The organism is Streptomyces sp. NPDC015661, assembly GCF_043077765.1.
Taxonomy (GTDB): Bacteria; Actinomycetota; Actinomycetes; order Streptomycetales; family Streptomycetaceae; genus Streptomyces.
The window spans coordinates 454,509-562,460 of record NZ_JBIBST010000006.1; the positions used below are offsets into that span (position 1 = coordinate 454,509).

The window sequence follows — 107,952 nt, forward strand, 5'->3', positions numbered from 1 at the left end:
CCAGGCGACGTCGTCCCGGAGGACTCCTTCGAGCAGCGCCGTCACCATCACCACCCCGACCAGCCCCCAGTCGCGCGACACCCGTTCAGGAGCGTCCTTGGCGCGGGGCTCGGCCCACAGCGAGGTCAGGGCGTTGGTGGTCACACACCCAGCCTAGGGGCCGCCGAGGCGTCGGGGACCGACCGAAAGAACGAGACGCGGCTTGTCCCAACGGCCGAGGCGGGTCCGGCCTCCACGCCGATGCGCCCGCCGCCGGGCTCGGCGATCGTGGGCCTACCAGTCCTCACCACGACAACGGAGCCTACGATGACAACGCTTCGACCCACCACGACCGCACTGGACAACCAGCGGATCCCGGTGAGAGCCAAGCTCGCCGCAGCGTGGACAAGCTTCATGTTCCTGTACGTCTACGTGGACATTCTCGCCTTCTTCAAGCCCGGCGTCATCCGTGACATCGAGGGCGGCGTCGTCTGGGAGTTCACCATCAGCCAGACGTTGTTGACCGCCTTCCTCGCGCTCATGGCGATCCCGATCCTCATGGTCGTGCTGTCGGTGACGCTGCCCGCCCGGGCGAACCGCATCACGAACCTCGTCGTGGCCTCGGTACAGGTCCCCTTCGCGGCATTCAACGCGGTGGGCGAGTCCTGGACGTACTTCTACGGCCTTGGCGTCGCACTGGAAATGATCGTTCTCGCCCTCATCCTGCGGTACGCCTGGACCTGGCCCCGCACCACACCGTCGGCGACCGGCGCGGACCGTGAAACCGCTCGCGCCCAGCAGCAAGCGTGAACCCAAGAGCAGTCCCCGCCCTCTTCGGGCTCCCGCGTCCGGCTCGGTGTCGTACGGCAGGCACGCCGCCGCCGGTGGGATCCGGGGATCACGCGGAGGCAGCCGGTGGTCTCGTCGGCGTCGGTCAGGGCCAACCAGGCGGCGACCGACCGGTGCGGGCGCAGCATTGATCCGGTCGTTGATGCCGTCCTGGTGCCACGGGAGCTCGACGGGACGGTCGGGCCACTTGAACTCCAGGAAGGTGTTCTCCACGGCGAGGTCCGGACCGGTGGTCTTCCGGACGGCGTGAAGGAGGGCTGGGGAGCGGACGGCGGCGCGTAGATCGCGTACGCCTCCTCCCGCTCGTGCCCCTCCGACGCCTCGGCCAGAGCCCGCGCTTCACGGAACAGGTCCGGCAGGACGCGGAGGATCGCCTCGTTCGAGGCGGTGTCCCGGAGCCGGTGCAGGCGGGTCGCCTCACGCCACAGCGGTGAGGCCGGCCTCGGCGTCCCGTCGAAGACCGGGGAGAGGTCGTAGCGAGGCCACCAGCACGGTACCCGGATGGACGCGGGCGCCAGGGGCGTCCGACGGATTCTTGCTATGGCCCAGTAACCACGGACACCGGGCGCCGTTTGGCATGCCATGAAGAAGATCATCTCTGTGGCCGCCCTGGCCCTCACGAGCCTCGCGCTGGCCGCTCCCGCCCACGCCGACAACGACAGCGACTTCGGTGCCGGCGTCAACGCCGCCAACAACTGGAACTTCAGCGCCGCCGCAGTCTGCTTCCAGGAGCTGGCGGTTGTCCCCGTCGGGGGTGCCTGGGACGGCAACACCGTCAACCACTGCACCAACGGCAACGTCCTCAACCACAGCAACGGCTGATCGCGCAGCAGCCATCTGTTTCGAGTCGGAACAGGGCGAGCGTTCCGAGAATGCCTCGAAGTCAGGCGTTATCAGTGCAGGTCAACCGGGTTGCCGGGATTGGTGATTCTGGCCTCTACGGTGATGGGGCGCCGGTAGGCAGGAACGGTCCGAGAAGGCCGTTCCGAGTTCGAGGTTCTCTTGCGCTGCAAGCCTGCTACCAGCGTCGTTACCCCCGCAGCCTCCGTCGCCGACGAGGTTTTCACCCCTGGCCACCTGGGTGGACTCACCGCGTGCCTACCGTTCGAGCTCGTCGACGCGGTGCTGGCGGAGACCAGAACGGTGCAGCGTCGGCTGCGGGTGCTGCCCTCGCGGGTCGGCGTGTACTTCCTGCTGGCGCTGGGACTCTTCCCGCACCTGGGCTATGCCATGGTCTGGAGCACGCTCGTCTCCGGCCCGGCCGGAGAGAGGCCACCCGCCCCCTCGGAGAAGGCTCTGCGTGACCTGTGACGGCGCCTTGGGCCTGCTCCGATGAAGGCTCTCTTCGAAGTGGTGGCCGGCCCCTTGGCCCAGCCGCGGACGCCCGGGACACGGTACCGGCGAGGGCGCACCGTCGCGTTCGACGGCTGTAGTTCATTCAAGGTGCCCGACCTGGAGCGCAACCGTGGGTGGCTGGGCAGGCCCCGGCTCCGGCTGGGGTGGGGCGGGTACCCCAAGCTGCGGCTGATGACGCTGATCGAGACCGGGAGCCGCGGGCTACTGGCGGCCGCTTTCGGACCGAAGGCCCGCGGTGCGTCCCACTACGCCAGGCAACTGCCGCGTCGGCTGCGGCCGGACATGCTGGTCCTGGCCGACCGCGGGTTCGACGATGGCAGGCTGCTGACCGAGATCGCCGAGACCGGAGCTCAGTTCCTGGTCCGCCTCACCTCCAGCCGGCGTCTTGCGCCTACGGACCGGTTGCCGGACGGGTGCTACCTGACTCGTATCCGCACGCTCACGGTCCGCGTCATCGAGGCCGACGTACGTGCGACCTGCGCCGACGGCACCACGCTGCGGGAGGGCTACCGACTTGTCACCACGCTGCTGGACCACGACGTGGACCCCGCGCCGGCCCTGGTCGAGCTCTACCGCGAACGCCGGGAGATCGAGACGGCCTACTACGCCTTACGCCACACCCTGCTGGAGGGACGGGTACTGCGCTCGGGGGACCCGCATGGTGTTGAACAGGAAATGTGGGCGCTGTGGACGCTCTACCAGGTCCTGCGGACCGTCATGGTCGACGCCGTCGAGTCGGTGCCCGGCACCGATCCCGACCGGGCCAGCTGCACCGTCGCCGTGGAGGCGGCACGCGACCAGGTCGTCGGCGCGCGCGAGGTCCTGGACAGCGACGGTGGCCTCGTCGGTGGCATCGGACGGGCACAGCTTGCCCATCTCCTGCCCGCCCGACGCCCACGAATCAGCTCCCGGAAGGTCAAGGCGCCACTGTCCCGGTACGCCAGGACCGAGGACGGAAGACCACTGGCCAGCACGGACATCAGATCCGTGACCATCACCGTCCACGCCGTACGCCCGCTCACCCCCGCCTTCGTCTCCCGCCGGCACCCCTACCCTCGTCCGTCCCGACCGGTCGTCCTGCGCCCGCCCTCCTACGTCGAGCGTGCCTTCGCCTTCCTCAGACGCCACCCAGGGCGTCCCTGGAGCGCCAAGGTGGCGTACTGGGCACGACAGGGGCGGGTCACCAGGAGCAGTCTCCAAGATCCCCGGCGTCGTCACCCGCGATCAGCTCTGCGTCTCCTCGCGGCGTCCAATAGCGGCCGCATCGGGTACGACGAGCAGCTTGCCGGTGGTACGCCGAGCCTCCAGATCGCTGTGGGCCTGGGCGGCCTCGGACAATGCGTAGCGGTCCGTTACGGTGACCTCAAGCGCCTTGGAGCGCACCCACTCGAACACATCGGCGGCCCGTCGGAGCAGTTCGGACCGATCGGCGATGAAGTCCCCGAGGCTGGGCCGGATCAGGGTCAGCGAACCGCCGTGGGCGAGCCGAATCGGATCAAACGGCGGCACGGCACCACTTGCCGCGCCGAAGAGCACGAGATGGCCGCGGGTTCGCAGGCTGGCGAGGCTCGCATCGAAGGTGTGCGCGCCGACGCCGTCGAAGACAACCGGCAGTCCCTGACCGCCGTTGAGCCGCCTCACCTCGGCTGCGAGATCGTCGACTGCGGAGGAAAGGATCACCTCAGCGGCCCCGGCACGCTTCGCCAGCTCGGCCTTCGCCGTGGTCGACGTCGTGCCGATCACCCTGCCGCCGAGATGGGTGATGAGCTGGGTCAAAAGCAGCCCCATGCCACCAGCAGCCGCATGCACGAGCACCGTGTCGCCCCCCTGAACCGGGTAGGCGTCCTTGACGAGATAGTGCGCGGTCATGCCTTGGAGGAGCACGGCGGCGGCTGTCTCGAAGCCGATATCGTCGGGCAGCGGCACCAGCCGGGAGGAGTCCACGACGGCCCGCTCGGCATACGTGCCGGGAATCTCCACCCAACCGACCCGGTCCCCGACCGCGACGTCGGTGACGCCGGGTCCAACTTCGACGACCGTGCCGGCGCCCTCAGCGCCCGGGGTGAAGGGCAGTGGGAGGCTGTACCGCCCCTCGCGGTGGTAGACGTCGAGGAAGTTGACCCCGGATGCGGCGACCTCCACGACCGCCTCGCCCGGACCCGGCCGCGGCTGGTCCACCTCGGCCTCCTGTAGCACCTCGGGACCGCCCACTTCGTACACCTGGATCGCTCGCATGTCCCCCACCAACCCCGTTGATGGCGATCCGATTCCCGGCAAGCCGACCAGCCCGCCGCCCCCGCCGGGAATTGAGATGCACCACCCGCCGCTTCCGCACCGCCGTACGGCCGCCCACCAACCGCGGATACGCAGTCCGCTCGATCGAAGTCATCCCCACGCCCCGCAAGATCCGGCAGCCTCGCGCCGCGTCGTGCCGCACGAGATCACGCCGCGAGGCAGAAGGCCCTTATCCACGACAGCCCAACGCATGACGTGGTAAACCACCGGCTCAACCCAAGATCAAGTTCTGGCGGGTTTCTGCCGTATCTGGGTCACACCCCTAACTTCGCGGCATTGAGCGTTCCGACTCGTCCCCCCAAGGGGTTGCCTGCTGTGTTCAACCCGGATGCCGGAATGGGTGATGTCCGCTGCGGTACTGGTGGAGCCTGGGTAGTCAGGGACGATCCGAGAAGATCGTTTCGAGTCCGAGGTTCCATTGCGGGGCCAGTCTGCTACTGCTCCTGACGGCGTTGGTGTCTTCACGCCCGGCCATCTGGGCGGGCTCACCACCTACCTTCCGTTCGAGCTCGTCGACGCGGTGCCGGCGGAGACCGGAGCGGTGCAGCGCCGGCTGCGGGCGCTGGCGTCGCGGGTCGGTGTGTACTTCCCCCTGGCCCTGGGCCTGTTCCCGCATCCGGGTTACGCCAAGGTCCCTGGCCCGTCCCGTACTCCCGAGACGTGCTACCGGAACTGGCGCACCGTCACTTTCGACGGGTGCAGCTCGTTCAGTGTGCCCGACAGGGAACGCAACCGCCGATGGCTGGGCAGGGCGAAGGTCTCTCTTGAGATCGGCCGGTTACCCCACGCTCCGGCTGGTGACGCTGGTCGAGACGGGCATCCGTGGTCTGCTCGGTGCCGTTTTCGGACCCAAGTCTCACGGCGAGGCCCACCCTACGTGACCCGCGTCCGCGGTCGCCCGGTCCGCGTGGTCGAGGCAGACGTGACAGCGACCTGCGCCGAGGGCATCACCCTGAGAGAGGGGTACCGCCTGGTCAGGCCCCTGCTGGCCTCCGACCGGGATCCAGCACCGACCCTGGTGGAGCTCTACCTCGAACGCTGGGAGATCGAGACTGCCTACTACGCCCTGCGCCACACGCCACTCAAGGGAAGGGTACGGCGCTCCAGGGACCCGTACGGCATTGAGCAGGAGATGTGGGCCGCTGCTGACACTCCACCAACTCCTGCGGGACAGTGCTCGTCGACGCCGTTGAGTCGGTGCCCGGCACCGATCCCGACCGGGCCGGCCGGCTTCACCGTCGCTTTGGAGTCGGCCCGCGACCAGGTCGTCGGCGCACGTGCGGATACGGGCAGGCAGACCGGTCTCGTCGGCGGGACAGGCCGGGCAGTCCTTGCCCATCTCCTTTCCGGGTGCCCGTGGCTCGGGTCGGTCACGCCAAGTTGGTGGTCACTGGCTCCGATCTCCAGGCGTGAACGGACCGGTCGCGGGGGCTACACACTTGTCGACGATGGTCTCCTCGCCGGCTGCCGAGCCCTCCAGGCAGAGCCGCCCGCCCTTCTCGCGCAGGTCGATGAAGAACCTCGTGGTCGCACCGGACTGCTTCAGGTCGTGGATGCGCTCGTCGACGTAGCCGAGGTCGTTCAGAATCGTCCTGACCTTCGCGGGGGTGGGATCCGCCAGATCCCAGAGGGCCTGGGCTATGCGCTCCTCGTGAAAGTTGCTGGCGCACCAGTCGCGCGCGTTCAGCTCAAACTCCGGCCCCACCGTGGGCTCGATCGGCAGGACCATGTCGTCCGGCACCTCCTCGCCGGGCGGGGCCGGTGCCGGTGTCGGCGGCCCCACGGGCGGGGCGCCCGCAGGGGGGCACGACTGCTCGATGTGCTCCTGGATCTCCGCGAGGCTCGGACCAGACTGCCGGCTTCCTACGCCCTCTGCGCGCACGGCCTGCTCTCCGCCGATGCCGGTGGTCGTCTTCGCGGTGCCGCACGCACCAAGTACCACAACAGCGAAGGCCGTCATGGCCAGGGCGAGCCGCGGCCGGCGCGAGGAGCGGGCGAACATGCTGGTCGAGGAAGGGATTCGTCTCATGTGCACAGCCTCTGATCAAGCCGCTCCCTGCGCGTGAGTACGCATACTCACTTGGGCCGGGACAGGCACTCAACCCTGCTGACTGGTGCCGGCGTAGCCACATCGGGGGGCCAACTGCAGCCCCGAACATCACTTGGGTATTCACCGAATGAACGCGCTGGCTGTTCACTGAGCGAACGTGCGGACGCACCACCCGGGCAGTCCCCGCGTCACCGGCCCCTTGGCCGGAACGCGGGCGGCGCGGCTCTGGACGTGACGGCGACGGAAACGGGCTGATCCTTCCCTGGCGACTTGCTGCGGAGGGGCTTCTGACCTGCCGGGTCCGGCAGGGTTTCAAGCGCCAGGTGAGGACTTCGCCTCGCCGCCGATCCCGTCCAGGGCCAGGGTGTACGCGTCGCCGTCCGCGCGGAGCCGCAGCCCCGTCACCGGTGGCGCTCCCAGACCGTCCAGCTCGTACCCGTACGCGGTGGCGATGCGCCCGGTGCTCACCTCGCCGTCGGGCAGCGTCGCCGTGATCTCCATCGTCCGGACCACCGTGCCGTCGCCGGTGAACTCCGCCCGGACGAAGGCACTGTCGAAGACCAGCTCCTCGCATCTGTGGGCGAGGCCCAGGTCGCACGGTTGGATGGTGACGCGGCCGGAGGTTCACCCTCCAAGGCTGTGAGCAATTCGCTTTGGCGCATGCCAGTAAAACCCTCATCGGAGTTGGGGCGCGGGGTCATGGGGTGAGCACGGTGAACGCCACCGGGCATGCGATGCCTGCCGGGTGGCAGTCGCATGTGATCACGAACCCACGTGGTGCGTCAGATCACCGGGCGAGTCAGCGGAGCCTGAAAGAAGACGAACCGGCGATCGCGAGGGTCCCGGCGTACGACCCACTTGCCCGGGTGGGCGCCGCCGCGGGTGGAGCGTTCGCCGCGATAGGGGCCGAGCACATCCGCGTCGTCGTACCAAAGGCCACGGATCTTCACCCCATGCCGCCGGTCGATGCGGATGTGGCGCGCGGCCAGGAGTTCAGAACAGCTCCGCCGAGGGGATGTCCGTGGCGAAGCCGGTCTGCGCGAACGACGCGGCGAACAGCGTACTCGGGCTGTGCCAGCCATCGGGGTCCCAGCCGGGTGCGAACTCCCCCAGCGCGCGGCGCCGGGAAGCTGCTCGAACAACAGCTGGCGGATGACCGCTGAGCTCTCCGGTCAGCAGCTCACATTCGATCAGCAGACGGAGAACGCCCGCCGACTCGAGCCGGTCATCGACCGCATTGCCGCGAGATGGCCAGGCGCGGTGGTGCCGGCGGCTCTGGCCGCGCGTGTGCCGGTCCGAAGCCGAGTGTCAGTCGAACCACACCACAAGCCGAACGTATTCAGCGCCGTGCCGGGCGGCAAGAGTGCGCATAACCGTCCAGATCGGGGACCAGTGCGCCTCGGGGACGGCCTGACGGCGAGTGAGGCGTTCAACTCGAAAGAGCCGGTCTCCGTCGGACCATTCGGTTCCCTCCGCGCAATGTTGTCCGGGGCAGAGGGCCTCACGGCCTTCGAGTCCCGACACCTGGGCGAAGCGGCCGTCGTGGTTGCCTCGTGCGTGAAAGCGCCAGTCATCCCCTGACGCCTGGCGTATGTACTCGTGGACGTAGGGGTCCACGTCCTCAGCGGCCTTGTCCCAATCAGCCCCTTCCAGTTCGGCCCAGCTGATCCATGAGGGGGATCGTCCGCCGAGTTCCTCGACGAGCTGGGCCACACGGTTGGACACGTCATCGGGCAGCCCTCGGTCTGCAGCGAGGGGCTCGAAGCTGCTGTCGCGTACTCCGAAGAGGCAGCCGAAGGCGCTGTAGTCGCGCCGGTCATAGAGATGGTCCAAGTCCATGGCGGGATGCCAGAGAGAGTCCGTCTCGTCGAAATCGACGCGATAGTCGCGCTTGCACTCGATGTAACCGCTGATGTCTGTGCCCACGGACGGATTGTGCAGGAGATGCACGAAGCGAGCGAACGGATTCACGATGCGCAGGTTCAGAGCGTGAGCACGGGGCGAGTGGATCCGAGGTGATGGTGCAACGGATCCTGGACGCCGATGCGCCTGGCCCGCTCGGAGCTGGCGCCGCATCCAGCACGCCGCGCACTGGGCGGGGATCGCCATCGCACGAATGGCTGTCGAAAGCGGGACCCAGGAACCACGACGCTGACTCACTGTCCCGGTCGGTTGCCAACGGTCATGTCGGCCTGTCGAGATCTCCAGAAGTCCTGTACGCCTCGCATTCCAGGGTGCACGCCATGTGCAACGAGCAACGGTCCACGTTCACCATCGACGACCCCAGGGCGTTTCCTCCAGGCCGGTGACGCGCCCGCGTTCTCCGAGGTCATGGCCCAGTTACGGGTGCCGCGGCCGATCGGCCGGCCCCGCACCACCCCGGATGTGGTCCTGGCCGATAAGGCCTACTCGTCCCGCGCATTCCGGACCCATCCGCGACAACGGGGGATCAGGGCGGTGATCCCGCAACCCGCCGACCAGGCCGCGAACCGCAAGCGACCCGGCCGGCTCGGTGGCCGTCCGCCGACCTTCGACCGCGAGGTTTACAAGCGGCGCAACACCGTCGAGCGGTGCATCAACAAGCTCAAGCAGTGCCGCAGCCTGGCGACCCGCTACGACAAGACCGCCACCATGTACCTCTTGCCGGACTCCACATCGCCGCCATCTTTATCTGGTCAGCCAGGTGACTCCACCCGGGCTGCCTAGGCCGGTTCGTTTGGATCACTTCCGCTGGTCGAGGTTGTCGTTGATGATGTCCGTGTGACTCACCGCATCAGCGCTCTGATCTCGGCCTTCGGCGTCCTTGCAAGCATGATGCTGCTCGTTCTTGCCGTTCGTGAATACCGCTCTGGGGCGTCGGTCCTCTGGCTCGTGGCTGGAGCCCTGATCTTCCTCAGCGCTTCGTACACGCTCGTTAGGGACGCGCGGCGGCTCCGCACTGGGGCGACCGCCTGACAGTGACGCCGTTCCGGCCAGCCCCGCCGGTCGTTGTTCGTGCGTGCTGTTGACTGACGCGCAGTGGGCGCGAATCGAGCCGCTACTCCCAGATCGGACGCCGCGGCGGGGTGGCCGATGGCGGGATCACCGTGAGGTGATCGATGCGATCGCTTGGAAGTTCCAGACGGGATCGCAGTGGGTCCACCTGCCCGAGAAGTACGGCAACTGGCGAGGCGTCTATAACCGGCTGCGAATGTGGGCCATCGTCGGCACCTGGGAGCGGGTCTTCACCACGCTCATCGCGCAGGCAGACGCCGACGAAGACCTCACCTGGGCCGTCTCGGTGGACTCCACCATCGTGCGCGCACACCAGCACGCGGCCGGGGCCCGCAAAAAGGGGCCCCAGCCGGCGAACCGGAAGACCACGCCATCGGCCGGTCCCGCGGCGGATTGACCACAAAGATCCATCTCGCGTCCGATGCCCACTGCCGGCCTCTGGCGTTCTACCTCACAGCCGGACAGACCGGCGACGCGCCTGCCTTCCCGCATGTGATGGCTCGCCTGCGCGTTCCGCGTCGACGAGGACGGCCCCGCACCAGGCCGGACGTGGTCCTGGCCGACAAGGCGTACTCCTCCCGCGCGATTCGCGAGCATCTCCGCAAGCGCGGGATCCGCGCGGTGATCCCCGTTCCAGCCGATCAACGTGGTCACCGAAGTCGTCGCGCTAGCCGCGGCGACAGGCCACCAGCCTTCGACCGCGAGGCATACAAACAGCGCAACACCGTCGAACGCTGCATCAACCGCTTGAAACAGTGGCGAGGTATCGCCACCCGCTACGAGAAGACCGCGACCATCTACCTGGCCGGACTTCACATCGCGGGCATCTTTCTTTGGTCCGCCAGGCCCACGGCTCAGGAGCAGGAGCGAACCGCATCGTCCCAGGCGCCGGGACTGCGGTAGTGGTTCTTGTGCCCCGCGGTGAGTACGTGGCGCAGTTCGGCAAGGTGCTGGGTGTCCACGGGGAGTTCCAGCCGGTCGAGCAGAGCCAGTGCGGCAGCCGGTTCCAGGTCGCCGTAGACGTCGTGGAAGCTCGTTAGGAGGCCGCGGAAGACGGCCAGGTGCAGGACGGGAAGCCGCATGGCGGTGCGGTACGTCAGTTCCTTCACCGTCCAGCGCACCGGGCCTGAGCACTCCAGGACCCGACGGGCTCGGCAGAGCAGGCCTTCCGATGCCTCGGCGACCACGCGGTCGATGTCGTTGCCGAGGGTCTCGGCGAAGGCCGTCGCGGACGTGGTGGGGTCCTCGAACCAGTCCACCCACAGCGAGTAGGTGACGGCCTCGGTGTCCCGGTCCGCCTCCAGCCGTTGACGGTAGCCGTCCCATAGCACGTCGGCCGGCAGCGGACCCTCCGCATCCTCGTTCGCGAACCGGATCTCGCACGTGACCCAGTACTCGTCGAGGAGGTCCAGCAGCCCGAAGGCCAGCCGCAGTTGGTCGGCCGCGTCCAGGTCTTCGACAAACACATCACCGGCCCAGGAGTGCGCTACCTGATTGGCGGTGAGCAACGCGTCCGGCTTCTCGTTGCTCACCCACCCGTCGCGCACCTGGCTGACGCCCTGATCAGCCAGCCACCGCCGCGCTGCCTCCTCGGCTTGCATCTCCACTCGGGAAGTATGACAAGCCTCGCAAGATCCAAACGAAACGGCCTAGACCCATCCCTCGTCGAGGTAAACCGTCCAGCTGTCTCCCACTGCCCTGTGCAGTTCAACCAGAGCCGCAACGTCGGCGATGGCTGCCGGGGCGTCGGACAGCCGCAACGGGGAGTCCGGGACGCTGTTGCGGGTGTAGACCGGCAGCTCACCGTTGCAGTTGAAGGCGTGAAGCGATGGGGGAGCATCGTTGAACCATGCGGGACAGTTCTCCTCGGCCCATGCAGCCGCGGCATCGACACGATCCACGTGCACCAGTAGATGCTCAGGAGCAGGCCCGCCACTGAACTGCACGAGAAAGCCCTGAGCGTCCACAGCCCACCAATCCCACATGAATCCAGGTCGGGGGTTCCGCAGGATTGTCGTCATGCCGTCACCGTATCCAGGCCGGACAACACCGTTGCAGGTGATCCGAAGGAAACGGCCTAGTCCTCACCACCGCCGGCGCCGCCTGGTGCACCGCCGTCACCACCCCCACCGACAGCGCCCCCATCAACCGCGCACGGCCCTGGAAGCAGTACGGCGAGAAGTTCGAACGCGCTCTGCGTGAACCTCGGCCTTCCCGACGCTCAACCGGCCCTGTGTGCCTACACCCACACCACCCCGATCGGACGTATCACCGACCCGGACGACCCCTGGGACGAGTAGGAATCGTCGCCGACCGCCCAACCGTCGCGCGCCGTGGAAGGGTCATCTGAGGCGTATGCAGTCCGTACGGCCAGCGCAGCTCATCGGTGTTATTTCCTCAGACTGTCCAACAGGCTGCATCGCTGCTCAGGGTCGTCACGGACCTGCTTCGACTCCCATCCGTTCCATCCACTCGCGCACGGTTGCTGCTCGCTCAAGACGTAGTGCGTTGCCTCCGCGGCGAGGTGCTCTCGGAGCCAGTCGGCCGGGAGCCGCTGGCTGAAGTTGTGCATCGCGGCCTCCTGGGCCAGGTCCAGGAGATGAGCTGTGTCGACGGCTCGGACGGTGTGGGGAAGGGACGGGGTCATATCGCGATGACGCCAAGACAGGGGCGATGTCGCCTGAACGAGTGATGGCAGTGGTCAGGATGTCCTGTCGCATGGACCTTGTCTGTGGATCTTGCATCCGGGCCCCGGGGACACTGGATAGGTGTCGCTGCATGCGGAGCGCCGGGCCCGAGGCGGCCGTTCAGCGGATGCCCCGGAACCCGGACCCGAGACCACGCCTTCGAGGCTGGCTCCCAGCGCGCGGTCCAGGTACGCCCGGCGTTGTCGTGGTCGTGGAAGGCTCCGTCTCCTCGGTGTCGACAGGCAGGCCCGGGCGCCGACGGGCTGTGACTGTCGCAGTCCTCACTGCGGCCGGCGCTTCCCCCACCCCGGTCGATCTGGGCGAGTGCAGCGGCCAGGGTGTCGATCGCGATCAAGGCATCGCCGGCGGACATTCCGCAGCACAGGACATCAGTAGCTGTCGTAGCTGGGCTTGCCGTTCGGCCGGTAGACGCCGACGACGGTGCCGCCCTTCGTCGTCGAGACGCTGACCGGCTCCAGCGCCGTAGGGATCGCGCCGTCGGCGAACAGCCGCTTGCCGGTGCCGATGATCACCGGGTGGATGGTCAGCCGGTACTCGTCGACGAGGTCGTGCTGCATGAGGGTCTGGGCGAGGTCGCCGCTGCCGACAACGTTGATGTTGCCGCCGTCGGACGCCTTCAGCGTACGTACGGCATCGACGGTGTCGCCCTCCAGCAGCGTGGAGTTCTGCCACTGGACGGACGTCAGGGTCCGAGACGCCACGTACTTGTGCATGCTGTTCATCCGCTCGGTGAACGGGTTGTCAGGATCGGCGGTCGGCCAGTACGACGCGAAGATCTCGTACGTCTTGCGGCCGAGCAGCATCGCGTCGGCGCGCTCATACCAACCGGCAACCGCCGCGCCGACCTCGTCGTCGTCCACCGGTTTCTGCCAGCCGCCGTGCTTGAAGCCGCTTTCCACGTCCTCGTCCGGACCGCCCGGCGCCTGCATGACGCCGTCCAGCGTCAGGAACGTACAAACGATGATCTTGCGCATGGTGTGCTCCCTTTGTTGACGGGTAGACCACACAACCGCCGGAAACTCATCGGCGCCACTTCCGTGGCACAGCCCTACGGTGTCTCACCGCGATGGCGGATCCGACGTCCATCCGACCTCGGGCATGCGCGCCGGCATCGGTCGTCCGGCGCGTTCGGCGTGGGCCCGCAGGATCCACGCCAAAGGATGCTGCTGACGGTAGTCCCGGCCGCGGCGCCAGTCAGGAGACGAAATGCGCACCACCCCGGAGAGCGACGACCAGGCCCCAGACCTGGGCATGAACGAGAGACCGAAACGGTGGGAGCCTGCCGGGGCCCTTCCTCCCCGGGCACACCGTACGTCCTGGGCCCGCCGAGGGTGGCTCCTCCTGGGCGTCTGCCTGATCACGGGCGTGTTCGGTCCGGGCAACACAGTGGCCGCCGCCGGCACCGGGTCTTCGGCGCGGCCCTGCGACACGGTGCCGACCGGCACCGGCGTCCAGGACTACTTTCTGGATTTCACGGTGCCGCCCGGCCTGATGCCGGACCCTCGGTTCGACGGGCGTGCGGCGAGGATCCACGTACACCGTGTCCGGCCGGTGTACTCCCACGGCAAATGCTCAAGCGTGCCCAACAGGGCCGCGGTGATGGTCCACGGCGCCACCATCACCGGGCCGGCTGTGTTCGACGTGCGACACCGTGCCCCTGGCGGCGGTTCTCTCAGCGCGCAGAGGGCCCTCGCAGGGGCGGGGATCGACACCTTCGCCCCGAGTCTGCTCGGCTTCGGCCGCTCCACACGGTTTGAGGACGGTCTTGACGATCCCGGCAACGCGAGCCTGCGGCCCTATCTGCCGGACTGCAGCTGTCCCCATCCCGAGGGGTGTGACCGGACCGAGGTCCCGTTCTTCCCCCTTGACCAGCAGGGATCACTGCTCCTGAACAACCCGCTCGACGGGCAGCGGCGCGCACACTCCAGCAACTTTCGCTTCGCGCGCGTCGACACCTTCGTCCGTGACATCCGCCAGGTCATCGACGACGCGATCGCCCGCGCGAAGCCGGCGGACGGCAAGGTCACCCTGCTCGGCTGGTCGTTCGGCGGCCAGCTCGTCGCCCGGACGCTGTATGCGGCCAACCCGGTGCTTCCCGACAGTGCCGCCGTCATCGCGAAGGTTAACCGCGCCGTGTTCCAGTCGTCGGCCTTCGGCAACCCGACCGAGGAGGTGACGCCCCCCGCGGGCTTTACGTCCTTCCCGCTCAGGCTCGGCACCCAGGAGGGATCCAACGGGACGTGGGCGATGCCGCCCGGGCGTGATGCCGCCTGCACCGGCCACATCGTCGCGAATAGTCAAAGTCAGCTGTGGACGCAGCTCATGGAGGAGGACGGCCTGGGGAGCACCTGGGGCGGAGACGAGCCCGAACACCCGACCGGCCTCGTCCGCGCGCCGAGTTTCTCCAGCTACGGCTGGAACACCACTGTCGCGCGGCAGCTGACCACACCCGCACTCGTCATCCACGGTCTTGACGACACTCAACCACTCGCGGCGCCGAGCAACCAGACCGCCATCTACGACAACCTCCTGGTGACGAACAAGGTGCTGGTACAGGTCCAGTGCGCGAGCCACGCGCTGCTCTTGGAGGGATGCTCCGGCCCACGGTGCACACCGCAAGCGGGAACGCCCTACGGCGGCCGCCCGGGCCGCCCCTGGTCTGGTCCCCATGCCACGTACCAGGCAGCGCTGATCGAGTGGATCACGAACGGGACCTTCGACGGCGCCGCGAACGGACACTTCATCGTCAACGAGAGCGGCGTGGCAAACCCGGTCGGTACGACGGGCAACTCCGGGGCCTGAGCGTCCGCCGCTGAGCCGTTCATTCCGGCGGGACGCGCTCGAATCGGCTCCCCGTCCGACTGCAAGTGCGCCGTGTGCCGGGCGGACGTCCCCGTCCAGCTCGGCCGCCGGGGTACGGAAGTCGATCGCGCCCTCGGAGAATCCGAAACAGACGCCACCATAGATCGTGACAGGGCGTCACCCAGCCGTGCCGTGGTGATAGGCGACGACCCGCGGTGGTCAGCCAGCTCTGGGTCGCGGGAAGGTGCTGTGCCGTGCTGCGCGGGCACGTGATCCATCAGGGCACGGATCAGGGCGAGACAGGCATAAGGGTGGTGGTCGGCGTGGTTGCCGTCGAGTTCGCCGAGCAGGCCCAGCGGCTTGTCGACCTTCCATGGCGATTCCGCGCCGACGGCCCGCAGTTCGTCGAGGAGGTCCTGGCTGATGTACTGAGCCGGCTTCAGCTCCTGTGCGGGCACGGGAATGTGCGGGAGTTCGGAGGACCTGGGAAGGGCGCCGATCCGCTCGAGGTCCCACTTACGTACAAGGGCACGCGCGGCAGTCACGTAACTGTGCAGGTCCTTTGCGCCCTCGAAGCGGTACACGGTGCTGGTGACACCGCGCCGCCATCCTTCCGGTCTGCGGCCGGCGCCGGCGGGCCCGACGGTGCGGGTCGCGGGCTCCCGGTCCAGCAGCGGACCTGTCCACGGCGCCAACCTGGTTCGCGCCCGACCGAATGACGCGAACCTCACCAAAGCCAACCTGACGGATGCCGAGCTGTGCGGAGACGAACCCGGAAGTGAAAGCGCGCTCGCGACCTCACGGCGATAATTGCGCCATGATGCGCATTCGCAACGACCATTCCATGCGAACGCGACCTGATGAAGTGTCGGGAAAGTCGGCATCGAGTCAGCGTCGGCACCGCACGGAACCGCCGCCCCGCCGCCGCGAACCGCCAAGATCAACAACTCGCAGCACCTGATCTGACCTGCACAAACCCTGCTCAACGGCTTGCCAGCCAATCTCACCAGGAGATATCCATGAGGATGTTGATCAACGTTCCGGAGACCGTCGTCGCCGATGCGCTGCGGGGGATGGCCGCGGCGCATCCCGAGTTGACCGTGGACGTCGAGCGGCGTGTCGTGGTGCGGCGGGACGCGCCCGTGGCGGGCAAGGTGGCGCTGGTGTCCGGGGGCGGGTCCGGGCACGAGCCCTTGCACGGGGGGTTCGTGGGGCCCGGGATGCTGGCGGCCGCCTGTCCGGGCGAGGTGTTCACCTCGCCCGTGCCCGATCAGATGGTCCGTGCCGCCGCCGCGGTCGACAGTGGGGCCGGAGTGCTGTTCGTCGTCAAGAACTACACCGGTGACGTGCTGAACTTCGAGATGGCCGCCGAGCTCGCCGAGGACGAGGGCATCCAGGTCGCCAAGGTCCTCGTCGACGACGACGTGGCGGTGACGGACAGTCTGTACACGGCGGGGCGGCGCGGCACCGGGGGCACCCTCTTCGTCGAGAAGATCGCCGGTGCGGCTGCCGAGGAGGGCGCCCCGCTGGAGCGGGTGGAGTCGATCGCCCGCCGGGTGAACGAGCGGTCCCGGTCCTTCGGGGTGGCCCTGAGCGCCTGCACGACCCCCGCCAAGGGCAGTCCGACCTTCGATCTCCCCGAGGGGGAGCTGGAGTTGGGGATCGGCATCCACGGGGAGCCGGGCCGGGAGCGGCGGGCCATGATGACCTCGCGGGAGATCGCCGACTTCGCCGTCCACGCCGTCGTGGACGACCTGCGCCCGTCCGGTCCGGTCATCGCCCTCGTCAACGGCATGGGCGCCACCCCCCTCCTGGAGCTGTACGGGTTCAATGCCGAGGTGCAGCGCGTGCTCGCCGAGCGGCAGGTGCCGGTGGCCCGGACGCTCGTCGGGAACTACGTGACCTCGCTCGACATGGCGGGCTGCTCGGTGACCCTGTGCGAGGTCGACGAGGAGCTGCTGCGTCTGTGGGACGCTCCGGTGCAGACGCCCGCCCTGCGCTGGGGCCGGTGAGACGGGGATGGGGACGGGGAGCGACGACGTGACGGAGACCTTCGGCGCCGCATTCCTGGTGCGCTGGCTGGCCGCGGTGGCCGAGGACGTCGACCGGGAGGCCGACCGGCTCACCGAGCTGGATTCGGCGATCGGCGACGCCGACCACGGCGCCAATCTGAAGCGGGGCTTCGCCGCCGTGACGGAGGCTCTGGCCAAGGAGCCGCCGGGGAGCCCGGGCGCCGTGCTCACCGCCGCGGGGCGGCAGCTCATCTCGACGGTCGGCGGCGCTTCGGGGCCCCTCTACGGGACGCTGCTCCGGCGCGCCGGGAAGACCCTGGGCGAGGAGCCCGAGGTCGGCCGGAAGCGGCTGGCGGAGGCGCTCGACGCAGGCGTGGCGGCCGTGTCGCAGCTGGGCGGTGCCCAGGTGGGCGACAAGACGATGCTGGACGCGCTCGTACCGGCCGTGGAGGCGCTGCGGAGCTCGTACGAGGAGGCCCGCACCGCCGCCGAGGAGGGCGCCCTCGCGACCGTACCGCTCCAGGCGCGCAAGGGCAGGGCCAGTTATCTCGGCGAGCGGTCGATCGGGCACCAGGATCCGGGCGCGACCTCGTCGGCGCTGCTGTTCGCCGCGCTCGCCGACACCGCGCGCGCGGAGGGGGCGCGATGAGCCCCGCGACCGGAGGGGCGGAGATCCCTGCTCCGGCGAGCCCGGTCCTTGTCCCCGCGCCCGTCGGCATCGTGCTCGTCTCGCACAGCGCGGCGGTCGCCACGGCGGTGGCCGAGCTGGCCCGGGGACTCGCCGGTGGTGGCGACCTGGCGCCCGTCCTGCCCGCGGGCGGGACGCCGGACGGGGGGCTCGGGACGAGTGCCGAGCTGATCTGCGAGGCGGCGAAGGCGGTCGACCGAGGGGCCGGGGTGGCGCTCCTGGTCGACCTGGGCAGTGCGGTCCTCACCGTGAAGGCGCTGCTCGCCGAGGGCGACGAACTGCCCGAGGGCTGCCGCCTGGTGGACGCGCCGTTCGTGGAGGGCGCGGTCGCCGCGCTGGTGACGGCGAGCGCCGGCGGGGACCTCGACGCGGTGGTGGCCGCGGCCTCGGAGGCATACGGCTACCGCAAGGAGTGAGGGCCGGAGGCGTGAGCGTGGAGTGACCGAGGCGCCGCGCCGGGTGACGACCGTGATGCGATCCAGCAGGCCGGCACTGGGATGTTGTCGCAGGGCCTTCGAGTACGGCAGACCGGCGCGATGCCGGTGCCGGTGCGATGCCGGTGCCGGTTTGCGGTGCCGGTGCGATGCCGGTGCGATGCCGGTGCCGGTTTGCGGTGCCGGTTTGCGGTGCCGGTGCCGGTTTGCGGTGCCGGTGCGATGCCGGTGCCGGTTTGCGGTGCCGGTTTGCGGTGCCGGCGCCGCACCGGTGTCGCGCCAATGCGGTACCAGTGCCGTGCCAGTGCCGTGGCAGTGCCACCTCAGTGCCACCTCAGTGCTGCGCCGGTGCCGCGTCAGCGCCGTACCCGGGGCGGCCCTCGCCGCGGGACGCCTCCGAGGGGCTGGACGCGTGGGCCGGGATCCCGGGGTCTCCTTCGTACCGAGCCCGCAGGCTACCGAGTAGTAGATATCACTCCCGGATTCTTCTGCAACTAGTTGCAGAAGGCGCGAGGGGTCGCCTAGAACTGAGGTCGACGACCCCTGCGGTCGACGACCGCTGCGCGAGGAGGCGCCCCCATGACCCCGTACCCGCACCTGCTGAGCCCGCTCGACCTCGGCTTCACCACCCTGCCCAACCGGGTGATCATGGGGTCGATGCACGTCGGCCTGGAGGAGACCGAGCACGGTTTCGAGCGCATGGCCGCCTTCTACGCGGAGCGTGCCCGGGGCGGCGTCGGCCTCATCGTCACCGGCGGCATCGCGCCCAACGAGGCCGGCCGGCCCTGGGACGGCGGCGCCAAGCTGACCACCGCCGAGGAGGTCACCGAGCACCGGCTGATCACCGACGCCGTGCACGCCGAGGGCGGCCGGATCGCGATGCAGATCCTGCACTTCGGCCGGTACGCGTACCACCCGGGGCTCGTCGGCCCCAGCCCGATCAAGGCGCCCATCAGCCCCTTCGTACCGAACGAGCTGTCCGAGGCCGAGGTCGAGCAGACCGTCGAGGACTACGCGCGCTGCGCGGAACTCGCCAAGGAGGCCGGCTACGACGGCGTCGAGGTGATGGGCTCCGAGGGCTACCTCATCAACGAGTTCATCGCCGCCGCCACCAACCGGCGCACCGACCGCTGGGGCGGCTCGTACGAGAACCGGGTCCGCTTCCCGCTGGAGATCGTCCGCCGGATCCGCGAGCGCGTCGGCGAGGACTTCATCCTCGTCTACCGCCTCTCCATGCTGGACCTCGTCCCCGGCGGCTCCACCCTGGAGGAGGTCGTCCAGCTCGCCAAGGAGATCGAGGCCGCCGGCGCGACCATCATCAACACCGGCATCGGCTGGCACGAGGCGCGCATCCCCACCATCGCCACCTCCGTGCCCCGCGGCGCCTACACCTGGGTGACGAAGAAGCTGATGGGCGCGGTCTCCGTGCCGCTCGTCACCTCCAACCGCATCAACACCCCCGAGGTCGCCGAGGAGATCCTCGCCGACGGCCGCGCCGACCTCGTCTCGCTCGCCCGCCCCTTCCTCGCCGACCCCGACTTCGTGAGCAAGGCGTCCGCCGGCCGCGCCGAGACGATCAACACCTGCATCGGCTGCAACCAGGCCTGCCTCGACCACACCTTCAGCCTCAAGATCACCTCCTGCCTGGTCAACCCGCGCGCCTGCCACGAGACCGAGCTCGTCCTCTCCCCCACCCGGACCGCCAAGCGCGTCGCGGTCGTCGGCGCGGGCCCGGCCGGACTCTCCTGCGCGGTGTCGGCGGCCGAGCGCGGCCACTCCGTCACCCTCTTCGACGGCGCCGCCGAGATCGGCGGCCAGCTGAACATCGCCAAGCGGGTGCCGGGGAAGGAGGAGTTCGACGAGACGCTGCGCTACTTCCGCGTCCAGCTCGCCGAGCGCGGCATCGACGTCCGCCTGAACACGTACGTGTCCGCCGACGATCTGGAGGGCTACGACGAGGTGGTCGTCGCGACCGGCGTCACCCCGCGCACGCCCGGGATCGCCGGCGAGGACCACCCGAGCGTCCTCAGCTACCTCGACGTGCTGCGGGACGGCGCGCCGGTCGGCGAGCGGGTCGCGATCATCGGCGCGGGCGGCATCGGCTTCGACGTCGCCGAGTTCCTCACGGACGGCGGCGAGGGCGCGAGCCAGGACCCCGAGACGTACTTCCGCCAGTGGGGCGTCGACACCTCGTACGAGAACCGCGGCGGACTGCGCGCGCCCGAGCGGAACGCGCCGCCGCGCCAGGTGCACCTGCTCCAGCGCAAGAGCTCCAAGGTCGGCGCGGGCCTCGGCAAGACGACCGGCTGGATCCACCGCACCGAGCTCAAGCACCGCGGCGTCACCATGGTGGCCGGGGTGTCGTACGAGCGGATCGACGACGCCGGCCTGCACGTCACGATCGACGGCGAGGCTCAGCTCCTGCCGGTCGACACGATCGTGCTCTGCGCGGGGCAGGAGCCGCGCCGCGACCTGTACGAGGAGCTGGTCGCCGCCGGCCGCTCGGCGCACCTGATCGGCGGCGCGGACGTCGCCGCCGAGCTGGACGCGAAGCGGGCGATCGACCAGGGCACGCGGCTCGCGGCGGCCCTCTGACCTCCGTCCCGTGATCACCGTGGCCGGCCGAACCTAGGATGCGAGCATGTCCCTCCCGCACGCGATCCTGACCGCGCTGCTCGAAAAGCCGTCCTCCGGCCTCGAACTGACGCGCCGCTTCGACAAGTCGATCGGCTACTTCTGGTCGGCCACGCACCAGCAGATCTACCGCGAGCTCGGGAAGCTGGAGCAGGCGGGGCACATCCGCGCCCTGCCCGCTCCGGTGCCCGCGCGGGGGCAGAGGAAGGAGTACGAGGTGCTGCCCGCGGGGCGGGCGGAGCTGACCGACTGGGTGGGCCGGGCGGAGGACCCGAAGCCGCTCCGGTCGGCCCTGCTGCTGCGAATGCGGGCGGCGGCGATGGTGGGGGCGGCGGGGCTGCGGGCCGAGCTTCGGCGACACCTCGCCCTGCACCGGGCCCAGTTGGACGAGTACCTCGTCATCGAGGCGCGGGACTTCCCGGCGGAACGCCGCCGGAGCGAACCGGACCGGCTGCGTCACCTCGTGCTGCGGGGCGGGGTGGATCTGGAGCGGTTCTGGGTGGGGTGGCTGACGGACGCGCTGACGGAGCTGGGCCCGGAGGGATAGCTGCGCCCTCTCACGCCTCCCCGTTCCGGGCCCGGCGCACGCGACGCGGCCCGCATCGGCGTGGATACTGGTCAGTCGTAGTTCCACGACACGAAAGGGCGGGTATGGCCGACGACTTGGGGCGCCGCGCGACACGTCACGCGGTGGTCATCGGGGGAAGTCTCGCTGGACTACTGGCCGCTCGGGTACTCGCCGAGCACGCCGAGAAGGTGACGGTCGTCGAGCGCGACCGCTTCCCGGAGGGACCCGAGGCCCGGCCCGGCGTCCCGCAGGGCCGGCACCTCCACGTCCTGATCGCGGGCGGGCAGCAGGCCTTCGACGAGCTGCTCCCCGGCTTCACGAAGGAGCTCGGCGAGCTCGGCGCGCCCAAGGTGGGTGTCCCGGAGGACATGGTCCAGTGGCAGAACGGCAAGTGGTTCCGCCGGACGCCCGCCAGCGCGCACTTCTACTCGGGTGCGCGCCCGCAGCTGGAGTGGCTGGTGCGGCAGCGGGTGTTCGCCGACCCGCGCATCGAACTGGTCGAGGGCCACGAGACGGTGGGCCTGACCGGCGATTCCTCGCGGGTCCGGGGCGTACGGCTGCGGGAGCGCGGCGCCGGCGCCGGCGCCGAGAAGGAGACGCACGTCCTGGAGGCCGACCTCGTGGTCGACGCCTCGGGACGGTCCACCAAGTCCGCCGACTGGCTGGCCGGCATCGGCGCCGAGGCCCCGCACGAGGAGACCATCGACACCGGTCTCGCGTACGGCACCCGGGTCTACCGCGCCCCGGCCGGGGTCCTGGACAGCGACGCCATGGGGTACTTCATCGTGCCCAACCCGGCCCAGGAGTACGGGGCCGTCGTGCTGCCCGTGGGCGACGGCACCCACCTGGTCACCCTCTCGGGGCTGCGCGGCAACGAACCGCCGACGGAGGAGGGGGCGTTCGAGGACTACGCCAAGCGGATGCCGCACTCCGTCATCAGCGAGTGGCTTGCGCAGGCGGAGCCGGTGTCCCCGGTGTACGGCTTCCGCAAGACCGCCAACATCCGCCGCCGGTACGACCGTCCGGGCCGCCGCCCGGCCGGCTTCCTCGCCACCGGCGACGCGCTCTGCGCCTTCAACCCCATCTACGGGCAGGGCATGGCGGTCGCCGCGATCTCCGCCGTCGCCCTGCGCCAGGCGCTCGCCGACCCGAAGCGCACGCCGACCACCCGGCAGGTGCAGCGGGCACTCTTCGACGCGTCCCGCCAGGCCTGGGACATCTCGACGGGCGCCGACAAGAAGATGCCCGGCGCCGTCGGCGGCGCGGCCGCTCCCGGCGCGCTGGACAAGGCGGTCGGCTGGTACATGGGCCGGGTGCAGGCGCGGGCGGCTGGCGACCCGGTCGTCGGCGTCCCCTTCCGCAGGGCGCTCACCCTCACGGCCCCGATGACGGCGCTGTTCGCCCCCGCGGTGGCACGGGCGGTGCTCTTCGGTCCGGTGTCCGAGACGCCGGCGGAGCCGCCCCTGCGCCGTACGGGCGGTTAGAAGTTCGAGGGGCGGCGGTGGACCTGCCACCGCCGCCCCCGCGGCTCACGTGCCGATCTCGAACGTGGGCGGCTTCAGGCCCGCGAGGCAGCCGGTGTCCGGCGCGGTCGGGTTGTCGAAGAACGAGACGGTCATCGTCTGCGCGCACTTCGAGTCGGCGAACACCACGTGGGCGACGTAGGGCACCGTGACGACGGTGGACCTGCTCAGCGTCCGTCCCGCGTACGCCCCGCTGCTCGGCGCGGTCTGGGAGTCGAACCCGCCGGACAGGACGAGGGTCGGGATGTCGCTGCGCGTCACGCTCCGGATCGAGCGCGGTGCCGGGGGGATGTCCCAGACCCGGCAGTCGTCGTGCATCCAGGGGAGAAGCGGAGCGTTGGCCAGCACCGAGCGGGGGAACGACGGGAACAGGCGCCGCCCTGCCCGGATGATGTCGGCCTGGCTCTCGAACGGTGTCCACTCGCTGCAGAAGACGCCGTTGGCGATCCCGAGGGAGGCCCTGCCGATGGCCTGCGGGCTGACCTTTCCGCCCGCCCACTGCTCGGCGATCCGCCGCGGGTTGCCGTGGGCCAGTTCGTCGATGGAACGGGGCACTCCCTCCGCGAGATGGCTCGCGAAGGTCAGCCAGGTCACCAGGACTCCGCCGTCCAACGTGACCTTCACCGGCTCCGTGCGGCCTGGGACCGTGACCGTGGTGGTGACCGGTCGGGCCTCCAGTTCGACGACGAGTCGCTCGAAGGTGGCTCTGAGGTTCGGATAGCGGTTGTTGCAGGCACGCTGCTCGGCGCAGGTCTTGAAGATGCTGTCGAAGCCCTCTCGTGCGGCCTTCCAGGTCACGGCCCCGCCGGCCAGGGACGGCGGCAGGACGCCGTCGATGCCGACCGACCGGATGCCCTTCGGGTGAAGGCGCATGTACTGGAGCGCCAGGTCGGTGCCGTAGGAGATGCCGAACACGTTCCACTGCCTGATGCCCAGCGCCCTGCGCAGGTCGTCGTAGTCGGCGGCGCTCTCGGTGCCGTTGTAGGCACTGAGGTCGGCCCCGCGGCGCACCAGCAGGTCGCGGCACTTCCGCGTCTCCTCGACGTGCAGGCGCCCGGTGGACGGCGCACCGAAGACGAGATCCAGGTTGTTCGCGACGAACTCGTCGACGTTCGGGCAGGTGAGCTCCGGGTCGGCCGAGTAGGTGCCCCGCTGGGACATGAAGATCAGGTCCCTGTCGCGGTTCAGGCCTCCGGCGAGCGCCATCGGGATCTCGGACACCGCGTCGTCGCCGGGTCCGCCGGCGAGCCACACGATCGGGTCGCCGGCGTGCCTTTCCGTGGCCGCCGGGATGATCGCCACGGCGAGGGTGATCCTGCGCCCCTGGCCTCTGTGCCCGTCACGCTTCTCGGGGACGGTGAGCGTTCCGCAGTGGGCGTCCTTCAGGGCGGGGACGGGGTCCGCCGTCCTCGGGCAGGGGCCCGGCACGAAGCGGGCGTGGCCCACCGTCCGGGCCCGGGTGCCGAGCGGGGCGGCGGGGCCGGAGTCGGCGTGGGCGGGTGCCGCGACGAGGCCAGCGGCGAGGACACCGGCGGTCGCCCCGGCCAGAGCGGCGGGAAGGCGTCGTGCCGTGCTCCGGTGGTGGGGTGGTCGAAGGGACATCAAGGGGTCTCCGTGTCAGGGGGTGATGGTGAACGGTCGGGGCCGGAGTCAGGGGGTGATGGTGAACGGTCGGGGCCGGAGTCAGGGGGTGATGGTGAACGGTCGGGGCTGGAGTCCTGCCACGCAGCCGGTGTCGGGCGCGGTCGGACGGGCGAGGAAGGAGGCGAGGACGCTCGCCGCGCAGGGCGACTGGGGGACCACCCAGTGGCCGATGCCGGGAATCCGTACGGAGGTCGAGCCGGGCAGCGTGGCGGCCGCGACGTGGGCCCAGCTCGCGCCGGTCTTCATGTCGAAGGTTCCGGAGAGGAGGAGTGCGGGCGTCCTGCTGAAGGTGTCCACCCGCTGGATCGCGGTGCGGTCCGGGACGTTCCAGGCCCGGCACACGTCGTACTCGAAGGGCAGTTGCGGCGGCTGCGCCAGGACCGTGTCCGGCCACCCGGGGAAGTTCCGGCGCCCTGCCTCCAGCACGTCGTGCTCGGAGTAGCCGGGCACCCATTCGGCGCAGGCGATCGACTTGGTCAGGCCGTAGGCGAACGCGCCGATGACGGTCGCCACGTCGACTGCACGGGCCCGCGCGAAGCGCTCCGGATTTCCGTGGGCGAGTTCGTCGAGCGCCGCGGGGACGTCGACGGCCTTCACGGTGTTGGCGACGAGGATGTTGATCAGCGCGCCCCCGTCGAGGTCGACCTTGACCGGGTTCCCGCCCCCAGGGGGCTCGGCCATGAGCGTGAGGGGGTGCGCCTCGAGGCGGCGCACCTGCTCGTCGAGCGTGCGGCGGAGATGCGGGTAGCGGCTCTTGCACCGGGGCTGGGCCTCGCACGCCGCGAAGATCTCGCCGATCCCCTCGGCGGCACTGTCCCAGGTCCACGGCATGTTCACGACCTTGGGGGGTGCGAGCGAGTCGATCGCCACCGAGCGGATCCCCTGGGGGTGCCGACGCATGTAGGTGAGAGCGAGGTTCGTGCCGTACGAGTACCCGTAGACGTTCCACCGGTCGATGCCCAGCGCCGTGCGCAGGTCGGCGAAGTCAGCCGCGTTCTCGGTGGTGTTGTACGAGCTCAGCCGGATCCCTTCGGACGTGAGCCGGTCCCGGCACTCCTTGACCGCGCGCACCAGCAGCCGCCCGGTCGAGGGGGCGTCGTAGCGCAGCCCCACGGCCTTCACGTTGAAGCGGTCGACCTCCGGGCAGGCGAGGTTCGGCTGTGAGTACCGCCCGCCGCGCTGGGACACGACGATCAGCTCGTTGTTCCGGTTCACCCCGGAGGCGATGAGGAAGGGGATGTTGTCGAAGGCGTCGCCGCCGGGCCCCCCTTCCATGAACACCACCGGCTCGGCGGCCGGCCTGGCCGAGGTGGCCGGGATGATCGCGACGGCCAGCCGGATGGTCCGGCCGCCGCCGCGGTGGGAGCGGTTCTCGGGCACCTCCAGGTAGCCGCAGCGTCCGGGGACCGGGTCGGGCGTCTGCGGGCAGGCACTGGGCACGAAGCGCGCCGGGCCTCCTGGACCCGGCCCCCGGTCGGGGGGTGGCAGCGTGTCGCCCGTTCGCGAAATGTGCCCCGTCGCCGGGGAGCTCGCCGCGCTCGGACCGGCCGCACCCAGGAGGGTGAGTCCGGCCGCCACGAGCGCGAGGCCCGTGCGCCCGCCTCGGGATCGTCGTCTGCCGTACGGGCGCCGGGCGCGCGCTCGTACGGTGCCTTCTTCCGTCATGTGATCGGGTCTCTCTGTGGACCACGGCCGTCCCGACCGGGACGACACCGCGTGGCTCAGCCCGCCGGCGCATGGTTCGTGGGGGCACTGTGCCTGTCAGCCTGCGGTCGTGGTGGGACCCCCACCACTCGTGAGCTCCACTCGGAGCAGTTCAGGCGCCCGGGGCCGCCGTCACCATGCCCGCGGCGATGGCCGCGCCGAGTGCCGCGTAGTCGTCGGCGTTCTGCCCCGCGTAGGCGAGCGCGAAGTCGGCGACGGCACGGTCGAAGACGTCCGTGCCTCCGAGGTACGCGGCGATGGCGATCCGGTCGCCGGAGCGGGCGTGGGCGCGGGCCAGGGCCCGGCCGCAGAGCCGCGCGTAGTCCCGCAGGGTGGCCGGGGACATGCTCTCCACCTCGGCCGAGCCCTTCATGTCGCGCAGCTGCCGCCAGTAGAAGTGGCGCTGCTCGGGTCCGGTCATCCAGCCGAGGAAGATGTCGCTGGCGGCCTGGGTGAGCCGCTGGCCGCTGACGACGCGGCGGCCCTGGTGGGGGTAGGCGGTCGGCGGCAGGTACTGCTCCAGGACCGAGCGGCCGGCCTCCTTGATCTGGAGCATGAGCGGGTCGCCGTCGTCCCGTCCTTCGAGGAGGACGATGAAGCAGCGGGTGCCGACGCTGCCGACTCCGACGACCTTGCGTGCCGCGTCGACGAAGTGGTAGCGGTCGAGCAGGACCCGGCGCTCCTCGGCGAGGGAGCTGCGGTAGTCGCTGAAGATCTTGCCGATGGTGATCCGGTCGACGTCCGCGACGCGTTCGAGGAGCGGCGGATCGTCGACGATGTGCCGGTTCCCGGCCCCGTCGGTCTCGGTGAGCTTGCCGAAGGCCTGGAGGCTGGTGCGCCGGCGGGCACCGGCGAGCCGCTTGGTGAGGCGGGCCCGGTCCTGGCCGCGTACCACGCGCAGGATGTCGTCGGCGGCGATCCGCTCGTACCAGACCTCGAGCTCTCCCAGCCCGGAGAGGCGCCGCATGGTCGTGCGGTAGGACTCGACGGCGACGAGCGCGGCGCGGTGGGCCTTGGGCTTGGCGCTGCCGTTCTGGAGGGCGGCGACGGTGACGCTGGCGGCGAGCCTCTTCACGTCCCACTCGAAGGGGCCGGGGAGGGTCTCGTCGAAGTCGTTGACGTCGAAGAGGAGCGTCCGTTCGGGTGAGGCGTACACCCCGAAGTTGAGCAGGTGGGCGTCGCCGCACAGCTGCACGGTGAGCCCGGTGTGGCGCTCCGCGCCGAGGTCGGCGGCCATGACGCCCGCGGCGCCGCGCAGGAAGGCGAAGGGGGAGACCGCCATCCTGGCGTAGCGGAGGGGGACGAGGTCCGGCAGCCGGTCCAGGGATTCACGCTCCAGGACCACCAGCGGGTCGGGGCGCTGTGATCTGGGTATCCAGCGGCCGTGGGCGGCTCTGGGGACGCTCTTGCGGGCCTCCTTGCCCCGAGCGGCGCGCTCCGACACTGTCGTCATCCGGCCTCACCCGCCTTCTCCCGCCGAGATGTTCTCGGCCCGGTCACCTGGAACCTCATTACACGGCTCGCCACTCGTTTCGGCCACTCTGCCGGACCGGTCTGGCAAAATGGTTTAGACCAATGATAGGAATTGATCACCCACCCGAACCACGCTGTCACGCTGAGCAAAGAGAGGGTTGATCATGGCCGAGCCCGATTCCGAGGCGGTGGCGGACGTGCCGCTCTATCTCCGGGTCGCCGCCGCCCTGCGTGAGGACCTCACCCACCGGCGCATCTCCCCCGGCACCCGGCTCCCGTCGGAGCGAACGCTCTCCCAGCGCTACCACGTCAACCGGCAGACCGTGCGCAGCGCGCTCCAACTCCTCAGGGAGGAACGGCTCGTGGTCACCGACCGGCGCGGCACCTTCGCCGCCGCCGACGCGACCGCGCCCGAGCCGGCCGCACCCGCCCTCACGGCCCGCCGGCCGACGTTCCCCGGGGGTCCGCGGGCGGCCGAGGCACTGGTGCGGGCCTCGCTCACCTGGGAGCCGCCGCCCACTCCCCTGGCGGCCCGGCTCCTGCTCACGCCGGGCGAGCCGACGCTCGTCCACCGGCACACGGTGCTCGGGCCGCACGGGGCGGCGCTCCAGCGGGCGGTGTCGTGGTTCTCCCGGCCGGCCCTCGCCGAGATCCCCCAGCTCTCCCGGTACCGGCGGGGCAGGGACTGCCGCCAACAGCCGGATCTGCGGCTCCTGTACCACTGGATGCACCAGGCCGGGCTGCGGATCACCCACCGGGAGTCGGTCGGTGTCCCGCCCGGCCCGGCCACGACGGCGGAGGGCGGTACGGCACGACTGGTCGTCCACCGCGTCGTCAGCGACCAGCACGGGCACGCCCTGGAGATCACCGACATCGACTTCTCGGCCCAGTCGGCCGCCTGGACCTACGAGTTCAGCGCCTGACGGCGCTCCGGCTCCGGGCCCCGGGGGCGGAAGCCGGGTACCGCCGTCAGACGATGCCCTCGGAGATCTCCGCCTCCTCGCGGGCGCTCCCGTACGTGGTCGGCGTGCCGTACGAACGGCGGGCGACGTACCACCAGACGCTGGCGAGGATCAGCACGACGGCGAGCGCGATGAAGGCGTAGTTCATGGTGTCGACGTTCACCGGGGACTTCTGCGGCAGGCAGAAGAGAACGGTCACGAAGGCCACCCAGACGACGGCGATCCAGCCGATCGGCCTGCTCCAGCGGCCGAGGCTCCACGGGCCGGGCACGAAGCGGTTCCCCGCGCGCAGCCGCAGGTAGATCGGGATGGCGTACGCGGGGGTGATGCCGATGACGTTGATGGCGGTGACGGCGCCGTAGGCCGTGGCCGAGTACAGCGAGGGGACGGCGAGCAGCGCGGCCACGACGACCGCCAGCCAGACGGCGGGGACGGGGGTCTGGGTGGCGGCGTTGACCTTGCGCCAGAGGGAGGAGCCGGGAAGGGCGTTGTCGCGGCTGAAGGCGAAGACCATGCGGCTCGCGGCGGCCACCTCGGCGTTGCCGCAGAAGAGTTGGGCGACGATCACCACGAGCAGCAGGGCGGCGGCGCCGCCGGAGCCGAGCGCGTCCAGGAAGATCTGGGCGGGCGGGACGCCGGTGGCGCTGTTCTGCGTGGCCGCGTAGTCCTGGATCGCGAAGGTGAGTCCGGCGAGGAGCGCGAAGCCGGCGAGCCAGGAGACCCAGATGGCCCGCACGATGCCCTTGGCGGCGGTGACGGAGGCGTTGGAGGTCTCCTCGGAGAGATGGGCCGAGGCGTCGTAGCCGGAGAAGGTGTACTGGGCGAGGAGCAGGCCGATCGCGGCGACGTAGAACGGGTTGGCCCAGCCGGTGTCGTTGACGAACTTCGTGAACACGAACTCCACGGACTGGTGCCGGTCGGGGACGAGGGCGAGCGCGCCGACGATGACCGCGACGCCGATCAGGTGCCACCAGACGCTGACCGAGTTGAGGACGCTGACGAGCCGCACGCCGAAGAGGTTGAGTGCGGCGTGGAGCAGCAGGATCGCGAGGAAGATGAGGAAGGTGGAGCCCGGGGTGGGCACGAAGCCCCACTGGAGGTTGAGGAAGGCTCCGGTGAAGAGGGCCGCGCCGTAGTCGATGCCGGCGATCGCGCCGAGCAGGCCGAGCAGATTCAGCCAGCCGGTGTACCAGCCCCATCGGCGCCCGCCGAGCCTGTCCGCCATGTAGTAGAGGGCGCCGGAGGTCGGGTAGGCGCTGGTGACCTCGGCGAGCGCGAGGCCCACGCAGAGGACGAAGAGGCCGACGCCGACCCAGCCCCACAGCATCACGGAGGGGCCGCCGGTGCCCAGGCCGAAGCCGTAGAGGGTCATGCAGCCGGAGAGGACGGAGATGACCGAGAAGCTGATCGCGAAGTTGCCGAAGCCGTCCATGCGGCGGGCGAGGACGGGCTGGTAGCCGAGCTCTCTCAGTCTCGCCTCCTCGTCCTGGGACGGTGGCTTGTGTGTCGCGCCGATCGGGGCGGCGGTGCGGGACATGGGGACCTCCGGGGGACGGGGGGAGCGGGGGTGGGGGTGGAAGTGGGGGGGGTGGAAGTGGGGGGGTGGAAGTGGGGGGGGTGGAAGCGGGGGTGGAAGTCGGGGTGGAAGTGGGGTGAGGGGCGGAAGCCAGGGGCGCCGGGACGCGGGGCGCGTCAGCCGCCGAGACAGCGGGCGCGGGCGCGCAGGAAAACCTCCTCGGCGAGGCCGCGGTCGTCCGGGTGAGCGGTGCGGTAGGCCCAGGGAAGGGTCGTGTAGTACGGGCCGAGGGCCTCGAAGACCCGGGCGGCGTCGGCGAAGCGGAGGGCGCCGAAGAGGGCGTGCGCCAGGTGGTTGAGGTCGAGCAGCGAGGCCTCGTCGGTGGCGCAGAAGAGGAACCAGGTGTCCAGGGCGTGCCGGGCGTCGCGTACGGCGTCCTCGGCGACCCAGTGGAGGTCGAGGGCGCGCTCGTGGCCGCGCTCGCGCCGGTAGCGCTCGACGCGGACGTAGAGCGGAAGGGCGTGCAGGGCGGATCCGACGGGCGCCGAACCGGCGGCCCAGTACGCGTAGTTGACGGCCTCGGAGAGGGGTCCGGAGCGCCGGGCGTAGACGAACTGGAGCATCCGGTGGTGGGCCTCGCGGTTGTGCGGATCGCGCTTCTCCACCTCGGCGAGCAGGCCCCACGGGCCGGGCGGCAGCATGGGCGCCGGCGGGGTCAGCCGGTGCTCGGCCATGCGCTGGCCCCCGTCGAGGGCGGCGAGGGCGAGCAGCCCGACCCAGGGCACGGGGTCGGCGGGCGACTTCTCGGAGGCGTCGCGGCAGGCGGTCCAGGCCTCCTGCCAGAGTGCACGGGTCCTGGCGTGGCCGGCACGGTGGGCGCGGACGGCGCGCTCGACGGCGACCCTGCCGTGCATCACGGTGGCGGCGAGGCTCTCGGGCTGCTCGGCCCGCCAGATGGGGACGACGTCGCTGCCCGCGGCGACGGCCGCGAGGACCTGGGTGCGCCGGGTCCACGCCTCCCAGTCGGAGGTCTCGTCGAGCAGCCGGGCCATGGACACCCAGCGGCCGGTGCGTAAGTCCTGGACGGCGTTGCGCAGGGCGTGGTCGTGGCCGGCGGGGTGGTAGACGGGCCGGAATCCGTGTCCGGCCATCAGGGGGTGGGGCGTGGTGTGGATGACATGGGTCCTCGGTGGATGGAGGGGGTGGTCAGTCCCCCGGCGGGCGTCCCGGCCGTTGATCGGCGATCACTATAGAGGGCTCTGGACCCGACCGGTCCACTTTCTTTTTTGACAGTAATTATTAGGCCAACGACCGAATTTGACTTACTGTCAGGTACACCGCGCGACCTGACGTGCTCGGGCGCCGAGCCTTGACGAAGGGCCCGCGCGACGGCACCCTGACCCTTTTCGGTGATCGGGTGATCACGGAGCGGTCGAGCGACGGGAGCAGCGGGATGACGGGCGGAGCGGTACTCGCCGTCGACCAGGGCACGTCCGGTACGAAGGCCCTCGTCCTCTGCCCCGAGCGCGGAGTCCTCGGCACCGGGACGGCCCCGGTCCGGCCCCGCCACCTCCCCGGCGGCCTGGTCGAGGTCGACCCGCGTGAGCTGTACGACTCGGTGGTCGTCGCCGGGCGGGCGGCGCTCGCCGAGGCCGACACGCGCGTCGTCGCCGTGGGCCTCGCGAACCAGGGCGAGACCGTGCTCGCCTGGGACCCCGCCACCGGGGAGCCGCTCACCGACGCCCTCGTCTGGCAGGACCGCAGGGCGGCCTCCGTCTGCGCCGGCCTCGACGCCCACGCCGAGGAGTTGCGCCGCATCAGCGGGCTTCCGCCGGACCCGTACTTCGCGGCGCCCAAGATGGCCTGGATCCGCCGCCACGCCACCGGCGCCGGTGTGGTCACCACCAGTGACGCCTGGCTCGTCCACCGGCTCACCGGCGCTTTCGTCACGGACGCGGCCACGGCCGGCCGGACCGGCCTCCTCGACCTCGACACGGTCGCCTGGTCGGATACCGCCCTCGACCTGTACGGACTCGGCGGCGAAGCACTCCCCCGGGTCGTCGACTGCGACACCCCGGTAGGCACCACGACCGCGTTCGGCCCCGCGCTGCCGCTCACCGGGCTCATGGTGGACCAGCAGGCGGCCCTGCTCACCCAGAGCGCCGACGACCCCGCCGCCGCCAAGTGCACCTACGGCACCGGTGCGTTCCTCCTCGCGCAGACCGGCCCCGAGCCCCGGCGCGCCGCCTCCGGCCTGGTGAGCTGCGTGGCCTGGCGGCTCGGCGGACGCGTCACCCACTGCCTCGACGGCCAGGTGTACACGGTCGCCTCGGCCGTGCGCTGGCTCACCGACCTGGGCGTGATCGCCGGGGCCGGGGAGCTCGACGCGGTCGGAGCCGGCGTGCCGGACGCGGGCGGCGTCACCTTCGTCCCCGCGTTCGCCGGGCTCGCCGCGCCGTGGTGGCGGGGGGACGTACGCGGCTCGCTCACCGGACTCGGCCTCGACACCGGCCCCGGCCATCTGGTGCGCGCCCTGTGCGAGGGCGTCTCCGCCCAGGTGGTGGAGCTGGCCGCGGCCACCGCGGCGGACCGGGGCGCGCCGCTGACCGCGCTGCGGGCCGACGGCGGCCTGACCCGCTCGTCCCTGCTCATGCAGACCCAGGCCGATCTGCTGCAACTCCCCGTCGAGGTGGCCTCGTTGCCCGATGCCACGGCGCTCGGGGTCGGCGCGGCCGCCCGGCTCGGACACCACCCGGGGCTCACGCTCCGCGAGGCCGTGCCGGAGTGGAAGCCCTCGGCCGTGTACGAGCCCCGGATCTCGGCCGACGAGGCGGCGGAGCGCCTGGGACGCTTCCGTACGGAGGTGTCGGCCCTGGTGGAGCGGTCGGCGGGCGCGTCCGGTGCGGGGGACGGCACCGGCGGCGGGACGGTATGAGCGTCACGCGGACCGGGCCCCTGCCCGCCGGGGAGGCCGCGGAGTACGACGTCGTGGTCGTCGGCGCGGGGGTCGTCGGTTCCGCGATCGCCCGCGCCCTGGCCCGACACCCGCTGCGGATCGCGCTCGTGGAGGCGGCGAACGACGTCGGCGACGGCACCTCGAAGGCCAACACCGCCATCCTGCACACCGGTTTCGACGCCGCGCCCGGCACCCTGGAAGCCCGCCTCGTGCGCGAGGGGCACCGGCTGCTCAACGCGTACGCGCGCGAGGCCGGCATTCCCGTGGAGCCGCTCGGCGCGCTGCTCGTCGCCTGGAACGAGGAGCAGCGAGCGACGCTCCCCCGCCTCGCGGAGAAGGCCGAGCGCAACGGCCACCGCACCACCCGTCTCCTCTCGCACGCCGAACTGGCAGCGCGCGAGCCGCACCTGGGTCCCGGCGCGGCGGCCGCGCTCGAAGTGCCGGGCGAGTCGGTGATCTGCCCCTGGACGACGACCCTCGCCTACGCCACGCAGGCTGTCCGCTCCGGCGTCGACCTCCATCTGAACTGCCGGGTGGAGAAGGTGCGTCCGGGCGAGCCGTACCACCGGCTCGTCACCCGGCGCGGGGTGCTCAGGACCCGCCTCCTCGTCAACGCCTGCGGTCTCCACGCGGACGCCTTCGACGCGCTCGTCGGACGGGACGACTTCACCGTCACCCCGCGCCGGGGCCAGCTGCTCGTCTTCGACAAGTTCGCCCGCGACCTGGTCCGGCACATCCTGCTGCCCGTGCCCGGGCCGCTCGGCAAGGGCGTGCTCATCTCGCCGACGGTGTACGGGAACGTCATGCTCGGGCCCACCGCAGAGGACCTGGACGACAAGACCGCGACGGGCACGACGGCGGAGGGGCTGGCCGGACTGCGAGAGCAGGGCGGCCGGATCCTCCCCGCGCTGCTCGACGAGGAGGTCACCGCGGTCTACGCGGGCCTGCGGGCGGCCACCGGCCGGGAGGACTACCGGATCGCCGCCCACCCGGGCCTGCGGTACGTGACGGTGGGCGGGATCCGCTCCACCGGGCTCACCGCCTCCCTGGCCATCGCCGAGCACGTGCTCGGCCTCCTCGCGGACTGCGGGCTCGAACCGGGTCCGGCCCGTCCGCTCGCCCCGGTCCGGATGCCGAACCTCGGCGAGGCCTTCCCCCGCCCGTACCGGGACGCCGAACTCATCGCGCGCCAGCCCGAGTTCGGGGCGATCGTCTGTCACTGCGAGCGGGTCACCCGCGGTGAGATCCGGGCCGCGCTCGCCTCGACGATCCCGCCCGGCGGCCTCGACGGGCTGCGGCGCAGGACACGCGCCCGGGGCGGCCGCTGCCAGGGGAACCACTGCGGCGCGGAGGTGCGGGCGCTGTTCGAGGAGCGGCCGCCCGAGCAGGGGCCGTACGGAGAGGGGGCACGGTGAACCGTACGGTCGACGTCCTCGTCGTGGGTGCGGGACCCGCCGGGCTCGCCGCGGCCGCCCGGCTCGCGACGGCGGGGGCGGGCCGCGTCGAGGTCCTGGAGCGGGAGACCGCTGCGGGCGGGGTGCCGCGCCACTGCGTCCGGCCGGGGTTCGGCGCGGACGCACGGGGGCGGGCCCTGGACGGACCGGCGTACGCCCGGCGCGCGGTGCGGGAGGCGCTGCGGGCGGGGGCGGTCGTCCGTACCGGCGTCTCGGCCACCGGCTGGGCCGGGCCCCTCACCCTGGACGTCACCGCCCCGACCGGACTCGAACGCGTCCGGGCCCGGGCGGTGGTCCTCGCGACGGGGGCGCGCGAACGACCTCGCAGCGCCCGGCTCGTCCCGGGCACCCGCCCCGCCGGGGTGCTGACCACGGGCGAACTCCAGCGGACGGTAGGGCGGTTCGGGCCGCGCGGGGAGTCCCTCGGACGGCGGGCGGTGGTCGTCGGCGGCGACCCGGTGGCCCGGGGCGCGGTCCGGACACTGCGTGCGGCGGGGGTGGAGGTCGCGGCCGTCGTCACCGGACTCCCGTCGGCCGCCGTGGCGTTCGCGAGGGTCCCGGTCCTCACCGGCACGGTCGTGGCGGAGCTGCTCGGACGCGGCCGGCTCACCGGGGTCGCGGTGCGGGGCCCGGACGGGCGGACGGCGGTGCTGCGGTGCGACACGGTGGTCTTCACCGGCGACTGGATCCCCGACCACGAGCTCGTCCGTGCGCGTGGCCTCGCCCTCGCCCCGGCCACCCGGGGCCCTGTGACGGACCACGGCTTCCGCACCTCCGAGCCCGGGGTCTTCGCCGCCGGCAATCTGCTGCGCGGGGTGGAACCCGCGCTCGTGGCCGCCGCCGAGGGGCGGGCGGCGGCGGAGTCGGTCCTCGAACTCCTCGGCGGCCGTCCCCGGCCGGCCGGAGGGGTGCCCGTGACGGCGCCGGCCCCGCTGCGCTGGGTGACGCCCGGTCTCCTCGGCCCGGAGGCGGGCCCCTTGCTCGTCCGGCCGGAGCGACGGCTCGTGCGCCCGGTCCTGACCGTCGCCCAGAACGGCGTCCCGCTGCGGCGGGAGCGGCTGAGCGGGACGCTCCTCCCCTGGCGTTCGGTACGGCTCGGGGCGCGGTGGACGAGTGGCGTGGACCTCGCGGACGGCCCGGTGACGGTCGCAGCGGAGGAGTGACCTCTCAGGGGCTGCGGCGGACGGGCGCTTCGGACACACTGGGCGCATGCCGGACAAACGCAGCGCGGGCCTTCTGGTCTTCCGCCGTACCACGGACGGTGGCGTCGAGGTCCTCATCGGTCACATGGGCGGGCCCTTCTGGGCGTCCCGCGAGGAGTCGGCCTGGTCGATCCCCAAGGGGGAGTACGAACCGGCCGAGGCCCCGGAGGCCGCGGCCGCCCGTGAGTTCCTGGAGGAGCTGGGCCTCCCGGCCCCCGACGGCGAGTGGTTCGCGCTCGGCGAGTCCCGCCAGCGGAACGGAAAGCTCGTCACCGTGTGGGCCGTCGAGGGCGATCTCGACCCCGCCGAGGTGGTGCCGGGGACCTTCGTCATGGAATGGCCGCCCCGGTCCGGGATCCGGGAGGAGTTCCCGGAGATCGACCGGGTGGGCTGGTTCGCCCCGGAGGCCGCCGCTCCGCTGCTCGTCTCCGGGCAGCGGGTCTTCCTGGAGCGGCTGTCGGAACACCTCGACGGGCGGGCCTGAGGCCGATTGTCAGACCCGTACGAGAGGGTGGTGAGCGCCGAACTGTCGAGAGGGAGCCCGACATGACCACGATCACCGCCAGCGAGCGCGCGGCCGCCCAGGCGTACCTGCGGCTGCTCGAATCCACTCAGGCCGTGCTGACCGACCCGCAGCTCGCCCCGTACGCCGGGGTGATGCTCACCCATCCGATGGCGGAGGCGGACGAGGCGCTCCGCGCCGCGGGTCTCGCCGGGAACGAGGACCGGCTGTTGCGCCTCGTCTCCTCCCTGCGGGCCTCACCGGCGACCGCCTGGGGGCGCACCGGTTGACGCGGCGCGCCCGTCACGGCCGGGGCGCGCGCGGGTGCCCCGGCCGTGACCGGCCCCGTGCGTCGTCAGACGCCCGGGCGGACGGGCAGGGCCCGGACGCTGTTGCCGACGAAGCCGGAGTGGCGGGTCAGCTCGGTCTCCGGGACGGCCAGGTCCAGGTTGGGGAAGCGGGTGAACAGCGCCTCCAGGGCGATCGCGGCCTCCATCCGGGCGAGCGGCGCGCCCAGGCAGTAGTGGGGGCCGTGGCCGAGGGAGAGGTGCTTGACGGTCGCGGCGCGGGTGATGTCGAAGCGGTCCGCGTCCGGGCCGTGGGCCTTCGTGTCACGGCCCGCCGCCGAGTATCCGGCGAGGACCGGCGTGCCCTTCGGGATGACCGTGCCGTCGACGGTCAGGTCGCGGGTGGGGTAGCGGAACGGGAAGTAGCTGACCGGGCTGTCCCAGCGGAGGGTCTCCTCCACCACGTCGGCCCAGTCGGCGCGGCCCTCGATGACGAGGGCGAGCTGGTCGCGGTGGGCGCAGAGCGCCCGGACCGCGTTGGTGACGAGGTTCAGGGTGGTCTCGTGGCCCGCGACGATCATCAGGAGCAGGGTGCCGATGAGCTCGGGCTGGCTGAGCCGGTCGCCGCCCTCGTCGCGGGCCGCGATGAGGGCGCTGGTGAGGTCGTCGCCGGGGGTGGCGGCCTTGGCGGCGGCGATGGAGGCCAGGAGCTCGACGAGTTCACGGTTGGCGGCGACGGCCCGCGCGGGCTCGGTGTCGGTCGCGACGACCAGGCTGGAGAGGTGGTGCAGCCGGTCCTGGTGGGCCGGGTCGACGCCGAGGAGTTCGCAGATGACGCCGAGCGGCAGGGGCAGCGCGTAGTGGCGGCGCAGATCGGCGACGCCGTCGCCGGCGCGGGCGGCCTCCGCGAGCCCGTCGAGCAGTCCGGCGGTGACCGTCTCGACGCGCGGGCGGAGCTCCTCGACCCGGCGGGCGGTGAAGGCGCTGCTGACCAGGGTGCGCAGCCTGCGGTGGTCGGCTCCGTCGGCGGTCATCATGCCGGGGACGGTGGCGAAGGTCCGCAGCGGCCAGCCCTCGGGTATGCGGCCCTCGGCGAGGGCGGTGAAGTGCTGGGGGCCCTTGGCGACGTCGGGGTGGGTGAGGAAGTCGCGCAACGCGTCGTGGCCGAGCACCGCCATGCCCTCGATCTCGCCGGGCAGCACCACGGGAGCCACGGCGCCCTCGGCGAGCAGCCGGGCGTTGGCCGCGTGCGGGCAGCCGCCCGCCGGGTCCATGCGGTACGGCGGGCGGCCGGCGGGCGGGGTGGTGTGCGGTGTGTTCAAGGAAGGGACTCCTGACTGCGGATGCGGACCGGTGCGGGCACGTGCGGACTGTCGCGCGGCCGTCGCGGGCCGTCGAGAGCCGTCGCGGGCCGTCGCGGGCCGTCGAGAGCCGTTGAGAGCCGTTGAGGGCCGTTTCGGCACGTGGGCGGTCAGATCCTACGGTCAACCCCGCTCTGTTCTTACGGAGTTGTCCGGCGCACCGCGCTCGTCCCGGCCGCCGCGGCCGAGGAGTTCGGCCAGGCCGCGACGGGTGGCGGCCACCACCACCCGGTCCCCCACGCCGAGACGTCGCTCCGGAGGGAGGCGCGCGCCCCCGCCGCCGGCGCCGGCCGCGCGTCCGTCGAGGGCGACGACCCGCCAGGCGCCGGGGCGGAAGGCCTCGGCGACCGTCCGGCCGTCCAGGAGCGGGTGGTCCGCCACGTCCACGGCGGCGAAGAGGAGGACCCGGCGCTCGACGGGCACGGCGCCGAGGACCTGGCGGCCCATCATGGCGCCCGCGAAGGCCGGTGCCGCGAGGTGGGAGACGCTGCGGCTGCGGGTGAGGGCCCCGGGGTGGGCGGTCCGCAGGGTGCGGAAGACGGCGGTGGCGAAGTCGTCGTCGTACAGGCGCAGCACGACCCGCAGGTCGGGGGTGACGGAGCGGGCGGAGAGCGCGGCCTCCAGGTTGGTGATGTCGACGCTGGTCAGGGCGAGGAGCGCGTGGGCGCGATGGATGCGGGCCGCCTCCAGGACGCCTTCCTCGGTGACGTCGCCGATGACGGTCGGGACGCGCAGCCGGCGGGCGACGGCGATGCCCCGGGCCTCCGGGTCGGATTCGACGCACACCACCGGGATGTTGAGTCTGCGGAGCCGGGCGAGGACGCGGGTGCCGACCTTGCCGAGCCCGAGGAGGACGACATGGCCGGAGAGTCCGCGCGGCGGGCGGCGCAGGGTGGTCGCGGTGCGGAAGGTGCCGAGGCCTTCGAGGAGGGCGGCGACGATCACCGGCAGCAGGAGGAGGCCGACGAACCCGGCGAGGATCTGGAGCAGCTGGCGGCTGGTCGGCTCTCCGACGGCGGGGTCGCCGATGGCGAAGATGTCGAGGAGCGTCAGATAGGCGGCGTGCAGGGGGTGGTCGCCGGTGGTGACGGTGGACGCGAGGGCGAGCGCCAGGACGGCGGCGAAGGCTCCCGCGAGGGACCAGCGGAGCCGGCGGGAGAAGAGCGAGGCGACGGGCAGCGCGGAGGCGGCGAGGCGGGCCGCCGGCAGGGCCGGGCCGGCCGGGGTGACCGCTTCGAGGGTGACGGCGGCGCGCCCGGTGGCGGCGGCCACCGTCCGGTCGTCGGGCAGGAGGCGGGGGCCCGCGTCGCCGCTGCGCTCGGAACCCTCGCAGCCGGCCGGGTCGCCGGCGGTGGCGGAGAGCAGGGCGAGCGTGCAGAGCCCGGGGTCGGGTGCCTGGCCCGCGACGGGCGGCCGGTCGACGGCGTGCAGCAGGAGTCCCTCGGCCTGGACCACCTTGCTGGTGCCCGCGACGGCGGCCGCGGCCAGGCCGGGGGCGGCGGTGTCGACGTCCGAGAGGACCGTGGTGGCGGCGTCGAGCTTCTCGGGGTCGAGGCCGGGTTCGGCGACGGCGGCGGCCTGGTCGAGGAGTGTTTCGAGGTGCTGGCCGAGCTTGCGGTTGTAGAGCCGGATCACGAGGCGGAGCCGGGGGTTGAGGCGGCGGGCGGTGAGCGCGGCGCGGATGTTCGCCTCGTCGTCCTCGTGGACGAGGGCGAGGGCGGCGGCGCGCTCCGCCCCGGCGTCCCTCAGGGCCCGGTCGTCCGCCTCGGCCGCCTCGACGACGCGCAGGGTGCCCGTCGGATCGGCGCCGTCCTCCGTGGTTCCGGGCCCGGCCGCGGCGCCCGTGGTGCGGGTGACGGCGGCGGTGACCCGCCCGAAGAGGGCGAGCGCCCGGCCGGTGCGGCCGGCGGCGGTGCGGGGCGCGTCGGGCAGCGCCGGCACCAGGAGGGTGACCTGCTCCCCGTACACCTCGTGGAGCTCACGCGCGAGGCGGTGGGCGAGGGCGTCGTCGCCGCACACGATCATGTGCCCGGCGGGGGCGGTGCGGGACGGCCGTTCGGTCCGCGGCGCGGGCGCGCCGAACGGGCCTGCGGGGGCGGGTACGGGCCGGGCCGCCGGTTCGGCGGGGGCGGCGGCCGTGGGAGTCCCGTCCGGAACGGCGTTGCTCTGATGCGGGTATGAGGGCACGTCACAAGAATGCCCTGGGCCACCGACAGCGGGCCCGGCCCCCTCGACGGGCTCGGGACCACCCGGGCGGACGCACGACGCGCCGCCGTACGCCACACCCGCTACGCCGGTCGGCGCACTCCGATCTGCGGGCTCCGCACCTCCTTCCTACGGTGGCTGAATGATCGTCACGTCAGCTGTCCGTCATGCCGCCGCCGGTTCCGCGGCGCTGCTGTTCGTGCTGCCCGTTCCGGCGGCCGCCGCCTCTCCCGCCACCCCGGTCCCCCACGTCGCGGCCACGGTCGGGGAGCCCACCCCGCCCGCGCGCCAGTACGTCGACCGGGCGCGGCTCGACCGGAAGGGCACGCAGGTGGAGCGGCTGCCGGGCGCGCCGTCCGTGCCCCCGGTGTCCGCCCTGTCGTGGGTGGTGGCGGACGCCTCCTCGGGGGAGGTGCTCGCCGCGCGGAACGCGCACCGGAAGCTGCCGCCGGCCAGCACCCTCAAGGCCCTGTTCGCGCTCACCGCGCTCCCCCACCACAAGCCCTCCGAGCTGCACACCGTGGCCGATTCCGAGCTGACCGGGATCGGGGCCGGGAGCAGCCTGGTCGGCGTGAAGGAGGGGTACACGTACAAGGTCTCGGACCTGTGGAACGGGGTCTTCCTCAGTTCGGGGAACGACGCCGTGCACGTCCTCGCGGAGATGAACGGCGGCTGGGAGTCGATGACCCGGCAGATGCAGGAGAAGGCCCGCTCCCTGGGCGCCGAGGACACCCACGTGGTCTCCCCCGACGGCTACGACGCCCCCGGCCAGGTGACCTCCGCGTACGACCTGGCGGTGTTCGGCCGGACGGGGCTCCAGGATCCCGCGTTCGCCCGGTACTGCTCGACGCGGTACGCGGACTTCCCGGCGGGCTCCTGGTCGTACGGGATCGCCAACACCAACCGGCTCCTGACGGGCGAGGACGGCGTGGAGCGCTACCCGGGGATCCTGGGGATCAAGAACGGCTACACGAGCAACGCGGGCAACACCCTGATCTCGGCGGCCCGGCGCGGTGACCGGACGCTCGTCGTCTCGGTGATGAACCCTCAGGAGGGCGGCGGCTTCGCCGTGTACGAGGAGGCGCGGGAGCTGCTCGACTGGGGCTTCGAGGCGGCGGGGCGGGTGCAGCCCGTGGGCTCCCTCGCACCGGCACGGGTCAAGGCTGCGGCCGACGCGGGCACGCGGGCCGTGTCGGTGACCCGTGGCGGGCACGACACGAAGGCGGCGCCGGTGGCGCCCCGGGCGGGCGCCGAGCCGGGGGCGGAGGCGCTGGCCGCGGCCGGGAAGAAGGCCCCGGAGGCGGAGGCCTCGAACCCGTCGGCCGGGCTTCCGCTGGCGCTGGTGGGCTCGGCCTGTGCCGCCGCGCTCGCCCTGTGGGGCTGGCGGCGCAGGGCGGCCCGCCAGGGCTAGGGGGTGTCCGGAGAGTCGCGGGTACTGTGCGGGACTCTCCGGACACCCCCTGGGGACTCGTTCCGAGGGCCGCCGGTCGTGCGGTGCCACGGGAGCCGCCGGACCGGGTCGTGCCGGCGACGGTTCGGCCGGCGCCGCACGATCAGGGTCCTAGCCTGCGGGAACACCGTCCGGGACCGGCCCGGACGGTCTTCCCGAGGAGTGACCCGATGACGGACAGCACGCCCGCCGCCGTACGGATCGCCGAGCGGTTCCGCGAGGTGAACGGCGACCATCCGATGACGGCCGCCGACGACGCGTACGTTTCCGCCCAGTTCGTACCGCTGGAGGCGCTGTGCGCGGCGCTGGGCAGGGACGCCGACGAGGTCCGGGGGCTGATGCTCGGGGGTCTGCTGCCGCTGCCGGGCTATCTGCGGTCGGACGGCGCGGAGATGGTGCCGCGCGATCTGTTCGCGCTCGCGGAGGCGGCGGGTGGTCCCGGCCTCCTGCGCGCGTGGTTCACCGGGCACTGGGCGGACCCGGTCCGGGGCGAGGAGGAGTGGGCGGCGTACCTGAGCGGCCAGTACGTGTGCCTGCACGAGGTGACTCCGGCGAACATCCGGCGGAAGGAGGAGCTGACGGCGGAGATCACCGCGCGCCTCGCGACCGCGGGGGCGGATCCCTCGCCGGAGTGGCGCGGCGACCTCCACGCGCGCGTGGACGCGCTCGACGCCCTGGAGCCGGCCTTCACCGCGTACGACCGGCTGCGCTTCGGCGGCCCCACCTCGCGGGACACCTGCGTGGACGCGCCCCGGGCGCTGTTTCCCCGTCCACGGGACTGAGCGGCGACCCGGTGGCCCGGGGCCCCTGATCGCCGCCCGGGAACGGTCAGGCGCCGACGTACTCCGCGAGGTGCTCGCCGGTCAGGGTGGAGCGGGCCGCGACGAGTTCGGCGGGCGTGCCCTCGAAGACGATCTTTCCGCCGTCGTGGCCCGCGCCGGGGCCGAGGTCGATGATCCAGTCGGCGTGCGCCATGACCGCCTGGTGGTGCTCGACGACGATGACCGACTTGCCGGAGTCCACGAGCCGGTCGAGGAGGCCGAGGAGCTGCTCGACGTCGGCGAGGTGGAGGCCGGTGGTCGGCTCGTCGAGGACGTAGACGCCGCCCTTGTCGCCCATGTGCGTGGCCAGCTTGAGCCGCTGCCGCTCGCCGCCGGAGAGGGTGGTGAGGGGCTGGCCGAGGCTCAGGTAGCCGAGGCCGACGTCGGCGAGCCGGGCGAGGATGCGCTGCGCGGCCGGGGTGTGGGCCTCGCCGGAGGCGAAGAACTCCTCGGCCTCGGTCACGGACATCTCCAGGACCTCGCTGATGTCCCGGCCGCCGAGGAGGTATTCGAGCACCGAGGGCTGGAACCGCTTGCCCTCGCAGTCCTCGCAGGTGGAGGAGACCCCGGCCATCATCCCCAGGTCGGTGTAGATGACGCCCGCGCCGTTGCAGGTGGGGCAGGCGCCCTCGGAATTGGCGCTGAACAGCGCCGGCTTCACGCCGTTGGCCTTGGCGAAGGCCTTGCGGATCGGGTCGAGGAGCCCGGTGTACGTGGCGGGGTTGCTGCGCCGGGAGCCGCGGATCGCGCCCTGGTCGACGGAGATCACTTCCTCGCCGGCGGGGATCGAGCCGTGCACGAGCGAGCTCTTGCCGGAGCCGGCGACCCCGGTGACGACGGTGAGCACGCCGAGCGGGATGTCGACGTCGACGTCGCGCAGGTTGTGCGTGGACGCGCCGCGGATCTCCAGGGCGCCGGTGGGCGTGCGCACCGACTCCTTGACGGCGGCCCGGTCGTCGAGGTGGCGGCCGGTGACGGTGCCGGCGGAGCGCAGCCCCTCCACGGTGCCCTCGAAGCAGACGGCGCCGCCCGCCGTACCGGCGCCGGGTCCGAGGTCGACGACGTGGTCGGCGATGACGATGGCCTCCGGCTTGTGCTCGACGACGAGCACCGTGTTGCCCTTGTCGCGCAGCTGGAGCAGCAGGTCGTTCATCCGCTGGATGTCGTGCGGGTGCAGGCCGATGGTGGGTTCGTCGAAGACGTACGTGACGTCGGTGAGCGAGGAGCCGAGGTGGCGGATCATCTTGACGCGCTGTGCCTCACCGCCCGACAGGGTGCCCGAGGGCCGGTCGAGGGAGAGGTAGCCGAGGCCGATCTCCACGAACGAGTCGAGGGTCAGCTGGAGCGCGGTGAGCAGCGGCGCCACCGACGGCTCGTCGAGGGCGCGGACCCAGTCGGCGAGGTCGCTGATCTGCATCGCGCAGGCGTCGGCGATGCTGATCTTCTTGATCTTGGAGGCCCTGGCGCCCTCGCTGAGCCGGGTGCCGTCGCAGTCGGGGCAGGTGGTGAAGGTGACGGCCCGCTCGACGAAGGCGCGGATGTGGGGCTGCATGCCCTCCTTGTCCTTGGCCAGGAAGGACTTCTGGATGCGCGGGATCAGACCCTCGTAGGTCATGTTGATCCCGGCGATCTTCATCCGGACGGGCTCGTGGTGGAGGAAGTTCTGGAGTTCCTTCTTGGTGTACTTGCGGATCGGCTTGTCCTGGTCGACGAGGCCGGACTCGCTGTAGAGCCGGTAGTTCCAGCCGCCGGGGGTGTAGCCGGGGATGGTGAGCGCGCCCTCGGCGAGCGACTTGGAGTCGTCGTAGAGCTGGGTGAGGTCGATGTCGGAGACGGTGCCCCGGCCCTCGCAGCCCGGACACATGCCGCCGGTGCGCTCGAAGGTCGCCCGCTCGGTCTTCTTGTTGCCGCGCTCGACGGTGATGGCGCCGCTCGCCCGGACCGACGGGACGTTGAAGGCGTAGGCGCTGGGCGGGCCGATGTGCGGCTTGCCCAGGCGGCTGAAGAGGATCCGCAGCATGGCGTTGACGTCGGTGGCGGTGCCGACGGTGGAGCGGGGGTCGGCGCCGAGGCGCTGCTGGTCGACGATGATCGCGGTCGTCAGGCCTTCGAGGACGTCGACCTCGGGCCGGGCGAGCGTGGGCATGAAGCCCTGGACGAAGGCGCTGTACGTCTCGTTGATCAGCCGCTGTGACTCGGCGGCGATCGTGTCGAACACGAGGGAGCTCTTGCCCGAGCCGGAGACGCCGGTGAAGACGGTGAGACGGCGCTTCGGGATCTCGATGCTCACGTCCTTGAGGTTGTTCTCGCGCGCGCCGTGCACGCGGATCAGGTCGTGACGGTCGGCGGCGTGGGGGACGGACGCCCGCTCGTCCGGCCTCGGGGCCTTGCTCATCGTGTCTCCAGCCTTCGCGCGGTTCCTGACGGCGATCCTTCGCGCCCGTGGCCGAGCGCGTCGAGCACAGGGGCGAAGGTCATGGCTGTCACGCTAGTGGCGGCACGATGACGACGCTTCTCGATTCCTGATCTCCTCCCGAGGCCACGTACCGTTCGGCCGCGAGGACGGCCTCGCGGGCGGTGCGTTCTCCCATGAGGACGCACAGGGTGTACGCCGTGTCCTCGAAGCGCCGGCGGGCCGACAGGTCGCCCGGCCTGTCCAGCACGGACCGCTCCTGGACGCGGAAGTGCCGGAGCAGCCGTTCGACGGTGTTCCTGTCGGGCAGCAGCATGGCCGTTCTCCTGTCTCCTGAGTCGCTTCATATTCCCGGTCGTCGGCCGCGCTCGCGAACCGTACGGACACGCTCTGTGAGCGGGGCGCGTCCGGGGAGGCCGCCGGAGTGCGGTTCCGCCGCCGATGGCGGAGGGTCGGAGACATGAATCCGAGCACGCTTGCGCGCGTCGTCGTCACGGGCGCCACCGGCAACGTGGGAACGAGCCTGGTCCGGATCCTGGCGAGCGATCCGGGCGTCGGCTCGGTCCTCGGTCTCGCCCGGCGCAGGCCGGGACTCGATCTCCCGGGGGTGGAGTGGGCCGAGCTCGACCTCTCCCGGGAGGGGGACGCGCCGCGGCTCGCGCAGTACGTGGCGGACGCGGACGCGGTGGTGCACCTGGCGTGGCGGTTCGGTCCGACGCACGACCCGGTGGAGACCTGGGGGACCAACGTCCTGGGCGCGGTCCGCGTCTTCGACGCGGTGGCGGCCGCGCGGGTGCCGGTCCTGGTGCACGCCTCCTCGGTGGGGGCCTACTCCCCCGGGCCCGAGGGCGGCGCCCCGGTGTCCGAGGCGTGGCCGACGCACGGCTGGCCGGGCGCCGCGTACACCCGGGAGAAGGCCTATCTCGAGCGGGTCCTCGACACCTTCGAGCGGGACCATCCGCTGACCCGGGTGGTGCGGATGCGGCCGGCGTTCCTGTTCAAGGAGGAGTCGGCGAGCGGGCAGCGGCGGATCTTCGCCGGGCGGTTCTTCCCGGGGCAGCTGGTGCGGCCCGATCTGCTGCCGCTGCTCCCGGAGTTCAAGGGGCTGCGCTTCCAGGTCCTGCACACGGAGGACGCGGCGGACGCCTACCGCAGGGCGCTCCTGAGGGACGTCCGGGGCGCCTTCAACCTGGCCGCGGAGCCGGTGATCGACGCCGCGACGCTGGGTGAACTGCTGCACGCCCGCCCGGTGAAGGTGCCGGCGGGCGCGGTACGGAGTGCCTTGTCGGCGGCCTGGCGGCTGCGGCTCGCCCCGGCTTCCCCGGAGCTCTTCGACGCCCTGCGGCAGCTGCCGCTCCTCGCCACCGAGCGGGCCCGGCGGGAGCTGGGCTGGGAGCCTGCGGCGAGCTCGCTGGAGGCCCTGGAGGCGTTCTTGCGCGGGGTCCGGGCGGGCTCGGGCGACGACACGGCACCGCTCGCGGGACACCGCATCGGCTGACGCGGGCGTCGGCGCGATGCGGCACCCGGCCGTGGCGTACGGCGTCAGCGCGCCCCGGTGGTCCAGTCGACGAGGCGTATCCCGGCGCCCGCGGCCTCGCGGCCGCGGCAGTGGGCGCGGTGGCGGCGCAGGAGGGCGTCGATGTCGAGGTGGCGGGCGAACTCGGGGCGGGCGGCGAGGCGCTGGGCGTAGGCCCACAGGGCGGGGTGTGCGGCGACCCGCTCCATGGCGGTGGCGTCGAGGTGCCAGCGGTGCACGGTGTCGAGCTGGACGAGGGTGACCCAGACGTGCACGTCGGCGGCGGTGGGCGCGTCGCCGAGGACGTACGGCCCGCGGGCGAGGCGGCGTTCGAGGGAGCCGAGCGCGGCGAAGAGGACGGTGAGCGGGTCGCGGTGGGCGGACTCGCCGTCGAGGCCGAGCTCGCCGGCGCGCTGGGCGGCCCGGTTGACGCTCCGCTCGCACAGGTCGGCGATCGCGTCGACGGCGTCGCGGTGCTCCTCGGGCAGCAGGTCGGGGCCGTCGCCCCGGAAGCGGAGGGCGAGGTCCCGGAGGATGTCGGGGACGTGGGTGCTGACGATCCGTCCGGTCCATCCGTCGCTGAGTACGGGTGCGGTGGCCGGCCCGGTGTAGAGGTGGGCGCTCGCCTCGTACAGCGGGCGGAGCGCGGCGTACCCGCCGTCGGGTGTGTCGGGGGTGCCGGGGAGCACGGTGAGCGGGAGCGTGTCGTCGAGTCCGAGGAGTCCGTGGGTGAGGGCGATGCTCAGACACCGGGGGTCGGACGGTTCGACGTGCAGGCGGTAGCGGTGGGGCACGGCGTAGTGGCCGCTGCACGCGTCGCGGCCGATCCTGCCCCGGAAGGCGGGTACGGCGGAGGCGGGCAGGAGCGAGGTCGGGACGACGACGGACATGTTTCTCCCTCGGGGGTGCTCGGTGCTGGGCCGGGCGGCGCGCGGCGGTCCGGTCGGGACGGTGTGACGCGGGGTCGCGCGGGGCCCGGGGGCAGCAGAGGTACGGGAAGAGGAGACGGGCGGACCGCGGGGGCGCCCGGGGCCGGTCCGGCGGATCAGGCCTCGGCGGACGGGCGGACGCCCGGGCGGGCAGGGCGACTCGCGGCGCTGCAGACCCGCAGCAGATCGATGTGCCTGCGGGAGGTGAGGGGCAGCGAGCGCGGGAGGGGCGCGGCGGGTGAGGTGTCCCTCCGGCCGGTGCGTCCCATGGTTCCCTACCTGTTCGCTCGGTTTCCCGTCCATGAGTGTCCGGCGGGTCATGGGTGACGTCAAGGGTGCGGTCCGGCTCGTCTCACGGCATGGAACGGGCCGGCGGATCGAGCGCCCGGACCCGCCGCGCGGGCGGTGGAACGGGCGCGCGGACCCGCCGCGCGGGCGGTGGAACGGGCCGGCGGATCGAGCGCCCGGACCCGCCGCGCGGGCGGTGGAACGGGCGCGCGGACCCGCCGCGCGGGCGGTGGAACGGGCGCGCGGACCCGCCGCGCGGGCGGTGGAACGGGCGCCCGGACCCGCCGCGCGGGCGGCGGAACGGGCGCGCGGACCCGCCGCGCGGGCGGCGGAACGGGCGCGCGGACCCGGTCACGTCCGTGCGGAATAATGCGCGCATGCGCATTTCAGCCAGGGCCGACTACGCGGTGCGGGCCGCCCTCCAGCTCGCCGCAGCCCAGGACGCGGGGCCACTGAAGGCCGAGTCCATCGCGGTGGACCAGGACATCTCGCACAAGTTCCTGGAGGGCATCCTCGGCGACATGCGCAAGGGCGGTCTGGTGCAGAGCCAGCGCGGCGGCAACGGCGGGTACTGGCTGGCCCGGCCGGCCGAGACGATCTCGGTCGCGGACGTCATCCGCTGCGTGGACGGCCCGCTGGTCTCCGTGCGCGGGGAGCGGCCGCCGGACCTGTCGTACACGGGGCCCGCCGAGTCGCTGCTCACACTGTGGATCGCGCTGCGGGCGAGTGTCCGCGGGGTGCTCGGGGTGTCCCTCGCGGAACTCGCGGCCGCGAAGCTCCCGCCGGAGATCGTCGCGCTCGCGGACGATCCGGAGGCGTGGACCAACCCCTGACTCGCGCCGGGCCGACTCCTGACCCGTGCCGGGCCGACTCCTGAGCCGTGCCCCGCGGCCCCCTGACCCTCGCCGGGCCACTTCCCGTCCCGTACGGAGGTCAACCTCCTGCCACCTGCGTGAACCTGACGTCGTCTCGCTCGTCGATACGAGCCTGTCCAGTACGTGGACGGCCCTTGGGGTCGAGCGGTCACCTCTGCCAATATCCCTACTATTCCAGTGGGAATACTAGGGATCGGGTGAGGTGACGTGAGCACGCCGAGGAAATCGCCGAAGAGACCAGCGATACGCACCGCCTCCGCACCACCCGGCCGGCCCGCCGACCGGCCCGCCGACGACGAGATCTGGCCCCGCGTCACCCGCGAGCTGGCCGACGACCTGGCCGTCGACGCCCTCGCCAGGGACCGGGCCGGCAAGGCCCCCTTCGACGAGGTCGCGCGGCTCCAGGAGGCGGGCCTGCCCGCCCTCCTCACCGCGCCGGGACCGACCCGCCGGGGCGCGGACTGGCGGGCCGCCTGCGCGGTCGTACGGGAGATCTCCGCCGCCGACAGCTCCGTCGGCGAACTCCTCGCCCACCACTACGCGCTGTCCTGGAGCAGCCGCTTCTTCGGCCCCGCGGCACAGGACGTCGACGACGCGCCCTCCCCCGCGCTCTCCCTCGACGTGTGTACGGCCGAGGAGCGCTGGCTGCTCGCCGGCGGCGTCGAACCGCCGCGCGCCGGGACCGACCCCGGGCTCACGCTCACCCCCGCCGACGGTCCCGGCGGCGGCTGGATCCTCGACGGGCGCCGCGCCTTCGCCTCCGGCGTGACCGTCGCCGACCGGCTCGTCGTCGGTGCCCGGCCCGGCGGCACCGGCGACCTGCTCGTCGTCCTCGTGGACCCGGCCCACCCCGGGGTGTTCACCGACCCGGACACGGAGCGGGTCGGGCAGCGGCTGGCCGGGGCCGGCACCGTCACCTTCGACCGCGTCCCGGTGGACCCCGGGCACGTCCTGGGGGTCCTCCCGCACGACGAGCACGCCGTCGCGCCGTTCACCACCCTCGCGCCGCTCGCCCTGCGGCTGCTCCTCGTCCAGGTGGGGCTCGGCATCGCCGAGGGGGCGCTCGCCGAGGCCCGTGACATCAGCCGTGCCGGGCAGGCGGGCCCCGCGCTCGGCGACCGCGCGGGAGGCACGTCGGCCGCGGACGGGATCGCGCCGGCCGGAGCCGGGGACGACCCGTACCTCCTCCTCGCCTACGGGGAGCTGGCGACGGCCGCGCACGCCGCCGCCGCGGTGGTGGAGCGGGCGACGGACGCGCTGGCCCGGGGACTGCTCGCCGAGTGGGCGCTCGGCCTGGAGGAACGCGCCGACATCGCCGTCCTCGTGGCGGCGGCCGAGACCGTCACCGGCCGGGCGGCCGTCCACATCACCACCCGCATCCTGGAACTCGTCGACGGCACGGCGGGCGCCGACGTCCGGGGCGGCGGGCCGGGCTTCGACCGCTTCTGGCGCAACGCCCGCGCGCTCACCGCCCCCACCCAGGCGGCCCACCGGCTCCGGGACATCGGGGACCACTACCTCAACGGCACCCACGCCCGGCTCACCCTGCTCGCCTGACCCCCGCCCGAGCGGCTCCCCTGCGAACGACGGGCCGGGCGAAAGACCGACGGAGGGCCGGGCGAAGGGCCGGACGGACCGTCATGTCGGGACGTCCGGCCCTCCCGTCGAGCCGCCGAAGGGCCCAAGCTGGAGGGAGCAGGGCCGGCCGGCCGGCGGGCCCGACACCGCACCGACGGAGGCAGCCTGATGAGTCGTGAGATCGTCGCAGGAGTGGACGGTTCCCCGGAGAGCCTCGCCGCGGCCGACTGGGCCGCCCGCGAGGCCCTGCGCCGGGGCCTCCCGCTACGGCTCGCGCACGCCTGGCGCTGGGAACCGCTCGACATCCCCCTGGTCCAGGACCCCGAGGAACAGCAGCGCGCGGCGTACGCCGTCCTTCGCGAGGCCGAGGCCACGATCGCCGAGCGCCACCCGGGGCTCGCGCTCACGGCCGAGCTGCTCCCCGACACCCCGGTCGCCGCGCTGCTCGGCACCGAGGAGCGGGCCGAACTGCTCGTCATCGGCTCGCGCGGGCACGGCGCCGTCACCGGCTTCCTGCTCGGCTCGTACGGGCAGCAGATCATCGCCGGCGCCACCCGTCCCGTCGTCGCCGTCCGGTCCCGCGACGGCGAGCAGGCCGAACCGCCCTCGGGGTACGTGCTCGTCGGTCAGCACGGCACGCCGGAGGACAGCGCGGCCGCGCTCGGCTTCGCCTTCGAGACGGCGGCCGCGCGCGGGGCGGCGGTGCGGGCCGTGCGGGCGTGGAGCCTGCCGCCCCTCTACGCGTACAGCCCGGCGTCGATGCGGCTCGCGGACGAGGCCGGCGGTCTCGTCCCGTACGAGGAGAAGGCGCTGCGCGAGGCGCTCTCCCCGTGGCGCGAGCGGTACCCCGACGTGCCGGTCGTCGAGCACGTCGAGCTGGGCAGCGCGGGGCAGGTGCTGCTCTCGGGCTCGGGCGGCGCCCAGCTCCTCGTGGTCGGCCGGCGCGCCCGTCGCGGGGCCCTCGGGCCGCGGATCGGTTCGGTGGCGCACGCGGCGCTCCACCTCGCGCCCTGCCCGGTGGCGGTAATCCCGCAGGGCTGACAGGCTCGGACGTGGGTTGACGCACTGCGTTGACGAGGAGTGTCGGGGCGGCCGGGGCCGGAAAGTCTTACCGCCGTCGCCCCGGTGGCTCTCCGAGCGCCGGACCGAACGGCGACCCCGGCGAGAGAGCGGAGCTCCATGCGGCACCACGACCGTCCCGGCCACCCCGACGACCACGACCACGGCGACCGCTTCGCGAATCCCCGTCCTCCGGCCGCGGGCAGGCACCGGAGAACGGGCGGGGTGCGGGGGCTCGGTGCGCGCCGTCCGTCGTTCCGAACCGCCGTCACCCTGGCCGGAACCGCGGCCGTCGTGCTCACGGTGGCGACCGGGATGTACGTGGCCACTCCCGCGACCGGCACGACGGCCACCGCGGCCACCGCCCCGGAGCGGCCGACGGCGGCCGCCGCGAAGGCCGCGCGGTTCGTGCGGGACGTCGTGGAACTCGCCAACGCCGAGCGGGAGAAGGCCGGTTGCGGCCCGCTCCGCTCCGAGGGGCGTCTGCGGGTCGCCGCGCAGGGGCACGCCGACGACATGGCCGCCCGCGACTACTACGAGCACCACAGTCCGGAGGGCCGGGACGCGGGCGACCGGATCACCGGCGCCGGGTACGCGTGGTCGACCTGGGGGGAGAACATCCACCGCGGGCCGAAGACCCCGGCGCGGGCCATGGAGGACTGGATGGACAGTCCCGGGCACCGGGCGAACATCCTCAACTGCTCGTTCAAGGACATCGGCGTCGGGGTGACCCTCGCCGCCAACGGGCCGTGGTGGGTCCAGGACTTCGGCGCGAGACGCTGAGCGGCCGCCGTCCCCCGTTCAGGAGGCGGGGGCGGCCAGCTCCTGCACCCAGATCCGTCCGGCGGGGCCGGGCACCGACGCCACGCCGGTGTCCCGGTACCGGCAGTCGAGCATGTTCCGCTCGTGCATCGCCCCGTCCCGCCAGTCCTCGACGACGGCCTCCGGACCGGTCGCACCGCGTGCCAGGTTCTCGGCCAGGGCGCTCCAGTCGTATCCGGCGGCGGTGATCCGCGCGTCCGGGAACTCGCCCTCGGGGCTGCCGTGTCCGTAGTAGCCGCGCGCGGCCATGTCCCGGGCGTAGTCGCGGGCCGCCTCGACGAGCCGGGGGTCGGTGCGCAGCGGGCCGCAACCGGCCTTCGCCCGGAGGCGGTTGACGAGGGTGGTGACCCGCTCCCCCGGGTCGGCGGCCGGTGTCGGGCGGGTGGTGCGCCGGGGGGTGGGGACGGCGGTCGTCGGCACGGGGGCGGCGGTGACCACCGGGCTCGGGGAGACGGTGGCCGGGGCGGTCGTCGCGGGGGGTTCGGCGACGGGTCGCTCGGGCCTGACCCGTGCCTCCGGCCGCGGCGGTACGAGGAGGGCGACCGCCCCGAGGACGGCGACGGCCGCGAGGCCGGCGACGGTGGCGCGGCGCCAGGGGAGCGGGCGAGGGGCGGCGACGCCGGACGCGCCGGGCTGCGCGGACGGGTGCGCGAGGGTCTCCACCGCGGGTCCGTCGGCTTGCGGGGACACGTGGGCGACGGTCTCCACCGCCGGTCCTTCCGTGTGCGAGGCCGCGAGCGTCAGGGGCGGGACGAGGCCGATGCCGACGAGGAGGCCCTCGACGGGGGCGAGTCCGCTGCGGCCGGCCGCGCGGGAGGCGCAGTCGGCGCAGGTGCGCAGATGGCGGGCGATCCGCTTGCGCCAGAGCGGGGAGGGCCGGCCGTCCCAGGACGTGAGGGTCTCGGTGAGCTCCGGGCAGGGCGGCAGCGCGTCGAGGGCGCGGACCACGGCGCGCCCGGTGTCCAGGCGTTCCCTCATCCGCTGGACGCGGACGGCGGCGTGCGCCGGGGTGATGCCGAGGCCTTCGGCGAGCTCGGCACGGCTGAGTTCGCCGGCGGCTTCCAGCCACCACAGGGCGAGGAGGTCGGTGTCGTCCTCGTCGAGCCAGCGGGTCGCCCGGGCCACGTCGCGGCGCTGCCCGGAGAGGCCGAGGCGAAGGATGGTGAGCTCGGTGAAGTCGCCGGCCGGGTCGGCGAGCTCCGCGGCCCGGTCGAGGCCGGGGACGGGAGCCCGCCGGTGTTCGTGCCAGCGGCGCCGTATCCCGTTCATGGCGATGGCGACGAGCCAGGACCGGAAGCGGGAGGGGTCGCGCAGGCCGGTGAGGCCGTCGAGGGCGCGGACCATCGTCTCCTGGACGATGTCGTCCGTGTCGGCGTGGCCGTCGAGGGCCCGGCCGACGATGTTGTGGACGAGCGGAAGGTGGTCGCGGACCAGGGTGTCCCTGGCGTCCGCGTCACCCGCCCTGGCCGCCTCCACGAGCGCGGTGGTGCGTCGCTCGTCGCTGTGCATGGGTCTGCTCCCTCATCCCTGGTCCGAGTCCCCCGTCGTCAGGAGACCCGCGGGCACGGGAGGGATAACACTTTCCGAAGAACGGTGGCTACACGGGTGGTGCCGCGGGCAGGGTCGGGACCGTGGCCCCGTTCCCCTCCCGGACAGCCGCCACGACGGCGTCGTGCAGGTCGCGGCTCTCCTCCTCGGATCCGCACGGAACGGGACTGCCCGACATGGTGAACCAGTCGGATGCGCCGCTGTACTGCACGGCCACGCGTGCCTCCCGCTCGGCGAACGTCGTGTGCACGGTCAGATCGCCCGTGACGACGCCCGCCTCGTCGGTCAGCACCCCACCTCGCCCGGTGTAGACACCGGCGGTCGTCCAAGATGCCCAGCTCATGCCCTCCAGGGTCACACCGGGGGGTGAGATGCGCCACCGACGGGACCGCCCCGGCCGGAGGGATTCCGGCCGGGGCGGTACGGGTCGCGCGCCGGGGCGGACGACGGTCTCGCGCCGGATCAGGCGAGGGACGCGACGGCCTCGTTGAAGGTGGCGGACGGGCGCATCACGGCCGCGGCCTTGGCCGGGTCGGGCTGGTAGTAGCCGCCGATCTCGGCCGGGGAGCCCTGGACGGCGACGAGCTCGTCGACGATCTTCTGCTCGTTCGAGGTGAGGGTCTCGGCGAGCGGCGCGAAGGCCTTGGCGAGCTCCGCGTCCTCGGTCTGGGCGGCCAGCTCCTGGGCCCAGTAGAGGGCCAGGTAGAAGTGGCTGCCGCGGTTGTCGATACCACCGAGGCGACGGGTCGGCGACTTGTCCTCGTTGAGGAAGGTGCCGGTGGCGCGGTCGAGGGTGTCGGCGAGGACCTGGGCGCGGGAGTTGCCCGTGCTGGTCGCGAGGTGCTCGAAGGAGGCGGCCAGGGCGAAGAACTCGCCGAGGCTGTCCCAGCGGAGGTAGTTCTCCTTGACGAGCTGCTGGACGTGCTTCGGGGCGGAGCCGCCGGCGCCGGTCTCGAAGAGGCCGCCGCCCGCCATCAGCGGGACGACCGACAGCATCTTGGCGCTGGTGCCCAGCTCCAGGATCGGGAAGAGGTCGGTCAGGTAGTCGCGCAGGACGTTGCCGGTGACGGAGATGGTGTCCTCGCCGCGGCGGATGCGCTCCAGGGAGAACTTGGTGGCCTCGACCGGGGAGAGGATCTGGATGTCCAGGCCCTCGGTGTCGTGCTCCGGCAGGTACTGCTTGACCTTGGCGATGATCTGGGCGTCGTGGCCGCGGTTCTCGTCCAGCCAGAAGACGGCCGGGGCGCCGGTGGCGCGGGCGCGGGTGACGGCGAGCTTGACCCAGTCCTGGATGGGCAGGTCCTTGGTCTGGCAGGCACGGAAGATGTCGCCCTCGGCGACCTCCTGCTCCAGGAGGACGGTGCCCTCGGAGTCGACGAGGCGGACGGTGCCGGCCTGGGCGATCTCGAAGGTCTTGTCGTGGGAGCCGTACTCCTCGGCCTTCTGGGCCATGAGGCCGACGTTCGGGACGGAGCCCATGGTCGCCGGGTCGAAGGCGCCGTGGGCGCGGCAGTCCTCGATGACGGCCTGGTACACGCCGGAGTAGCTGTGGTCCGGGAGGACCGCGAGGGTGTCGGCCTCCTGGCCGTCCGGGCCCCACATGTGGCCGGAGGTGCGGATCATGGCCGGCATCGAGGCGTCGACGATGACATCGGACGGCACGTGCAGGTTGGTGATGCCCTTGTCGGAGTCGACCATCGCCAGGGCGGGGCCCGCGGCGAGCTCGGCCTCGAAGGAGGCCTTGATCTCGTCGCCGTTCGGGAGGGCGTCGAGGCCGTTCAGGACCGTGCCGAGGCCGTCGTTCGGGGAGAGGCCGGCGCCGGCGAGCACCGCGCCGTACGTGGCGAAGGTGTTCGGGAAGAAGGCGCGGACGACGTGGCCGAAGACGATCGGGTCGGAGACCTTCATCATCGTGGCCTTGAGGTGCACGGAGAAGAGCACGCCCTCGGCCTTGGCGCGGGAGACCTGCTCGGCGAGGAAGGTGTTCAGGGCGGCGGCGCGCATGACGGCGGCGTCGACGACCTCACCGGCGATGACCTTCAGCGGCTCGCGGAGCTCGCTGACGGTGCCGTCGGCGGCGGTGAACTCGAAGCGGAGGGTGTCGTCCTTGGCGATGACGACGGACTTCTCCGTGGAGGCGAAGTCGTTCTCGCTCATCGTGGCGACGTTCGTCTTGGACTCGGGGGTCCAGACGCCCATGCGGTGCGGGTGGGTCTTGGCGTAGTTCTTGACCGAGCCCGGGGCGCGGCGGTCCGAGTTGCCCTCGCGCAGGACCGGGTTGACGGCCGAGCCCTTGATCTTGTCGTAACGGGCGCGGACGTCCTTGTCCTGGTCCGTCTGCGGGTCGTCCGGGTAGTCCGGGAGGGCGTAGCCCTGCGCCTGGAGCTCGGCGATCGCGGCCTTCAGCTGCGGGATGGACGCCGAGACGTTCGGCAGCTTGATGATGTTGGCGCCGGGCGTCTTGGCCAGGTCGCCGAGCTCGGAGAGGGCGTCGGCGATGCGCTGGCCCTCCTCCAGGAACTCCGGGAAGACGGCGATGATGCGGCCCGCGAGCGAGATGTCACGCGTCTCGACCGTGACACCGGCCTGCGAGGCGTACGCCTGGATCACGGGCAGGAACGAGTACGTCGCCAGGGCGGGCGCCTCGTCAGTGTGGGTGTAGATGATGGTCGAGTCAGTCACCGGGTGCTCCGCTCCACGTCTGCGTCTGCGAGATTGCTCGACATCAAGATATCTCGTGATCGTGCTCCTCGGTAAAGGGCCCCACGAGCTCGGCGTCGCGGGGGACGCCGGCGGCCTCGACGAAGGGTCCTCCGAGCCGGTACGCCGCGGGGGCGCCGTCCACGTCGACGCGCCGGAGCACGGCGAGCAGGATCAGCCCGGCGGCGGCGACCACTCCGGCGGCGAGGGCCTGGCCGCAGCGGTGCGCGAGCCGGAGCTCGGCCGGGTCGTACGGGGCGGTGGCGGGCAGCGCGAGGGTGTCGCCGAGCAGCCAGAGTCCGGCGCCGATGCCTCCCAGGGCGAGGAGGGCGAGCGGGACGGTCACCGGGAGGCCGGTCAGGGCGGTTCCGCGGCGCGGGCCGGGGCGGACCTTGCCCCGGCGGGCGATGACGGCGAGGAGGCCCGAGGTCACGGCGAGGACGACGAGGGCGGCGGCGATGACGTCGCCGGGCCGGTGCTGCCCCGCGGCGATGGTGTACGCGCCGACGGCGGCGGCCCAGAGGGTCGCGGCGCCGACGGCCAGGGCGCGCCGGCGGTAGGGGACGACGAGGACCAGGCCGAGGGCGATGCCGAGGGCGAGCGTGGTCTGGGCGCTGGGGAAGCCGCTGGGGACGAGGGCTCCTGCGGGGTCGACGAGCCGGGGGCGGGGGGCGTACCGCTGGAGGAGCCCCGTGACGGCGAGGGCGGTGACGACGGCACCGGCGGCGGCGCCGGTGAGGGCGTACCGCTTGCGTATGAGCCCGGTGGCGAGGAGGAGGACGCAGCCGAGGACCAGCGAGACGGTGGTGAGTCCGGCTAGGGAGGGATGCTCCCGGAGCAGGGTGACGGCGGCGGAGTCGGCGCGGCGGCCGGTGACGGCGGCGTCGCCCCAGCGGCGGCCCGTCGCGGTGAGCACGAGTCCCGCGTAGACGACCGTGAGCAGGAGGACGGCCCCGAGGCAGGCACGGCGGGTCCGGGTGCGGACCCGTGTGCTGAACGAGCCGGCGGCCTCGCCGGCCACGGCGGCGTACCACCAGGTGTCACCGGACTTCAGCGGCCTCGGGGAGCCGCCGGCACGGAGCCTGTCGTAGGAAGCCATGCCCCGATTCGAACCCACGCGCGCCCGTGGCGCCCGCTGGACTCACCCGAACGACACGCCGAGGACCGGGTCAGGCGTCCTGGCGCGGGCGCTGGGACAGGGTCAGGAGGATCAGTCCGGCGAGCAGGAAGCCGACCCCGGCCCCCTGGACGGTGGAGCGCGTGGCACGGTCGTCGACGAGCGCCGTGGACGCCTGGATGGCGAGCGCGGCCCCCATCAGCAGCTGCCCCCAGCCGAAGAACCGCGGCCGGTACACGGAGCCCCGCTGCCAGGGCATGATCCAGCCGCTGCTGAGCGTCGCCGCCCCGCCGGCCAGCATCAGCACGCCCAGGACGGCACTGGGAAGCGCGAGGTACCAGGACACGGTCCACCTCCTGATCCTCCGGCACCGTGCCGAAAGTCGACGCGATCATGCCACAGCGAGGGGGTGGGCCCGGTCGCGGTCGTGGCGGCGGGTGCCGTACAGGGTGAACGCCGTGTTCACCAGGGCGACATGGCTGAGCGCCTGGGGCGTGTTGCCGAGCTGGCGGCCGGCGACCGGGTCCCATTCCTCGGCGAGGAGCCCGACGTCGTTGCGGACGTCGAGGACCCGCTCGAAGACGGTCCGGGCCTCGTCGGCGCGGCCGGTCACGGCGAGGGCGTCGGCGTACCAGAACGTGCAGGCGACGAAGCTCCCCTCGGTGCCGCCGAGGTCGTCGAGCTCGTGCGTGCCGCCGTCCCGGACGTCGCCGTACCGGCGGAGGAAGCCGTGGTCGTCGAGCCGCTCCATCGCCCGGACGGTGCCGAGGACGCGGGGGTCGGCGGCGGGGAGGAAGCCGAGCCGCGGGATCAGCAGGGCGGTGGCGTCGACCTGCCGGCTCCCGTAGTACTGGGTGAAGGAGCCCTGTTCCTCGCTCCAGCCGTGGGCGCAGATCTCCGCGTGCAGTTCGGAGCGGAGCGCCTGCCAGCGCCCGAGGGAGCCGCGCAGTCCGGCGAGGCGGGCGAGCCGGACGGCACGGTCGGCGGCGACCCAGGCCATGACCTTGGAGTGGACGAAGTGGCGGCGCGGGCCCCGGACTTCCCAGATGCCCTCGTCGGGTTCGCGCCAGCGTTTGCCGAGGTACTCCAGGAGCGAGGCCACCAGGGACCAGGCGGCGGGGTCGAGGTCGACTCCGGCCCGGACGGCGGAGTAGACGGTGCTGAGGACCTCGCCGTAGATGTCGAGCTGGAACTGGCCGACGGCCGCGTTGCCGAATCTGACGGGGCGTGAGTCCTCGTAGCCGGGCAGCCAGTCGGCGTACGTCTCGGGGAGCCGCCGCTGCCCCTCGACCCCGTACAGCGGCTGGAGGTCGGCGGGGTCGCCCGCGACGGCGCGCAGCAGCCAGTAGGTCCAGGCCAGAGCCTCCCTGCGGCATCCGCTGCGGAGCAGACAGGAGAGGGTGAAGGTGGAGTCGCGCAGCCAGCAGAAGCGGTAGTCCCAGTTGCGGCCGCCGCCGATGGACTCGGGGAGGGAGGCGGTGGCGGCGGCGACGATGCCGCCCGAGGGGGCGTAGGTGAGGGCCTTGAGGGTGAGCAGGGAGCGGATCACGGCCTCGCGGGCGGGACCCTCGTAGCGGAGGGCGGATGCCCAGTCGTTCCAGAAGGCGAGGGTGCGGGCGAGGGCGGCGGCGACGCCGGCGGGCGAAGCGGGCGGCGGCGCGGGGGCGTGCGAGGGGCTCCAGCCGAGGACGAAGGCGACCCGGCGGCCGGCCGTGACGGTGAACTCGCAGCTCGTCCGGTCGGGGGTGACGTCCAGTTCGACGCCGGGCCCGCAGGAGAGGTGGGCGGCGTCCGGCCCGGCGACGGAGACGACGGTGCGCCGGTCCGTCGAGCGGGTCCAGGGCACGATGCTGCCGTGATGGAACCGGACCCTCAACTCGCCCCGTACGGCGACCCGTCCGGCGATCCCCTCGACGACGCGGACGATCCTCGGCGAGTCCTCGCCCCGGCTGCGCGGCGGCATGAAGTCGGTGATCCGGACGGTTCCGGACAGGGTCTCCCAGACGCTGTCGAGGACCATGGTGTCGCCTCGGTAACTCCTGCGCGAACAGCGGGCGTTGCCGACCGGGGCCAGGATCCAGCGACCGTGGTCCGGCTCGCCGAGGAGAGCGGCGAGGCAGGCCGGCGAGTCGAAGCGGGGCGCGCACCACCAGTCGACGGACCCGTCGGTCCCGACGAGCGCAGCGGTCTCCAGGTCACCGACGAGGGCGTAGTCCTCAATTCGCCCTGCCATGACGGGATTGTATTCCTCCCGGAGAACGCGTGCAGAAATGACCTGGTGACAGGGGGGAATGACACGGCGGCAGGGCGGGTCATCCCTTCGCGGCGGCCCGTATATTCTTCCGCTTTTCTTGACGGCGTCGCCCCGCGCGCAGGATTCTGAGAACGCGGGCCGGCCACCGAAGGGCCGAACCGACGAGTAAGGCCGTACCGATGAGTAGCGATCCCCATGCGCATCCCCTGCGCCGGTCGACCGACCGGGCACCCCGTTCCGGCACCCGGACGGTGAGTCTCGTCCTCACGTTCCGCCCCGACGGCGGGGATCCGGGAGCGGCGCTCGACCGGATCCTCGACCAGGTCCCGGCCAGCGTGCGGGAACTGGTCCTGATCGGCGGACCCTCCGGCGGGATCGAGGAGCGTGCCGGGCTCGGCGTCCTCCGGCTCGGGGCCTGGGACTTCACCCGGGGCGACATCCCGCACGCGGCCCTGCTCGCCGCGACCGGGGACCTGGTCGTCCTGATGAACGCCGACGGAAGCATGTCGCCGCAGGAGATCCCGCATTACCTGCACTATCTGGAAAGCGGTTACGACTTCGTCAAGGGATCGCGTTTCATCGCGGGCGGGGATTACGCCGACTATCCGCTGTCGCGGCGGATCGGGCACCGTGCGCTGCTCCGGGTCGCCCACCGCCTCTACGGCCAGCACCTGACGGATCTCTGGTACGGATTCTGCGCGTTCCGGCGCCCCTTCGTCGACCTCCTCGACCTGCGCGAGGACGGGGTCGAGCTGGGGGCCGAACTCGTCACGCACGCGCTCCACTACGGCCTGCGCGTCGCCGAGGTGCCGAGTCTCGAACTGCCGCGCCGTCACGGCCCGTCGCACCCCCGCACGATCCGCGACGGCGCCCGCATCCTCGGCGCCCTCCTCGACGAACGGCCGCACAACGCCCTCTCGCGCCTCGCGCGCTCCCCCGCGCGCGGCTCGCGCGACGCTTCCGGTTGACGAAATGCTCCCAACAGTGCTAACGCTGAGATGAGCAACATTTCTCGACAAAGCAGACAGTGAGCGCACACCCTCGGCAGGGTCGGTTGCCGGAAGAGGCTCGTCGTGACCTCCATCCATTCCAGCCGGACGCCGGTGGCACCCGTTCCGCACCCTCTGCGGCGGGTGACCGACTGGCCCCTCGCCGATGCCCGGCGCCGCTCGCCCTGCCGTCCCCCGCACCGTCCGACGGCCCACCCCGCCCGCCGCGCCGGCGACCGGCTCGGCCTCGGTGCCGCTCCGCCCCGCTGCCTGACACGCAGGCCGCGCGGCGCCGGACGGCGGCGGCGCGCCCGTACGGCGCACACCAGCACCGCACGGCGCGGTCGCGGCTCGGGCCGATCGTCCGACGCGTCCGGCTCACCAGGCCCACACCGCCCACACCGCCCACACGGCGCACGCGGCGCATGCGGCACACACCGCGCTTCTGACCGCGCCGTCACCGCCCCTGTCATCGCCCCCGCCGCCTTCGCCTCCGTGAGGGCCGCCGAGCCGCGGAGGCGGGTGCCATGACGAGCGTCCGCGGGCCTCTGCTCGTCGCGGTGTCGGGACCCGACGGCGTGGGCACCTCCTCGCTGGTGCGCCGGCTCGGGACACTGCTCCGCGAGCGCGGCGTCACCGTCGTCACCGTCCACGGTCACGGCTGCTTCCTGTGCCGCCGACTCCCGGTTCCGCCACGCGTGAGGGAGACGGGGGAACCGGGTGGGGACGTGTGGGCACGGCGCGCCTCGGATCCCGAGCGCCGGGGATCCCGGCTGCGCCGTGCCCACGCGTTCCTCGACGCCGCCGAGCTCACGGCCCGGATCGCCGCGGCCGGGCTGTTCGCACGGGCACGGGCGCACGGCGGGCAGGACGTGGTCCTGACGGACCGGGGCCCGCTGGACGCTCTGGTGAGGTTCGACCCGCCGGCCACCTCCGGGGCGGCGTCCGCCTTCCGTCGGATCGCCGCGGGCTACGGGCTGACGCTGCTGGTGGAGACCGGGCCCGGGTCCCGGCGGGGCCGCGGCCGGGAGGAGACCGGGGGACCGCCGACCGTGCGGTGGGGGCGCTACCGCAGCTGGTCGCTGCGGCTGACCGGCGTCGCGCACCTCGACGGCGAACGGGCCCCGTCCCTGGTGGCGGGCGCGGCCGTGGAGCGGATCCTCGACGAGGTGCGGGAGCGGGAGCCGTTGACCGCCGGGCCGGAGCCCGAGCGGGGCGGGGAGCGGCCGCGCGTGGTGCTGTCGGTCTACGACGACGAGGACGACCCCGCCCACCGGGGCGACGGGCCGCTGCTGGCCGGCAAGGTGGCGCGGCGGCTCGCCGAGGACTTCCGGGTGACCGTCGTGACGGCGGGCCGGCGCGGCGGCAGCGAGGACCGCGGCGGCATCCGGTACGTCCGGCTCCGGGTGGGCCGGGCGGGCCCGCGCGCCGGCCGGCTGCTGTTTCTCGCGATGCTGCCGTTCGCGGCCCGCCGGATCCGGCACGACCTGTGGCTGGAGAGCTTCACTCCGCCGTACTCGACGAGCTTCCTGCCCCTGACGACCGGCGCCCCCGTGGTCGGCATCGACCACGGGGTCACCGAGGCCCCCTGGTGGCGCCACCATGTGCCGTTCTTCCTGGTGGAGCGGCTCGGCAGGCGCTGCTACCGGCACATCGTGGTGACGAACACTGCGGACGCGGCGGTGGTCCGCAGGCTCAGCCCCCGGGCCGACGTGCAGGTCGTCCCCAACGGGGTGGAGCAGCCCTTCCCTGACGAGGCCCGGCTCGGCGCCGGGCAGTTCATCCTCTTCCTGGACCGGATCGACACCTGGGTGAAGGGCCTGGACCTGCTGCTCGACGCCTACGACCGGGCCCGGCCACCGCTCGACCTGCTGCTCGCGGGCACGGGCACCCCCGCCGAGGAACGCCGGCTCGCCGCGCTCCTCGCCGCCCGCAGCCCCGGCCCCGGACTCCGGATCCACTGGGTCGGGCCCGCCGGAGAGGAGCGCAGGCGCCAACTGCTGTGCGACAGCGCCTTCCTGGTGATGCCGTCCCGGCACGAGACCTTCGGTCTGGTGGCCCTGGAAGGCATGGCGTACGGCAAGCCGGTGCTCCACTTCGACCTGCCGGCGCTGCGCTGGATGCGCGACGGCGGCGATGTGGCCGTGCGGCCGTTCGACGTGGCGGCCTTCGGGGCGCGCATGACCGAACTGGCCACGGACACGGCGCTCCGCCGACGACTGGGCCACCGCGCCGGGATCGCGGCGCGGCACTACACGTGGGACGAGACGACGGGCCGCTATCTGGCCCTGGCCCATCGGCTTCTCGACTCACCCGCCGCCGCACGGCGGCCGAGGAAGAGGGGTGCGTCGTCATGGCAGACGACCCGCTGACCGCTTTCGTCCGCACCGTCCTGGGCAACGGCGTCCCGATGCTCGTGCTCTCGCCGCATCTGGACGACGCCGTGCTGTCCTGCGGCGCGCTGCTCGGCTGGGCGGGGCGGCGGGCCCCGGTGACGGTCGCCACGCTGTTCACGGAGGCCGCGCCGCCTCCGTACACCCTCTCCGCCCGGCAGTACCTGAAGCGGGCCGGGGCCCGCGACGCGGAGGAACTGTTCGCCGACCGGCGCGCGGAGGACCGGCGGGTCCTGGAGCTGCTCGACGCCGACTGGCGCCATGTCGGCCTGGTCGACGGGCTGTTCCGGCGGCTGCCGCGGATCGGCCTCGGCACCGCCCGGCTGGCCCGGGTGCTGCCCGAACTGGCGCATGTGTACCCGACGTACCGGCTGCACCTGTCCCGGGGCCGGATCTCCGCGTACGACGCCGAGACCCTGCGCGTGGCCGAGGAGACCGTCGACGCGCTGCTGCCCGCCCGCTCCGACGGCCTGGTCCTCGCACCCCTCGGCGTGGGCGGGCACGCCGACCACGTCCTGGTCCGCACCGCCGCCGAGCGCAGCGGCCGCCGGGTCGTGTACTACAGCGAGTTCCCGTACAACCAGACGGCCGCCGCCGACACGGAGTTCACCGACCGTCACCGTCTGGTGGCCCGCGCCTGGGAGCGAGACCTCGACCGGAAGGCGGAGCTGATCCGCGGCTACCGGACGCAGGCCGGGGCGCTGTTCCCCGGGGGCCGCATCCCCCGGGCGCCCGAGGTGTACCTGCTGCCCCAGGCCGCCGGGCCGGCCGTGTCCCGGGGCGCCGACCGCCTGCGCGGCACCCGGGCCCGGACCGCGCGAGGTGTGGCGTGACCGGCCCGCGCGCCGTCCCCGTCCCCGCGCCCGCCGCGACCGGGCGGGCCGCCCCGTGCTGGCCGCCGTCGCCGCTGTGCCGGGCGCCGGGCCCGGACGCGGCGGAGGTCCCCGATGGCGCGCCCTGAGCGGCGGCCCCGTGTCCTGCTCCTGACCGGCAGCCCGCTGGACGGGCCGGAAGGCTGCGGCGTGCGGCTGGCCGCCGACGTCCTCGGGGCCCTGCCCGACATGGACTTCGTCTGGTTCACCCAGGGGCCGCGACGACGCCAGGCCCCGCCGGAGCGCGGGCGGCCGGTCCGCGTCCTGTCCCGGGGCCGCGGGCCGCACGCCAGCGACCGGGTGCAGTCCGCGCTCGCCGGGGCCGTGTTCGCCCACCGGGTCGACCTCGTGCACGCCTTCCTGAACATCGGCCGCGCCTTCCCCGCCTTCTCCTCACTGCGCCCCCTGCTGCTGGGCGGACGGCCGGTCGTGCACACCGTGCCCGCGGTGACCGACACCCACTCCCTGCGGCGCGCCCGGCCGCTCGGGACGACGGTCGCCCTGTCCGAGTCGATGGCCCGCCGGCTGCGGGCGGCGGACTTCGGGGACGTCCGGGTCGTCCCGCCCATGGTCCGGCTCGACGAGTGGCCGTACCTGCCGCGGCCCGAGGGGTTCCCTGCGGTCCTCTTCGCCGGGCACCACGATCCGCACGGCGGGGCGGAGATCGCGATCGACGCGGCGGCGGTGGCCCATGGGGAGGGCGCCAGGTTCCGCCTGGTGCTCGCGATGCGGGGACGGCCGGGGCAGGACCCGGAGGCCCTCGACGAGGCGCTGCGGGAGCGGGCCGGCGCGGCCGGGCTGCCCGACGTCGACGTCCGCGGACACGTCGACGACATGCACGCCCTGCTGGCCTCCGTCCGGGTGCTGCTGTTCCCGCCGCCCCGGCTCGGCGGCAGCGCGGACATCCCGCTCACGGTGCTCCAGGCGCTGGCCTCGGGCCGGCCGTCGATCCTCAGCGACCTCCCCCAGTTCGCCGACTTCGGCCACGCCGTGCTGCGGGCCCCGGCGGGCGACGCGCGCCGCACCGGGCAGCAGCTGGCCTGGCTGCTCGACCAGCCGCGCTCCTGGGACATGCTCGCGGAGCGGGGGCGGGCCCTGGTCGAGGACCATTTCGGCCCCGAGCGCTTCGCCGCCCGGTACGCGGCGCTCTACCGGGAGCTGCTGGCCTGACGGCCCGGCCTCCTCCCCGTCTCCCCGTACCGGCGCCTCACCCTCGTACCGGTGGGGAGGAGCCGTCCGGCCCTCGTACCGGTGGGGAGGAGCCGTCCGGCCGGGTGGCCGTGAGGAGCAGGACGCCGGTGTCCCCGTACTCGGGCAGGGTGCGGTCCTTCGCGAGCCTGGTGATCCGCGGCCCGGTGGTGCGGGGGACGAACACCGCCCGCAGGGCGGCCTCGTCGACCGGGCAGGCGGGCCAGACCGGGCCGGTGCCGATGCGGTAGCTCGGCATGCGTTCCATGAAGGCGGCGATGAGCGTCCCTCCGGGGCGGACGGCGCGGACGAAGGCGTCGCAGACGCCGGTGAACTCGCCGAAGTCCTCGGTGACGCTCTCGGCGACGAAGTTCATCGAGGCGAGGTCGTACGTGCCGGGAACCAGGTCGTCGGCGGTGCCCCGGACGACCCGGACCCGGCGGAGCGCCTCCGCGCACTCGGCGGGGAGGGCGGGGTCGAGGGAGCGGCACAGGGCGTAGAAGGGCCGCCAGCTGTCGTCGATGCCGTACGCGAGCTGCCGGCGCAGATAGCGGACGCTGGCGGCGCTGGGTTCGAGGGCGTCGACGCCGCGGCTCGCGGCGCCCGCGAGCATCAGCGGGTACAGATTGGGCCCGGCGCCGAGCTCCAGGGTGCGGGAGAGGCTGCCGGGGGCGAAGCGCCGGTAGACCGCGGCGTGGTGGCGGATGACGCCGATGTCGCAGGGGTGGAGCCTGCGGTAGTTCTCGGCGAGGTAGGCGTCGACCGGCCAGGCGTTCCAGTCGGCGTCCCGGTTGCGGCGGATCCGTCCCGTCTCCTCGGGGCCCGGCGGAATCGGGTCCATCACTCCTCCGCCGACCTTCCGGCGGTGACGGAACCGGTGGCCGCCGCGGGCTGCAGCACGAAGCGCGCGGCGAGCTGTGTGAGGGCGTCGCACAGCTGATCGATCTCCTCGTCGGTGTTGGCGGCGGTGATCTGGATGCGGAAGCCGACCCGGTCCCGGGGGACGAGCGGGTAGGACGCGAGCGTCACGTAGATGCCGTGCTCCCAGAGGAAGGTGGCGACGGCGTCGAGGTCGCCGGAGTCGCCGAGCGGGATCTCCACGATCGGCAGGCCGTCCGTGTTGGGGGTGGCGATGCCCAGGCCCCGCACGTGGTCGAGGACGCGGGCGGTCCTGCGGTACAGCCGGCCCCTGATCTCGTCCCCCCGCTCGTCGTTCAGTTCGAGGCCGGCGAGTGCGGTGGCGAGCGAGGCGGTCGGCGAGGGCCCCGAGTACAGGTACGGGGCCGCCGCCACCTTGAGGTGGTCCTTGAGCCACCTCGGTACGGCGAGGAAGGCGAGCAGCGAGGAGAAGGCCTTGGAGAAGCCGCCGACCAGGACCAGGTTGTCGTAGGTCTCGCCGAGGTGGCGGACGATGCTGTTGCCGCGCGAGCCGTACGGGCTGCTCTCGCCCGCACGGCGCTCGCCGATGACGCCGAAGCCGTGGGCGTCGTCGACGTACAGCAGGGCGCCGTTCTCCCGGCAGATCCGGGCCAGGGCGCGCAGGTCGGGGAAGTTGCCGGTCATGCTGTTGACGCCGTCCATGCAGACGAGCCGGCCCGCGTCCGGGGGCGCGCCGCGCAGCAGCGCGGCCAGCTCCTCCGGCCGGTCGGCGCGGAAGCGGTGGATCTCGGCGCCCTGTCCCCGGGCGCCGACGCAGCCGTCGTACACGGTGCGGTGGGCCTGCGCCTCGACGAAGACCTGTCCGGTGCCGGCGAGGAGCGGGATGACGGACTGGTGGATGAGGGTGATGGTGGGCAGCAGCAGGGTGTCGGGGGCGCCGAGGAGTTCCGTGAGCCGCTCCTCGATCCGGGGGTAGAGCCGGGGGCTGCCGATGAGCCGGGACCAGCTGGGGTGGGTGCCCCACCGCCGGACCTCGGGTTCGATGGCTTCGATGATGTCGGGTTCGAGGTCGAAGCCGAGGTAGTTGCAGGAGGCGAAGTCGACGAGCCAGTCGTCGCCGACGCGGATGCGGCGGCCGTCGATCTCGTCGATGACGGCGTCGCACATGACGCTGGTCCGCTGGAGGTGCTCCAGGTCCCGCCAGCGGGACTCGCGCGGGGGCCGGACGGTGCGCACCTCGGGGACGGGACCGGCGAGCCGGCCGCGGGGGCGGGTGGCCGGGACCGTGCCGGTGGGCGGGGCGCGGTGCAGATAGGACTCGGTCTGGTGGGCGGTCATGGGGCGGGCGAAGAGGTAGCCCTGCCCGTACCGGCAGCCCATCCGGGCGAGCAGCGCCCGCTGTTCCTCGTGCTCGATGCCCTCGGCGACGACCTGGAGGCCGAGGACGTCGGCGATGCGCACGATGCCCTCCACGAGCGCCACCTGCTGGGGGTCGGTCGTGATGTCGTCGATGAACGACTTGTCGACCTTGAGGACGTCGATGGGGAACTCACGGAGGTAGCTGAGCGAGGAGAACCCGGTGCCGAAGTCGTCGATGGCGATGCCGACGCCCAGCTCCTTGAGGGCGGCCATGGTGGTCCGGACCTGGGCGTCCTTGCGCATGAGGACGCTCTCGGTGAGCTCCAGGAAGAGCGAGCCGGGCTCGAGCCCGGAGGAGTGCAGGGCGCGCCGCACCTCTTCGAGGAAGCCGGGGTCGCGGAACTGGCGGGGGGAGACGTTCACGTTCGCCCGCAGCGGCGTCCGGCCGGCATGGAGGCGCTGCCAGCGTGCGATGTCGAGCGCCGCGTGTTCGAGGACCCAGGCACCGAGGGGCATGATGTGGCCGCTCTCCTCGGCCAGGGTGATGAACTGGTCGGGCGGCACCATCCCGCGCCGGGCGTGCGGCCAGCGGATGAGCGCTTCGAGGCCGGCCGGGGCGCCGCCCTCCACCTCGACGATCGGCTGGTAGCGCAGGGCGAAGGCGTGGTCGGCGATGGCCGTGTCCATGCCCGCCTGGAGTTCGTGGCGGGCGACGAGCCGGGAGTGCAGCTCGGGGTGGAAGAGCCGCCACCGCTTCTTGCCGGCTGCCTTGGCCGCGTACAGGGCGAGGTCGGCGTGGCCGAGGAGCTCCTCCGCGTGCGCGCTGTCGAGCACGGTCGCGATCCCGACGCTGGTCGACACGGAGACGGCGCCGTCGGTGAGGTGGAACGGCTGGCTCAGGGTGTGCACGATCTCCGCCGCGAGGGCCTCGGCGTCGCGGGGCTCGCGCGCGCCCTCGATGAGGACGGCGAACTCGTCGCCGCCGAGCCGGGCGGCGGTGTCGGTGAGCCGCAGGACCGAGGTGAGGCGGCGGGCGACGGCGACGAGCAGTTCGTCGCCGACGGAGTGGCCCATGGTGTCGTTGACGACCTTGAAGTCGTCGAGGTCGACGAAGAGCATGCAGGTCAGGGTGGACTCGCGGCGGCCGCGGAGCAGCGCCCGCTCGATGCGTTCGAGGAGGAGGACGCGGTTGGGGAGCCCGGTCAGGGAGTCGTGGAAGGCCCGGTGGGTCAGCTCCCGTTCCAGCTTCCGCTGCTCGGTCACGTCCCGGAGGGTGAGGACGAGGCCGTGGACGGTGCGCTCGTCGCGCAGGTTGCTGCACCGGACCTCGACCTCCAGTTCGCCGGAGCCGCCGTGCAGGAGCTTCCAGTCGTCCCGGGCGTCGGCGGCGCCGCGGGCGCGCGCGTCGGCGACGAGGCGCAGGGCGCTCGCCGTGTCGGCGGGGGCGAGGAGATCGGTGAGCGGGGTTCCCTGGAGCAGCGAGCGGCCGAACATCGACTCGGCCGAGGGGCTGGCGTACCGGATGCTGTCGTCGTCGTCGACGATCAGGATGACGTCCGAGGTGTTGTGCACGAGGGTGCGGAAGTAGGCCTCGCTGGTGCGGCGGTTGACCTCCTCGCTGAGCCCGAAGCGTTCGAGGGCCAGGGCCGCCTGGGAGGCGAGGGACTGGGCGGGGGCCGCGATCTCCGCGAGCTTCTTCTCGGGTCCCGCGAAGAGCATCACGCCGAGCAGCGGTTCGCCGCCGGACGGGGCCTGGAGCTCCAGGGGGCAGAGCAGGACGTGGGTCTCGGGTGTGATCTCGGCGGCGACGGACGGATCGAGCCGGGTCAGGGGCAGCAGCCGGGGGCCTTCGGCGACCAGCTCGGGCCAGGGGGTGCCGCGGGGCCGGATCAGATCGTCGGTGCGGCAGCTCCAGGGGTGCTCCGCGGTGGCCACGGCGGTGAGGCCGCCGCGGCGGTCCCGGGTGAAGAGGAGGACCTGGTGGGAGGCGCCGGGTGCGAAGAGGGTGGCGGAGGCCGTCTCGACCGCTCCGGCGACCTCGCGGGGGCTGAGGGCGGCGACGAGGGAGGCGGCGGCGAGCCTGAGGCTGCGTTCACGGGCCTCGGCCTTGCCGTGGTCGCTCATCATGCCCCAGAGCCGGGCGAGGACGAGGAGGAACATGATCGCCGAGAAGATCGCGATGACACCGATGTCCTCGCTCCGGTCGTGGCGCAGCGACTGCAGGAGCAGCAGGATCGGGGCGACCAGGGAGGCCGCGGCGAGCAGCGCGAGCCGCCGCTCGGCGATGCGCGGGGCCGGTTCGGGGGCGCGTTCGGTCAGGCCGGTCATGGACGGGTGCAGGGCGGCGAGGCCCCAGGCCGTGAAGAAGACGACCCAGCCGAGGTCCCAGGGGGTGCCGACCATCCAGGTGCCGTTGAGCTGCTGGATGCCGTAGATGACGTCGGACGCCAGGATCCCGCAGGTGCCGAGGGTGAGGAGCTGCACGGAGCGGGAGCGCAGCCCGCCGGGGACGAGGAGCCGGGCGAGCATCGCCAGCATCAGCACGTCGCCGAGGGGGTACGCGATGGAGATGGCCTTCTCGGTCCAGGACATCCCCTCGCTGCGGGCGAGCGGGGTGATGAGGTTGACCCAGCAGAGCAGCGCCAGGCCCGAGGTGAGGATCAGCGCGTCGAGGAGGACGGCGAGGTCGCGGCCGACGGCCCGGTAGCGGATGAACCCGTACAGGCCGACCGCGAACAGCGGGTACGTCGCCAGGTAGAGGGCGTCGGCGACCGAGGGGAAGGGTCTGGTCTGGCCGAAGAAGGCCTCCAGGGCGTTGTACGTGGTGTCGCCGCTCACGAAGGTGAGGTTGGCCGCGGCGAGCACCAGCCAGGGCCAGCGCCGGGCGGGGCGGTGCAGATGGACCCCGACGAGGATGGCGACGACGCCGCTGAGCCCGATCAGCGCCCACAGGGTGGTGTGGCGGGCGGGAAGCTGCAGGTACGCGACGGTCAGCAGCGTCACGAAGAGGAGGTAGAGCAGGGTCCAGTTGCGCAGTGCCCGGGAGGCGGGCGGCCGGTTGGGCCTGCGCAGCGACATCGTCCACCGCCCCCTTGCCGGGTCGGACGCCGTCGGCAGCGCCCTGGTCGCGGATACGGACCCCGTACGGTGTCCATTCTCCGAGGCCCCCGGGAGGGCTGCATCTCGGCACCCGGTGCCAGTCCTCCGGGGTCAGGAGGAGTCGCGGACCACGAGCTCCGTGGGCAGCATCCGGCGGGGCTGCTCGTCGGCGTCGCCGGGCGAGGCGATCTCCTCCAGGAGCAGGCGTGCCATGGTGCGGCCCATCTCCTCGATGGGCTGGCGCACGCTGGTCAGCGGCGGGTCCATGTGCCGGGCGACCGCCGAGTCGTCGACGCCGACGAGGGCCACGTCCTCGGGGACCCGGCGGCCCGCCTCGCGCAGGACGCTCCGCGCGCCGGCCGCCATCACGTCGGAGGCGGCGAAGACCGCGTCCAGGTCGGGCCGGCGGTCCAGGAGCTCCCGCATGGCGCGCCGGCCGCCCTCCTCGGTGAAGTCGCCGTTGGCGACGAGCGTCGCGTCGGGGCCGAGGCCGGCCTCCGTGAGGCCCTCGCGGTAGCCGTCGAGGCGGCAGCGGGCCACGTACATGTCGAGCGGCCCGGTGATGGTGGCGATCGCGCGGCGGCCGCGGGCGGCGAGGTGGGCGACGGCGGTCCGTCCCGCGCCGGTGTTGTCGGAGTCGACGAAGGCGACTTGCTCGGCCTCGGTGCGCCGGCCGTTGAGTACGGCGGGCAGGCCGAGGGCGCGGACCTGGTCGGGCAGCGGGTCGTCGGCGTGGACGGAGACGAGGAGGACGCCGTCGACGCGCTGGGCGGCGAGGTACTGCTCGAAGCGCTGCCGCTCCTGCTCGCTGCGGATGAGGGTGAGCAGCAACTGCTTGTCGGCGTCGGCGAGTTCGGCGCTGACGCCGCGGATGATGTCGAGGAAGTACGGCTCGGCGAAGAGGCGCGCCTCGGTCTCGGGGATCACCAGGGCGACGGCGTCGGTGCGGCTGCCGGCGAGGGCGCGGGCGGCCCGGTTGGGGACGTAGCCGAGTTCGGCGACGGCCCGTTCGACGGCGGCCTTGGCCTGCTCGCTCACCTTCGGGGAGCCGTTGATGACGCGGGAGACCGTGCCGCGGCCGACTCCGGCCCGGGCCGCGACCTCCTCCAGGGTGGGCCTGCCGGTCTGCCGCCCGCTCACCGCCATGTGCCGCTTCTCCCCTCGGGCCGCCCGCCCCCGCCTGCGTGTGCACGCGAACCTATCAGGCGGGGCGGCGGGGGCCGGGGGCCGTTGCGGAACGCCTCGGGCGCCGCACCGGCCGGGGCAGGCGACCGCTCGGGCGCCGCACCGGAGAGAGCCGCTCGGACGCCGCACCGGCCGGAGCGAGAGCCGCTCGGACGCCGCACCGGCCGGGGCGAGAGCCGCTCGGACGCCGCGCCGAACGGGGCGAGAGCCGCTCGGACGCCGCGCCGAACGGGGCAGGGGGCCGCTCGGGTCACGCTCCGCGTGCGCGACGCCCCGCTCCGTATCCCCGCAGGTCAAACCGCCCTTATGTGCATAAGACACTCTTTCGGCGTACCGTCGTGTGGTTCCCCCATTCCCCGACGCACCGGGAGAGCGTGTGCCCCGCTCCACGACCGACCATGCCCCGACGCCCCGCGAGGGGCGCCGTCCGCGTCTTCGGACGGCGGCGATCGCGACGGGTGTGGTCGCGGTCGCCGCGGGCGGCCTGTACGTGGCGGGTCTGCTCGCGACCGGGGACGACATATCCGCCGGCACCCGGGTCGACGGCGTGGACATCGGCGGCATGAGCCGTGCCGAGGCCGAGGCCAGGCTGACCGCCGCGGCCCCGGCATCCTGGAAGGCGCCGATACCCGTGCAGGTCGGCGACCGCGCCGCCACCGTGGATCCCGCCACCGCCGGGCTGACCGTGGACGTGGCGAAGACCGCCGACCGCGCGGCCGACCCGTCCCGCGACCCCTTCACCGTCATCGGGCGGCTCTTCTCCTCCGGCGAGCGCGAGGTCAGCCCCGTCCTCGCGTACGACGAGGCCAAGACCCGGGCCGCCGTCGCCGACCTCGCCGAGCGGAACGACCTGGGCGTCCGCGAGGGGTCCGTCGCCTTCCGGGACGGCAAGGCCGTCGCGACCCAGCCGGTGGCCGGCCGGAAGCTGGACACCGGGCAGGCCGCCGAGACACTGCGCGCCTCCTACCCCGCCGCCACGGGCGCGAGCCCGGTGACGCTGCCCGTCGCCGTGACCCAGCCCAAGCTGCCCGCGGCCGAGGTGAACCGCTTCCTCGACACGTACGCCGAACCCGCCGTCTCCGGTCCCGTGACGCTCACCGCCGGCGACCAGCGGCTGCGGATCTCCGCCGCCACCCTCGGCGACCACCTCACCGTGAAGAACGACAACGGCCGCCTGACCGCCTCCCTCGACGAGGAGGCCCTCCTCCGCGACCCCGACGTGGCGCGTCCGCTCGCCGCCCTGACCGGCGCGCCGGTGGAGGCCTCCCTCGGGGTACGGGACGGCAGGGTCGTCGTGGAGTCGGACGGCCGCCCGGGGCACGAGGTGACCGCGAAGGCCCTCGGAGACGCCGTGCGCCCGCTGCTCACCAGGTCCGGTGACGCGGCCCGTACGGCTCCGGTGGCCACCAAGGTCACCGAGCCCGAGCTGACCTCCGCCTCGCTGGCCCGGCTCGGCATCACCGAGCAGATGTCGACGTTCACGGTGAACTTCCCCACCGCCCCGTACCGGACGACGAACATCGGCCGGGCCGCCGAGCTCATCAACGGCTCCCTGGTGCAGCCGGGCGAAGTGTGGAGCTTCAACAAGACGGTCGGCGAGCGGACCCCGGACAACGGCTTCGTCGACGGCACGATGATCCTCGACGGCTCCTACCGCTCCGCGCCCGGCGGCGGCGTGTCGGCCATGGCCACCACCGTCTACAACGCGATGTTCTTCGCGGGGGTGCAGCCCGTCGAGCACGGCGCGCACTCCTTCTACATCGAGCGCTACCCGGCCGGCCGCGAGGCGACCGTCGCCTGGGGCTCGCTCGACCTGAAGTTCCGCAACGACACGGGCAAGCCGATCTACATCAAGGCGAGCGCCACCGACCACTCGGTCACGGTGAGCTTCCTCGGCACGAAGAAGTACGACTCCGTGGAGGCGGTCGCCGGCCCGCGCACCAACCTCACGCAGCCCACCAAGCGCGAGGGCACCGGCGAGGCCTGCGTGCCGCAGCCGCCGCTGGAGGGCTTCGACATCTCGGTGGACCGCGTCTTCAAGAACGGCGGCACCGAGGTCAAGCGGGAGACCTACAAGACCCACTACACCCCGCGCGACGAGGTGACCTGCAAGCCGGTCGCCGAGGACGGCGCCCAGGACACCGGACAGAACGGCCGGCAGGGCGGCGACGGCCGCTGACGGAAGGGTGTCTTCCCGTTCGGCCGGGGCATGACTTCGGAGCGCGGCCCGTCGGTACCCCCGACGGGCCGCCACCCATCTCCCCGGACCGTCGGAGGCACGCCTTGGCACAGCGCAGCGACCCCTTCGAGCGGCTCCTCGGCGAGGCCGCGCGCGCAGGCACGTACCCGGGCGCCGCGTGGGCCGTGGGCGACGCACGCTCCACCCTCTCGTCCGGGGCGGTCGGGCTGCTGGACCCGGCGGACCCGGGTGGACCGGCGCACCCCGACACGCTCTTCGACGTCGCCAGCCTCACCAAGATCCTCACGGTCTGGGCGGTCGTCGGCACCCTCGTCGACGCCGGGAAGCTCGACCTGACCGCCCCGCTCGGCTCGTACTGGCCGGAGGCCGCCGGCCGGCCGCTCGCCGGGGCCACGGCGCACCACCTCCTCACCCACACCGCGGGCCTGCCGCTCCGGGCCAACCTCCGGCATCTGTACGGCTCCGATCCGCAGGACGTCCGCGACGGCGTCCTCGCCGAGCCGCTCCGGCACCGGCCCGGGGAGGCCGTCGCGTACACCGACCGGGCGGCGCTGATCCTCGGCTACCTCGCCGAGCACCTCACCCGGCAGCCGCTCCCCCGGCTCGCGCAGGACCGGGTCTGGACGCCCCTCGCCATGACGGAGACCCGGTACGGGCCGCTGCCCGCGGGGGCGCGGGAGCGGTGCGCGCCCACGGAGTACGACCCGGAGAGCGGCGCCCCGCTCCGGGGCGTCGTCCACGACTTCTCGGCCCGCCTCCTCGGCGGCGCCTGCGGGATCGCCGGGGTGTTCACCACCACCGCCGACATCGGCCGGTTCCTGCGCCATCTGCTCGTCCCGGCGCCGGGGACCTTCTCCGCGGAGTGGACCGCGGCCTCGCTGCGCGTCCACACCGGGCCGCTCGTCCCGCCGCGCGGCCTCTTCTGGCATCCGGCGCCCGGCATGGAACCGGCGGAGGACGTCTGGGCGCACTTCGGCTTCACCGGCACGGCCCTGTGGGTCTCCCCCACGAGCGGCCGCTGGGCCGTGCTGCTCACCAACCGGCTCCGCCTCACCCGGGACCCGGGCCCGCTGACCCACGTCAGGAACGCCTTCCGGACCTTGGCCTTCCGCTAGGGCCGCTCCTCTTCCGCCAGGGCCGGGTCCCGTCCGCTAGAGCCGGGTCCCCTCCTCCAGGGCCCGGGACGCGAGGGCCTTCAGGCCTTCCAGGCATTCGTCGATCCGCTTGGCGAGGTTGTGCCGGCGGGCGAGCTCCAGGCACGACTCCCAGGTCTCGCGGGCCGCGTCCCACTCCCCGAAGTGGTGGTGGGCCCGGGCCGTGAAGACCAGGCAGTCGGCCGTACCGCCCTGGTCGCTCATCCGGAGGCGGATGGACAGCGCCTCCGCCAGGACCTCGAACGCCTCGTCGCGGTCGCCGAGGACGCGCAGCACGTCGCCGTAGTTGGTGAGCGCGGTGGCGAGGAACACCCCGTGGCCGGTCCCGCGGATCAGCTCGATGACCCTGCGGTAGTCCGCGGCCGCCAGGTCCGGTTCGCCGAGCATCTTGTGGACGTCCGCGATCCGGCTGAGGAGGAGCGCCTCGCCCCGGGTGTTCCCGGCCTCGCGGTAGAGGTCGCGGGAGCGTTCGGCGTGGACGAGCGCCTGCTCGGAGTCCTCCAGCTGCAGGTACACCGCCGACATGTTGCCGAGGATCGACGCGCGGGCCGTGAGGTCCCCGCGCTCGGTGAAGAGGTCCAGGGCGATCCGGAGGTGCTCCAGGCAGGCCTCGTTGCGGAAGGCCATGCCGTGGGCGACGGCCGTGCGCCGGTGCAGCCAGGCCTGCCCGAGCCGGTCGTCGTGCGCCCGGGCGATGTCCATGGCCTGCTCCAGGCAGGCGTCCCACTCCCCCGTCCACCAGTGCGTGCTCGCGTGGCCGAAGAGGCCCACGGCGAGCCGCCAGGCGATGTCGGAGCGGCCGAGCTCCCCGGCCCCGGTGAGGGCGTCCCGGACGGCCGGCAGCTCCTTCGCGGTCCACCGGATCGCCTCGTCGTCGTCCGCGAACTCGGGCAGCGACAGGTTCTTCAGCGCCTCGCCGTCGAGCGGCGGCGGGGACTGGGTCTCGCGGGTGGCCGCCAGGGTCGCGGCCGCGAGGGCCGCCGCGTACCAGGAGAGCAGCCGGAGCAGCGCCGTGCTGCGCTCCTCCTCGGTGTCCTCCTCGTCCCGCTGCGCCGCGTACTCGCCGAGCAGGTCGTGCAGCTGGTACCGGTCGGGCTCGGGGTTGAGGACGAGGTGGGCGTCGGCGAGGACGTCGAGGACGGCCGCCGCCCGGGCCTCCGTGACGTCGAGGAGCGCCGCGGCGGACTGCGGGGTGACGGCGTGCGCCGACCACACCCGCCCCAGGAGTCTGAAGGCCCGTGCGGCCTCGCGCTCCAGCGGCTGGTCGCTGTCCCGCATGGCCACGTAGCTCATGGCGAAGGTGCGGCGGACGTCGAAGTCCCCCATGGCGAGGGTGTCGAGTCGGCCCCGGTGGGGGGTGAGCCGCTTCGCCAGGAGCGCCAGGGGCCAGGAGGGCCGGGAGGCCAGCCGGCTGCCGACGATGTGCAGGGCCAGCGGCAGGCCTCCGCAGGCGGCCATGATGTCGGCCAGCGCCTCGGGCTCGCTCCCTACCCGCTCGGCGCCGGCGAGCCTGGCGAGCAGCGCGTGCTGGTCGGACTCCGGCAGCGGGGAGAGCGGGACCTTGGCGGAGCCCGGCAGGTCGGCGAGCAGCTGGCGGCTGGTGATCAGGGCGGCGCTGGGCCCGCCGGCGGGCAGCAGGGGCGCCACGTGGGCGGCGTTGCGCGCGTTGTCGAGGACCAGGAGCACACGGCGCTCGGCGAGCGCCGAGCGGAGGAGGAGGGCGCGGTCGTCGGTGTCCTCGGGCAGGGCGTCCTGGTGGACGCCCAGGTCGGACAGGAACCGGGCGAGCAGCTCGTGGGCCGTGCGCGCCCCGCCGACGCAGTAGCCGCGCAGGTCGGCGTAGAGGGCGCCGTCGGGGAAGGCCTCGCGCAGCCGGTGCGCGACGTGGACCGCGAGGGCGGTCTTGCCGACGCCGCCCATGCCGGAGACCACGACGGCCCGGACGCGGGCGGTCGCGGGCCCGGCGTCCGCCGCCGCGCCCGTGCCGCCGAGGAGGGCCCGTACGGCCGCGACCTCGGCCTCCCGGCCCGTGAAGGCGTCGGCCTCGCAGGGCAGCTGGAAGGGCGGGCGGGCCGAGGCGGGGCGTGGGCGGGGTGCGGCTTCTCCCGCGAGCACCTCCGCGTACGCCTCCCGGACGGCCGCGCCGGGTTCCGTGCCGAGCTGGTCGACCAGGTTCCGGCGCAGCCGCTGGAAGACGGAGAAGGCCTCGGCCTGGCGGCCGGAGCGGTGCAGGGCGAGCATGAGGCTCCGGTGGAAGCCCTCGCGCAGCGGGTGCTCCCCCGCCAGGGTGGTGAGCGGGGCGACGGCCTCGTGGTGGCGGCCGAGGCGCAGTTCGGCGTCGAAGCTCCATTCGAGGGCCTGGAGGCGCGCCTCCGCGAGCTGGTGGATCCGGAGCGCGGGCGTCTCGGTCTCGGAGTAGGGGGCGAGGTCCGCGAGGGGGGTGCCGCGCCACAGCGGCATGGCGAGCTCGGTCTCGCGGCGGACCGCCTCCCAGTCCTCCCGCCGGTGCGCCTGCCGGGCGGCCAGGACCCGGGCCTCGAAGACGTCGGCGTCGAACTCGCCCTCGTGGACGGTCAGCTGGTAGCCGGGGGCGACGGTGCGCAGCCGCTCGTCGGTGCCGCCGTCGGCGGCGGCGAGGACGCGGCGGAGCCTGGTGAGGTGGTTGGCGAGGGCGGCGTCGGCGCTGGCGGGGACCGAGGAGCCCCAGAGGGCCTCCTTGAGGGCGTCCCGGGAGACCGTGCGGTTGGCCTGGAGCAGTAAGGCGGCGAGGAGGACGCGGACCTTGGGGCCGGTCACCGGCCGCAGCTCCGTCCCGTCGTGGACGACGAGCGATCCGAGCAGCCCGAACTTCACCACCATGCCCCCGCATCAAGGTAGGAGGGCCCGCCCGCCTGCGGCGGATCCCGACGTGACCCATCGTACGGTTCGGCACCCCTTGATTGATCAAACCGGCCGCGGGTTACCATATGAGCGCCGCCTAGCTCGAAAGATAATCTTGTGACTGTCAATGACGACTCGTTCACCAGCTGGAAGAACCGCGAGGAGATCGCGGAGTCGATGATCCCGATCATCGGGAAGCTGCACCGGGAGCAGGACGTCACCGTCCTGGTCCACAGCCGCTCCCTGGTGAACAAGTCGGTGGTCAGCATCCTCAAGACCCACCGCTTCGCCCGGCAGATCGACGGCGAGGAGCTCTCGGTCACCGAGACGCTGCCGTTCCTCGAGACGCTCACGACCCTCGACCTGGGCCCCTGCCAGATCGACATCGGTGTGCTCGCCGCGGACTACAAGACCGACGACCGTGGTCTCTCGGTCGCCGAGTTCACCGCCGAGGCCGTCGCCGGTGCCACCGGCGAGAACAAGATCGAGCGCCGTGACGGCCGTGACGTCGTCCTCTACGGCTTCGGCCGCATCGGCCGCCTCGTCGCCCGTCTCCTCATCGAGAAGGCCGGCTCCGGCAACGGTCTGCGCCTGCGCGCGATCGTCGTCCGCGGCGGCGGCGACCAGGACCTCGTGAAGCGCGCCTCGCTGCTGCGCCGCGACTCCATCCACGGCCAGTTCCAGGGCACGATCACGGTCGACGAGGCGAACAGCACCATCGTCGCCAACGGCAACACGATCAAGGTGATCTACGCCAACGACCCCTCCGAGGTCGACTACACGGCGTACGGCATCGACAACGCCATCCTCATCGACAACACCGGCAAGTGGCGGGACCGCGAGGGCCTCTCCAAGCACCTGCGCCCCGGCATCGACAAGGTCGTCCTGACCGCGCCCGGCAAGGGTGACGTGCCGAACATCGTGCACGGCGTCAACCACGACACGGTCAAGCCGGACGAGCAGATCCTGTCCTGCGCCTCCTGCACGACCAACGCGATCGTCCCGCCGCTCAAGGCCATGGACGACGAGTACGGCGTGCTGCGCGGCCACGTGGAGACGGTCCACTCGTTCACGAACGACCAGAACCTGCTGGACAACTACCACAAGGCCGACCGCCGCGGCCGTTCCGCGCCGCTCAACATGGTGATCACCGAGACCGGTGCCGCCTCGGCCGTCGCCAAGGCGCTGCCGGACCTGAAGGCCCCGATCACCGGCAGCTCGATCCGCGTCCCCGTCCCGGACGTCTCGATCGCCATCCTGAGCCTGCGCCTGGGCCGCGAGACCACCCGCGAGGAGGTCCTCGAGTACCTCCGCGACGTCTCGCTGCACTCGCCGCTGAAGCGCCAGATCGACTTCACCACGGCCCCCGACGCCGTCTCGATGGACTTCGTCGGCTCGCGCCACGCGTCCATCGTCGACGCCGGCGCGACCAAGGTCGACGGCGACAACGCGATCCTGTACCTGTGGTACGACAACGAGTTCGGCTACTCGTGCCAGGTCATCCGGGTCGTCCAGCACGTCTCCGGCGTGGAGTACCCGACCTTCCCGTCCCCGGCGGTCTGATCTCCGCAGCACGACCGCACCACGGCGCGCCGCACCTCCCGTCCGGGGGGTGCGGCGCGCCGCTGTTCCGCCGCGGGAACGCGGCGAACCGAACACCGGTGCGCCCGCGTCCCTCCCGCCATGAGGACGCTCACCCACGGGACACGTCAACTGCTGCGCTTCGCGGTCCTGGAGGCGCGCTGCTGCGCCTTCGCCGTCGCGCTCGTCGGCGGCATCGCCGTCTCGACGCTGCTGCCCGAACTGCCGGTCGCCCGCTACGACCTGCTGCTCCTGTACGGCGTCGCGCTCACCGTCCTCGCGTGGAAGGTCGGCTGGGACACCGGCCGGGACGTCGCCGTGATCGCCGGATGCCACGTCATCGGCCTCCTCTTCGAGCTGGTCAAGGTGCGGATGGGCTCCTGGAGCTATCCGGAGGACGCCCTGACCAAGTTCGGCGGCGTGCCGCTGTACGGCGGGTTCCTGTACGCGGCGCTCGGCAGCTACGTCTGCCGTGCCTGGCACCTGTTCGACCTGCGGCTCACGGGCTACCGGCCCCGGGTCACGGCGGTCCTCGCCGGGGCGGTGTACGTGAACTTCTTCAGCCACCACTGGCTGCCCGACGCCCGCTGGGCCCTGGCCGCGCTGCTCCTGGCCGCCACGGCGGGGACCTGGGTCCGGTTCCGGGTCGGCGAGAGCGACCACCGGATGCCCCTGGCCCTGTCCTTCGTCCTGATCGGCTTCTTCCTCTGGGTCGCCGAGAACGTGGCCACGTACGTCGGCGCCTGGAGCTACCCGGACCAGCTGGACGGCTGGCAGCCGGTCTCCCTCACGAAGTTCGGCGCCTGGGCGCTGCTCGTCACCGTCACCTTCACCCTCACGGCAAATCGGACATTCTTCGTGCATGCCCGAAGGAACCGTGCTACAGTCGAGCCCAGTTGCAGTCGTGGTTCCCAATGAACTTACAAGTGCCTTTGGCGATTCGACATCGCCAGGCACTTTATGTGTTTTCGGTGCAGTTTTCCGGACGGGGCAATCATCACGGCGACGCCGGGATCCGCACAGTGCGGTTCCCAGGGCTACGCCCCGAAGGAGATATGTCATGGCTAATGGCACCGTGAAGTGGTTCAACTCGGAAAAGGGCTTCGGCTTCATCGAGCAGGAGGGTGGCGGCCCGGACGTGTTCGCCCACTACTCCAACATCGCCACCTCCGGCTTCCGTGAGCTCCAGGAAGGCCAGAAGGTGACCTTCGACGTCACGCAGGGCCAGAAGGGCCCGCAGGCGGAGAACATCCTCCCCGCCTGACGTTGACACGTCCGACGCGGCCGGGGTCCCCACCCGTGTGGTGGGGGCCCCGGCCCGTCGCGTTTCCCAGACTTTCCGACGGACCAGGTGCCGCATGACCACCACGCCCCACAAGGACGCCCCCGCGGCGGCCGAGACCTTCGCCGCCTTCGACCTGCCGGCCGAGCTGCTCGCGGAGCTCACCCGCCGCGGAGTCGAGGCGCCCTTCCCGATCCAGGCCGCCACGCTCCCGGACGCCCTCGCGGGCCGCGACGTCCTCGGCCGCGGGCAGACCGGCTCCGGCAAGACGCTCGCGTTCGGCCTGCCGCTCCTCGCCCGCACCGCCGGGCGCCGGGCCGAGGCCCGCAAGCCGCTCGCCCTGGTCCTGGTCCCCACCCGCGAGCTGGCCCAGCAGGTCGCCGACGCCCTCGCCCCGTACGCCGAGGCCCTGAGGCTGCGCCTGGCCACCGTGGTCGGCGGCATGTCGATCGGGCGGCAGGCCACCGCGCTGCGGGACGGCGCCGAGGTCCTGATCGCCACCCCGGGCCGGCTCATGGACCTCGTCGAGCGCAAGGACTGCCGGCTCGACCGGGTGGCCGTGACCGTCCTCGACGAAGCCGACCGGATGGCCGACATGGGCTTCCTGCCCCAGGTCACCGAGCTCCTCGACCAGGTGCCGAACGGCGGCCAGCGGATGCTGTTCTCGGCCACCCTCGACCGGGACGTCGACGCGCTGGTCGAGCGCTACCTGCAGGACCCGGCCGCCCACTCCGTCGACCCCTCGGCCGCCGCGGTCTCCACGATGGAGCACCACGTGCTGCACGTGCACGGACCCGACAAGTTCGCCACCGCCACGGAGATCGCCGCGCGCGACGGGCGCGTGATCATGTTCCTGCACACGAAGGCCTCCGTCGACCGCTTCACCAAGCACCTCCTCGGCAGCGGTGTGCGGGCCGCGGCCCTGCACAGCGGCAAGTCGCAGCCGCTGCGGACGCGGACCCTGGACCGCTTCAGGACCGGCGAGGTCACCGTCCTGGTGGCCACCGACGTGGCGGCGCGCGGCATCCACGTCGACGAGCTCGACCTCGTCGTCAACGTCGACCCGCCCGCCGACGCCAAGGACTACCTCCACCGCGGCGGGCGCACCGCGCGCGCCGGGGAGTCCGGGCGCGTGGTCACGCTGGTCACGGACGAGGAGCGCCGGGACGTGGCCCGGCTCATGACGGAGGCGGGCATCCGGCCCCGTACCACCCGGGTCCGCTCCGGCGAGGCCGAGCTGACCCGCATCACCGGCGCCCGGAAGCCCTCGGGCGTACCGGTCGACGGCAGCGCGCCGAGCCAGGAGGGCGGCAGGCGCGGCGGCGCGGCCTTCCGGGGCATGGGCACCGTCCCGGGCCGCCCGGGCCGTGCCAAGAACGAGTCCCGCCGCGCCGCAGAGGCCCGCAAGACGGCCGAGGCCCGCCGGGCCGCGAAGGTCCGCCGGGGCGGCTGACCGGCCGGCGTCCCCGCGGAGAAGTCGGTGACGTCCCTCGCGGGGCCCGGCCTCCGGTTCAGCGGCCCGGCTCCGGGGCCCTCGTCGTGACCAGCAGGCCCGCCAGGAGGCCCGCGAGGAGCAGGAGCCCGGCAGCGGCCCAGAGGACGGCGGAGTAGGCGTCCAGGACGGCCGCGTTCGCCTGCGTGACGGACTCGGCCGCCGCCTCCGGAAGCATGCGCGGGTTGACCAGGACGCCGTTCCGGACCGCCTCCACGAGGGGCTGCGGCAGACCCTGGAGTGCGTCGAGGTGGCCCGAGACCGCCGGCGTGACGACGGTGACGAAGAGCGGGACGGCCAGCCATCCGCCGAGGCCCTGGGCCACGAGCACCGTCGCCGCCGTGCCGCCGGAGCCCTGGAAGCCGCTCGTTCCGGTCGCGGTGGCGAGCAGCGGCCCCAGGGCCGTGCCGAGGCCCAGGCCGACGAGGACGATGCCGGGCAGGACGACGGAGGCGTACGGGCTGTCGGCCTCCAGTCCGGCCAGGAGTCCCATGCCGACGGCCGCGAGGGCCAGACCCGGGACGGCGAGGAGCCGGGGCGCCAGCCGGGCCTGGAGGAAGCCGGTGACCTGGGCGGCGACGAGGACGGCACCGGCCATGGGGAGCAGGGCGAGACCCAGCTGGGCCGGGCTGTCGCCGAGGGCGTTCTGGAGGTAGAGGGACAGGATCAGGAACAGGGTGGGCGTGCCCACACCGGCGAGCGCGAGCGCGAGGAGGGAGCCCGCGCGGTCGCGGTCCCGGAAGAGCCCGGGCGGGACGAGCGGGCTGCCCGTCCGGGTCTGCCACCACACGAAGGTCACCAGGAACGCCGCGCCGGCGAGCAGGAGGAGCAGGGTCAGGGGTGCGGTCCAGCCGGCCTCCTGGACCCGGTCGAAGGCGAAGGCGAGGGCGGCCGACGCGCCGGTGCCGAGCAGCAGGCCCGGTGCGTCGGGGCGGGCAGGGGTACGGGCCGACCGGTCGTCCCCGAGGAGGGCGGCGGGGACCACGGCGATCAGGGCGAGCGGGACCGCGGCGTACAGGTTCATGCGCCAGCTCATGGTCTCGGCCATCCAGGTGCCCGCGAAGCCTCCGACGGCCAGGCCGCCACCGGCGAACACGGCGTAGATCCCGAAGGCCGTGCCGCGCTCCTTGGGGTCGGTGAAGCCGCCGGCCACCAGGGAGAGCGCGGCCGAGGAGAGCAGCGCGGCGAAGACGCCCTGGAGGGCGTGTGCCGCGATGAGCACGCCGGCCCCCGTGGCCGCTCCGCCGACCGCGGAGGCCACGGCGAAGCCCGCCAGCCCGATGATCACCACCCGCTTGCGGCCCAGGAGGTCGGCGAGGTGGCCGCCGAGCAGCAGCAGGGCGCCGAAGGCGATCACGTAGGCGAACGACATCCGCTGGAGGTCGTCGGAGGAGAGGCCCAGGTCGACCCGGATCATCGGTACCGCGATGTTCGTGCTCATCGCCCCGACGAGGACGAGGAACTGCGTGAGGACAGCGGCGACCAGGCCCCACCACCGCCGGGGGGACGGACCCGCCTGGCCGGCCGGGGCGGTGGGCGGGCCCCACGCTCCGGGCACGGCGTCCACGGCGGGCCCGAACCCCGGCGGCGCCGGGTTGCCGCCCACCGGCGCCGTCGGGGTGTAGGCGACGTGCGGCGGGTACGGCTGGGGCTGCGCCGGGATCCGCGGATCCGGCGGCGTGCCCCTCGTCTCGGGCGCGAAGTCCAGCAACCTGGCGGCGTGCCGGCCGAGTTGGGCGAGCACCGCGCCGGGCAGCCACTCCTCGGCCGGGTCGGTGGCGGTGCGCGCCGCCACGTCGGCCGGTGTCGGGCGCCGGGCGGGATCCTTGTGCAGGCAGGCCCGTACGAGATCGACCAGCGAGTCCGGCACGCCGGTCAGGTCCGGCTCGTCCTCCGCGATCCGGAAGAGGTGCGCGCCGAGTCCGGTGTCGGTGGCGCCGAAGAGGAGCCGCCCGGTGGCGGCGTACACGAGGACGGCACCCAAGCAGAACACGTCGCTGGCGGGGGTGAGTTCGAGCCCTCGCACCTGCTCGGGCGACATGAACCCCGGCGAGCCGATCAGCATGCCCGTGCGGGTGTGCAGGCTGTCCCCGCCGAGCCCGTCCATGGCCCGCGCGATGCCGAAGTCGATCACGCGCGGCCCGTCCACGGTCACCAGCACGTTGGAGGGCTTCAGATCGCGGTGGATCAGTCCCGCCGCGTGCACGGACTGGAGCGCCACGGCGAGCCGGTGGGCGAGGGTGCGCACCGAGTGCTCCGGCAGCGGACCGAAGTCCTTGGCCACCACGGTGGTCAGGTCGGGCCCGGGGATGTACTGGGTCGCCACCCACGGCACCGGCGCCTCGGTGTCGGCGTCGAGCACCGCCGCCGTCCACTCCCCTCCCACCCGCCGCGCGGCCTCCACCTCGCGCGCGAAGCGCCGGCGGAACTCCGGGTGCTGGGCGTGCTCGGCCTGCACCACCTTCACGGCGACCGTCCGCCCGGCCTCGGACCGGCCGAGGTACACCAGTCCCATCCCGCCCGCGCCGAGCCGGGCGATGAGACGGTACGGGCCGATGCGCGTCGGATCTTCGGTGATCAACTGGTCCACGGCAGCAACATAGTTGAGGAGCCTCCGGCCCGGTGCGGGATCAACCGAACCATGGGCCACATCACGAGGCCGCGCCCCGGCGCGGTGCCGGCCTGTGTCATGGCGAGGTCTCTCTCTTCTTGACGACGCGGGCCGGCTGCCGCCCCCACGGCGGCAGCCGGCCCGACGGCGCCCACCCTGACGCGGCGCGCTGCAAGGCCGATGAAATGCTGCTGAAGCGAAGGTCTTGGGAAGCGGTGCGGGCACCGCGCGCACGGGGGACACGGGGCGAGGACATGAGTGTGGAACCGTTGGGCCGCGGCCCGGCCGGGGCGGCCGGGCCCCTGCGGATCGATCTGCTCGGGCCCGTCCGGGCGCTGCGCGGCGACGTCCCGGTCGCTCTCGGTCCGGTACGGCGGCAGGCGGTGCTCGCCGCCCTGGTGCTGCGCGCCCCGGGCTTCGTGACGTACCGGCAGCTCCTCGACGACGTCTGGGGAGCGGAACCGCCGGGCACGGGCCACCGCGTCCTGCCGAGCTATGTGTACGCGCTCCGCAGGGCCCTGGACCCGGCGGACGCCGGGCCGGACCGCTCCGTGATCGGCGGCGGGCGCGGCGGCTACCGCTTCGAGCCCGGCGGGGCCCGCACCGACCTCGCCGAACTCGCCGAGCAGGCGGCGCTCGGCCGGCACGCCAAGGCCTCCGGCGACCTCGATGGCGCCCTCGACGCGGGCGGCCGGGCGCTCGCGCTGCTCCGCGGCGAGCCGCTGCCCGGCCTGCCGGGCCCGCTCGCCGACACGGAGCGGCAGCGGCTCGTCCGGCTGCGCCGGGCCCTGCAGCAGGAGCGCGCGGAGTGCCTCATCCTGCTCGGCCGTCACCCGGAGGCCCTGGACGGCCTCCTGGCGGCGTCCGGGGCGCTGCCGTACGACGAACCTCTCGCCGCCCTGCGGATGCGCGCGCTGTACGGCAGCGGCCGGCAGGCCGAGGCCCTCGCCGTCTACCGGGAGACCCGCGCGCGGCTCCTCGACGAGCTGGGCGTGGAACCCGGCGAGGACCTGCGCCGCGTGCACCAGGCGGTGTTGCGCCGGGACGACGCGCTGCTCCTCGGCCGGGGGGCGCGGGCCGCGGGCGCGGGGACCCTGTGGGCCACCGCCGCGGACCCGGAGGAGTCGGTGCACACCGGCCGCGCGGAGGACCCCGACCGCCCCGTCGACGCCCGCCGCTCCGGCGTCCCCGACAGCCCCGTCCGCCCCCGTCGCAACGAACTCCCCGGTGACACGGCCTGTCTGGTGGGGCGTGCGGCGGATCTCGCCGTTCTCACGGCTCCCGTCCATCCGGGCGCCGTGTCCGTGATGACCGTGGACGGGACGGCGGGGGTCGGCAAAACCGCGCTCGTCGTGCGTGCCGCCTGGGCGCTGGCCGACGAGCACCCCGACGGCTGTCTGTTCGTGGACCTGGAGGCGCACGGCGCGGACGGCCCGCACCGGGCCCTGCGCCGGCTGCTCCGCACCGTGCGGGGCCCGGCCGAGGAGCTCCCCGCCGAGAGGGACGACGCGGACGGCCTGACGGACCTGGTCACGGCCTGGCGGGCGGCGACCAGCGGGTTGCGGCTGCTGCTCGTCGTGGACGGCGCGCGGAGCGCCGAACAGGTCCGGCCGCTGCTGCCGGCCGGGCCGGGGAGCCGGGTCCTCGTGGCGGGCCGACGGCGGCTGCCCGGCCTCGACGCCGACGCGAGGCTCACGGTGGAGCCGCTGGACACCGGTGAATCGGTCGGGCTGCTGCGCGCGCTCCTCGGGGAGTCCCGGGCGGACGGCGAGCCCGAGGCGGCCGTGGAGCTCGCCCGGCGCTGCGGGGGACTGCCGCTGGCGCTGCGGATCGCGAGCGCCCGGCTGCAGAACCGCCCGTCCTGGACCCTGTCGTTCCTCGCGGGCCGGATGTCCGACGACGCACGCGGTCTCGACGAGCTGCGGGCGGAGGACCGCAGCGTGGAGGCGGCGTTCCGGCTCTCGTACGAGCGGCTCGAACCCGAACTGCAGCGCGGGTTCCGGGTGTTGGGGGTGCTCCCGACGGTCCGGTTCGACGGGCTCGGCCCGGCCGCCGCGCTGGGCCGTTCCCGTGCGCACGCCGAGCGGATCCTGGAGGGCCTGGTCGACGCGAGTCTGCTCCAGGAGCCGCATCCGGGGCGCTACCGGCTGCACGACCTCGTCCGGGCCCACGCGCGGCGGCTCGCCGCCGCCGCGCCCGGGGAGGCGGCCGCGGACCGCGCGGCCGTCCTGCGTCTCTACACGGCGGCGGGCCGGCTGGCGGGCGACTGGGGTCCGGACGCGTTCCCGACGGGCCCCGACACCGCCGGCGCCCCGTTCACCGGCCGGCGGGAGGCGTCGGCGTGGCTGGACGCGGCGGGCGGGGAGCTGGTCGACGTGGTGGCGTACGCGGCGGCGGCCGGGGAGTTCGACCATGCCTGCTGGATCGCGGAGGCCCTGGTGGACCATCTGCTCCGGCAGGGCCAGCCGCACGAGTGCCGGGCCGCCCTGGAACTCGCCCTGCCCTGCGCCGACCGGGCCACCGACCGGCGCATGCGGTCCTCGCTCCGGTCCTGCAGGGGGGTCGTCGACGTCCACCGGGGTCGGTTCCGGCAGGCGCACGCCTGGTTCACGGAAGCGCTGCACAGCAGCACCGGCGCCCGGGACCGGGCCCGGGCCGTCGCCGGAATCGGCGTCTGCGCGTGGACGCAGGGCCGCGTCGAGGAGGGGACCGCACACCTGGAGGAGGCGGTGGAGCTGGCGGCGGGGCACGGCGACGACTGGCTGACCAACGTGGTGACCTGCAACCTCGGCGCGATCCACCACCAGCAGGGACGCCACGAGCAGGCGCTCTCGCTGTACCTGTCGGCCCTCGCGCTCGCCGAGAGGAGCGGCAGGCCCCGCACGATCAGCAGCAGCCTGTGCTTCGTGGCCGACGCCCAACTGGCCCTCGGCAGGACCGCGGAGGCCGTCGGACTGCTGCGGCGGGCGGCCGCTCTCGCCCGCGAGGCCGACGAAGCGACGCTGCACGCCTCGGCCCTGTCCCGCCTGGCCACCGCCGAACAGGTCCGGGGCGAGCTGCGCACCGCCGTCGACACCCACCACGAGGCCCTGTCCACGCTCACCGAACACACCAGTACCTGGCTGGAGATGGAGATCCGCATCCGGCTCGGCAGCACCTACGCGGCGGCGGGCCGTCACGCGGAGGCCCGCCGGGAGTTCCGGACGGCCCTCTCCCTTCCCGACGCCGGCGACCACCCCCGGCAGTACGACCGCGCACGCGCCGGCCTGGCCGCCGCGGACGACCGAGCGCCGGACGCCGCCGACCGGTAGGGAGTGAGCCGGATCACACGGAACGTTCGAGGCGTACGCATCCTCCTTCAGGTGTCGGCGCCCCGGCGCCCGATCCGGTCTCGACCTCGACCCCGATACGGAGGGGACCCCATGGCGGTCATCGACATCGAACGGCCTCGCGCGGCCCGCGGCGGGCTTGCCGTCGCCGCACTGCTCGCCGTTCTCGCGCTCGCGCACGTCTACTGGGCGACCGGCCTGACCTGGCCGGCCGCCGACGAGCGGGGGCTCTCGCTCGCCGTCCTCGGCAGCGTCGTGTCCTTCGGTCCGGCGGTGGTGCTGCCGCTCGCGGTGGTCGAGGGGGGTGCGGCGGTCGCCGTGGCCGCCCATGCGCACGGGGTCCACGGTCGCCGGATCCCCCGCCTCGTCACGTACGCCGTGGCCGGCGGGATGCTGCTGCGCGGGGTGGCCGGCGTGGTGTGGATCGTGGTGGGCCGGGACGGTTCCGGGGCGGCCTTCCCCTGGCTGAACGCGCTGCTCTACACCCCGCTGAGCCTGGTCTTCGGCTGGACGGCCCTGCGTGCCGCCCGCTGAGTCCGCCGGCCCCGTCGACCGGGGTGTCACGCTCGTCCGGGCCGCCCGGCGGGGCGACACCCTGGCCCTGCACGACCTCCTCGACCACCTCACCCCGTACATCTCCCGGATCTGCGGGCCCATCGCCCTCGACGACGGGCCGGACGCCACCCAGGAGGCCCTGGTCGCCGTCTTCACCTCGCTGCGTTCGCTGCGGGAGCCCGAGGCGCTGTACGGGTGGGTGCGGGCGATCTCCGTACGGGAGGCGGTGCGGGTCGCCAGGCGGGCGGCGCGGGCGCGGCCGGCCGAGCTCCCCGACGTACCGGAGCGGGGCGATCCGCAGCTGGCCGCCGACATCGGCGACGTCCTGGCCCGGCTGTCGCCGGCGCACCGGGCGGTGCTGGTGCTGCGGGACGTCGAGGGGATGGACGAGGAGGCCGCGGCGGCCCTCCTCGGGGTGCCGGCGGGCACGGCGAAGTCCCGGTTGCACCGGGCACGGCAGAGCTTCCGAAGGGCGTGGTCCGCGTGAACGGCGAAGAGGCGATGATCGACGACGTGCGGCGACTGCGCGTGATGGGCGCCGGCGTGCGGGGCGCGCGGATCGTGGAGGAGGTGCTGCCCGCGCCGCTCGACGTGGTGTGGGCGGTCATGGGCGATCTGGAGGGCGGCTTCGGGGAGTTCCAGCCCGACATGCGGTCGGTGCGGGTGCTGCGCCGGGACGGCGACCGGGTCGAGGCCCTCGCCCGCAGCCGCTACGGCCTGCGGGCCCGGTTCCACGGGGTGCTGCGGCCGGGCTGGTGCTGGCTGCAGAGCCGGTTCCTGGTCATCGGGATGGCGGCGGTCGACGAGGGCGGCCGGACCCGGGTGGCGCTCACCGGCGGCGTCCGGGTCCCGGGGCGTGCCGCGCTGGTGCCGTTCGGGACGCGCCGTGAACTGGAGCGGGCCATGGCGCGCCTCGCCGAACGGGTGGCCGGTCAGCCGGTCAGGAGGCGTTCTCCGGGCTGGTGATGTTGACCATCCAGGTGATGCCGAAGCGGTCCGTGCACATGCCGAAGACGTCGCCCCACATCTGCTTCTCCAGCGGGACGGAGACGGTGCCGCTGCCGGAGAGCTGCTCCCAGTAGCCGCGGAGCTCGCCGTCGTCCTCGCCGCTCACGCTCACGGCGATGTTGGTGCCGGGCCGGTGCGGCATGCCCGGGGGGACGTCCCCGGCCATGAGGGTGAAGCCGCTGTCGGTCTCCAGCATGGCGTGCATGATCTTGTCGGCGTTGTCGGCGGCCTTGTCGCCGAACGCGCCGTAGGTGTTGAGCGCGAGGGTGCCGCCGAAGACCTCCTCGTAGAACTCCATGGCCTGGCGGGCGTCGCCGTCGAAGGTGATGTACGGGTTGAGCCGAGAGGGCACGAGCCTCCCCTTCCGTGACGGGTCGGTGGTTCCGGCCGAGGCTAGAGGACGCCCTGCCGCCGGCCCGTGCGACGCCTCGGCCGGCGGCCCGTAATTCGACCTGTTGCCCCAACCCGCCGGTGCCTCACCGCACGGTCACGCGTCCTGGATCCGCCGGAACGGCCGGTCCGCCTCCAGGGTGAACGCCACGTCCAGGAGGGTCCGTTCGCTTCCGGGGCGGCCGGAGAACATGACGCCGACGGGCAGTCCGTCGTCGGTCGCCCGGGCGCTGGGCAGCGAGATCGACGGGGTGCCGACGACGTTGTCGACGGGGGTGAACGCGACGTACTGGAGGATCCGCTCGATCAGCGTGTCGTAGGGGACCGTCGGGGCGAGGTGGCCGATCGGCGGCGCCGGATGGGCGAGGACCGGGGTGAGGAGGAGGTCGAGTCCGCGGAAGGCCGCCGCGTACGCCACCTTCGTCCGCTTCAGCCTCCGCAGCACGCCCGGCGTGCGCCGCCAGTTCTCCAGGTACGTCGCGCGCAGCCCGCGGCTGAGGGCGTCCATGCGGTGCCGGTCGAAGTCCGGTCCGAGGGTCCGGCCGGTGGCGCCCAGGAGGAACGACAGCATCCCCCAGTAGGTGAGGAAGTCCTCGGTGAAGCGGGGGTCGACGGCCATCTCGACCGGTTCCACGGTGTGGCCGAGCCCTTCGAGCCTGGTCGCCGTCTCGGTGACGGCCTCCCGGGTGGCGGCGTCGGAGGCGACGCCGTTCGGCGAGTCGAGGAGGAATCCGATGCGCAGGCGTCGTCCGGAGGGCCCTTCGACCAGGCCCACGGGCGGCAGCTTCGGGTTGCGCCAGTGGTTCTCGGCGGCGGCGAGGAAGGCGGCGCTGTCCCGTACGGAACGGCTCACGATCCCGTCGGCGACGAGGTCGAGGGGCAGCCGGCGGCTCTGGTCGTTCGGCACGACCCGGCCCCGGGTCGGCTTGAGGCCGACGAGCCCGCAGCAGGCGGCGGGGATCCGGATGGATCCGCCGCCGTCGTTGGCGTGGGCGATCGGGACCGCGCCGGCGGCGACGAGCGCCGCGCTGCCGCCCGAGGAGCCGCCGGCGGAGTGGCCGGTGTTCCAGGGATTGCGGACGGGTTCGGCGTCCTCGTACTCCGTGGTCGGGCTGAAGCCGAACTCGGGCAGCCGGGTCTTGCCGAGGACGGTGACGCCGGTGCTCAGGAACTGCCGCGTGAACGGCGCGTGCCGCCGCGCGGCCCGCGGCGTGAAGGCCGCGCTGCCGTGGCCCGTGGGCAGCCCCTGGTGATCGGTGTTGTCCTTGACGAAGGTCGGGACCCCGGCGAAGGGGCCGCCGGTGCCGGGCACCGGAGGGTCGGCCTGCACCTGGACGGCGTGGAGCCGTTCCTCGACGGCCCGCACCCGCTCGGCCGCGTCCCGTGCGGCCTCGGCGGCGCCGACCTCGCCGCGGCGGACGGCCGCGGCGAGCCCGACGGCGTCGTGCTCCCCCAGGGCGTCGTCCCGGAAGGCGTGCACCCTGGTCTTCTCGTCGTACGTCGTCACCGTTGCCTCAGCCCCCGGCCGTGTGGATGGTCGCCCACCATCATTGCCTACCGGCGGGTAACAGGCGAGGGGTCGGAGCGGGTCATCGCCCTTGGAGCGCCTTGACGTTGTCGCCGAAGGTCCACCCCTTCGAGCCGTCCCAGTTGGCCGACCAGGTCATCAGGCCCTTGAGCGCGCCGCCGTAGTGGCTCCAGGCCTGGGCCACCGACGACGGCGCCATGTACCCGCCGCCTGCGCCCGGCTGCGCCGGGAGACCGGGGACCTGCTTGTCGTACGGGACCTTGACGGTGGTGCCCTGGATCACGAGCCCCCGGTTCAGGCAGTCGGTCTGGGCGACGAACCCGGCGACGGTGCCGGCGGAGTAGGAGTCGCCGGAGCATCCGTACATGCTGCCGTTGTAGTACTGCATGTTCAGCCACCACAGGCGCCCGTTGTCCGCGTACTTCTTGACGATCGGCAGGTACGCGCCCCAGATCGACCCGTACGCCACGCTGCCGCCGATGACGTAGGCGGTCTCCGGCGCCATCGTCAGGCCGAAGCCGGCGGGCATGCGGGCGAGGACCCCGTCGATGATGCGCACGAGGTTGGCCTGCGAGGTGGAGAGGGTACCGATGCTGCCGCTGCCGACGAGGCCGGTCTCGATGTCGATGTCGATCCCGTCGAAGTTGTACGCCTTCAGGATCGGCACGACGGTCTCGACGAACCGGTCGGCGACGGCGCGGGAGCTCAGGTCGATCCCGGCGGCGGCGCCCCCGATCGACAGCAGGATCGTCGCCCCGGCGGCCTTGGCCCGGCACATCTCCGCCGGGGTGGCGACGCGGACGGTGCTGTCCATGCCGTCCTCCCACAGCACCGTCCCGTCGGAACGGATCACGGGGAACGCCGCGTTGATCACGTTGTAGCCGTGCGCCGCGAAGCGCGGGTCGTCGATGGGCGCCCAGCCGAAGGGCGGATGGACGCCGTTCGCCGAGCCGTCCCAGTTCTCCCAGTACCCCTGGAGCACCTTCCCGGCGGGCTTCGGCTTGAGGGCGCAGGTGTCCGCGGCGGCGGAGGACGGGGACCGCGCGGGCTTCGCGTCCTCGGCGGCGGCGGGGGCCGCGAGGACGGCGGCGGCGAGCAGGGCGGCGAGCCCCGCTCCGAGGACACGGGTGATCCGAGGGCCTGGCATGCGTGCTCCCTGGGGACGTGGGGGGATGGTCCTGGGCGTGGCGCGCGCTCCAGCAGACCGTAAGTTGGTCCAGACCTTTCGTCAATCACCCTCGCACCCAAGGGAGTTGTCGCGACGCGCCACGACGACGTGCGTGCGTCGGCGGCCCACGAGACCATGGAGACGGAGAGGGGTCGCCATGAGTGAGTTCGACATCTGGAACTACCGCCCGGGCGCCGGGTACCGACAGGGCGTCGATCTCGTCGGCTACAAGGTCGAGGCCACGGACGGCCCCATCGGGAAGATCGACAAGCACACCGAGGAGGTCGACTCGTCGCATCTGCTCGTCGACGTCGGAACGTGGATCTTCGGCAGGCGGGTGCTCCTCCCGGCCGGGACCATCGAGCTGATCGACACCGCCGAGGAGAAGGTCTACGTCGACCGCACGAAGGACCAGATCAAGGACGCCCCCGACTTCGACGAGGCGAAGTACGGCGAGCCCAGTTATCTGGAGGAGTTCGCCCGGTACTACGGCCAGCCGCACATGTGATCCGGCCTGATCCGGAAGACACCCCCTAAGGGCGGTCCGAGGGTCCGGGGGACGCCTCCGTCCGGCGGTCGCGCCAGGCCGGGACGAGGGCCGTGAGCATCAGGGCGGCGGTGAGGGCGAAGGCCGACGGGTAGCCGGTCCGGGCCGCGAGGAACCCGAAGCCGACGGCCCCGAGGCCCATGCCCGCGTCGAAGGCGAAGTTCCACAGGGCGCTCACGGTTCCGTAGCCGGAGGCGGGGACCCGCGCGTACATCAGCGTCAGGGTGGCGTTCTGGGTGATGCCGAAGCCGATCCCGAACAGCGTGACGCCGATGACGACGGCGACCGGGCTGTGGGTCAGGGCGGTGAGCAGCGTTCCCCCGGCCGCCAGGGCGAGACCGGGCACGACGAGTACGGCGGGGCCGTGCCGGTCGCCGTGCCGGCCGGCCACCCAGCGGGCCGCGGTCGCCGCGGCGGACTGGGCGAACAGGGCCGTGGCGACGACACCCGCGGAGGCCGAGGGGACGGCCAGCGGGAGGAAGGTGACCAGGATTCCGGCGGCGAGGGCGGTCGCCGCGAAGACCAGAGCGGGCCGGGACAGCGCGGCCGTCCGTATCCCCGCCGTCACCCCGAGCACCCGCTCCGAGGTCGGATCGCGGTCCGGCAGTCCCGGCACCGAGACGACGGCGGCCAGCGCGGCCACGGCTCCGGCGGCGAAGACCGGCCCGTACCCCACGTGCGCCGCCAGCCACACGCCCAGCGGCAGTGCCACCAGGGACGGGACACCGGACACGATGCCGACGAGCGCCAGCCCCTCCCCCCGGCGCGCGGCCGGGACGAGCGCGGCCGTCAGGGCGCCGCCCGCGACGACGGTGAAGGCGAATCCGATACCGCGCAGGACACAGACCGCCGTGATCCACGCCGGGCTCCCGGAGGCGGAGAGCGCGAACGCCGGCGCGCCGAGGAGGACGAGTCCCGCCCCCAGCACGAGGCGGTAGCCGAAGCGGGCGACGAGCCGGGGGGTGGCCAGCTCGCCACCGACCGTGGCGAGCATCAGGGCGCCCGTGGTGAGCCCGGCGGCATCGCCGTGGCCCCCGCCGGCCTCCTCGGCGTAGAGGGGGACGACCGACAGGAGCAGATAGAAGCTCGTCGAGGCACCGATGATCGAGACGAAGCGCAGCAGCAGGGGCCGCGTCACCAGGGGCGGCCGCGAACCGGCGCCCTCCGCTTGGGAGTTGAGCATCTTGGTCACACGGCGACGCTACGGGCGTGGGCAGCCCGCCGGTAGGTCCGATCCCCTGCCCGTGGACCGGTCCGGCCGGTCCCCCCGGGCCGCCTCGGACCGGTTCGAAAAAAAACTTCGGCGAGACGCGAATCCTCTCGGGACCTCCCCGTCTCTTATGTGTGTACCGGTCGAACGGACCGGACCGAATCGGGAGGAAACAGCAATTATGGTCACTGCACTCATCGTGGTCGGCGTGGTGCTCGTGGGTGCGTGCAGCTGGCACCTGATGCGGCGCTTCAACAAGAGCCGAAGCTGACCAGCGCCTGCGCGCGGGGCGCCTTCCGGTATGAGTAGCGCATGAATCAACGCTTCCCCTGGCCCGACGAGCGGCTGATCAAGGCCGCTCAGGACGGCGACGTCACGTCGCTCACCACCGTCGTCATGGAATCGCAGCCCCATGTGCGCAAGTTCGCCATATCGCTGTGCGCCTCGCCGCAGGACGCGGAGGACGCGGCACAAGAGGCTCTGATCATCCTGTACCGGAAGATCGGCACCTTGCGGGCCACCGGCGCGCTCGCCTCCTGGATGTTCCGGATCGTGCGCAACGAGTGTCTCCGGCAGGTACGGCTGCTCGTCGCACGACGTGACGAAGTACCGGCCGAACCGGAGGGAAGTGCGGAACCGTCCGCCGAGGAGGCGGTGCTGTACCGGTTGGAGGTGGAGCGGATCGCGGCCGCGGTCAGCGCCCTTCCCCGTGACCAGCGGCAGGTCCTGATCATGCGGGACGTCCAGGGCCTGCCCGGCAAGACCGTCGCTCACACGCTGGGCCTGAGCACCGCGGCGATGAAGTCGCGGCTGCACAGGGCGCGCGCGACGCTGCGTCACGCGCTGGAAGCGACCGACCAGGCACCAGATCAGGCCATCGACCGACCAGTCGAAGGAGATTCACGACCATGACCATGACCACTCTGAACATCGTGAAGCCCCCCGAGGGCGTGCAGGCACCGGTGATCGCACCGTCCGCGAACCAGGTCGCGACGCCGTCCGCACCGCCCGCGGCGCCGAACTTCGCGAGCAAGTCCGTCCCGCGCCACCTGGCGCGCGGCGTGATCGGCTTCGGGCTGATCATCGGCTCCCTCGCCCTGCTGCCGGTGGCCGGCCCGGCCGTCCTCCTCGCGGCCCCGCTGTCGCTGGTCGCCTTCAAGGGCTGCCCCACCTGCTGGATGGTCGGCCTGGCGCAGACCATCTCCCGGGGTCGTCTGGAGCGCCAGTGCGTGGACGGCGTCTGCACCCTCACCAAGGCGCACCCGGCGGCGAAGCACGGCTGAGTTCCCCGGGCTCCCGACCTCCCGCCCCGGCCTGACTTCCACCCTCCCGCAAAGCGTCCGGGAAGGTGGGGTCACCGGGTCGGGAGGTTTCGGCTGCGCCCTTTTACCGGCGTGAGACGGCTGTCTCGTCGAGCCTGCGCAAGAACCCCCCGGACTTTCCGTCACATTCGTTTTGCATACCAACTCGCCGCCCTGGCCATTGGTTTACGGAGCGCCGCCTCGGTGCTAGGGTCCAAAACGAGTTTGAGACTGGCAGGGCCGCCGAGTCGGCATCGCCATTGATCGTGCTTCACGGGGGGAGCAGAACACTATGATCCGCCATGCCCAGATTGGGGCGGCAGATGACCGTACAGTCGCTGTCGTCGGTCTTTCCTGCCGTTTTCCCGGGGGTGCGAGTCCTGCCGAATTCTGGGATCTCCTGAGGAACGGCCGCGACGCCATTGCGGAGCCGCCCGCGGATCGTGCGCACCTCGGCGTCCGGGAGGACGGTTCGCCGCGCCCCGGTGGTTTTCTGCCCCGTGTCGACACCTTCGATGCCGAGTTCTTCGGGATATCCCCGCGCGAAGCCGCCGCGATGGACCCGCAGCAGCGGCTCGCGCTCGAGCTCGCCTGGGAGGCGCTCGAGGACGCCGGCATCGTCCCGGCCACCCTCGCCGGCACCGCCACCGGCGTCTTCGTCGGCGCGATCGCCGACGACTACACGGCCCTCACCCACGCGGCCGGCCCCGAGGCCACCTCCGCGCACACGGTGACGGGCCTGCACCGGGGCATCATCGCGAACCGGGTCTCCTACGCCCTCGGGCTCCAGGGCCCCAGCATGGTGGTCGACAGCGCGCAGTCGTCTTCGCTGGTCGCGGTGCATCTGGCCTGCGAGAGCCTGCGTCGCGGCGAGTCCGTGACGGCGCTCGCCGGCGGCGTCAACCTCAACCTCGCGCCGGAGAGCACCGAGGCCCTCGCGGCCTTCGGCAGCCTCTCGCCCGACGGGCGATGTTACTCGTTGGACGCCCGGGCGAACGGGTACGTGCGAGGTGAGGGCGGCGGCGTGGTCGCGCTGAAACTCCTCAGTCGGGCCATCGCCGACGGGGACCGCATCCACTGTCTGCTGCACGGTGGAGCCGTCGGCAACGACGGGGCGAGCGAGACGCTTCCCACGCCTGACGGAAAAGCTCAGGAACACGTCATACGTAACGCCTGGGAAAACTCCGGTATACCTCTTGGACATGCGCAGTACATAGAAATACACGGGTCGGGCACCCGGGTCGGCGATCCCATCGAAGCCTCTGCTCTGGGCGCCGTATTCTCCTCCTCCCGCACCCCTGATAATCCGCTCCGTCTCGGCTCGGTCAAGACGAACATCGGCCACCTCGAAGGGGCCGCGGGCATAGCGGGGCTCGTCAAGACGATTCTCTGCATCAAAGAGCGGGAAATCGTTCCAACGCTCAACTATCAAACCCCGAATCCGCAGATCCCGTTCGAGGATCTACGGCTCGCCGCCGCCACCGGAACCGGGCCGTGGCCGAATCCCGAGGGTCCGCTCTTCGCGGGTGTGACATCGGTCGGAATGGGCGGTACGAACTGCCATCTGGTCCTCGGCGAATGGCGAGGCGAAACCGCCCCGACCGCCCCGACCGCCCCGACCGCCCCGACCGCCCCGACCGCCCCGACCGCCGGGAACGAACCGGACCCGGCCCACCACTCCGCCCCGGCCGATTCCGCCCCGGCCGATCCCCTCGCATGGGTGCTGTCCGGACGCGGCGACAAGGCGCTCCGGGCCCAGGCCGCCCGCCTCCGCGAACACCTCGCCGCCCACCCGGAGTCCGACGTCGCCGAGGTCGCCCGCGCCCTCGCCCACGACCGCACCGCCTTCACCCACCGCGCCGTCCTGACCGGCACCGGCCGCGACGAGCTCCTCAACGCCCTGGACGCGGTCGCCGACGCCCGGGTCACCCCGGCGGCGGTCGAGGGCAGCAGCCACCGGGCCGTCCGCGAGGCCGTGTTCGTCTTCCCGGGACAGGGCTCCCAGTGGGCCGGCATGGCCGCCGAACTCCTCGACAGCTCCCCCGTGTTCGCCCGGGTCGTCGAGGACTGCGAGCGCGCGCTCCGCCCGTACCGCGACTGGTCGCTGACCGATGTGCTGCGTGGGCGACCCGAGGCGCCCGGTCTGGACCGCGACGACGTCGTGCAGCCCGCCCTGTGGGCCGTGATGGTCGGACTCGCCGCCCTGTGGCGGGCGGCCGGCGTCGAACCGGCAGCGGTCGTCGGCCACTCCCAGGGCGAGATCGCCGCCGCCACCGTCAGCGGCGCCTTATCCCTCGACGACGCCGCCCGGCTCATCGCCGTACGCAGCACCGCTCTCGGCGCGCTCGCCGGGCGCGGCGGCGGCATGATGACGGTGTCGCTGCCCGCAGACCGGGTCCGCGAGGACCTGGCCGGATTCCCGCGCCTGAGCGTGGCCGCCGTCAACTCGCCGGCCATGACCGTGGTGGCCGGCGACGGGGACGCCCTGGACGCCCTGGCCGCGCACTACGGCGAGGACGTGCGCACCCGGCGCGTCCCGGTCGCCTACGCCTCGCACGGCCCGCACGTCGACGCCGTACGCGACACGCTGCCCGCCGAACTCGCCGGCATCGCACCGCGCGCCGGGACCGTACCGCTGCACTCCACCGTGACCTGCACGGTCCTCGACGGCTCCGAGCTGGACGTCGGCTACTGGTACCGCAACCTGCGCGAGCCCGTCGGCTTCGAGCCCGCCGTGCGGGCACTGCTCGACGCGGGACACGAGCTGTTCATCGAGATGAGCCCGCACCCGGTCCTGGCGCTCGCCGTCCAGCAGACCGCGGAGGCCGCCGAGCTGCCGGTCGCCGCGCTCGGCACCCTGCGCCGCGGCGAGGGCGGACGCCGACGCCTGCTGCTCGCGTTCGGCGAGGCGTTCTGCCACGGCGCGGAGGTCGACTGGTCCACCGTCCTGCCCGCCGGCACCGGCCGCGCCGAGCTGCCGACGTACGCCTTCCAGCGCCGCCGCCACTGGATCTCCGGACGGCCCCACGCCGCCCGGCCCCTGACGCCCGCCGCCACGCCGACGGGGCGGACCGCGCCGCTCCACGAGGACACCGCCGAGGCCCCCGAGACCGAGCCGAAGGTCTCCCTGACCGGCCCGGCCGCCCTGGAGCTCGTTCGCGCGCACACCGCCGCCGTCCTCGGGTACGACTCCGTCGCCGAGGTCGAGCCCCGGCGGACCTTCAAGGAGCTGGGCATCGACTCGGCGATGGTCGTCGAGCTGCGCAACCGGCTCGTCAACGCCACCGGGCGCAAGCTCCCCACGACCGTCGTGTACGACCACCCCAGCCCCGCCCGGCTGGCCGCGCTGCTCGCCGACGCGCCGCACGAGGCCGTCACGGGGCCCGAGGCCCGTACCGACGAGGACGATCCCGTCGTGATCGTCGGCATCGGCTGCCGGTTCCCGGGCGGGGTGGACTCCCCCGAGGCGCTCTGGCGGGTCGTCGCCGAGCAGCGCGACGTCATCTCGGGTTTCCCCGCCGACCGCGGCTGGGACCTCGACGGCCTCTACCACCCGGACCCCGCCCACGTGGGCACCACGTACGTCCGCAACGGCGGATTCCTCGAAGGCGCCGCGGAGTTCGACGCCGAACTGTTCGGGATCTCGCCGCGTGAGGCGCTCGCGATGGACCCGCAGCAGCGCGCGTACCTGGAGGTGTGCTGGGAGGCCCTGGAGCGGGCCGGAATCGCCCCGGACTCCCTGCGCGGCACCCCGACGGGCGTGTTCGCCGGTGTGATGGCCCAGGAGTACGGTCCGCGGCTCGGCGAGGCGGGTGCGGGTGCCGCCGGGTTCGGTCTGACGGGGACCACGCCGAGCGTCACCTCGGGCCGCGTCGCCTACACGCTCGGTCTGCAGGGCCCGGCCCTGACGGTCGACACCGCGTGCTCGTCGTCGCTGGTCGCCCTGCACCTCGCGGTGCGCGCCATCCGGTCGGGCGAGTGCTCGCTCGCCCTCGCCGGCGGTGTGACGGTCATGTCGACGCCCGGCATCTTCGTGGAGTTCTCGCGGCAGCGGGGCCTCGCGGCCGACGGCCGGTGCAAGTCCTTCTCCGCGGACGCCGACGGCACCGCGTGGGCCGAGGGCGTCGGTGTCCTGGTCGTGGAGCGGCTCTCGGACGCCCGGCGCCTCGGCCACACCGTCCTCGCCGTGGTGGCGGGCACCGCCGTCAACCAGGACGGCGCCTCCAACGGCCTCACCGCCCCCAGCGGCCCCGCGCAGGAGCGCGTCATCCGGGCCGCCGTGCAGGACGCCGGTGTCACCTTCGCCGATGTCGACGCGGTCGAGGCCCACGGCACGGGCACCGTCCTCGGCGACCCCATCGAGGCCCAGGCCCTCCTCGCCACCTACGGCAGCGAGCGCGACGGCGTGCCGCTCATGCTCGGCTCGCTCAAGTCCAACCTCGGCCACGCGCAGGCCGCCGCCGGTGTCGGCGGCATCATCAAGATGGTCATGGCCCTGCGCCACGGCGAACTCCCCGCCACCCTCAACGTCGGAACGCCGAGCAAGCTCGTCGACTGGGAGAGCGGCGGCGTCGACCTCCTCACCGAGCCCCGCCCCTGGCCCGCCACCGACGGCAGGACCCGGCGCGCCGGCGTCTCCTCCTACGGCATCAGCGGCACCAACGCCCACGTGGTCCTCGCCGAGGCCCCCGCCGGGAACCACACGCCGGCGTCGGGCGCCGGGGACGACGGCACCCACCCGCTGTGGGTGCTGTCCGGGCGGACCGAACCGGCGCTGCGCGCCCAGGCCACCGCGCTCGTCGACGCGCTGCACACCCTCGACGAGGGGTCCACCACCGGCCTCGGGCGCGCCCTCGCCACCACCCGTACCGCTCTCGACCACCGCGCGGCCGTCGCCGCCGAGGACCGTACGGAGGCCGTCGCGGCCCTGACCGCGCTCGGCCGCGGTGAGCCGCACTCCGCCCTGGCCCTCGGCACGGCACGTGCCGACGACGGCCTCGCCTACCTCTTCACCGGACAGGGCAGCCAGCGCGTCGGCATGGGACGCGAGCTGTACGAGGCCGAGCCGGTCTTCGCCGCCGCCCTCGACGCGGTCTGCGCCGAACTCGACGCCTGCCGCGCCTCCGTGCCCGGGACTCCGCCGGTGCGCGAGGTGATGTTCCACGACGCCGAGGCGCTCGACCGGACCGAGAACACGCAGTGTGCCCTCTTCGCCCTGCAGGTCGCGCTGTACCGGCTCCTGGAGCACCGGGGCCTCGCGCCCGACGCCGTACTCGGCCACTCCATCGGCGAGTTCGCCGCCGCGCACGTCGCCGGGATCCTCACGCTGTCCGACGCCTGCACCCTGGTCGCCGCGCGCGGCCGGCTCATGCAGGCGCTGCCGTCCGGCGGGGCGATGACGGCCGTCCAGGCCTCGCAGGACGAGGTCACCGCGCTGATCGCGGGCCGCGAACACGAGGTGAGCATCGCCGCCGTCAACGGCCCCCTGGCCGTCGTCGTCTCCGGCGACGTCGAGGCCGTCGAGGAGGTCGCCGCCACGTTCGCCGCCCTCGGCCGCAAGACGCGCCGGCTCGTCGTCAGCCACGCCTTCCACTCCCACCGCATGGACGGGATGCTCGACGCGTTCGCCGCCGTCACCGCGCAGGTCGGCTACGCGGAGCCGCGCGTCCCGATGGTGTCCACCGTCACCGGTGAGCCCGTCGAGGTCACCGCCGACTACTGGGTGCGGCAGGTGCGCCGGGAGGTCCGGATGTCCGACGGCCTCGCCGCACTGCACGGGCTCGGCATGCGGACCTTCCTCGAACTCGGCCCGGACGGTGTCCTCTCGGCACTGGGCCAGGACTGTCTGGACGACGACGCCCTCGCCTTCGTCCCGGTGCTGCGCCGCGGCCGGTCCGAGCGCCGCACCCTGGCCTCCGCGCTCGGCTCCCTGCACGTCCGGGGCCGCAGCCCCGACTGGCTGGCCGTGTTCGGCGCGGGGCGGACGCCCGCCCTGCCCACGTACGCCTTCCAGCGCGAGCGCTACTGGCTGACCGCGCAGGGCGCCCAGGGGCCCGCCGGGCACCCGCTGCTCGGCCCCGCCGTCGAGCTCGCCGAATCCGGGCAGGCCGTCCTGACCGCCCGGCTCGGCCGCCGCACCCACCCCTGGCTCGCCGACCACGCCGTCCTCGGCTCGGTCCTGCTGCCCGGCACCGCCTTCCTCGAACTCGCCGCCCGCGCGGGCGCGCAGACCGGGACGCCGCGGGTCGCCGAACTCACCCTCGTCGCCCCTCTGGTGATCCCCGAGGACGGGCGCACCGAGGTGCAGGTCGTCGTGGCCGCGCCGGGCGAGGACGGTCTGCGCGCCCTGACCGTGCACGCCCGCGCCGAGACGCCGGACGGCGCGGTCGAGCCGTGGACCCTGCACGCCACCGGCGCGCTCGCCCCGCACGACGGAGCCGCCGTGCCCGCCGCGGCCCGGCCCGCCGGCGAGGGCGAAGCCCTGCCCGTCGACGGCTGCTACGAGGAACTGGCGGCCTCGGGCTACGCCTACGGCCCGGTCTTCCAGGGCCTGCGCGCAGCGTGGCGGCACGGCAGCGACCTGCTCGCCGAGGTCGCCCTGCCGCCCTACGTCACCGACGCCGCCTCGTACGGGCTGCACCCGGCGCTGCTCGACGCTGCCCTGCACCCGATCGTCATCACCGCGCTCGAGGACGGCGGCCGCCGACTGCTGCCCTTCTCCTGGCGCGGCGTGACCGTCCACCAGCCGGGTGCCCGTTCCGTACGGGCACTGATCACCGCCACCGGGCCGGACGCGGTGTCGCTGACCCTGCTCGACGAGTCCCACGCGGTCGTCGCCGAGGTCGAGGAACTCGTCCTGCGCCCGGTCAGCGAGGAGGCGGCCGTCCCCCGGTCCCTCCATCGCCTGGACTGGAAGCCGGTCACGGCGGACGGGGAGTCCTCCCCGCGCGCCGTCTCGCTCGGCTCCGCCGACCTGGGCGTCGGCCCTCGGTACGCCGACCTCGCGGCCCTGGGCGAGGCCGTCGAGGCGGGACTGCTCGCCCCCGCGGTGGTCCTCGCTCCGCTCGCGGACCTGGGAGAGCCCGCCGACGGTTCGACGTCCGCCACCGGGCCCGTCGTGCACCGCGCCCTCGCGCTGCTCCAGGCGTGGCTGGCCGACGACCGGTTCGCCGACTCCCGTCTGGTGCTCGTCACCCGGGCGGCCGTGGCCACGGCGCCGGGCGCCGACGCGGACCCCGACATCGCGGCCGTATGGGGTCTGGCGCGCTCGGCACAGACCGAGAACCCCGGGCGGGTCGGACTCCTCGACGTGGAGACCCCGGAGGACTGCCGTACCGCGCTGCCGCTGATCGGATCCGAGCCGCAACTCGCCGTACGCGAAGGCGTCCTGCTCGTGCCCCGGCTCGCCCCGGCTACGACCGGTGGCGCCCTGGTGCCCCCGGCCGGCACGGCCGCGTGGCGGATGGTGGTGCGCGAGCGCGGGACCCTGGACCACCTGGCCCTCGAACCCTTCCCCGAGGCCCTGGCCCCGCTGGGCGAGGGCGAGGTCCGCATCGCGATGCGCGCCGCGGGCGTCAACTTCCGTGACGTCCTCGGCACACTGGGGCTCTACCCGGGTGATCCCGGTCCGCTCGGCCTCGAAGGCGCCGGTGTGGTCACCGAGGTCGGGCCCGGCGTCACGGGCCTCGCCGTCGGCGACCGCGTCATGGGCCTGTTCTCCGGGGCGTTCGGGCCGACGGCCGTCACCGACCACCGGCGGGTCGCCGTCATGCCCGCCCACTGGACGTTCGCCGAGGCGGCGTCCGCGCCCATCGTGTTCCTGACCGCCTACCACGCCCTGGTCGACCTCGCCGGCCTGAGCGAGGGCGAGCGGGTCCTGATCCACGCGGCGGCGGGCGGCGTCGGCATGGCCGCCGTCCAGCTCGCCCGGCACCTGGGCGCGGAGGTGTACGGCACGGCGGGCCCCGGCAAGTGGGACGCCCTGCGGAACCTGGGCCTGGACGACGCGCACCTGGCGTCCTCCCGCACCCTGGACTTCGAGGCGGCGTTCGGCGCGGCCACCGGGGGCCGCGGCATGGACGTCGTACTGAACTCGCTCGCCGGCGACTTCGTGGACGCGTCCCTGAGGCTGCTACCGCACGGCGGTCGCTTCGTGGAGATGGGCAAGACCGACCTGCGCGACCCGGTCCTTGTCGCGGCCGACCACCCCGAGGTGGACTACCGCTTCTTCGACCTGCTCCAGGAGCCGACCGAGCGGATCGCCGAACTGCTCACGGCCGTCCTGCGCCTGCTGTCCTCGGGGGCTCTGACCCCGCTGCCGGTGAGCACCTGGGACGTCCGCCGGGCACCGGAGGCCTTCCGGTACGTCAGCCAGGCGCGCCACATCGGCAAGGTCGTCCTCACCCTGCCCCCGGCCCTCGACCCGGAGGGCACGGTCCTGGTCACCGGCGCCACCGGCGCCCTCGGCGGACTGGTCGCCCGGCACCTGGTCACCGAGCACGGCGCTCGCCGCCTGCTGCTGGTCAGCCGTCGTGGCGCCGACGCGCCCGGCGCCCGGGAACTCGCCGCCGAACTCGGCGCGTCGGGTGCGGAGGTGGTCCTCGCGGCCTGTGACACCGCCGACCGTGACGCGCTCGCGAAGCTGCTGACCGGCGTTCGGCTCACCGCCGTCGTCCACGCGGCCGGAGTGCTCGACGACGGCGTGATCACCGCGCTCACTCCCGAGCGCCTCGACACCGTGCTCGCCGCCAAGGCCACCGCGGCCCGGCACCTGCACGAGCTGACCACCGACCAGGACCTCGCGGCCTTCGTCCTCTTCTCCTCCGTCATGGGCGTCATCGGCGGCGCCGGCCAGGGCAACTACGCCGCGGCCAACGCCTCCCTGGACGCCCTGGCCCAGCACCGCAGGGCGCAGGGGCTCCCCGCGGTCTCCCTCGCCTGGGGCATGTGGGCGGACACGGCGGGACGGCCGGGGGCCGCCGGAATGGCGGGCACCCTGTCCGAAGCCGACCGGGTACGCATCGCCCGCACCGGCCTCGCGCCCATCGACCGGGCGGAGGGCCTGGCCCTGCTCGACGCGGCCCTGCGCGTGGACTCCCCCGCGCTGGTGCCCGCCCCCATCGACCGTGCCGCGCTCGGCGCCCTCGGCGCCCAACTGCCCGCCGTCCTGCGGGACCTGGCACCGGCCGCCCCTCGGCCGGCCCAGGGGCCGACGACCGCGGCCGCGCCCCGGACGACCGAGACCCTGCGCGACCGGCTCGCCGCGCTGAGCACGGCCGAGCGGGAGGAACTGCTCCTCGATCTCGTCCGGGTGCAGACCGCCGCCGTACTCGGCCGGTCCTCCGCGTCCGGGATCCCCGCCGACCGGCCCTTCAAGGACATGGGCTGCGACTCGCTCACCCTGGTGGAACTGCGCAACCGGCTGCAGACCGCCGCCGGTCTGCGGCTGCCGGCCACGTTCCTCTTCAACTGTCCGACCCCGCTCGCGGTCGTGGGCCATCTGCACGGCGAACTGGCCCCGGCCGAAGCGGAATCCGCCACCGACTCCGCCGACTCCTCGTCCGCGCCCGGCCTGGTCGAACTCGACCGGCTGGAAGCGGCACTCGTCGGGCTGCCGGACGACACCCAGGACGACGTGCGCGCCGAGATCGTCCAGCGGCTCCAGGCCCTCGCGGCCCGGGTACCGGCTCAGCGCGCCCCGGCCGAGGACGATCTCGATCTGTCCGCCCGGGTCCAGTCGGCCTCGGTCGACGAACTCCTCGCGTTCATCGACTCCGAACTCTGATCCCACGTCCGCGACGCCGGACCCTCACCCCGCTCGTCCTGTTCGCCGCGCGTGGCGTGCCCCCGGGCACGCCGCCCGGTCAGCCATGCCCGAAATTCGCGCACGCACGGCTCCACAACGCCTACGGGGGCACCCACACCATGACAACAACGGACAACGACAAACTCGTCGAATACCTCAAGCGCCTCACCGTCGACCTCCACCAGTCCCGTCAGCGGGTCCGTGAACTGGAGGCGGGAAACAGCGACCCGATCGCGATCGTCGGCATGGGCTGCCGCTTCCCGGGCGGCGTGGACTCGCCCGAGGCGCTGTGGCGCGTCGTCGCCGAGCAGCGCGACGTCATCTCGGGCCTGCCGACCGACCGGGGCTGGGACCTCGACGGCCTCTACCACCCCGACCCGGACCACTCCGGGACGTCGTACGTACGCAACGGCGGTTTCCTGCACGGCGCCTCCGAGTTCGACCCCGCCTTCTTCGGGATCTCGCCGCGCGAGGCCCTGTCGATGGACCCGCAGCAGCGGCTGCTCCTCGAAGTGTCGTGGGAGGCCCTGGAGCGGGCCGGCATCACGCCCGGTGCGCTGCACGGCACGTCGACGGGCGTGTTCCTCGGAGCCATCGCCCAGGAGTACGGGCCGCGGCTCGGCGAGGCGAGCGCGGCCGCCACCGGATTCGGGCTGACGGGAACGACGTCGAGCGTGGCCTCGGGCCGCGTCGCCTACACCCTGGGTCTGCAGGGCCCGGCCCTGACGGTGGACACCGCGTGCTCGTCGTCGCTGGTCGCGCTGCACCTGGCGGTCAACGCCCTGCGCTCCGGCGAGTGCTCGCTGGCGCTCGCCGGCGGTGTGACGGTCATGTCGACACCGGGCATCTTCGTCGAGTTCTCGCGCCAGAAGGGGCTCGCCCCCGACGGCCGGTGCAAGTCGTTCTCGGCGGACGCGGACGGCACGGCCTGGGCCGAGGGCGTCGGTGTCCTGGTCGTGGAGCGGCTGTCGGACGCCCGGCGCCTGGGCCACAAGGTCCTTGCCGTGGTGGCCGGTTCGGCCGTGAACCAGGACGGCGCCTCCAACGGCCTCACCGCGCCGAGCGGTCCGGCGCAGGAGCGGGTGATCCGGGCTGCCGTGCAGGACGCCGGTGTCACCTTCGCCGGTGTCGACGCCGTCGAGGCGCACGGTACGGGCACGGTGCTCGGCGACCCGATCGAGGCGCAGGCCCTCCTCGCGACCTACGGCAGCGAGCGCGACGGCCGGCCCCTGATGCTGGGCTCCCTCAAGTCCAACCTCGGCCACTCCCAGGCGGCCGCGGGTGTCGGCGGCGTCATCAAGATGGTCATGGCGCTGCGCAACGCCGAACTCCCCGCCTCCCTCAACGTCGGCAGGCCGAGCGAGCTGGTCGACTGGGTCAACGGCGGCGTCGAGGTGCTCACCGAGCCGCACCCCTGGCCCGTCGAGGAGGGCAAGGTCCGGCGTGCCGGTGTCTCCTCCTTCGGCATCAGCGGCACCAACGCCCACGTCATCCTCGCGGAAGCCCCCACCGAGCAGCCCGCCGACGACGCCGCGCCGGACGGCTCTCCGGACGGCTCGGGACTGCCGTGGGTGGTCTCGGCGCGCACGGCGGACGCCCTGGCCGAGACGGCCGGGCGGTTGGCCGCGTACGTACGGGAGCGGGCCGGGCTCAGCCCCGCCGACGTGGCGCTCTCCCTCGCCACCGGACGCTCCGCCTTCGAGGCGCGGGCCGTGGTCCCCGGCACCGACGGGCGCGACGGGCTGCTGGCCGGTCTGGACGCCCTGGCCTCCCGGCAGGTCGACGGCGAGAACGGCGTGTCCCCCTCCCGCGCCGTGTTCGTGTTCCCGGGGCAGGGTTCGCAGTGGGTCGGCATGGCCACCGCCCTCCTCGACTCCTCTCCGGAGTTCGCCCGCGTGATCGACGCGTGCGAGACCGCCCTCGCACCGTTCGTGGACTGGTCGCTCACCGCGGTCCTGCGCGGCGAGGACGGCGCCCCCGGCTTCGACCGGGTCGACGTGGTCCAGCCCGCGTCCTGGGCCATGATGGTCGGCCTCGCCGCCCTGTGGCGCGCCGGTGGCGTGAACCCGGTCGCCGTGGTCGGGCACTCGCAGGGCGAGATCGCCGCCGCGGTCGTCGCGGGCGGCCTGTCCCTGAAGGACGGCGCCCGCGTGGTCGCCCTGCGGTCCAAGGCCCTGCGCGTCCTGTCCGGCGGCGGCGGCATGGTCTCCCTGAAGGTCCCCGAGGCCCGGGCCGAGGAACTGCTCGCCCCGTGGGACGGCCGCATCTCGGTCGCGGCGGCCAACGGCCCGTCCTCGACGGTGGTCGCCGGGCAGCCCGAGGCCCTGGACGAGCTCCTCGCCCAGTGCGAGGCCTCCGGAGTCTGGGCACGCCGCATCCCCGTGGACTACGCCTCCCACTCCGCCCACGTCGACGAGAT

Annotated in this window: 80 protein-coding genes and 5 pseudogenes (1 of these 85 cut by a window edge); 48 read left to right on the forward strand and 37 right to left on the reverse strand. The window is 73.2% G+C overall.

Translation table 11 applies throughout. The features are described from left to right. Positions 1-144, reverse strand: partial view of a sensor histidine kinase gene (locus tag ACF07V_RS19085; RefSeq protein ID WP_392155501.1) — the 5' end (the start) only. Its footprint begins 999 nt before the window's first position; the window shows 144 of its 1,143 coding nt (coding positions 1-144); its start codon is at positions 142-144; the stop codon falls past the left edge of the window. Between the two features lie 162 nt (positions 145-306). On the opposite strand from ACF07V_RS19085, the gene ACF07V_RS19090 reads away from it, so the two are divergent. Continuing rightward, entirely contained in the window at positions 307-789 is a 483-nt protein-coding gene (locus tag ACF07V_RS19090; RefSeq protein WP_392155503.1) for a DUF6326 family protein, read from the forward strand. A 101-nt stretch (positions 790-890) separates the two neighbouring features. Here the strand turns inward: ACF07V_RS19090 and ACF07V_RS19095 are convergent. Beyond that, a pseudogene (locus tag ACF07V_RS19095) lies at positions 891-956 on the reverse strand (hypothetical protein); the annotation flags it as partial. Between the two features lie 147 nt (positions 957-1,103). Beyond that, positions 1,104-1,307: pseudogene (locus ACF07V_RS19100) on the reverse strand (transcriptional regulator); the annotation flags it as partial. A 103-nt stretch (positions 1,308-1,410) separates the two neighbouring features. Here ACF07V_RS19100 and ACF07V_RS19105 point away from each other — a divergent pair. The 3 genes and pseudogenes from ACF07V_RS19105 to ACF07V_RS19115 all read left to right on the forward strand — a co-directional run. Next, entirely contained in the window at positions 1,411-1,650 is a 240-nt protein-coding gene (locus ACF07V_RS19105; RefSeq protein WP_392155505.1) for a hypothetical protein, read from the forward strand. 180 nt (positions 1,651-1,830) lie between these two features. Then, the gene (locus tag ACF07V_RS19110) at positions 1,831-2,139 is read left to right on the forward strand and encodes a transposase domain-containing protein (RefSeq protein WP_392155507.1); all 309 of its coding nucleotides are present in this window, start codon (positions 1,831-1,833) and stop codon (positions 2,137-2,139) included. A gap of 216 nt (positions 2,140-2,355) precedes the next feature. Then, a pseudogene (locus ACF07V_RS19115) lies at positions 2,356-2,823 on the forward strand (transposase); the annotation flags it as partial. Here the strand turns inward: ACF07V_RS19115 and ACF07V_RS19120 are convergent. Together ACF07V_RS19120 and ACF07V_RS19125 are read right to left on the reverse strand one after the other, a co-directional pair. Continuing rightward, entirely contained in the window at positions 2,794-3,060 is a 267-nt protein-coding gene (locus ACF07V_RS19120; RefSeq protein WP_392155509.1) for a hypothetical protein, read from the reverse strand. The pseudogene ACF07V_RS19115 and the gene ACF07V_RS19120 sit on opposite strands and share 30 nt — an antisense overlap. Before the next feature lie 348 nt (positions 3,061-3,408). Continuing rightward, entirely contained in the window at positions 3,409-4,419 is a 1,011-nt protein-coding gene (locus tag ACF07V_RS19125) for a quinone oxidoreductase family protein (RefSeq protein ID WP_392155510.1), read from the reverse strand. Positions 4,420-4,897: 478 nt separating this feature from the next. Between ACF07V_RS19125 and ACF07V_RS19130 the strand changes: the two are divergent. Next, a pseudogene (locus tag ACF07V_RS19130) lies at positions 4,898-5,101 on the forward strand (transposase domain-containing protein); the annotation flags it as partial. A 765-nt stretch (positions 5,102-5,866) separates the two neighbouring features. Here the strand turns inward: ACF07V_RS19130 and ACF07V_RS19135 are convergent. The 3 genes from ACF07V_RS19135 to ACF07V_RS19145 all read right to left on the reverse strand — a co-directional run bounded on the left by ACF07V_RS19135 (position 5,867) and on the right by ACF07V_RS19145 (position 8,455). Continuing rightward, entirely contained in the window at positions 5,867-6,481 is a 615-nt protein-coding gene (locus ACF07V_RS19135; protein ID WP_392155670.1) for a hypothetical protein, read from the reverse strand. Between the two features lie 360 nt (positions 6,482-6,841). Continuing rightward, the gene (locus ACF07V_RS19140; RefSeq protein WP_392155512.1) at positions 6,842-7,030 is read right to left on the reverse strand and encodes a hypothetical protein; all 189 of its coding nucleotides are present in this window, start codon (positions 7,028-7,030) and stop codon (positions 6,842-6,844) included. Positions 7,031-7,837: 807 nt separating this feature from the next. Next, a complete protein-coding gene (locus ACF07V_RS19145; protein WP_392155514.1) occupies positions 7,838-8,455 on the reverse strand; it encodes a hypothetical protein in 618 nt (205 codons plus the stop codon). 372 nt (positions 8,456-8,827) lie between these two features. On the opposite strand from ACF07V_RS19145, the pseudogene ACF07V_RS19150 reads away from it, so the two are divergent. The 3 genes and pseudogenes from ACF07V_RS19150 to ACF07V_RS19160 form a co-directional block, all read left to right on the forward strand. Further along, positions 8,828-9,216: pseudogene (locus ACF07V_RS19150) on the forward strand (transposase); the annotation flags it as partial. 73 nt (positions 9,217-9,289) lie between these two features. Next, positions 9,290-9,484, forward strand: a complete 195-nt coding sequence (locus ACF07V_RS19155; RefSeq protein ID WP_392155516.1) for a hypothetical protein — start codon at positions 9,290-9,292, stop codon at positions 9,482-9,484. Positions 9,485-9,527: 43 nt separating this feature from the next. Further along, a protein-coding gene (locus ACF07V_RS19160; RefSeq protein ID WP_392155518.1) for an IS5 family transposase occupies positions 9,528-10,426 on the forward strand; the annotation gives its coding sequence in 2 pieces (ribosomal slippage) (positions 9,528-9,867 and positions 9,867-10,426; 900 coding nt in all). Here the strand turns inward: ACF07V_RS19160 and ACF07V_RS19165 are convergent. From ACF07V_RS19165 to ACF07V_RS19175, 3 genes are all read right to left on the reverse strand, one after another. Then, the gene (locus tag ACF07V_RS19165; RefSeq protein ID WP_392155659.1) at positions 10,378-11,124 is read right to left on the reverse strand and encodes a hypothetical protein; all 747 of its coding nucleotides are present in this window, start codon (positions 11,122-11,124) and stop codon (positions 10,378-10,380) included. The two genes, ACF07V_RS19160 and ACF07V_RS19165, sit on opposite strands and share 49 nt — an antisense overlap. Before the next feature lie 48 nt (positions 11,125-11,172). After that, positions 11,173-11,544 carry a hypothetical protein gene (locus ACF07V_RS19170; protein WP_392155520.1) on the reverse strand — a complete coding sequence of 124 codons (372 nt, stop codon included), beginning with the start codon at positions 11,542-11,544 and terminating at the stop codon, positions 11,173-11,175. Positions 11,545-12,599: 1,055 nt separating this feature from the next. Further along, entirely contained in the window at positions 12,600-13,205 is a 606-nt protein-coding gene (locus ACF07V_RS19175) for a dihydrofolate reductase family protein (protein ID WP_392155522.1), read from the reverse strand. Between the two features lie 232 nt (positions 13,206-13,437). Between ACF07V_RS19175 and ACF07V_RS19180 the strand changes: the two genes are divergently transcribed. The 8 genes from ACF07V_RS19180 to ACF07V_RS19215 all read left to right on the forward strand — a co-directional run bounded on the left by ACF07V_RS19180 (position 13,438) and on the right by ACF07V_RS19215 (position 22,853). After that, the gene (locus ACF07V_RS19180; protein WP_392155523.1) at positions 13,438-15,033 is read left to right on the forward strand and encodes an alpha/beta fold hydrolase; all 1,596 of its coding nucleotides are present in this window, start codon (positions 13,438-13,440) and stop codon (positions 15,031-15,033) included. A 645-nt stretch (positions 15,034-15,678) separates the two neighbouring features. Beyond that, positions 15,679-15,843 carry a pentapeptide repeat-containing protein gene (locus ACF07V_RS19185; protein WP_392155661.1) on the forward strand — a complete coding sequence of 55 codons (165 nt, stop codon included), beginning with the start codon at positions 15,679-15,681 and terminating at the stop codon, positions 15,841-15,843. A 209-nt stretch (positions 15,844-16,052) separates the two neighbouring features. After that, positions 16,053-17,045, forward strand: a complete 993-nt coding sequence (gene dhaK / locus ACF07V_RS19190; protein WP_392155525.1) for a dihydroxyacetone kinase subunit DhaK — start codon at positions 16,053-16,055, stop codon at positions 17,043-17,045. A gap of 7 nt (positions 17,046-17,052) precedes the next feature. Continuing rightward, positions 17,053-17,694, forward strand: coding sequence for a dihydroxyacetone kinase subunit DhaL (gene dhaL / locus ACF07V_RS19195; RefSeq protein ID WP_392155527.1), 642 nt, complete (start codon positions 17,053-17,055; stop codon positions 17,692-17,694). Beyond that, positions 17,691-18,149 carry a PTS-dependent dihydroxyacetone kinase phosphotransferase subunit DhaM gene (locus ACF07V_RS19200; protein WP_392155529.1) on the forward strand — a complete coding sequence of 153 codons (459 nt, stop codon included), beginning with the start codon at positions 17,691-17,693 and terminating at the stop codon, positions 18,147-18,149. The genes dhaL and ACF07V_RS19200 overlap by 4 nt, the downstream gene beginning before the upstream one ends. 597 nt (positions 18,150-18,746) lie before the next feature. Next, on the forward strand, positions 18,747-20,762 hold the full coding sequence (locus ACF07V_RS19205) for an FAD-dependent oxidoreductase (RefSeq protein ID WP_392155531.1): 2,016 nt from the start codon (positions 18,747-18,749) through the stop codon (positions 20,760-20,762). Positions 20,763-20,808: 46 nt separating this feature from the next. After that, positions 20,809-21,348, forward strand: coding sequence for a PadR family transcriptional regulator (locus ACF07V_RS19210; protein ID WP_392155533.1), 540 nt, complete (start codon positions 20,809-20,811; stop codon positions 21,346-21,348). 104 nt (positions 21,349-21,452) lie between these two features. Further along, a complete protein-coding gene (locus tag ACF07V_RS19215) occupies positions 21,453-22,853 on the forward strand; it encodes an NAD(P)/FAD-dependent oxidoreductase (protein ID WP_392155535.1) in 1,401 nt (466 codons plus the stop codon). 45 nt (positions 22,854-22,898) lie between these two features. On the opposite strand, the gene ACF07V_RS19220 is transcribed toward ACF07V_RS19215, so the two are convergent. The 3 genes from ACF07V_RS19220 to ACF07V_RS19230 form a co-directional block, all read right to left on the reverse strand. Then, on the reverse strand, positions 22,899-24,494 hold the full coding sequence (locus tag ACF07V_RS19220; RefSeq protein WP_392155537.1) for an alpha/beta fold hydrolase: 1,596 nt from the start codon (positions 24,492-24,494) through the stop codon (positions 22,899-22,901). A gap of 81 nt (positions 24,495-24,575) precedes the next feature. Further along, positions 24,576-25,976, reverse strand: a complete 1,401-nt coding sequence (locus tag ACF07V_RS19225; protein WP_392155539.1) for an alpha/beta fold hydrolase — start codon at positions 25,974-25,976, stop codon at positions 24,576-24,578. 376 nt (positions 25,977-26,352) lie between these two features. After that, on the reverse strand, positions 26,353-27,693 hold the full coding sequence (locus tag ACF07V_RS19230) for a DUF2252 domain-containing protein (RefSeq protein WP_392155540.1): 1,341 nt from the start codon (positions 27,691-27,693) through the stop codon (positions 26,353-26,355). 184 nt (positions 27,694-27,877) lie between these two features. Between ACF07V_RS19230 and ACF07V_RS19235 the strand changes: the two genes are divergently transcribed. Beyond that, complete coding sequence (locus tag ACF07V_RS19235) at positions 27,878-28,636, forward strand: GntR family transcriptional regulator (RefSeq protein WP_392155542.1); 759 nt, start codon at positions 27,878-27,880, stop codon at positions 28,634-28,636. Positions 28,637-28,682: 46 nt separating this feature from the next. Here ACF07V_RS19235 and ACF07V_RS19240 read toward each other — a convergent pair whose 3' ends face one another. After that, a complete protein-coding gene (locus ACF07V_RS19240; protein ID WP_392155544.1) occupies positions 28,683-30,212 on the reverse strand; it encodes an amino acid permease in 1,530 nt (509 codons plus the stop codon). Positions 30,213-30,367: 155 nt separating this feature from the next. After that, on the reverse strand, positions 30,368-31,342 hold the full coding sequence (locus tag ACF07V_RS19245; protein ID WP_392155546.1) for a hypothetical protein: 975 nt from the start codon (positions 31,340-31,342) through the stop codon (positions 30,368-30,370). A 302-nt stretch (positions 31,343-31,644) separates the two neighbouring features. Here ACF07V_RS19245 and ACF07V_RS19250 point away from each other — a divergent pair, with 302 nt between their 5' ends. The 5 genes from ACF07V_RS19250 to ACF07V_RS19270 all read left to right on the forward strand — a co-directional run bounded on the left by ACF07V_RS19250 (position 31,645) and on the right by ACF07V_RS19270 (position 36,595). Beyond that, positions 31,645-33,126, forward strand: a complete 1,482-nt coding sequence (locus ACF07V_RS19250) for an FGGY family carbohydrate kinase (protein WP_392155548.1) — start codon at positions 31,645-31,647, stop codon at positions 33,124-33,126. Further along, the gene (locus ACF07V_RS19255) at positions 33,123-34,562 is read left to right on the forward strand and encodes an FAD-dependent oxidoreductase (RefSeq protein ID WP_392155550.1); all 1,440 of its coding nucleotides are present in this window, start codon (positions 33,123-33,125) and stop codon (positions 34,560-34,562) included. Before ACF07V_RS19250 ends, ACF07V_RS19255 begins: the two co-directional genes overlap by 4 nt. Next, complete coding sequence (locus tag ACF07V_RS19260; RefSeq protein WP_392155552.1) at positions 34,559-35,764, forward strand: FAD-dependent oxidoreductase; 1,206 nt, start codon at positions 34,559-34,561, stop codon at positions 35,762-35,764. The genes ACF07V_RS19255 and ACF07V_RS19260 overlap by 4 nt, the downstream gene beginning before the upstream one ends. Positions 35,765-35,810: 46 nt before the next feature. Beyond that, positions 35,811-36,287: an NUDIX domain-containing protein gene (locus ACF07V_RS19265; protein ID WP_392155553.1), complete on the forward strand. Its 477-nt coding sequence runs from the start codon at positions 35,811-35,813 to the stop codon at positions 36,285-36,287. A gap of 62 nt (positions 36,288-36,349) precedes the next feature. Continuing rightward, entirely contained in the window at positions 36,350-36,595 is a 246-nt protein-coding gene (locus tag ACF07V_RS19270) for a hypothetical protein (protein WP_189806716.1), read from the forward strand. Positions 36,596-36,660: 65 nt separating this feature from the next. Here ACF07V_RS19270 and ACF07V_RS19275 read toward each other — a convergent pair whose 3' ends face one another. Beyond that, positions 36,661-37,866 (reverse strand): cytochrome P450, encoded by a 1,206-nt coding sequence (locus ACF07V_RS19275; protein ID WP_392155662.1) that lies wholly within the window; start codon positions 37,864-37,866, stop codon positions 36,661-36,663. 210 nt (positions 37,867-38,076) lie between these two features. Next, positions 38,077-39,978 (reverse strand): potassium channel family protein, encoded by a 1,902-nt coding sequence (locus tag ACF07V_RS19280; protein ID WP_392155664.1) that lies wholly within the window; start codon positions 39,976-39,978, stop codon positions 38,077-38,079. 322 nt (positions 39,979-40,300) lie between these two features. On the opposite strand from ACF07V_RS19280, the gene ACF07V_RS19285 reads away from it, so the two are divergent. Both ACF07V_RS19285 and ACF07V_RS19290 read left to right on the forward strand, forming a co-directional pair. Next, positions 40,301-41,569: a D-alanyl-D-alanine carboxypeptidase family protein gene (locus ACF07V_RS19285; protein WP_392155555.1), complete on the forward strand. Its 1,269-nt coding sequence runs from the start codon at positions 40,301-40,303 to the stop codon at positions 41,567-41,569. 209 nt (positions 41,570-41,778) lie between these two features. Then, positions 41,779-42,390 (forward strand): DUF6058 family natural product biosynthesis protein, encoded by a 612-nt coding sequence (locus tag ACF07V_RS19290; protein WP_392155557.1) that lies wholly within the window; start codon positions 41,779-41,781, stop codon positions 42,388-42,390. Positions 42,391-42,436: 46 nt separating this feature from the next. Here the strand turns inward: ACF07V_RS19290 and ACF07V_RS19295 are convergent, their stop codons facing one another. Beyond that, positions 42,437-44,824 (reverse strand): ATP-binding cassette domain-containing protein, encoded by a 2,388-nt coding sequence (locus ACF07V_RS19295; RefSeq protein WP_392155558.1) that lies wholly within the window; start codon positions 44,822-44,824, stop codon positions 42,437-42,439. 88 nt (positions 44,825-44,912) lie between these two features. Then, complete coding sequence (locus ACF07V_RS19300; RefSeq protein ID WP_392155560.1) at positions 44,913-45,158, reverse strand: DUF5133 domain-containing protein; 246 nt, start codon at positions 45,156-45,158, stop codon at positions 44,913-44,915. 144 nt (positions 45,159-45,302) lie between these two features. Here ACF07V_RS19300 and ACF07V_RS19305 point away from each other — a divergent pair, with 144 nt between their 5' ends. After that, positions 45,303-46,340 carry an NAD-dependent epimerase/dehydratase family protein gene (locus ACF07V_RS19305; RefSeq protein ID WP_392155561.1) on the forward strand — a complete coding sequence of 346 codons (1,038 nt, stop codon included), beginning with the start codon at positions 45,303-45,305 and terminating at the stop codon, positions 46,338-46,340. A gap of 44 nt (positions 46,341-46,384) precedes the next feature. Here ACF07V_RS19305 and ACF07V_RS19310 read toward each other — a convergent pair whose 3' ends face one another. Both ACF07V_RS19310 and ACF07V_RS19315 read right to left on the reverse strand, forming a co-directional pair. Continuing rightward, complete coding sequence (locus ACF07V_RS19310; protein ID WP_392155563.1) at positions 46,385-47,248, reverse strand: glutathione S-transferase C-terminal domain-containing protein; 864 nt, start codon at positions 47,246-47,248, stop codon at positions 46,385-46,387. 155 nt (positions 47,249-47,403) lie between these two features. Beyond that, on the reverse strand, positions 47,404-47,556 hold the full coding sequence (locus tag ACF07V_RS19315) for a hypothetical protein (RefSeq protein WP_392155565.1): 153 nt from the start codon (positions 47,554-47,556) through the stop codon (positions 47,404-47,406). Positions 47,557-47,952: 396 nt separating this feature from the next. On the opposite strand from ACF07V_RS19315, the gene ACF07V_RS19320 reads away from it, so the two are divergent. From ACF07V_RS19320 to ACF07V_RS19335, 4 genes are all read left to right on the forward strand, one after another. Then, positions 47,953-48,408 (forward strand): RrF2 family transcriptional regulator, encoded by a 456-nt coding sequence (locus tag ACF07V_RS19320; protein WP_392155567.1) that lies wholly within the window; start codon positions 47,953-47,955, stop codon positions 48,406-48,408. Between the two features lie 249 nt (positions 48,409-48,657). Beyond that, positions 48,658-50,007, forward strand: a complete 1,350-nt coding sequence (locus ACF07V_RS19325) for an acyl-CoA dehydrogenase family protein (protein WP_392155568.1) — start codon at positions 48,658-48,660, stop codon at positions 50,005-50,007. A gap of 189 nt (positions 50,008-50,196) precedes the next feature. Continuing rightward, complete coding sequence (locus tag ACF07V_RS19330; RefSeq protein ID WP_392155570.1) at positions 50,197-51,069, forward strand: universal stress protein; 873 nt, start codon at positions 50,197-50,199, stop codon at positions 51,067-51,069. A 138-nt stretch (positions 51,070-51,207) separates the two neighbouring features. Further along, positions 51,208-51,870, forward strand: a complete 663-nt coding sequence (locus ACF07V_RS19335) for a CAP domain-containing protein (RefSeq protein ID WP_392155572.1) — start codon at positions 51,208-51,210, stop codon at positions 51,868-51,870. Positions 51,871-51,888: 18 nt separating this feature from the next. On the opposite strand, the gene ACF07V_RS19340 is transcribed toward ACF07V_RS19335, so the two are convergent. From ACF07V_RS19340 to ACF07V_RS19365, 6 genes are all read right to left on the reverse strand, one after another. Continuing rightward, positions 51,889-53,418: a sigma-70 family RNA polymerase sigma factor gene (locus ACF07V_RS19340; protein ID WP_392155573.1), complete on the reverse strand. Its 1,530-nt coding sequence runs from the start codon at positions 53,416-53,418 to the stop codon at positions 51,889-51,891. Between the two features lie 88 nt (positions 53,419-53,506). Beyond that, complete coding sequence (locus tag ACF07V_RS19345) at positions 53,507-53,800, reverse strand: hypothetical protein (RefSeq protein ID WP_189806704.1); 294 nt, start codon at positions 53,798-53,800, stop codon at positions 53,507-53,509. Between the two features lie 119 nt (positions 53,801-53,919). Continuing rightward, positions 53,920-56,139 (reverse strand): NADP-dependent isocitrate dehydrogenase, encoded by a 2,220-nt coding sequence (locus ACF07V_RS19350; RefSeq protein WP_392155574.1) that lies wholly within the window; start codon positions 56,137-56,139, stop codon positions 53,920-53,922. A 43-nt stretch (positions 56,140-56,182) separates the two neighbouring features. Continuing rightward, positions 56,183-57,256, reverse strand: coding sequence for a phosphatase PAP2 family protein (locus ACF07V_RS19355; protein WP_392155576.1), 1,074 nt, complete (start codon positions 57,254-57,256; stop codon positions 56,183-56,185). Positions 57,257-57,326: 70 nt separating this feature from the next. Continuing rightward, positions 57,327-57,620, reverse strand: coding sequence for a hypothetical protein (locus tag ACF07V_RS19360; protein WP_392155578.1), 294 nt, complete (start codon positions 57,618-57,620; stop codon positions 57,327-57,329). Between the two features lie 45 nt (positions 57,621-57,665). Continuing rightward, positions 57,666-59,507: a glycoside hydrolase family 15 protein gene (locus ACF07V_RS19365; protein WP_392155579.1), complete on the reverse strand. Its 1,842-nt coding sequence runs from the start codon at positions 59,505-59,507 to the stop codon at positions 57,666-57,668. 200 nt (positions 59,508-59,707) lie between these two features. Between ACF07V_RS19365 and ACF07V_RS19370 the strand changes: the two genes are divergently transcribed. The 4 genes from ACF07V_RS19370 to ACF07V_RS19385 all read left to right on the forward strand — a co-directional run bounded on the left by ACF07V_RS19370 (position 59,708) and on the right by ACF07V_RS19385 (position 64,952). Then, positions 59,708-60,496 carry a glycosyltransferase family 2 protein gene (locus ACF07V_RS19370; RefSeq protein WP_392155580.1) on the forward strand — a complete coding sequence of 263 codons (789 nt, stop codon included), beginning with the start codon at positions 59,708-59,710 and terminating at the stop codon, positions 60,494-60,496. 548 nt (positions 60,497-61,044) lie between these two features. Then, entirely contained in the window at positions 61,045-62,889 is a 1,845-nt protein-coding gene (locus ACF07V_RS19375; protein WP_392155582.1) for a glycosyltransferase, read from the forward strand. After that, positions 62,871-63,743: a PIG-L deacetylase family protein gene (locus tag ACF07V_RS19380; RefSeq protein WP_392155583.1), complete on the forward strand. Its 873-nt coding sequence runs from the start codon at positions 62,871-62,873 to the stop codon at positions 63,741-63,743. The genes ACF07V_RS19375 and ACF07V_RS19380 overlap by 19 nt, the downstream gene beginning before the upstream one ends. 114 nt (positions 63,744-63,857) lie before the next feature. Beyond that, positions 63,858-64,952 carry a glycosyltransferase family 4 protein gene (locus ACF07V_RS19385; protein WP_392155584.1) on the forward strand — a complete coding sequence of 365 codons (1,095 nt, stop codon included), beginning with the start codon at positions 63,858-63,860 and terminating at the stop codon, positions 64,950-64,952. Between the two features lie 37 nt (positions 64,953-64,989). Here the strand turns inward: ACF07V_RS19385 and ACF07V_RS19390 are convergent, their stop codons facing one another. From ACF07V_RS19390 to ACF07V_RS19400, 3 genes are all read right to left on the reverse strand, one after another. After that, on the reverse strand, positions 64,990-65,811 hold the full coding sequence (locus tag ACF07V_RS19390) for a class I SAM-dependent methyltransferase (RefSeq protein WP_392155586.1): 822 nt from the start codon (positions 65,809-65,811) through the stop codon (positions 64,990-64,992). Next, positions 65,811-70,286: an aminotransferase class I/II-fold pyridoxal phosphate-dependent enzyme gene (locus ACF07V_RS19395; RefSeq protein ID WP_392155588.1), complete on the reverse strand. Its 4,476-nt coding sequence runs from the start codon at positions 70,284-70,286 to the stop codon at positions 65,811-65,813. Before ACF07V_RS19395 ends, ACF07V_RS19390 begins: the two co-directional genes overlap by 1 nt. A 132-nt stretch (positions 70,287-70,418) precedes the next feature. Beyond that, on the reverse strand, positions 70,419-71,453 hold the full coding sequence (locus ACF07V_RS19400; protein WP_392155590.1) for a LacI family DNA-binding transcriptional regulator: 1,035 nt from the start codon (positions 71,451-71,453) through the stop codon (positions 70,419-70,421). A gap of 415 nt (positions 71,454-71,868) precedes the next feature. Between ACF07V_RS19400 and ACF07V_RS19405 the strand changes: the two genes are divergently transcribed. Both ACF07V_RS19405 and ACF07V_RS19410 read left to right on the forward strand, forming a co-directional pair. Continuing rightward, entirely contained in the window at positions 71,869-73,671 is a 1,803-nt protein-coding gene (locus ACF07V_RS19405; RefSeq protein WP_392155591.1) for a VanW family protein, read from the forward strand. Between the two features lie 104 nt (positions 73,672-73,775). Then, positions 73,776-74,807 (forward strand): serine hydrolase domain-containing protein, encoded by a 1,032-nt coding sequence (locus ACF07V_RS19410; protein ID WP_392155593.1) that lies wholly within the window; start codon positions 73,776-73,778, stop codon positions 74,805-74,807. Between the two features lie 36 nt (positions 74,808-74,843). Here ACF07V_RS19410 and ACF07V_RS19415 read toward each other — a convergent pair whose 3' ends face one another. Next, positions 74,844-77,705 carry a BTAD domain-containing putative transcriptional regulator gene (locus ACF07V_RS19415; protein ID WP_392155595.1) on the reverse strand — a complete coding sequence of 954 codons (2,862 nt, stop codon included), beginning with the start codon at positions 77,703-77,705 and terminating at the stop codon, positions 74,844-74,846. Between the two features lie 138 nt (positions 77,706-77,843). Between ACF07V_RS19415 and ACF07V_RS19420 the strand changes: the two genes are divergently transcribed. The 4 genes from ACF07V_RS19420 to ACF07V_RS19435 all read left to right on the forward strand — a co-directional run bounded on the left by ACF07V_RS19420 (position 77,844) and on the right by ACF07V_RS19435 (position 82,042). Further along, a complete protein-coding gene (locus ACF07V_RS19420; protein WP_030689790.1) occupies positions 77,844-79,289 on the forward strand; it encodes a glyceraldehyde-3-phosphate dehydrogenase in 1,446 nt (481 codons plus the stop codon). Between the two features lie 120 nt (positions 79,290-79,409). Continuing rightward, complete coding sequence (locus ACF07V_RS19425; protein WP_392155597.1) at positions 79,410-80,225, forward strand: DUF817 domain-containing protein; 816 nt, start codon at positions 79,410-79,412, stop codon at positions 80,223-80,225. A gap of 142 nt (positions 80,226-80,367) precedes the next feature. Further along, a complete protein-coding gene (locus tag ACF07V_RS19430; RefSeq protein ID WP_015031667.1) occupies positions 80,368-80,571 on the forward strand; it encodes a cold-shock protein in 204 nt (67 codons plus the stop codon). Between the two features lie 94 nt (positions 80,572-80,665). Beyond that, complete coding sequence (locus tag ACF07V_RS19435) at positions 80,666-82,042, forward strand: DEAD/DEAH box helicase (protein WP_392155599.1); 1,377 nt, start codon at positions 80,666-80,668, stop codon at positions 82,040-82,042. Positions 82,043-82,100: 58 nt separating this feature from the next. On the opposite strand, the gene ACF07V_RS19440 is transcribed toward ACF07V_RS19435, so the two are convergent. Further along, on the reverse strand, positions 82,101-84,671 hold the full coding sequence (locus tag ACF07V_RS19440) for an MFS transporter (protein ID WP_392155601.1): 2,571 nt from the start codon (positions 84,669-84,671) through the stop codon (positions 82,101-82,103). A 275-nt stretch (positions 84,672-84,946) separates the two neighbouring features. Between ACF07V_RS19440 and ACF07V_RS19445 the strand changes: the two genes are divergently transcribed. From ACF07V_RS19445 to ACF07V_RS19460, 4 genes are all read left to right on the forward strand, one after another. Further along, positions 84,947-88,003, forward strand: coding sequence for a BTAD domain-containing putative transcriptional regulator (locus ACF07V_RS19445; protein ID WP_392155603.1), 3,057 nt, complete (start codon positions 84,947-84,949; stop codon positions 88,001-88,003). A 111-nt stretch (positions 88,004-88,114) separates the two neighbouring features. After that, positions 88,115-88,555, forward strand: a complete 441-nt coding sequence (locus ACF07V_RS19450; protein ID WP_392155604.1) for a DUF3995 domain-containing protein — start codon at positions 88,115-88,117, stop codon at positions 88,553-88,555. Further along, on the forward strand, positions 88,542-89,063 hold the full coding sequence (locus ACF07V_RS19455) for an RNA polymerase sigma factor (RefSeq protein ID WP_392155606.1): 522 nt from the start codon (positions 88,542-88,544) through the stop codon (positions 89,061-89,063). The genes ACF07V_RS19450 and ACF07V_RS19455 overlap by 14 nt, the downstream gene beginning before the upstream one ends. Beyond that, complete coding sequence (locus ACF07V_RS19460; protein ID WP_392155608.1) at positions 89,060-89,542, forward strand: hypothetical protein; 483 nt, start codon at positions 89,060-89,062, stop codon at positions 89,540-89,542. Before ACF07V_RS19455 ends, ACF07V_RS19460 begins: the two co-directional genes overlap by 4 nt. Here the strand turns inward: ACF07V_RS19460 and ACF07V_RS19465 are convergent. The 3 genes from ACF07V_RS19465 to ACF07V_RS19475 all read right to left on the reverse strand — a co-directional run bounded on the left by ACF07V_RS19465 (position 89,517) and on the right by ACF07V_RS19475 (position 92,649). Next, positions 89,517-89,936, reverse strand: coding sequence for a VOC family protein (locus ACF07V_RS19465; protein WP_392155610.1), 420 nt, complete (start codon positions 89,934-89,936; stop codon positions 89,517-89,519). The genes ACF07V_RS19460 and ACF07V_RS19465 overlap by 26 nt on opposite strands. 135 nt (positions 89,937-90,071) lie before the next feature. After that, positions 90,072-91,481, reverse strand: coding sequence for an amidase (locus ACF07V_RS19470; RefSeq protein WP_392155611.1), 1,410 nt, complete (start codon positions 91,479-91,481; stop codon positions 90,072-90,074). 82 nt (positions 91,482-91,563) lie between these two features. Then, complete coding sequence (locus ACF07V_RS19475; RefSeq protein WP_392155612.1) at positions 91,564-92,649, reverse strand: chitinase; 1,086 nt, start codon at positions 92,647-92,649, stop codon at positions 91,564-91,566. A gap of 178 nt (positions 92,650-92,827) precedes the next feature. Between ACF07V_RS19475 and ACF07V_RS19480 the strand changes: the two genes are divergently transcribed. Next, positions 92,828-93,178 (forward strand): PRC-barrel domain containing protein, encoded by a 351-nt coding sequence (locus ACF07V_RS19480; RefSeq protein ID WP_392155613.1) that lies wholly within the window; start codon positions 92,828-92,830, stop codon positions 93,176-93,178. A gap of 25 nt (positions 93,179-93,203) precedes the next feature. Here the strand turns inward: ACF07V_RS19480 and ACF07V_RS19485 are convergent, their stop codons facing one another. Continuing rightward, entirely contained in the window at positions 93,204-94,400 is a 1,197-nt protein-coding gene (locus ACF07V_RS19485) for an MFS transporter (protein ID WP_392155666.1), read from the reverse strand. Between the two features lie 339 nt (positions 94,401-94,739). Between ACF07V_RS19485 and ACF07V_RS19490 the strand changes: the two genes are divergently transcribed. The 4 genes from ACF07V_RS19490 to ACF07V_RS19505 form a co-directional block, all read left to right on the forward strand. After that, the gene (locus ACF07V_RS19490) at positions 94,740-95,339 is read left to right on the forward strand and encodes an RNA polymerase sigma factor (RefSeq protein WP_392155615.1); all 600 of its coding nucleotides are present in this window, start codon (positions 94,740-94,742) and stop codon (positions 95,337-95,339) included. A gap of 2 nt (positions 95,340-95,341) precedes the next feature. Further along, positions 95,342-95,710, forward strand: coding sequence for a hypothetical protein (locus ACF07V_RS19495; protein ID WP_392155668.1), 369 nt, complete (start codon positions 95,342-95,344; stop codon positions 95,708-95,710). A 310-nt stretch (positions 95,711-96,020) separates the two neighbouring features. After that, a complete protein-coding gene (locus ACF07V_RS19500; RefSeq protein WP_392155616.1) occupies positions 96,021-105,512 on the forward strand; it encodes a type I polyketide synthase in 9,492 nt (3,163 codons plus the stop codon). A gap of 140 nt (positions 105,513-105,652) precedes the next feature. Next, on the forward strand, positions 105,653-107,952 hold a 2,300-nt coding region (locus ACF07V_RS19505; RefSeq protein ID WP_392155618.1), incomplete at its 3' end, for a type I polyketide synthase.

Bases quoted from the DNA above. Each gene is read 5' to 3' on its own strand.
- dhaK (WP_392155525.1), top strand. From the start codon at position 16,053: ATGAGGATGTTGATCAACGTTCCGGAGACCGTCGTCGCCGATGCGCTG.
- ACF07V_RS19485 (WP_392155666.1), bottom strand. From the start codon at position 94,400: ATGCTCAACTCCCAAGCGGAGGGCGCCGGTTCGCGGCCGCCCCTGGTG.
- ACF07V_RS19340 (WP_392155573.1), bottom strand. From the start codon at position 53,418: ATGCACAGCGACGAGCGACGCACCACCGCGCTCGTGGAGGCGGCCAGG.
- ACF07V_RS19275 (WP_392155662.1), bottom strand. From the start codon at position 37,866: ATGGACCCGGCGGGCGGCTGCCCGCACGCGGCCAACGCCCGGCTGCTC.
- ACF07V_RS19250 (WP_392155548.1), top strand. From the start codon at position 31,645: ATGACGGGCGGAGCGGTACTCGCCGTCGACCAGGGCACGTCCGGTACG.
- ACF07V_RS19385 (WP_392155584.1), top strand. From the start codon at position 63,858: ATGGCGCGCCCTGAGCGGCGGCCCCGTGTCCTGCTCCTGACCGGCAGC.
- ACF07V_RS19390 (WP_392155586.1), bottom strand. From the start codon at position 65,811: ATGGACCCGATTCCGCCGGGCCCCGAGGAGACGGGACGGATCCGCCGC.
- ACF07V_RS19255 (WP_392155550.1), top strand. From the start codon at position 33,123: ATGAGCGTCACGCGGACCGGGCCCCTGCCCGCCGGGGAGGCCGCGGAG.
- ACF07V_RS19345 (WP_189806704.1), bottom strand. From the start codon at position 53,800: ATGAGCTGGGCATCTTGGACGACCGCCGGTGTCTACACCGGGCGAGGT.
- ACF07V_RS19415 (WP_392155595.1), bottom strand. From the start codon at position 77,705: ATGGTGGTGAAGTTCGGGCTGCTCGGATCGCTCGTCGTCCACGACGGG.
- ACF07V_RS19210 (WP_392155533.1), top strand. From the start codon at position 20,809: ATGTCCCTCCCGCACGCGATCCTGACCGCGCTGCTCGAAAAGCCGTCC.
- ACF07V_RS19270 (WP_189806716.1), top strand. From the start codon at position 36,350: ATGACCACGATCACCGCCAGCGAGCGCGCGGCCGCCCAGGCGTACCTG.
- ACF07V_RS19175 (WP_392155522.1), bottom strand. From the start codon at position 13,205: ATGCGCAAGATCATCGTTTGTACGTTCCTGACGCTGGACGGCGTCATG.
- ACF07V_RS19230 (WP_392155540.1), bottom strand. From the start codon at position 27,693: ATGACGACAGTGTCGGAGCGCGCCGCTCGGGGCAAGGAGGCCCGCAAG.
- ACF07V_RS19435 (WP_392155599.1), top strand. From the start codon at position 80,666: ATGACCACCACGCCCCACAAGGACGCCCCCGCGGCGGCCGAGACCTTC.
- ACF07V_RS19170 (WP_392155520.1), bottom strand. From the start codon at position 11,544: ATGACGACAATCCTGCGGAACCCCCGACCTGGATTCATGTGGGATTGG.
- ACF07V_RS19165 (WP_392155659.1), bottom strand. From the start codon at position 11,124: ATGCAAGCCGAGGAGGCAGCGCGGCGGTGGCTGGCTGATCAGGGCGTC.
- ACF07V_RS19320 (WP_392155567.1), top strand. From the start codon at position 47,953: ATGCGCATTTCAGCCAGGGCCGACTACGCGGTGCGGGCCGCCCTCCAG.
- ACF07V_RS19335 (WP_392155572.1), top strand. From the start codon at position 51,208: ATGCGGCACCACGACCGTCCCGGCCACCCCGACGACCACGACCACGGC.
- ACF07V_RS19330 (WP_392155570.1), top strand. From the start codon at position 50,197: ATGAGTCGTGAGATCGTCGCAGGAGTGGACGGTTCCCCGGAGAGCCTC.
- ACF07V_RS19370 (WP_392155580.1), top strand. From the start codon at position 59,708: ATGAGTAGCGATCCCCATGCGCATCCCCTGCGCCGGTCGACCGACCGG.
- ACF07V_RS19105 (WP_392155505.1), top strand. From the start codon at position 1,411: ATGAAGAAGATCATCTCTGTGGCCGCCCTGGCCCTCACGAGCCTCGCG.
- ACF07V_RS19425 (WP_392155597.1), top strand. From the start codon at position 79,410: ATGAGGACGCTCACCCACGGGACACGTCAACTGCTGCGCTTCGCGGTC.
- ACF07V_RS19235 (WP_392155542.1), top strand. From the start codon at position 27,878: ATGGCCGAGCCCGATTCCGAGGCGGTGGCGGACGTGCCGCTCTATCTC.
- ACF07V_RS19490 (WP_392155615.1), top strand. From the start codon at position 94,740: ATGAATCAACGCTTCCCCTGGCCCGACGAGCGGCTGATCAAGGCCGCT.
- ACF07V_RS19300 (WP_392155560.1), bottom strand. From the start codon at position 45,158: ATGCTGCTGCCCGACAGGAACACCGTCGAACGGCTGCTCCGGCACTTC.
- ACF07V_RS19205 (WP_392155531.1), top strand. From the start codon at position 18,747: ATGACCCCGTACCCGCACCTGCTGAGCCCGCTCGACCTCGGCTTCACC.
- ACF07V_RS19445 (WP_392155603.1), top strand. From the start codon at position 84,947: ATGAGTGTGGAACCGTTGGGCCGCGGCCCGGCCGGGGCGGCCGGGCCC.
- ACF07V_RS19365 (WP_392155579.1), bottom strand. From the start codon at position 59,507: ATGGCAGGGCGAATTGAGGACTACGCCCTCGTCGGTGACCTGGAGACC.
- ACF07V_RS19290 (WP_392155557.1), top strand. From the start codon at position 41,779: ATGACGGACAGCACGCCCGCCGCCGTACGGATCGCCGAGCGGTTCCGC.
- ACF07V_RS19480 (WP_392155613.1), top strand. From the start codon at position 92,828: ATGAGTGAGTTCGACATCTGGAACTACCGCCCGGGCGCCGGGTACCGA.
- dhaL (WP_392155527.1), top strand. From the start codon at position 17,053: ATGGGGACGGGGAGCGACGACGTGACGGAGACCTTCGGCGCCGCATTC.
- ACF07V_RS19090 (WP_392155503.1), top strand. From the start codon at position 307: ATGACAACGCTTCGACCCACCACGACCGCACTGGACAACCAGCGGATC.
- ACF07V_RS19215 (WP_392155535.1), top strand. From the start codon at position 21,453: ATGGCCGACGACTTGGGGCGCCGCGCGACACGTCACGCGGTGGTCATC.
- ACF07V_RS19240 (WP_392155544.1), bottom strand. From the start codon at position 30,212: ATGTCCCGCACCGCCGCCCCGATCGGCGCGACACACAAGCCACCGTCC.
- ACF07V_RS19395 (WP_392155588.1), bottom strand. From the start codon at position 70,286: ATGTCGCTGCGCAGGCCCAACCGGCCGCCCGCCTCCCGGGCACTGCGC.
- ACF07V_RS19355 (WP_392155576.1), bottom strand. From the start codon at position 57,256: ATGGCTTCCTACGACAGGCTCCGTGCCGGCGGCTCCCCGAGGCCGCTG.
- ACF07V_RS19450 (WP_392155604.1), top strand. From the start codon at position 88,115: ATGGCGGTCATCGACATCGAACGGCCTCGCGCGGCCCGCGGCGGGCTT.
- ACF07V_RS19500 (WP_392155616.1), top strand. From the start codon at position 96,021: ATGATCCGCCATGCCCAGATTGGGGCGGCAGATGACCGTACAGTCGCT.
- ACF07V_RS19400 (WP_392155590.1), bottom strand. From the start codon at position 71,453: ATGGCGGTGAGCGGGCGGCAGACCGGCAGGCCCACCCTGGAGGAGGTC.
- ACF07V_RS19310 (WP_392155563.1), bottom strand. From the start codon at position 47,248: ATGTCCGTCGTCGTCCCGACCTCGCTCCTGCCCGCCTCCGCCGTACCC.
- ACF07V_RS19280 (WP_392155664.1), bottom strand. From the start codon at position 39,978: ATGATCGTGTGCGGCGACGACGCCCTCGCCCACCGCCTCGCGCGTGAG.
- ACF07V_RS19285 (WP_392155555.1), top strand. From the start codon at position 40,301: ATGATCGTCACGTCAGCTGTCCGTCATGCCGCCGCCGGTTCCGCGGCG.
- ACF07V_RS19375 (WP_392155582.1), top strand. From the start codon at position 61,045: ATGACGAGCGTCCGCGGGCCTCTGCTCGTCGCGGTGTCGGGACCCGAC.
- ACF07V_RS19220 (WP_392155537.1), bottom strand. From the start codon at position 24,494: ATGTCCCTTCGACCACCCCACCACCGGAGCACGGCACGACGCCTTCCC.
- ACF07V_RS19430 (WP_015031667.1), top strand. From the start codon at position 80,368: ATGGCTAATGGCACCGTGAAGTGGTTCAACTCGGAAAAGGGCTTCGGC.
- ACF07V_RS19315 (WP_392155565.1), bottom strand. From the start codon at position 47,556: ATGGGACGCACCGGCCGGAGGGACACCTCACCCGCCGCGCCCCTCCCG.
- ACF07V_RS19495 (WP_392155668.1), top strand. From the start codon at position 95,342: ATGACCACTCTGAACATCGTGAAGCCCCCCGAGGGCGTGCAGGCACCG.
- ACF07V_RS19125 (WP_392155510.1), bottom strand. From the start codon at position 4,419: ATGCGAGCGATCCAGGTGTACGAAGTGGGCGGTCCCGAGGTGCTACAG.
- ACF07V_RS19475 (WP_392155612.1), bottom strand. From the start codon at position 92,649: ATGCCAGGCCCTCGGATCACCCGTGTCCTCGGAGCGGGGCTCGCCGCC.
- ACF07V_RS19135 (WP_392155670.1), bottom strand. From the start codon at position 6,481: ATGTTCGCCCGCTCCTCGCGCCGGCCGCGGCTCGCCCTGGCCATGACG.
- ACF07V_RS19265 (WP_392155553.1), top strand. From the start codon at position 35,811: ATGCCGGACAAACGCAGCGCGGGCCTTCTGGTCTTCCGCCGTACCACG.
- ACF07V_RS19180 (WP_392155523.1), top strand. From the start codon at position 13,438: ATGCGCACCACCCCGGAGAGCGACGACCAGGCCCCAGACCTGGGCATG.
- ACF07V_RS19245 (WP_392155546.1), bottom strand. From the start codon at position 31,342: ATGGCCGGACACGGATTCCGGCCCGTCTACCACCCCGCCGGCCACGAC.
- ACF07V_RS19295 (WP_392155558.1), bottom strand. From the start codon at position 44,824: ATGAGCAAGGCCCCGAGGCCGGACGAGCGGGCGTCCGTCCCCCACGCC.
- ACF07V_RS19380 (WP_392155583.1), top strand. From the start codon at position 62,871: ATGGCAGACGACCCGCTGACCGCTTTCGTCCGCACCGTCCTGGGCAAC.
- ACF07V_RS19140 (WP_392155512.1), bottom strand. From the start codon at position 7,030: ATGGAGATCACGGCGACGCTGCCCGACGGCGAGGTGAGCACCGGGCGC.
- ACF07V_RS19200 (WP_392155529.1), top strand. From the start codon at position 17,691: ATGAGCCCCGCGACCGGAGGGGCGGAGATCCCTGCTCCGGCGAGCCCG.
- ACF07V_RS19305 (WP_392155561.1), top strand. From the start codon at position 45,303: ATGAATCCGAGCACGCTTGCGCGCGTCGTCGTCACGGGCGCCACCGGC.
- ACF07V_RS19120 (WP_392155509.1), bottom strand. From the start codon at position 3,060: ATGGGCAAGCTGTGCCCGTCCGATGCCACCGACGAGGCCACCGTCGCT.